The organism is Haloparvum alkalitolerans (assembly GCF_055381565.1).
This window is the reverse complement of record NZ_AP043938.1, coordinates 992,750-1,105,188: the sequence shown is the minus strand read 5'-3', so window position 1 is coordinate 1,105,188 and position 112,439 is coordinate 992,750. Positions and strand designations below refer to the sequence as shown.

Genomic DNA, 112,439 nt, shown 5'->3' with positions numbered 1-112,439 from the left:
TGCTCGACCTGCTTGAGCGGGACGGCTTCGACTCGGTCGCGGACGCGGTCGGCGCCGACCTGTAGTGGGATCCGGCGAGGCGTTCGACGGCGAACGCCGACAGAAAACGCCGACAGAAAAACCGCGGTCCCGAAGCGCTACGTCTCGGGCTCGTTGCGGACGATGACGACCACGTCGCCGACCTCCAGCAGCTCGCCCTCGCCGTCGTAGCGGCGCTCGCGCTCGACGGTGAACTCGTCCGCCGTGAGTTCGAATCCGGCGACGCGGAGTTCCTCGCCCGCGAGGTCGTAGTCGTCCTGTGCCAGCGCGGCCTCGATGTCGCCGATGTCGTCGCCGTACTTCGGGCCGACGGTGGCGTAGTCGAGGTCGATCCCGGCGACCACCGTCTCGACGGGCGCGTCGGCGTCCGGGTGGACGGTCAGGTCGTCGACGTGCATCACGCCGGTGATGTCGGCCTCGAAGCCGCGGACGTCGCCGTACACCTCGACGGCGTCCAGCGTCGCGTTCATCGGGAGCTGGTTGTCGCTTTTGTACTTCCGGAGCGCGCCGACCACGTCGGTCGCCGCGACGCCGGCCGCGTGGTCCGCCTCCAGTCCGAGCGGCTCGGGCCAGTCGGCGAGGTGGATCGAGTCGGCCGCAGGGTCGGCGGCACCGTTGGCGGCCTCGTCAGCCTCCGTCTCGGCGACCGCGTCGGCGTACATGTCGTGCCACAGCTCCTCGGTCACGTGCGCGAGCAGGGGCGCGAACAGCTTCAGGAACCGGCGGTGGGCCGTCCGGAGCGCGTACGCCGCGGAGGCGTCCTCGCGGTTCTTGACGATCTCGAGGTAGTCGTCACAGAACGTGTTCCAGAAGAACGTCCGGAGCCCGTCGCGCGCCTTCGAGAACTCGCGGCGCTCCAGAAGCTCGGTGGTGGACTCGATCTCGCGGTCGAGTTCGGCCAGCAGCCAGCGGTCGATCTCGCGGAGCTCGTCCGGCTCGTCCGGGAACGGCTCCGGCGCGAGCGACTCGACGAGCTTCGAGGCGTTCCACAGCTTGCGGATCAGCTTCTCGCCCGCGCGGAGGCCCTTCTCCTGATAGGGGAGGTCGTCGCCGACCGCGGAGCCGGCCGCCCAGAAGCGGGCCGCGTCGACCGGGAACTCCTCCATCACCTCGCCGGGGTCGACGACGTTCCCCTTCGACTTCGACATCTTCTCGCGGTTCTCGTCGAGCACCATCCCGTTGATCATCGCCGACTCGAACGGCACCTCGTCGGTGTGCTCGTAGCACTTGATGACGGTGTGGAACAGCCAGAAGGAGATGATGTCGTGGCCCTGCGGACGCACGTCCATCGGGTAGATCTCCGGCCGCTCCATGGTGAACGCCTCGGCGTCCGCGTCCCAGTCCCAGCCGGCGTTGATGAGAGGAGTCAGCGAGGAGGTCGCCCACGTGTCGAGCACGTCGTCCTCGGGGACGAACTCGCCGTGGCCGCACTCGGGGCAGGCGTCGACCGGCGGGTCGTCCGAGAGGGGGTCGACCGGGAGGTCGCCCTTCTCGGCGACGACCGTGTGGTCGCAGTCGGCGCAGTACCACACCGGGAAGGGGATGCCCGAGGAGCGCTGGCGGGAGATGAGCCAGTCCCACTGGAGCCCCTCGACCCAGTGCTCGTACCGCGTGAACATCTTCTCGGGGAACCACTCCATCTCGCGGCCGGCCTGCAGGTACTCCTCGCGCTTGTCGAGCACCTGGATGTACCACTGCTCGGTGACGAGGAACTCGACGCCGACGCCGCAGCGCTCGTGGACGTTGACGGTGTGAGTGATCGCGCGGCGGTCGAGGAGGAACCCCTCGTCGTCCAGGTCGGAGACGATGGCCTCGCGGGCCTCGTTCGAGTGCATCCCCTCGTAGGTCTCGGCCACGTCGGTCATGTGGCCGGACTCGTCGATGGCGACGCGCAGGTCAAGGTCGTGGGCCTGGTACCACTCGATGTCGTTCTGGTCGCCGAACGTACAGCACATCACGATGCCCGACCCCGTCTCCATGTCGACGCGGTCGTCCGCGATGATCGGCACGTCGTGGCCGAACAGCGGGACCTCGGCGTCCGCCCCGACGAGGTGCTGGTTGTCGTCGTCCTCGGGGTGGACGAAGACGGCGACGCAGGCGGGCAACAGCTCCGGCCGCGTCGTGGAGATGGTGAACTCCTCGCCGGCGTCGGCGACCGAGAACGCGATGTCGTGGAAGTGGGAGTCGTGTTCGGCGTCCTCCGTCTCGACCTGCGAGATGGCGGTCTCGCACTCCGGACACCAGATGGCGGGCGCCTTCTCGCGGTACTCGCGGCCCTGGTCGTACAGGTCGATGAAGGAGAGCTGGGAGACGCGCTGGACCTCGGGGGAGATGGTGCGGTAGGTGTTGTTCCAGTCGATGGACAGGCCCATCCCCTGCATCTTCTCGGTGAAGTCGGCCTCGTACTCGCGGCAGACCTCGCGGCACTTCCGCTGGAACTCGCGGCGCTCGAAGTCCTGATGTCGGATGTCGAGTTCGCGCTCCGCCAGTCGCTCGGAGGCGATGCCGTTGTCGTCGTAGCCGAAGGGGTAGAAGACGTCCTGTCCGTTCATCCGGTTGAACCGGGCGACGATGTCCTGCAGGATGGAGCCGTAGGCGTGGCCCCAGTGGAGGTTGCCCGACACGGTCGGCGGCGGCGTGTCGATGGAGAAGGCGGTGTCCGGGTCGGTCTCCCCGTCGGGGTAGGCGTAGGTCTCCTCGTCGACCCATCGGCGCTGCCAGTGCGGCTCGGCGGTGTCCGGGTCATACTCTCCGCTGGGCATTCTTGGGTGCCCGTTCCCGCGGTTGGCCCTTAACCGCCTCGGTCCTGTGGCACGGCCGCACGCGGCGGCTGGCGGCAGTTCGGCCAGCAACGTCACACGAAGTGTGCCGCGCAGGGGTGCCGTATGGAGGTGCGATGCGGTGCTTGTGCAGTCGGCGCGCGCGAGCAACGCGCGCGAGGGAGGCGGCGGCGCGGCCGCCTGCTGTGCGTGCGGTTCCGCGGCCGCGCCGCCGCCGAGGTTGGGGAGGTGCGAGGCTGCGGTGCGGTCGTGGGGCGGTTACGGCGCGGGGTGGGACTGAAAGGGGCAGCCGGATCGACCCGGCTGGGGCTTTCCCGGTGGTGCTGTCCAGCACAGCAGGATCGGCAACAGACACAGAAAACGCGTCGTAGGGAGACCCGGGGCCGACTTATCGCGACGCGTCGGCGGCCGCGACCAGGTTCGCGACTCGCCCCTCGTCGACCGGCGCGGTCGTCTCGCCGCCCTCCTTCAGCGCGGTGCCGACGATGACGCCGTCGGCGATGTCCAGGAGGTCGGCCACGGTTTCCTCGGTGACGCCGCTGCCCACCAGGATCGGCGTGTCCAGCCCGACTTCGTCCCGGCGCGCGGCCCACTCGCGGAGGTCCGCGGGGCTGGTCGGCTCGCCGGTGCCGCGCCCGGAGACGACCGCGGCGTCCGCGAGGCCGCGCTCGGTCTGGTCGGCGAACGACTCGGCCGTGAACTCGCCCGACGCCAGCGGCGCGGAGTGTTTCACGTCGAGGTCCGCGAACACGCCCACGTCGCCGGCGTCGAGCCGCTCCCGGAGCCGGATCGTCTCGTGCGCCTGCCCCTGCAGGACGCCCTGGTCCGAGACGCGCGCGCCCGTGTGGACGTTCACGCGGACGTAGTCCGCGCCGGTCGCGGCCGCGATGCCCACCGCTGCGGGCGCGTCGTTCCGGAGGACGTTCACGCCGAGCGGGCGGTCCGTGGCGGCCGCGATCTCGGTGATCGCGCGCGTCATGGACGCGACGGTGTGTTTCGGCACGTCGTCGGGGTAGAAGGGCGCGTCGCCGAAGTTCTCGACCATGATCCCGTCGACGCCGCCGGCGTCGAGCGCCCGGGCGTCGGCGACCGCGCGCTCGACGACCGCGTCGATCCCCGCGTCCGCCTGCGGCGCTCCGGGGAGTGCGCCGAGGTGGACCATCCCGATCACCGGCCTGGACGTTCCGAAGGTGGTCTCGAAGTCCATGGGCGTGGTGAGCGTCCCGGTGGCTAAGTGGTGTCGGAACGTCGACGGTCGAGGGCGTCGACGGTGGAAAACGCGGCGGCAGGGACTCCGGCGGAACCGGCCGCGGGCGCCCTACTCGTCGGGAGTCGGCTCGTGAACGTGGCCGCACTCGGGGCAGGTGACCTCCTGTCCGCGGAGGCGCTGGCTCTCCTCGCGGACCTCCCGCATCACGCTGGAGATGCGCTCCTCGGCCTCCAGCTCGTCCTCGACCGCGAGGTCGACCCCCTCGACCTCCATCAGGAACTTCGCGATCTCGGTCACCTCGTACATCATCTCGTCTAAGTCCTCGGCGGTGAAGAAGCCGCACATCGCGCCGTAGAGGAACGTAGCACCCGCCTTCGTCACCTTCTCCTCGAAGGAGTGGCGCGCCTGGTTGACCGCCTGCGGCGTGTAGGTGTCGGTCATGAAGGGGACGAGTTCGGGGAGGTTCTCGCCGATCTTCGTCATCTCGACGCCCGTCTCCGTCCGGAAGTCCGCACAGAGCCGCGCGATGGCCCACTCGCGGGCGGTGATGTAGGTGCGGTCGCGCAGGAACTCGTTGACGCGGTCGTACTGCGCGCCGTCCATCTTCGTGAAGCGCTCGTACTTTTGCACGTCCGGGGGCACGTCGTCGCCCGAGGCCGATCCGGCGTCGGCCGCGTCCTGCGGGCCGGTCGACGACTCGTCCGGTTCGGTGGGCGTCTCCTGTGAGTCGGCGGACGACTCGCCCGACTCGGCGGGCGCCTCCGCCGGGGCGTCGGACGCGCTCTCGGACGGTTCGGGGGATGCGTCCGCGGCGTCGGACGCGCCTGCAGGGTCCTCGCTCATACCCCACCTAACCCCAGCGCCGGGCAAAAGGGTTCCCGTCGACCGGATCTCCTGCCCCCGGACGGACAACCCTTTTGAGGTGCGCCGTAGAGGAAACGGGCATGAAGGTGCTTCTCGGGATCGGCGGCAGCGACGACTCGTTGCACGCGCTGGAGCGGACCGTCGAGCGGGCGGTCACCGCGGGCGACGACCTGACGGTGGCGGTCGTGGAGAACCCGGACTCACCGCGGTCGCCCGAGGAGGTCGTCGCACGCGCCGAAGAGGTGCTCGCCGACGCCGCGCTCGACGCGGAGATCCGCCGCGTCGAGGGCGATCCCGGGAGCCGGCTCGTCGAGATCGCGGAGTCGGAGGGGTTCGACGTCATCGCGCTCGGCGGCGGCCAGACCAGCCCGATGGGGAAGATCAACCTCGGGAGCATCGCGCAGTTCGTCCTGTTGAACGCCACGACCTCGGTCACGCTGGTCCGATGACGCCCGCCCGCTTCCCCGACGACGTGGCCGAGCGGTTCCCGGAGCCGCCGCTGTCGTTCGAGGACCGCGAGGGGCGGCCGATCGAGATCCGGTCCTACGACGGGAGCGACGCGGAACACGAGGCGCTCGCGGAGATGTACGACGCCTTCGACCCCGCGGACCGAGCGCAGGGGATCCCCCCGAGCCAGCCCGGGGCGGTCCGCGACTGGCTCGACACGATCCTCGCCGACGACTGCCTGAACGTGATCGCGTGGCACGGCGACGACGCCGCCGGCCACGCCACGCTGGTCCCGGACGAGGACGCCTACGAGCTCGCCATCTTCGTCCTGCAGGCGTACCAAGAGGCCGGCATCGGAACGCGGCTGATGAAGGCGCTGCTCGGCTACGGGCAGGCCGAGGGGATCCGGAAGGTGTGGCTCACCGTCGAGCGCTGGAACCGCGCCGCGGTCGCGCTCTACAAGAAGATCGGCTTCGAGACCTCCAACGCCGAGAGCTTCGAACTGGAGATGGCGATCCGGCTGAACGACGGCGAAAACGACTGACGGTAAGCCACGGAAATGTCTGTTTTTTAACATCGGCTGCCCGGTCAATGATCGCGGCGGTGCGGTCGGCGCGCGCGAGCAACGCGCGCGAGGGAGCCCACGGAGCCGGCCGCGCCGCGGTGCCGTGCTGTCGCGCGGCCTGCTCCGTGGCGAGGCTGGGGAGGTGCGAGGTCGCGGGGCGGTCGCGGGGCGGTCGCGGTGGGTGGGACTGAAAGGGGCAGCCGGCTCGGTCCCGCCCGGACGACGCTCTCGCGAGCCTCCCGAGCGAGAGTCAGCAAGTCGCAGCCCGGCAGCCCGCTACTGCAGGCAGCCCGGACCGTCTGCCGGAACCCGGCGGGTCGAGCCGGCTGGGGCTTTCTCGGTGGTGCTGTCCCAAGCAGCAGGATCTGCGCCAGAAACAAGAAACGCGTCGTAGGGAGAGCCAGCAGGAGCTTTCTGGATGTTGCTGACCCCAGAAGTAGGGTCAGCCACAAAAACAGAAAATCCGCGGACGTAGTAGAGAGGAGCGCTGGGGCGTTCGAACTGGCAGATATCCCCGCGATCCGACCGCCCTCGTCACCGTTCCGTCTGAAGCCGCCGAGAACTTCGACGGATCGCTATGAACGGCGACGCGAACGAGCGACCGGGGCGGACGCCCTACTCCGCCAGCGCGTCCAGTCGGAACTCGAAGGCGGCCACCGGCAGTTCGAGGTCGTGCTCGACCAGTACGCGGGGGTGGATCTCCCCGACGACGCCGACCGCCTCGCCGTCGACGACCACGGCCGCGGTCCGGCCGTCGATGAATGAGGGGTGCTCGGTGCGAGGCGTCTCCAGGTCGACGTCGAACCGCCCGGCAAGCGCCTGCAGGCGGGCCTTCGCGTCCTCGTAGCCGGCGTCCTGCCGGGCGAGCGCGGCGGCCACGGTGCGGTGTTCGGCGACGTTCGTGTTCTCGGACTCGTCGCGCTCGGCGACCAGCCCGACCTCGGCCACGTCCTGCGGGTACGCGCGGTGGGTGTTCCGCTCCAGGAGCGTCATGATCGAGGGGAGCGCCCACGTCCGGAGCTGGGTGTAGTCCTCGCTGTACGGCTCCGTGATCCCCACGGGCTCGCCGCCGCCGAGGACGTCCGCACCGGGCTCGACGCCCATCCGGTCGTAGTTGGCCTCGCCGCTGGTCATGTGGAAATTCAGCAGGTCCTCGAAACCGAGGCCGATCAGCGCCTCGCGGACGGCGTCCTCCAGCCGGGAGCGCTCGTGGCGCCCGCCGACGGTCCCCACGTCGGGGTACCGCGACTCGAGGTCGTTGAAGCCGTAGGCGCGGCCCACGTCGTCCACGAGGTCCGTCGGGTGGAGCACGTCGACGCGGTACGGCGGGATCTCCACGTCGTAGGTGACGTCCTCGCCGAGCGAGTAGCTCGCGTCCAGCCCCGAGCGCTCGAAGAGGTCGACGACCTCCTCCGGCTCGAACTCGACGCCGACGGTCGTCTCGATCCGGTCGTGGGTGACGGACTTCTCGTCCACCTCGAGGTCCGGGCGGACGAGTTCGTCGCGGCCGTCCGGTCCCTCACCGGCGTACTCGATGTCGACGTCCTCGATGGTCGCGCCGCGGGCCGCCAGCGCGTAGCAGACGATGTTGCACATGCGGTCGATCGTCCACTGGTCGGTGCCGGTCAGCTCCACGAGCAGCTCGCGGGAGCCGGTGGTCACCTCGGTCCGGCGGCCGTTGATCACCGGCGGGAACGAGAACAGACCGAGGTCGTCGTAGATCGCGGGGTAACGCTCGTAGTCGGCGACGAGGTCGGCGTATTTCCGGCCCGTGTCGTGCTTCGCCAGCACCTCGGCGGGCGTCAGCTCCGCGTCGGAGTCGAGCGCGACGAAGGTGTCGCCGTCCGGCTCGACGCCGCGGTAGGTGATCGAGTTCGTCCCCTCCTCCCCGTGGGCGGCGCCCTTCAGCATCGTCAGGTCGTGGATGCCGATGGCGCCCTTCGCGCGGCCGCGGCCCATCGTCGCGTGGAGCTTCTCCTGCAGCTGGATCAGCGAGTCGAGCGCGCGCTCGTCGAGGTCGACGCCGCGGATCACCGCGGCCGTGACGTACGGGCGCTCGTCGGGGACGGACTCCTCGACCTCGACGGTCCAGTCGGCGTCGTTCGTGTCGGGGACGTGGACGCCGCGCGCGTCGCCGTAGTGGTAGCGCAGCGAGCGCGCCACGCCCTCGACGCTGAGGCGGTCGAGCCGGTCGGGCGCGAACTCGAACTGGAGCTCCCCCTCGTCGGTCTCGCCCTCGAACTCCAGCCCGAGGCCGAACAGGTCGTCTTTGAGCTCCTCGTCGTCCTTCTCCTCGTGACCGCTCAGCTCGCGCAGCTCGTCGGGGTCGATGTCGACGACGGGCATCAGTAGGTCACCTCCGCGTTCCGCAGGAAGTCGATGTCGGCCAGCGTCCCGTGGAGGTCGCGGATGTCCTCCGCGCCCGTGGTGAGCATGGCGAGCCGCTCGAGGGCGAGCCCCCACGCCATCACGTCGCACTCCACGCCGAGCGGGCCGAGCACCTCCTCGCGGAACAGCCCGGAGTTGCCGATCTCGATCTCCTCGCCCGTCTCGGGGTGTTTGCCGAACAGCTCGAAGCTCGGCTCCGTGTAGGGGTTGTAGTGCGGCTTGAACCGGATGTCCTCGATGCCGAACTGGCGGTAGAACTCCTCGAAGGTACCCATCAGGTCGCGCACCGAGAGGTCCTCGGCCATCACCCATCCCTCGATCTGGTAGAACTCCAGCAGGTGGGTCGGGTCGAGCGTGTCGTTGCGGTACACCTTCTCGACCGAGAAGTAGCGCTGCGGCGGCTCCAGCTCGGCGCCCGCGTAGCCCGAGAGGTAGCGCATCGACAGCGAGGTGGTGTGGCCGCGCAGCGCGACCGCCTCGGCGAAGTCGCGGTCCCACGGCGAGTGGTAGCCGTCGCCGTCCTCGCCCCAGCCCTCGCGGTGGGCCGACTCGACGCGCTCGACCAGCCGGTCGGGCAGCTCCTGGATCGGCGGCACGTCCAGCGCGAACCGGTCCCAGTGGGTGCGCGCCGGGTGGTCCTGCGGCATGAACAGGCAGTCGTTGATCCAGAAGTCGGCGTCGGCGTGGGGCCCCTCCATCTCCTGAAAGCCCATGCCGACGAGCACGTCCTTGACGCGGTCGGCGGTCCCCCGGAGGACGTGCTTGCGGCCGCCCTCGACCGCGGGCGCGTCCGCCTCGACGTTGTACTCGGTGAACTCCACGTCCTCCCACTCGCCGCTGGTGAGGAGCTCAGGAGTGACGGCGTCGACCGTCTCCGCGGCCTCGACGCCCTCCATCAGCGCCGTGACGCCCTCGTCGGTCAGCGTCAGCGAGCGCGTGGTGTGCTCGACGCGGTCGATCAGGCCTCGGCGCTCCAGCTGGTCGAGGACCGCCTCGTCGGCGTCGGGGGCCTCGCCGTCCGCGAGCGCCGAAAGCGCCGCGGCCTCGGGGTCCGAGTCGGGGTCCGCGTCGGCGTTCACCGAGACCGCACCGGACTCGATGGCGCCGAAGCCCTTGCGCGCGAAGTTCGAGAGCGCGATGTCCACCTCGGGGCCCGCGAGCGCGGCGTTCTCGATGACCTCGCCCATCGGGACCGGCTCGTCGGCCGCGCCGAGTTCCAGCGCCGTCCAGTAGAGCCGGGCCTCGGGGAGGTCCTCGGAGACGTACTCGCGGCCCTCCTCGGTGAGTTCGATGGTCTCGTCGGCGGTCTCAGCGACGCCGATCAGCCCGGCGTCGCGGAGGTCGAAGGCGGCGCCCGTGACGGTCTCGGGCTTGAGCCCGGTCGACGCCGCTATCTCGTCGATGGTCCGTTCGTCGTTCGCGCTCGCGGCGTCGAGCACCGCGAGCTGTCGTTCCGGAAGTCGCATTCTGGTTGTGTGGATACGCGAGCGGTCGATAGGTAACGGTTGCGGGACGCCGCGACGCGGGAGCGCGGAGCCCGGGGAAGCGCGAGATGCCGACGCGCGCCGAAGCCTCCGCGGTCGCGGCGATCGGGACTGGGCGACCCCGCCGAACGGCCCGGTTTCACGCCCCCGCCGCGGGGGCGCTCCGCCGCGGCCGGTCAGCCGAAAAAGAACGCGGTCCCGCCGTTGTCGGTCGGACGGGCGGTACGGTCGGCGGCGGAGTCGAACGCCATGCCTACGCGTCACGCGAGAACTGACTTAAAAATACGGTCGCCGGCCGCTCGCCGACGAGCGCCGCGGCTCCGAGGTATGAATAGTCCGAAAAGCGGAATCGTCGCCCATCGCTGACGCGACGGCCGATAATTCAGTAGTTAGTTGCGGACGAGGTTCGTCGCGCGCGGGCCCTTGGGGGACGACTCGATGTCGAACTCCACTTCCTGCCCCTCCTCGAGGTCCGGACCGCCAACGTCCTCCATGTGGAAGAAAACGTCCTCGTCGTCGTCGACCGCGTCGTCGTCAGTCGAGATGAAACCGTAGCCGCCAGTGTCGTTGAAGAAGTCAACCTTACCGTTTGCCATTGCAAACAAACGTATGGCCGTTTCAGGGATAAGGATTGCGAGGGTACGGTTACCACGACCCTCGGCTGGACGAATGACCGCTACGAGCGGCGGGAAACGGACGCTCCCCTGGCGTCCTCGGACGGCGATGGAGCACCGCGGGCCGCAGTAGGGCCGCTTTTACGCCCGGCCGCCCCATCGCCGGTAATGAGCGACCTCGACGCGTTCCTGTCCGGCGACCGACCGGACGACGTGGTGCTGTTCATCAGCGACTCGTACCTCGACGACGACTCCCGACTCCGCGAGGTCGGGAGGGAGACCGACGGCGGCGTTCGCGTCGTCGTCGACGGTGAGACCGGCCGCTCGGCGTTCAAGGCCGGGACCGGCATGGACGCCATGGCGTTCGCGAAGGAGGCGATGGCCAACGAGGGCGAGATCGCGCACACGCTCGACGGCGGCGCGTGCCCGTTCGCGGACGAGGACCCCGAAGCCGACCACGAGGTCCGGTTCGTCTTCGCGTTCGCGGAGGCCCAGAACGAGGAGGTCGGCGGCCTCTACGCGGAGGGCGACGTGGTACACGCGTACGCGCACTGCGCGTGCGGGGAGAGCTACTCCCACAAGTGGGTCGTCGGCACGCGGAGCGACTGACGGGCAGACCACGGAGAGGAAACAGGAGAGAAAGACGGGGTGCGGGCGGACGGCGAGCGGATGGCGGACGGCGAGCGGAAGCGGACCGCGGGCTACCGACGCCGCGCCAGGAAGGCGGCCGCGACGAGCGCGATCAGCGCGACGACGGTGCCGAATCCGGGGACGTTCACGCCGGACGCGGTCGGCGTCTCGCTGGTCTCGACCGTGGAGTCGCCGCTCCCGGAGTCGCCGGTGTCGTCCGAGTCGGACGAGTCGTCGGTGTTCGACTCCTCGGTGGTCTCCGGCGTTCCGTCGCCGGTGTCGTTCGAGTCGGACGTTCCGTCGCCCGAACCGGAGTCGTCCGTCGCGTCGCCGGACGTTGTCACCGCGAACGTCGAGAAGCCGCTTGTCTCGGCCTCGATGACGACCTCGCCGTCCTCGACGGTCGCGGACGTGTCGAGCGCCGTCCACTCGTCGCCGTCGTAGCGCTCGACGACGACCGCCGAGGCGTCCGCGCCGTCCAGTTCGCTCTCCTCGAGGGAGAGCTCGAGGGTCGCCTCCGAGCCGCTCGCCGCCGCGGGCACGTCGATCCGGTAGATCGAGACTACGTCGTCGAGGTCGGGCGCGTCCTCCGGCAGGTCGCTGACGCGGTCGACGACGACGGTCTCGTCGGTCGGCGCCGACTCGAACTCGATGCGCTGCACGTCGCTTCCGAGCAGCCGGGCCACGTCGTCCGAATCGATGGCGGCGTTGTCGCGCTCGCGGACGTCCGCGGGCAGCGTGCTCCCGGACTCGTCCGCGTCCGAGTCGTCGTCCGGGGCGCTCACGTCGACGGTCACCGTGTCCGTGTTCTCGTTGCCGGCCGCGTCCGTGGCCGTCACGGTCGCGGTGTACTCGCCGGCGGCGTCGTAGGTGTGGGTCACGTCGGCGCCCGTGTCGCTCGCGCCGTCGCCGAAGTCCCACTGGATCGAGGTGACGTTGGTCGTGGCGTCGCTGGCGTTCGCGGAGAAGCTCACGGACTCGCCCGCGGTCGCGGTCGTGTCGCCGGAGGCGGTGACCGTCGGCGGGACGGAGTCGACCGTCGTGGACGCTTCGAGGCCGGGGCTCACCTCGTCCGCGGCGGTCGCGGGCGTGACGTTCGAGAGGGTGCCGTTGTACTGTCCGTCGGCGTCACCGTCGTAGACGATCGAGTACTCGTAGAGGAGTTCGTCGCCGCCGGTCCGTGAGGACTCGTTCCCGCTCAGCGAGATGTACTCCGTCGATCCGGACGGCGTTTCGATCGTCACGTTCGCCCCGTCGATCTGGGTGGGCGTATCGAACGAGGCAGTGACGTTCTGTGACCCCGTCTGTGCGAGTTCGAAGTCGGACACCTCGAAGCTCGGTTCCTCGTAGGCGTAGACGCCCGCGACGCCGGCGCTCTGCACGCCGCTGATCTGGTTCCCGTCCGCGTTGACCGACGACGTGGTGCCGTTGAGCGTCGTGTAGCTGATCGAGCCGGAGCTCGTCATCCAGACGAGTTCCTTCTCGGGGCCACCGGACCAGTTCGCGGCGGTGACGGGCTTCTTCTGGCCGTCCGTGTCGTCGAGGACCTCCAGGTTGCTCTCGGAATCGAGGAGGCCGGGCGCCGCCGAACTGGAAACGACCGGGACCCGAACGTCGCCGGTTCCGTCGAGGTTCGCGGGAGCCCCCGCACCGTACACGTTACTCCCCTGCCCGATCGTCACGCTGCCGACGGTGGTCGTCTCGCCCGACTGCGAAAGGTAGGCGACGTACGGGTTGGAGTTGACGTACACGAGTTCGTCGTCGCCGTCGCCGTCGTAGTCGGCCACGCCCAGCACCGCCTGCGCGTCCGCGCTGGACTTCACGGTCGTCTCGTTCCACGCGTCGGCGGTCGCGTTGTAGTGGAACCGAACGATGTCGTCGTCGCTGTTCGCCGCGAGGATGCCGAACGAGCCGTTCCAAGTCCCGACCGCCATCCGGCTCGGAGACTGAACGGCCGACGACGCGACCTGCGTCGTGTTCCCGTCGGTGACGTTGACGACGAAGAGGTCGCCGTTGCTATTCATGTATGGCACCTGTAACGTCCCGTCGCCGGTGAGGTCGGCGGCCGGCCCGATGGCGGTCGCGCTGACGTTCAGGTCGTGGGTCGACGCGCCGCTTGCGTTCCCGGTGACGACGGTGACGTTGTCCGTGTCCGTGTCGACGTACACGAGGGAGACGTTCTCCTGATCGGTCGGTTCGACGTTCTGCGTTACCCCTCCGTCCTGTCCGAGGTCGGCGTGCGTACCGCCGGCCTGGACCGACGACGTCGCGGCCGCCGCCCCACCTGCGGCCGCGCTGACGACTACGACCACCGCCATGATCGCCGCCGCCAGAGACGTGAAGCGGCCGCTCCGCTCGCTGTTTTTGTTCATGTACAATTATGTTCGATCTCCCCACCAAAATGGTTGGTGGCCAATCATGTCCGCCGCGGGAGGCGGCCACGGACCGCCTCGTCGCCGATCAGTCCGGTTCCTCCCGAACGCGAATGCGGTTGAACTCGTCGGAGAGCTGGCTGGACAGCTCGGAGACGAGCGCGACCGCGAGCGGACCGACGATGACGCCGATGGCGCCGATCGTGAGCACGCCGCCGGTGAAGCCGATGAAGTAGAGGCTGGCGGGGAGCTTCGCGGTCTCGGCCGCGAGCCACGGTCGCACCACCAGGTCCGGCACCCAGCCGACCAGGAACCCCCCGACGAGGAAGATGGCGAGCGCGGCGGCAACGTCACCTGCCAACAGGTGCGAGGCCGCGAGCGCGACGATCAGGAGGCTCGGGCCGAGAACGGGGACGAACTGGAGCACGCCCGCCGCGGTCGCCAACGCGATCGCCGAGGGGTACCCGAACGCCAGAAACACCGGGAGCGCGACGAGGAACGTCGCGATCCCGGTCGCGGCCTGCACGACGTAGATCCCGTAGAGCGTCCGCCGCGCGCGAGTGTGGAGCGCGCCCGCGAGGTCCCGATACCCCGGGGGGACCAGTGCGAGCCCGGCGCGGCGGAGGCTCCGCTCCGAGTAGAGCAGCGAGTAGACGACGAAGACGAACAGCATCAGCTTGATCAGCAGGACCGGCGCCGCGCTCGCGACCCCCGCGGCCGTGGCGACGATCGCGTCGGTCGCCTCCGCGGCGGCGTCGGCGGTCACGACCGTGTGGCTGAACCCCCACAGCTCCAGCGTCACCGTCTCCGGCGCCCGCTCGATGGCGTCGACGACGCTCTCCAACCGGACGATGAGCACGAACAGCAGCGGGGAGAACACGACCACTGTCCCCAGAAATCCCGCCGCCGTCGCCACGCCGGCCGCGACGCGCCGGGACGCACCGACGCCCGCCAGCCGCCGGCGAACGGGCGCGAGCACGTACGCGACCGTGAGCGCGAAGAACACCGTCCCGACGACCTCCCACAGGATCGCGACCGCGAAGAGCCCGAACAGCACCGTCAGACCGCCGAGAACCTGCCGGCGTCGCGTCATACGTCGTCCGGGAGCCGCGGGACCATAAATGTCGGCGGCAGCCGGTTGCCCCCGACCGGCGACGGAAGGGACCGCCACGGAACGTGCCGGTTAAGTACCACCAAGTGGGACTACCCAGTAATGAGCAACCGACGACTCGACAGACGGAGCTTTCTGACGGCCGCGGGCGCGGCCGGGGCGACGGCGCTCGCCGGCTGTGCGGCGCCGGGCGAGAGCGACGAGTCCCCGGACCGACTCGTCGTGGGGACGTACAGTTCGTTCATCGACGCGCCCTCGACCAGTCCGGGCGCGTGGCTCAAGGAGACGTTCGAGGAGGAGTTCGACGCCGAACTCGTCTGGCAGACGCCGGACAACGAGCTCAACTACTACGTCGAGCGCCGGGCCGCCGACGTCGACATCTCCGCGGACCTCTACGTCGGCCTCAACACCGACGACCTCGTGCGCGTCGACGACGAGTTGGACGGGGACCTCTTCGTGGAGGCCGGCGACGTACCGGGGACCGACGACGTGCGCGAGGGGCTGGACTTCGACCCGCAGGGGCGGGCGATCCCCTACGACACGGGGTACATCAGCCTCGTCTACGACGGCACCGAGATGGAGGCCCCCGAGACGTTCGAGGGACTGCTCGAGGAGGAGTACCGCGGCGACCTCATCGCGCAGGACCCAAGCGGCGCGACCGGCCGCGCGTTCCTGCTCCACACCGTCCACCGCTTCGGCGAGGACGGGTACCTCGACTTCTGGGAGGACCTGCAGGCCAACGACGTGCGCGTGCTGGGGTCGTGGAGCGACGCCTACGCGGCGTGGTCCGGCGGCGAGGCGCCGATGGTCGTCTCCTACTCCACCGACCAGGTGTTCGCGGCGGGCGAGGGGGAGGACCTCGAGGAACACCAGATCCGCTTCCTGAACGACCAGGCGTACGCCAACCCGGAGGGGATGGCGCGGTTCGCGGACGCGAGCAACCCGGAGCTCGCTCGCGAGTTCATGAGCTTCATGCTGCGGCCCGACGTGCAGGGCGAGATCGCCCAGCGCAATGTCCAGTTCCCGGCGACCGACACCGCGGAGCTCTCCGAGGACTACGCGGAGCTGGCCAAGGAGCCGCCCGAACCGGTGACGTTCACGTACGAGGAGCTGCAAGGCTCCGTCAGTGAGTGGGTCGACGCCTGGGAACGGCAGTTCGCCGGCAACTGAACCCGCCGTGAGCGACGGCTCGGAGACGGGCGGGACCGCGCCCGGCGACGCCGCGGAGGACGGCGGGACCACGCCCGGTGACGCCGCGGACGCCTCGGACGCCGCGGAGGACGGCGACGCGTCGAGCGCCGCCGCTCGGACCGCGCGCGACTGCGCCGAGCGTCGCGTCCTCCCCGCTCTCGCGGCCGCGACGGTTCTGCTCCTGGCCGTCCTGTTCTACTACCCCGTCGGCACCGTCCTCGTCGAGGCTGTCCGGGTCGACGGGCGCTACACGCTCGAGGTGCTGGTCGGCGTCCTCCGGGACCCCTTCTACCTGGGCGACCTCGCGGGGCTGTTCGCGGGCGAGTCGCCCCTCGCGGTCGCCGGACGGCTGCTCGGCCCGGACCGCCGGCTCGGGATCGTCGGGTTCACGGCGTATCAGGCGGCGCTGTCGACGCTCGCAAGCGTCGCGCTCGGGCTCCCGGGCGCGTACGTGCTCGCGCGGTTCGAGTTCCCCGGTCGTCGCACCCTGCGCTCGCTGACGATCCTCCCGTTCGTGCTCCCGTCGATCATGGTCGCGGTCGGCTTCGTCGCAACCTTCGGCGACGACGGTACGCTGAACGCGGCGCTGAGCGCGGTGGGGCTGCCGACGGTCGACCTGCTGTTCACGCTGGAGGCGGTCGTGATCGCCCACGCGTTCTACAACGCGCCGCTCGTGACCCGGGTGACGACCGCGGCGTGGGAGTCGGTGGACGCGAGCGCGGTCGAGACCGCCCGGAGCCTCGGCGCGGGCCCCCTGCGCGCGTTCCGGGACGTGGTGGCGCCGCAGGTGTACCCCGCGGTCCTGATGGGCGCCGCGCTGACGTTCGTGTTCACCTTCGGCACGTTCCCCATCGTCCTCGCGCTCGGCGGCTTCGAGTTGGCCACGATAGAGGTGTTCGTCTACCGGCTGATCCGCAACCTGGAGTACGCCGAGGCGGCCGCGCTGGCCATCGTGGAACTCGCGGTGTCGCTCGGCCTGCTGTACGCCTACCTGCGGTACGAGGCGCGCCACACGGTGCGGTCGCGGGGCGTCAGACCCCTGCCGCGCCACCGGCTCCTCCCCGCGTCGCCCTCGCTCGGCCAGGCCCTCGTCCGGGTCGGCGTCGCGGCGTACGCGCTCGTCGCGCTGACGGTGTTTCTGGCGCCCGTCCTCAGCATGCTCCTCGCGAGCGTCACGGGACCAGACGGGCTCACGCTGGAGCACTACCGGTTCCTGGTGGAGCGTCAGCGCACCGGCGCGGCGTTTCAGGTGCGGCCGTGGCCCGCGGTCCGCAACTCGCTGCTGTTCGGCGTGGGGGCGCTCGCGGTCGCGCTCCCGATGGGCGTCGTCGTCGCCGTGTTGACGACCAGGGACTATCGCGGGCGGAAGCTGGTGGACGCGGTCGGGATGGCGCCCCTCTCGATCTCCGGCATCGTCGTCGGCCTCGGCCTGCTCCGCGGCCTCGTCTTCGGCGTCGAGGTCTGGGGGACGCGGATCGCGGTCGGGGGTGCGCTCGCGGTCGTCGCCGCCCACGCGGTCGCCGGCTACCCCTTCGTCGTGCGGACGGTCGGGCCGGGGCTGGACGCGCTCGACCGCTCGCTCGTGGAGTCGGCGCGCGCGCTCGGCGCGTCTCGGGCGCGGGCGTTACTGGACGTGGAGTTGCCCCTCGTGCGGCCGGGCGTGGTCGCGGGCGCCGCGTTCGCGTTCGCCATCTCGATGGGGGAGTTCTCCGCGACGGTGGTGCTCGCGACCGGCACGGAGCAGTACACGATGCCGGTCGCCATCGAACGATTCATCGGGCGACGGCTCGGACCGGCAACCGCCATGGGCGTCGTCCTGCTCCTCGTCACGAGCGCGAGCTTCGTCGTCATCGACCGCTTCGGAGGTGAGACCGGTGGGCTCTGAGGACCGGCCGGGCGGCGACGGTGACGCCTCCGACGCCGCTCCCGACGACGCCCCCGTCGCGGTCGAACTCGACGGCGTGAGCCGTCGCTACGGCGACGCGACCGCGGTGTCGGACGTGGACCTGCGGATCCGAGAAGGGGAGTTCTTCACGCTCGTCGGCCCCTCCGGGTGCGGCAAGACGACGACGCTCAGACTGATCGCCGGCTTCGAGGCCCCCGACGCGGGAACGGTGCGGCTCGGCGGCCGGTCCGTCGAAGGGGTCCCTCCGGAGGAGCGGAACGTCGGCGTCGTCTTCCAGAACTACGCGCTGTTCCCGCATATGACCGTGGGCGAGAACGTCGCGTACGGCCTCAACTTCGCCGAACCGCCCGGCGGCGTCACCCGCGAAGAGCGCGTGCGGGACCTGCTCGAGCTCGTAGACCTGCCGGGGATGGCGGACCGCGAGCCGGACGAGCTCTCCGGCGGCCAGCGCCAGCGCGTCGCGATGGCCCGCGCGCTCGCGCCCGGCCCCGAGGTCCTGCTGTTGGACGAGCCGATGAGCGCGCTCGACGCGCAGCTCCGCGAGCGCCTCCGGGCGCAGGTGAAGGCCATCCAACGGGAGCTGGGCATCACGACCGTCTACGTCACCCACGACCAGGAGGAGGCGCTCGCCGTCTCCGACCGGGTCGCCGTCATGCGCGAGGGGACGCCGGAGCAGGTCGCGCCGCCGCGGACGGTCTACCGCCGGCCGGCTACCCGGTTCGTCGCCGAGTTCGTCGGGGACAACAACGTCTTCGAGGGACGCGTCGAGGCGGTCGAGAACGTGGCCGACGCCGCGGCCGGCACCGGCACCGAACCCACCGATCAACTCGACGCTATTTCCCACGAGAAGGCGACGCATGGTAGCGGTTCTCCAGTCGAAATGGAGGGGTCGGGGGGCGGGGGCGCGGACGCCGCGGCCGAGCGGGACGGTACCGTCGCCGCGGTCGACGTCGGCGAGGCCGTCGTCCGCGTTCGAACCCCCGGCGCGGTCGCCGTCGGCGACCACCTGGCGTTCTGCGTCCGACCCGAGAACCTGCAGATCCTGCGGGTCAGCGGGACCGAGGGAAACGAGGCGAAGGGGGATGCGGAGAGCGACGACCCCCCCGCGAACGTCCTCCGCGGGTCCGTCGCGAGCGCGGAGTTCCTCGGGGAGACGACGCGCGTCCGGCTCGCGTGGGGGAACCGGACGCTGGTGGTCCGGACGACCGACCCGCTCTCCGGCACGGTCCGGGTGGGCTTCGACCCCGCGGACGCGCACGTCTTCGCGCGAGAGCGTCGCTAAGGGCGCCACGGGACGCGGCTGCGGGGCCATTCCGACCGCGCCGGGCAGCCAAAACCCTTTATTCGGGAGCGCGGGAACCCCGGGGCATGAGCGCCATCGAGCTGTCCGGGGTCACCAAGCGGTTCGGCGACGTCACCGCCGTGAACGACCTCGACCTGACCGTCGAGGAGGGCGAGGTGTTCGGCTTCCTCGGCCCGAACGGCGCCGGTAAGTCGACGACGATCAACATGGTCCTCGATTTCGTCCGCCCCACCGCGGGCGAGGTTCGCGTGCTCGACCGCGACGCGCAGGCCGAGAGCGTCGCGATCCGGCGGCGCATCGGCGTCCTCCCCGAGGGGTTTTCCACCTACGAGCGGCTCACCGGCCGCCAACACGTCGAGTTCGCCATCGAGTCGAAGGAGCTCGACGTCGACCCCGACCCGGTGCTCGAGCGGGTCGGCCTGCTGGAGGACGCCGACCGCAAGGCCGGCGGCTACTCGAAGGGGATGGCCCAGCGGCTCGCGCTCGCGATGGCGCTGGTCGGCCAGCCCCAACTGCTGATCCTCGACGAGCCCTCCTCCGGGCTCGACCCCGCGGGCGCCAAGGAGATGCGCGAGATCGTCCGTGAGGAGGCCGAGCGCGGCGCGACCGTCTTCTTCTCCTCGCACGTGCTCGGGCAGGTCGAGGCGGTGTGTGACCGCGTCGGCATCCTCCGCGCGGGCGAACTCGTCGCCGAGGACTCCATCGAGGGGCTCCGCGAAACCGTCGGCAGCGGCGAGACGCTCCGCGTCTCCGTCGACGGCGCGAGCGAGGAGGACCTGGCGGCCGTCCGCGCGCTCGACGGTGTGAGCGGCGCGGCGACCGACGGCACCACGGTCACGGTCGACTGCGAGAGCGGCGCCAAGACCGCCGTCATCGGCGCGCTCGAGGACGCCGGCGTCACCGTCACCGACTTCACCACCGCCGAGGCCTCGCTGGAGGACCTCTTCCTGGCGTACACCGAGGGCGCCGCACCGGAGGATAACGGGACGGACGAGCGTGATTCGGCCGCCACCGGGGGGGTGGCCGAATGAGCCTCGAGGCGGTCGCGCGAAAGGATTTCCGCGACGCGGTGCGCTCGCGGTGGATCTGGGTGCTGTCGGCGCTGTTCGTCGTCCTGTTCGCCGGGCCGGCGCTGTTCCGGTTCACGCTCGGCATCGGCCTCGGCGACGGAGCGGAAGCGACCGGCATCGCGCTGCTGTTCATCCAGTTGATGAAGGAGGGGACCGCGGTGCTGGTGCCGATCATCGCCATCGTCGTCGGCTACGCGTCGATCACCCGCGAGCGCGAGAGCGGGACGCTGAAGCTCCTGCTGTCGCTGCCTCACTCCCGCGCCGACGTGGTCGTCGGTAAGGTGCTCGGCCGGTCGGCGGTCATCGCGCTCCCCATCGCGGTCGGGTTCCTCGCCGCGGGGCTGGTGTTGATCCCCGCGAGTTCCGGCTTCGCGCTCGCGAGCTTCCTCGCGTTCGGCTTCCTGACGATGCTGCTCGGCGTCGTCTTCGTCGGCCTCGCGGTCGGCATCTCCGCGGCCGCGCGCAGCGACCGCGAGGCGATGGTGGGGTCCGTCGGCGCGTTCGTCCTGTTCCAGGTGTTCTGGGGCACCGCCACGAGCCGGATCGCCGGCGGGCTCCAGGAGTACGCCGGCCTGACCGCCCAGAACCGCTACCTCGTCGAACTCGGGGCCAAGCTGCTCAACCCCATCGCGGCGTACAAGACGCTTGCCGACTCGCTCGTCTTCGAGTCGCAGATGCAGGCGCGCCAGCAGCTGTTCGGCTTCTTCCTGTTTCCCGACCCGGCCGCGCAGGAGGCGCTCGGTCAGGAGCTTCCGGTCGTCTTCACCGACCCCTTCGTGGCCGCGCTGATGGTGCTGTGGTTCGTCGTCCCCGTCTACGTGGGGATGGTCCTGTTCGAACGCGCGGACCTGTAGACGGGTCGCAGTACGGGGTTTCGTGGCGGGTCGTCGATGCTGACGACCGCTACTGACCGGGGGCAGTTTCGGGTGCGGGTCCTGCCGCTCGAGACGGCAACACCCAGAAATCCCCAGCCGGCTCTCCGTACAACGTTTTTGAAACTGCTGGCGATCCTGCTGTGTGGGACAGCACCACCCAGAAAGCCCCAGCCGGCTCGACCCGCCGGGCCTCGCTGCGCGCTCGCGCCTCTCCGCACAGCTCGGCGCGAGTGCTTACGTCGTCCGGGCGGGATCGAGCCGGCTGCCCCTTTCAGTCCCACCCCGCAACCGCACCACAACCGCACCGCGACCGCCCAGCACCGCAGCCTCACACCTCCCCAGCCTCGGGCTGGGCGCGGCCGCGGAACAGCACCGCACCGCAGCGCGGCCGCGCCCAGCCCTCCCTCGCGCGGTCGCGGCGACACGCTCCGCGGTCGCCGCGGCGCGCGCCGACAGCACAGCACCGCCACCGCAACCGCACCGCCGAACGTTTTTCGTGGAACCCGCGGAACTCCCGCCGTGAGTGCAGCTTGATCGGCCCGACCGCAAGTCGAACACGAACGTCGGCGTGTCGCGAAAACCCTATTTCCCGGCGTCACGGAGAGGCGTACAGTGCCGACGTTCCGCTACCCCTGTCCGGGCTGTCGCACCACCAACAGCCTGCACGACGCCGACTGCGACTTCGAGGGGGTCGACTGGCCCGACATCGAGCGCGCCTACACCGACCTACTCGCGGTGCTGACCCGCGAGCCGAACGGGATGGCCGAGCCCGCGCTGCGGAGCGCGGTCGACGGCGAGTGGTCCGGGCTCCACAAGGCCGCGCTGTCGACGCTCGAACGCGAACAGCGGATCGTCGAGGAGGACGGCTCGCTGCGACTGCTCACGGCCGCGGAGTTCAAGGAACTCGTCTCCGAGCCGACCCGCGAGCCGATGCGGACGCTCTACGAGCACGGCTCCGTGCCGGGGTGTCACGACAACGCCGTCTTCGCGATGATCGCGTGGTACGAGATGGTCGGGCTCTCGTGGGCGGAGACGAAGGAGAACGTCGTCGAGTGGCTCCACACCTCCGGCGCGTGGGACCGCGGCGGCTTCGAGGAGGCCTCGCCCGCGGAGCTCGTCGAGAAGAAGCGCCACGTCTACGAGTCGGGCTACGGCTGGAAGGAAAAGGCGCAGGCGGCCAAACGCGTCATCGAGCACGCGCGGTAGCGAAGCCGACGAGTCGTCGCCGGGGCGACGCTCGGGGACCCTCTCGCGGTCGCTCGCCGGTGACGCGACCGCGACAGCTTTAGCACGCCGGCCCGCCTCTCGGGAGGCATGATCGACGGCGCGGCGATTCCGGCGTGGCCCGCGGTCGGGTCGATCGCGGCCGGCGTCGGGACGCTCGCGCTGATCCGCTACCTGGCGCGACACCGCGGCAAGCCGGGCGCGGGCTGGTTCCTCGCCACGCTGCTGGCGCAGGCGACGTGGTGTTTCGCCTACGGGGTTTCGCTTTTCACCTTCGACCCGGTCGTCCGCCGACTGCTGGAGTCGCTGGTGTGGTTCGGCATCGTCTGGACCGGGGTCACCTTCCTCGCGTTCGCGCTGGAGTACACCGGCCGCGGCCACGTGATCCGGAGCCGGCTGTTCGCCCCCTTCGCCGCGGTCGCGGCGATCACCACGCTGTTGGCGATCACCAACCCCCTCCACGGACTGCTGTGGACCGACTTCGCGCTCGACCCGGCCTTCGGCGCCGCGACGGTCTCGTACGCCCTCCAGCCGTGGGCCTACTTCGCGGTCGGCGTCGCGACGGTCGCCGTCGCGAGCGCGGTGTTCCTGCTGGTGGACACGCTCGTCGATTACGGGCCCCTCTACCGGCGGGAGGCCGCGGCCGTCGCCACGAGCGCGCTCCCGCCCGGCTTCGCACTCCTTGCGTGGACCGCCGGCGTCGGCCCCGTCCCGCAACTCAACCTCGCGCCGGTCCTCTTCATCCCGCACATCGTCCTCGACGCGTACGCGTTCGGCCGCGCGGAGATGTTCGAACGCGACCCCACCGCCCTACGGGCGGCCGAGCGCACCGCCATCGACGACCTGGCGGACCCCATCGCCGTGGTCGACACCGACCGCCGCGTCGTCCGCGTCAACGCCGCCGCTCGCGACGCGTTCGCGCTCGGCGACGACGAGGCGGTCCGGCTGACGCCGCTCGCGACGGCGCTCCCGTTCGACCTCGACCTGACGGACCCCGACCCCGTCGACGTGCGCTCCGCGGACGGCCGCCGCACCTACGCCGTCTCCGTCTCGCCGCTGTCCGACCCCGCGGGCACCCCGGTCGGGCACACGGTCGTCTTCTCGGACGTGACCGAGCGCGAGCGCCGCAGACAGCAACTGGAGGTGCTCAACCGCGTGCTCAGACACAACCTGCGCAACGACATGGGAGTGGTCCACGGCTACGCGGAACTGCTCGCCGAGGAGCTCGACGACGACCATCACCACCGGATGGCCGACGCCATCGAGCGGCGCTCCGGCGCGCTGCTCGCGCTCGGCGAGAAGGCCCGAACGGTCGAGACGCTGCTCGCGGGCGAGGAGGCCACGCCCCTCGCGCTCGGCGCGCTCGTGGAGCGCGTCGTCGCCGACTGCCGCGAGGAGTTCCCGGACGCGACCGTGGAGCTGACCGTCCGGGACGACCCCACCGCGCCGTTCCCGGAGACCACGGTGGCCGCCGCCGTCGAAAACCTGATCGAGAACGCGCTCAGACACCACGACGACGCGGGCGTCGAGCGCCCGAACGGGGGCGCGTGGACGCGCGTGACCGTCGCGCGCGAGGGCGACGAGGCGGTCGTCCGCGTCGCCGACGACGGGCCGGGGATCCCGGAGGGCGAACTCGACGCCATCGAGGCCGGCCGCGAGACCGCGCTCCAGCACGGCTCGGGACTCGGGCTCTGGATCGTCCACTGGGCCGCGGCCGCGGTCGGCGCCGAGACCGACTTCGCCGACCGTGAGCCCCGCGGGACGGTCGCCACGATCCGGCTCCCGCTCGGGGACGCGTGGACGGCGTCCGCGTCGGCGGCCGCCTCGACCGTCGAGCGCGAGACCGCGAGCGAGACCGCGGGGGAGTGAGGGCGGGGGAGCGCGAATCTAGTCAGGACGATTCGGAGTCACGGTGATGTGAAATACATGTGATTGGATGTTCGTTAACCTCGGATTTCACCGTACGCTTGCTTCTTCATCCGATCATAACGATCACGGGAGCGGATAATCCACTTGTACTCGAACCCCGGCGGTGGGTTCCCCATCCATTCGAGGAATTCTCGCGTTTCTTTGCGAGTGAATCGAATCGTTCCTCTTCGGAAGTCGGGATCGAACCCTTGCTCTTGGAACAAGTCAATCAGGAAATCTTGTCTGTCAGCCTCACTTATCGTTCGGATTGCGGCTCTTGGTGAACGATTTCGATCGACGTCAAGAAAACCATCAGATATGTACCAAAACTTTGCGATCTTTGGCGTCAAGTCGAGGGAATCAGGAATACGCTTTGACCCGCTTCGATACCAAGATCGAAGACGTGTGAAATATGGATGGGCACGACTCCAGACAGTATACATGTCATGGTAGTTCTCCGCTTCTGCATTCGGACTGAATCCCGATTTGCGGTTGTTTTCTGCGAGTTCTTCTGCGGTCTTCTTTAACGAAACACCAGTCGTGAAGATGCCCATCCGATAGTCATACCATTCGAGAAACTGGCGGTTGACCATCGGGACGTGGAAGATACCGTTATCTTTGCCCGACTGTACCGGAATTGATCCGTCGCCCATTAAGAGCCCGATGATCATATCTCTCTTTTCGGGAGGTATTTTCGGATACGGACATCGGCCCCTCGCCCAGTGTGTTCCGACCCGCTTGAACTCCTTCTCGCAGATCGGGCACGTCGCCTCAGTCACTCTGAATTCTCGGCGCTAACATGTATGTCACGTTGCCGAGTCCCTCGCCGAAGCTGTAGTGAAGCTTGACGGGGAACTCCTCGCCGAGTTCGACGACGACCTCCGCGTCGCCGGGGATCGCCTTGTTCATGTCCTTGAGGTAGTCGAGGCTGAACAGGGAGTCGGCGGGGCCGGCCTGCAGGTCGATGAGGTCCTCGCGCTCCAGTTTGAGGTCCACGTCGTCGGTGTCGCCCTCGGCCTCGATGTAGAACGCCTCCTCGGTCTCGTCCACGCGGAGGCGGATGTGGTCGGAGACCATGTCCGCGGCCGTGATACCGCGGTCGAGCTGGGCGCCCTCGACGACGATCTCGGCGGGCAGGTCGAGGTCGGGGATGTCCGGCTCCTGGCGGATGGAGTCGGGGTCGATGAGCGCGAGCGTGTACGAGAGGCCGTCGACCTCGATGTGGAGCTTGCGGGTCTCCTCGTCGAGTTCGAGGTGGACGAGGTCGCCGGAGTTGGCCATGCCGGCGATGTCCTGCAGGCGCGCGAGGTTGACGCCGATGACGCCCCCGTCGGCCTCGTAGGACTCGAAGGCGGCGGCCTCAAGCGAGAGGTCGACCATGCCGACGTTCGCGGGGTCGACGGCGCGGATGGCCAGTTCCTCCTCGTTCAGGCGGACCTTGCACTCGTCGACCAACACGCTCACCGAACCGAGCGCGTCCTGGAGCGTCGACGCACTCACGATGGCCTTGAACATATACTGCGGGCTACGGCGGTATCCCGTAAAAAGGCACCCGATTCGTTGTAGTTTGTTCGCGCGGGCGGCCGCGGGTGACGCGCGGCCGAGCCGGTGCCGGCCGCGGCGCGACCGAAGGCCTCGGTCGACCGCTACGCCACGAGCGGCTCGACGAGTTCGCGGCCCGCCTCCAGCAGGCCCGCGACGCGCGCCTCGTCGTCGGCCTCCGCGTAGACGCGAAGCTTCGGCTCCGTCCCCGAAGGGCGGATCAGGAGCCACGAGCCGTCGTCGAGGAGGAGTTTGAACCCGTCGAGCGTGACCACGCGGGCGACCTCGTGACCGACCACCTCGTCGGGGATGTGGTCGGAGAGGTCGTCGATCACGCGCTCCTTCTCGTCGTCCGGACAGGGGACGCTGATCTTGTCCGCGACGATCCGGCCGTGCTCGGCCTCGATGCGGTCGACGCGGGCGTCGAACCCCTCCTCGGTCGCCGCGGCGGCCGCCAGCAGCGCCATCAACACGCCGTCCTTCTCGCGGACGTGACCGCGGAGCGTGAAGCCGCCCGACTCTTCGCCGCCGAACAGCGCGTCGTGTTCCGCTATCGCCTGCGCGACCCACTTGAAGCCGACCGGCACCTCGTAGGTCTCCTCGCCGTGCGCCTCCGCGACGCGGTCGACGAGGAACGTCGTGGAGACGGTCCGCACCGCGGGCCCCGACCGCTCCGCGAGCAGGTGGTCGTAGCAGGCGACGTAGAACAGGTTGGCGTCGAGGACGCCGCGCTCCGGGGTACACACGGCCACGCGGTCGGCGTCGCCGTCGTTGGCGACCCCCAGGTCCGCGTCGCGGGCCGCGACCGCCTCGGCGAGGGCGTGGAGGTTCTCCGCGCTCGGCTCCGGCGCGCCGCCGCCGAAGTCGGGGTCGCGCTCGCCGCGCAGCGTGTGGACCTCCGCGCCCGCCGCCCGGAGCAGGTCGTCGGTCACCCCGCGGCCGCTCCCGTGCATCGCGTCGTAGACGACCGAGAGCCCGGAGAGGTCCGCGCCCACCAGTTCGCGCGCGGCGGCGGCGTGCTCGCTGGTGAAGTCGTGTCGCCGGACCGTTCCCCACGCGTCCTCGTCGTCGAGGGGCGAGGGCGTCGCGAGGCGCGCCTCCACGTCAGCGGTCACCTCCGGGAGCGCGGGCGCGCCGTCGCTCGGGATGAACTTCACGCCGTTGTACTCGGGGGGGTTGTGCGAGGCCGTCACCATCAGCGCGCCCGAGAGGTCGTGCTCGACGACGCCGAAGGCGACGACCGGCGTCGGCACGTCGCGCTCGGGGAGCAGCACGTCGAAGCCGTTGCCCGACAGCACCTCCGCGAGGCTCTCGGCGAACCCCTCGGAGGTCTCGCGGGCGTCGTACCCGACGAGAACGGGGGCGTCGCGACCGGCGGCCGCGAGGTGGTCCGCGACCGCCTGCCCCACCGCGCGGACGCGCTCGTCGGTGAACTCGTCGAGCGTCGCCCGCCAGCCGTCCGTCCCGAAGGAGATGGCGTCCATGCGGGAGGCGTGGCGCGGCGGCGGCTTATAAGACGTGACTCGATGCGCGGGACGAGGGGACCGGACGCGCCGACCGCGCGGGCCGAGGCAGGACGCTCACTCTCTCGTCAGCGTCAGGACGTGCCTGGTCAGCGAGCGGTGGACGCGGCGCTCGAAGGTCGCGTCGACGCGCCAGCCGGCACCCCGCGCCTCGCTCCGCCAGTCGCGGTCCGCGACGAGGACCGCCTGCGGCGCGACGCGGGCCGTCTCCGCGAGCGCGCCGGCGACCAGATCCGCCAGGTCGTGGGTCGCGATCTTCGACTGCCGGCCGTAGGGGGCGTCGAAGGCGACGCCGTCGACCGCGTCGTCGCGCAGAGGGAGCGCGGTGGCGTCGCCGCGGCCCACGTGCCACTCGGGGTCGTCCGGGCCGCCGACGTACTCGCGGAGGTTGCGCCGGGTTCCCCGGACCATCTTCGCCTGCGCGTCGGTACCGACCGCCGCCGCGCCGACGAGCCCCGCCTCCACGAGCAGGCCGCCGGTGCCGCACATCGGGTCCAACAGTCGGCGGCCGGGCGCGGCGCCGGCGAGGTTGGCGTACGCCCGGGCGTCGGCCGGCGCCATGCTCCCGGGCTGGAAGAAGGGCCGGTCGGTGGGCTTCGGCGCGAAGTCGCGCCGCCCCTCGCGGGCGACCCACCCCAGCGCCGCCACCGAGGCCTCGCCGCCGTCGGCGCCGGCCACGGCGTCGTGGTCGGGGCGTCGCCCGGCGGCGAACAGCGCGCGGAGCGTGTGGTCGGGATCGTCGAGGTCCACCTCGAACCCGCGGTCGACCAGGGCCTGCCCGAGCGCGCGTTCGGCGTCGCTCGTCGAGACCCCGGAACTGCCGCGCACGTCCCGCGCCCGGACGGCGACGGTCCCCTCGCGGTCGGTCCCCGCGGCTTCGAGCAGCGCGACCGCGGCGTCGACGTCGGCGTCGGTCCGCCCGATCGCCTCGTGGGCGGCGCGCGTGTACGCCAACCGCTCGACCGCCGGCCCGGCCGCGCCCGCCCGGGCGATCCCCGGCGCGAGGAGTTCGACCCCGGCCGCGGCGCTTTCGGCCTCGTGGGCCGCGAACGCGTCCTCCTCGCCCGAGAGCTCCAGCCAGTACACGTTCGCCGGGAGGTCGGCGGACGGCAAGAGCGTGGCGAATGGCGGGCCGCGAGTATCCGCTGCCTTCGAACGCCAGCCGCCCTCGGACGCCACCCGCCCCCGGACGCCAGCGGTCCGCGTTCGCTCGCCATCCGCGTCCGAGCACTGCGGGCTTCCGTTCTGATGACAGAACCGAGAAACAAGCTCGCGGCGCGAGGCGCGGAGAAACGTCGGGACGCGACCGGCTCGAACGGGGGCGGTCGCTCTCGGCATCAGAAACGTGACGTATCGGCGTGTGACGAACCTTTTTAAATTCGTCACGCGACGTTCGACGCGTTGATGACCGATCCGAAGGACACGATCAACATCGAGAACGTCGTCGCCTCGACGGGGATCGGCCAGGAGCTGGACCTCCAGAGCGTCGCGATGGACCTGGAGGGCGCCGACTACGACCCCGAGCAGTTCCCCGGACTCGTCTATCGCACGACGGACCCGAAGTCGGCCGCGCTCATCTTCCGCTCCGGCAAGATCGTCTGCACCGGCGCGAAGTCGACGGACGCCGTCCGGCGTAGCCTCGACATCGTCTTCGAGAAGCTCCGGGAGCTCCAGATCCCCATCGAGGACGACCCCGAGGTGACGGTCCAGAACATCGTCACGAGCGCCGACCTCGGCGAGGACCTGAACCTGAACGCCATCGCCATCGGCCTCGGCCTCGAGCACATCGAGTACGAGCCGGAGCAGTTCCCCGGCCTCGTCTACCGACTGGAGGAGCCCGAGGTCGTCGCGCTGCTTTTCGGCTCCGGGAAACTCGTGATCACCGGCGGCAAGGAGCCCGCCGACGCTGAGGCGGCCGTCGACGTGATCGTCGACCGACTCGAGGACCTGGGCCTGCTCGGCTGAGGCGTCCCGAACCGCGGGCGCTTTAGCCCCGCCCCGTCTACCCCTCTTCATGCTCCTGCAGGCCGGCGTCGGCCCGCTTTCCGTTCTCGGGACGTTCCTCGTGATCGCCGCGTTCCTCACCCTCACCGCGCACCTCGCCGCCAGAAACGTCCTCGGGGACGTGTCCCCGCGCCGCGCGCTCGGCGTCGGTCCCGTCCCCGCCGTGATCGCGGTCGCGGCCGGCGCGCTCTCGCTGCCGGCCGCGCTGGCGCTGCCGGCCGCGGTCGTTCTGGACTGGCTCGCGGTCCGATGGCGCTACGAGGTCGAGGGGCGGACCACGACGCTGATCACGGTGATCCACTTCACCGTCTCCGTCCTGATCGGGATCGTTCTCGTCGCGGCCGCGGTGCTTCTCTCCTCGCGCCCGGGATAGCGCTCCCCGGGAATCGAGGGACCCAGCGTCCCCGGCTCTCCTCGCAGTTTTAAGTCGGTCCCGGGCGGGCATCCGACATGGACATCCTCGCGACGCTTCGGCGCGCCGCCTGGCACGGCGGCGAGGCGCGCGTCCGCGCGCCGCTCAGGCTCGGGGTCGGCACGCTCCTGCTGTTCGCGGTCGCGGTCGCCGTCGTTCTGGTCCTCGGTGCGTCCGGGCTGGTCGCGCCGGCCGGCGGCGGGCTGGCGCTGACGGGCGTCGTCTCGCTTCTCGCGACCGTCGGTGGCCTCGCGCTCGCGGCGCGGTTCGTGGACCGCCGGCGCTGGACCGACTACGGGCTCCGGATCGACCGCGCGTGGTGGGTCGACTTCGGCTTCGGCCTCGCGCTCGGGGCCGGGCTCCAGACCGGCATCTTCCTGGTGGGCTGGGGCGCCGGCTGGTACGTCCCGACCGGCACGTTCGTCTCGGAGGGCTCGTTCGTCGCCGGCTTCGCGGTCGTCCTCTTCCTGTTCCTCTCCGTCGGGATCTACGAGGAACTGATCTCGCGCGGGTGGCTCCTCACGAACGTCGCGGAGGGGCTCCGGTTCGCCGGCGATCGGACGGCGGTCGTCGTCGCGACGGTCGCGTCCTCGGCGGTGTTCGGGGTCCTCCACGCGACCAACCCCGGCGCGACGGCGCTCTCGACGGCGATCATCGGGCTCGCGGGCGTCTTCCTCGCGCTCGGTTACGTGTTGACCGGCGAACTCGCCATCCCGATCGGCGTCCACGTGACGTGGAACCTCGTGCAGGGCGGCGTCTACGGCTTCGGCGTCAGCGGCCTCGGCGTGCCCGCGACGGTCGTCGAGACGCGCGTGACCGGCCCGGAGCTCGTCACCGGCGGCTCGTTCGGCCCGGAGGCGGGCCTGCTCGGGCTCGCGGGGATCCTCGTCGGCTCCGCCGCGACCGCGTGGTGGGTCCGCTACCGGACGGGGGCGGTCCGGGTCCACCCCTCGATCACGGAGCCGGACCTGTTGCCCGGCGGGGAGGAGTGACGGAACCTCGCGGGCATCACAAACACCATACTCCCTCGGCCCGGTCCATTCACCAACGGACCACATGACCGAGAAACGCGAGTACACCGGCGACTACCCCGAGAAGACCCTGTACATCCCCGGCCCGACGGAGGTGCGCGAGGACGTGATCGAGGCGATGGCCCAGCCGATGTTCGGCCACCGGATGGACCGGATGACCGACCTCTACACGACCATCGTCGAGGACACGAAGGAGTTCCTCGGAACGGACAACGAGACGATGATCCTCACCGCCTCCGGCACCGAGTTCTGGGAGGCGACGACGCTCAACCTCGTGGACGAGGACGGGAGCCTGCTCGTGCCGACCTGCGGGAGCTTCAGCGAGCGGCACGCCAACGTCGCCGAGCGCCTCGGGCGGAACGTCGACCGCCTGGAGTACGAGTGGGGACAGGCGGTCAAGCCCGAGGACGTCCGCGAGGCCATCGAGTCGAGCGATAAGGAGTACGACGTGGTCGCGTGCGTGATGAACGAGTCCTCGACCGGGATCCGCAACCCCATCGAGGAGGTTGGCGACGTGGTCGCGGAGTACCCGGACACATACTTCGTCGTCGACGCGGTCTCCGCGCTCGGCGGCGACGCGGTCGACATCGACGCCCACGGCATCGACGCCATCTTCGCCTCCACGCAGAAGGCGTTCGCGATGCCGCCCGGCCTCGCGGTCTGCGTCGTCAGCGACGAGGCCTACGAGCGCGAACTCGAGAAGGACTCCGCCTCGTGGTACGGCGGCTTCCAGCGCGCGCTCGACTACTACGACCGGAAGGGGCAGACCCACTCGACGCCCGCGATCCCGGTCATGTTAGCGTACCGCAAGCAGATGAAGCACATGCTCGAGGAGGAGCTCGACGCCCGCGACCGGCGCCACCGCGAGATGCAGGAGTACGTCCACGAGTGGGCCGCGGAGCACTTCGCGATGTTCCCCGAGGCGGGCTACGAGTCGCAGACCGTCGCCTGCATCGAGAACACGCAGGACATCGACGTCGCCGCCACCATCGAGGCGGTCTCAGAGGAGTACGACATGGTGTTCTCGAACGGCTACGGCGACATCGGCGAGGAGACGTTCCGGATCGGGCACATGGGCGAGCACACGGTCGAGAGCGTCAAGGAGCTCACCGACGCCATCGAGGACGTCGCCGACCTCTGAGCGCCGCGAAACGGTCGCCGACCTCGCGCTGCAGCCGCGAGAAACCGGTTATCGACCGGCTACCAAGCTGCACTCACGGCGGGAGTTCCGCTTTATCCGGCAAAAATGTTCGTCCGGCGAGCGGATACACTGCTGTGGCGGTACTGTAGCGGTGCCGTGCTGTCGGCGCGCGCGAGAAACGCGCGCGAGGTCGCCGGCGTCGCCGTGAGCGCGGTGCGGAGCGAACGGCGGCTCGAAAACCTGCGGTTTCCGGTGCGCTACCGCACGCCGGCTGCTCGAAAATCTCCGATTTTCGGTGGAGCCCGCAGCCGCGGTCGCGTGGCAGTGCGGTCACGCGACCGCGGCTGCGGCGAGGTTGGGGAGGTACGAGGCTGCTGTGCGGTCGCGGTTCGGGGTGGGACTGAAAGGGGCAGCCGGCTCGATCCGGCCCCGGCGCCTCAAACACTCGCGTCGGGCTGTGTGGAGAGACGCGAGCGCGCAGAGCGTACCGCGGCCGGTCGAGCCGGCTGGGGCTTTCTGGGTGTTGCTGTCCAGATCAGACGGATCGACAGCAGGAGCAAAAAAAGTCCGAGCGAAGCAGGTGGAGTCGGCGGAGACGCTTCGAGGAACGTCACTCTTGGGAACTGGGCTGCCGCCGGCCGAGAAGACTCATAAATCGTCGTCCTATGCGTCGGAAAGAGCGTCGAACGTCTTCTCGGCCCACTTCACGGCGTATGGCGCGCCGCGGTCGCGGAAGGCGGTCGTGTCCAGCGCCGCGAACGGCGCCGGGAGGTCGAGGCCGTGTCTGACCGCCGAACAGGCGTACTCGGTCGCGTTCGCGAAGTCCGTCTCGCCGCGGGCGACGAGGCCCGGAAGCTCCTCGAGCCGGTCCGTCAGGCGCTCGCCCGCGTCGACCCACGCGTCGTGGAGGCGCTCGCGCTCGGGGTCGTCCGCCCACTGCTCGAACGTCTCGCGCGTCTGCAGGCCGACCCACGCGTCGAACAGCGCGTTCGCGACCTGGTAGACGTCCGTCGGGCCGTAGCCCGCGGGGTCCTCGGGATCCCGGATCGCCGCGTCCAGATCGGCGTACCGCTCGCCGAAGAAGGGGAGGAAGTGCTCCGGGATCCCGGTCGCGCCCTCCGGCATCGCGGCCGCGCCCGCGACAGCGCCGGTCGGGGGGTCGGCCCCGACCTCGACGAACGCCTCCGCGAGCAGGAACGCGAGGAAGTCGTCCGGCGTGGTCTCCGCGCGGCGCTTCACGAGGACGGTCTCGGGCGCGGTCTGGTCGGTCCAGACCACGGTCCCGCCGCCGGGCATCCCGACCGTGAACTCGGGACCGGCGTAGCTCCGGAGGGTCTCCGGCGCGTCCTCGGGGAGCCAGTCGGCCGGGTAGCTCGCGGGGCGGAGCCGGTCGACGAACAGCCCGAGGTCCTCCGCGACCGCGGGCGGGACCGTCTCGAAGTCCGCCTCCGCGTCGAGAACGGGCGCCTCGGGCGCGTGGGCCTCGCGGACGGCCGCCACGTCAGCGGGGAGCTCTCGGGACGCGAACATTCAGGCGAACACGTACATCAGGACCACGAGTACCGACAGCAGCGCCGCCGATCCGACCGTTCCGACCACGATCTTCGTTGCCTTGCTCATGCCCGAACCTGCGGCCGCGCCCCGCTTAAAACCATCCAGTTCCGCGCGACCGCGGCCGGGAGTGTCCCGGTCCCGTCAGCTCCCCGCCGTCTTCGCGACGCGGAACCAGTCGCCGTCCCACGTCAGCGCGTAGCCGAGCACCGACGACAGCGTGAGCACGCCGAAAAACGGCACCAGGAGCGGCGTCGCCAGCCAGACCGGATGCGCGCCATTGACGGCCCCGTCCGCGCGGTCCCGGACGATAAGCCCCCCGACGGTGGCCCCCACGACGAGCACGGGCGCGAGGTAGAACGGCGCCAGGTCTGCGAGCATCAGGACCGCGAACTTCGAGGCGAGCGTCAGCGTGAGCAGGCTCCCCAGCATGCTGGAGACGAGGCGGCCGAGCGAGAGCAGGCGCCGACGGTGGCTCCCGTCGCCCTTTCCGAGCAGGGTTCGGTGGAGCACCTCGACCTGTCCGGTCCGCCAGCGCTTGCGCTGGCCCCACAGGTCGCCGAGCGTGTGGGGCGCCTCCATCAGGTTGACGTGGTTGCGACACTGCTCGACGTCGAGCCCGTGTCGGTAGCAGGCGTGTGCGAACTCCAAGTCCTCGGTGAGGCAGTCGGCGTACCCCCCGACCGTCGCCAGCGCCTCGCGGGTGAACGCGGTCGAGGAGCTCCGGCAGTTCGCGAAGCCGGTCAGCTCCACCGGCTTGTAGCTGGCGTGGAACAGCGCGCGCTCGCAGTACGCGAGCGTCTCGACGAGCCCGGTCGGTTCGGGGACCCGCCGCCCCTGAAACACGTCCGCGCCGTCCGCGAGCGCGCCGACGGCGGCCGGGACGAAAGAGGGTGCCACCACCTCGTCCGCGTCGAACACGAGGAAGTGCTCGGCGTCGGAGCGTGCGACCGCGTCGTTGATGGCGCCCGCCTTCGACCCCGGGCGCCCGTTCTCCAGCACCTCGACCGCGGGGTGCTCGGCGGCGAGCGCCTCCGCGACGCCCCGGGTCCCGCAGTCGCCCGGCTCCGTTATCACCCGGATCCGCAGGTCGGCGTACTCGCTGTCGAGCAGGCTCTCGACGCTCCGCTCGAGAACCTCGCCGTCCCGATACACCGGGATCAGGGCATCGACCGTCGGCCCCTCGTACAGGTAGCGGTCCTCATCCCGCCGGCGCGTGACCTCCCACAGAAGGAGCCCGCCCGCAAGGGTGAAGAAGGCCGTGAAGCCGACGAACGTCGCGACCGCGTCGAGGTAGAGGACGCGCAGGCTGATGACCCACAGCGCGAGCGTGACGCCCTGCACCTGCACCCCCTGCCAGAGGCCGACGCCGAGCAGCGTCGCCGACCCCGTGAGCACGCCCGTCCGCTCCGCGGCCCGGCGAACGACGGCATCAGCCCTGTCGAAGACGCTCCGCAGCATACGCGGCCGAACGGCCGCTCGACACATAAGTTCTGTCGTCCGCGAGGACACGGAATTGTGAACCGTTGGCACGGTTTTCGGGGCATCCCGGAGCGCCGTTCGCGGGTCGCCGGGCGCGCATTTATGACCCACGCGACGGAACGACTCCCCCATGCACGTACGCGACGCCGTGGAGGCCGACGCCGAGGCCGTCGCCGCGCTCGCGTCGCGGCCGGTCGACGCGGTCCGCGACGCCGTCCACGAGCGGTCGGTTCGGGTGGCCGTCCGCGAGTCGGACGCGGGCGGCGGGCCCCCCGACGACACCAGCGATCCCGGCGACCCGACGGAGCCGTCGGACCCGGCCGGCTACGTCGCCTTCGACGCGCGCCCGGACGCGGTCCACGTCACCGGATTCGCGGGCGATCCGGAGGCCGTCGAGCGCCTGCTCGCGGAGCCGGTCCGGTTCGCCGAGCGCGAGAAGATGCTCGTCGAGGTCGTCGTCGAGGAGACCGCGAACGGTCAGCGTGAGGCGGTCGAGCGCGCCGGCTTTTCGGCGGTCGGTTCCGGTCCGCGGTTCGAGGGGACGCCGACCGTGCGGTACCGGTTGGACCCGGCAGCCTCCGGCAGCGAGACGTAAGGTCACCGGCGCCGTTTCCTCACCGGTCCTCACCGACCTCAGGAGAACTTCCTGACCGTCATCTCCAGCGTGTCGAGGTCGAGGATGGGCGCGAAGCCCGCGTCCGGGTCGATGTTGACGGACTTCTGGAAGTCGGTCTGGGCCTGCCAGCAGCCGGAGTTGACCGCGAGGACGTTGTGGTACTTCCCCCAGCCGAGCTTGTGGACGTGGCCGGTGTGGAACACGTCCGGCACGTCGTCGATGACCAGGTAGTCGCGGTCCTCCGGCGCGACCCGGGTGTGGCCGCCGAACTGCGGCGCGACGTGGCGCTTCTTGAGGAGCTGGTACATCGCCTTGTGCGGCTCGTCGTAGCTGGCCTTCTCCTCGGGCAGCTCCGCGATCACCTCGTCGAGCGAGACGCCGTGGTACATCAGGACGGAGACGTTCTCGACGGTGACGGTCGCGGGGTTCGAGACGATGCGCGCGTCGTGAGCGGACATGATCTCCCGGAGCTCGTCGTCGAAGCCGGGCTGCGGCTCCGCGAGCCGGACCGCGTCGTGGTTGCCCGGGATCATCACGATCTCCGTGTCCGCGGGCACCTCCTTGAGGTACTCCGAGAAGCGCTCGTACTGCTCGTAGATGTCGACGATGTCCAGCTCCTCGTCCTGGTTCGGGTAGACGCCGACGCCCTCGACCATGTCGCCGGCCAGCAGGAGGTACTCGACCGGCGCGGCCTCCTCGGTGTGGAGCCAGTCGGTGAAGCGGTGCCACGCGTCGGCCATGAACTCCTGGGACCCGACGTGGACGTCCGAGATGAGCGCGGCCTGCACGTGTCTGTCCGCGGTGTTCGGGCGGTGCGTCCGCGGCACGTCCGGGAAGTGGAGCGCGTCCGCGAACAGGATCCCGCCGTCGTCCGCGAGCGTCCCGTCGACCGCGACGCACTCGTCCAGCAGGAGTTCGTCGACGTTGTCCGCGATCCCCTTGTCCTTCATGATCAGGGCGGGGAACGTGCCCGTGGTGTCCTCCAGCTCCACGAGCCAGTGGCCCGACTTCGTCGAGCGCACGTCGTTGACGAGCCCGATCATCGCGGCGTCGCTCCCGCCCGGCATCGCGTCGATGGCCTCCGCCGGCCGGTGATTCACGCGCCCGCGGAGGACCGACGAGAGGCGCTCGTACCGGTCCCGGAACGTCCGGACGAAGTCGCCGTACTCGCCCGTCCCGGTGCTGTTGCCGGTCATGTCGTTGGCGATCGCCAGTTCGCGGAGCGAGAGGTCGCGATCGTGGGCGGCGTCGACCGTTGTATCTCCGTCTTCATCCCCCTTCGTTTCGACTGGAGTCCCGACTGCTTCTGATGGTGGTTTATGCGGTGTGTCTCCAGTCGAAACGGAGGGGTCCTGATCGGGGGCCTCATCGGGGGCCTTAGCGGGATCCTCATCGGGATCCGCAGCGGTGGTCGGCGACGACGAACCCTCCCCGGTCGTTGCGGTCGTCTCTCCCCGAGTGGCGGTCGCGGCGTCCGCGTCCGGAGCGGTCGGCGCGTCCGGGGCGCCGTCGGCGTCGAGGACGGCGCGGACGTGTTCGGTGGTGATTCGGAGGGCGTCGTCGGGCGCGTGCTCGACCGCGGCCTCCAGCGTGAGCGCGGGGTTCGGTGCGCCCGCGAGCAGGGTCACCGCCTCGCGCTCGGCGTTGTAGCCGCGGCTCGCGAGTTCGCTCACGATCCGGGACGACGACTCCAGCGGCACACCGCTTCGGAAGGACAGGGCGGGCAAAAGCGTGCCGGACCGATCGGGTCGCGTGTCGGGGGCGGACTTCCGGACGCCGACGGCGCCGGAACCCAGAAGTTTCAACACCGGACGTGGCCAACCCGCAGGCGATGGAACCCGGGGATACCCCGCCGACCGACGACGAGGACGAGCGGGAGGGCCGCGATCCCGGGACCGAGACGACGGACGCCGACGATGGGGGCGAGGAGGGCGATGGGGGAGACGGGCTCCCCGAGGACGGTCCGTTCGGCGGCAACGACCGCCAGTACGCGGGCGCAGACTCGGAGCGCGATAGCGGGACGGCCTCGACCGCCGCCGACGCGCCGAGCCCCGAGCGCGGGACCGCGGCTGCGGAGCGCGAGGCCGCGACGGGGGACGGAAGCGGGGCGGACGCCGACCTACTGAGCAGGTTTCTGCACGCGAAGTCGGGGCCGCTCATGTGGACCCGCGAGTTCCTCTCGAGCGCGGTGGTCGTGCTCGCGGTCGGGCTGTTGCTGTTCGGGATCAGCGGCGTCTGGCCGCCGATGGTCGCCGTGGAGTCGGGCAGCATGGAGCCGAACATGGAGAAGGGCGACCTGATCGTCGTCACCGAGCCCGGTCGGTTCGCTCCGGACGTCGCGACTGCCCAGAACGGCATCGTCACGCAGGAGGAGGGGCAGTCGGCCGACTACCGCACGTTCGGCGGCTACGGCTCCGTCGTCGTGTTCGACGACCCGAGATCGGGCGGCTCGCCGATCATTCATCGAGCGCACCTCCGGGTCGAGGAGGGCGAGAACTGGTACGACCGCGCCAACGAGGAGTACATGAGCGCCGACAGCTGTGCGGAGCTACGGAACTGTCCCGCGCCCGCGACCGGCTACATCACGAAGGGCGACAACAACGCCCACTACGACCAGGCGCAGGGGATCGCCCGCGTCGTCCGCGACGACTGGGTCACGGGCGTCGCGCGACTCCGCATCCCCTACCTCGGCTGGATCCGACTGATCGCGACCGGGCAGGCGACCCTGTTCGGCGGCACCGCCTTTTCGGGAACCTTCGGCGGCGCCTTTTCGGGTGTCGCGGGTGCCGGGGCGGGCCTGATCGGTGCCGGTGCGGTCGCGACGCGCCGGCGCGCGTGACCATCTCGTCGGACGGCTTCCGAAAACTGGCCGACTGGTTGTCGACAGGCGACTTCCGAAAACTGGTCGACGGACGGCTTCGGAAAAGCGACGTCGGCGAGAAACCCTCGAAGAGCCGGCGGTCGATGTTCCGGCGTCAGTTGTCGAAGCGGGCCTGGACGAACGGCTGCGCGTTCTCGATGTCGCCGAGTCGGGAGTCCGACAGCAGGACGGCCTCGGTCTCGTCGATGGGGACGGAGAGGCTCATCTCCTTGGTGCGGCCGTAGCGGCCCTTCGAGACGACGACCGCGTTGACGATGCCGAGCATGTCGAGCTCGCTGATGAGGTCGGTGACGCGGCGCTGGGTGAGTACGTCGGCGTCGATCTCCTCGCAGAGCCGTTTGTAGATGTTGAACACCTCGCCGGTGTTGATGTTGTGGACGCCGTTCTTCTCCAGCAGGATGACCGCGAAGAGGACGATCTTCGACTGGGTCGGGAGGGTGCGGACGACCTCCACGACGCGGTCGAGTTCGATCTTGTCCTGGGCCTGTCGGACGTGCTCCTCGCCGACGATCTCCGCCTGCGAGCGTTCGGCGAGTTCGCCGGCGGTCCGGAGCAGGTCGAGCGCGCGTCGAGCGTCGCCGTGTTCCTGGGCGGCGAACGCCGCGCACAGGGGGATCACGTCGTCCGTGAGCGCGTCGGGCTTGAACGCCGCGGTCGAGCGGTGCTGGAGGATGTCCCGGAGCTGGTTCGCATCGTACGGGGGGAAGACGATCTCCTCCTCGCCGAGGCTCGACTTCACGCGCGGGTCGAGGAAATCGGTGAACTTCAGGTCGTTCGAGATGCCCATGATGGAGATCCGGGAGTTGTCGAGCTCGGAGTTCATCCGCGAGAGGTTATACAGTGTGTCGTCCCCCGATTTCTCGACCAGCTTGTCGATCTCGTCGAGCATGATGACGACTACGCGCTCGTTGTAGTCGACCGCGTCGAAGAACGTCGTGTAAACGCGGTCGGTCGGCCACCCGGTCATGGGCACTTCCTCCATCTCCTCGCGGTCGTCTTCCAGTTCCGCGATTCGATCGTCGACTTCCGCGATCGAGTCGAACGCCGAGGGATCGATGGGGTCGACGGCCTCAGCGTCTGCGGTGTCGGTGGTCGTCGCGTCGGTGGTCGTCGCGTCGGTGGTCGTCGCGTCGGTGGTCGTCGCGTCGGTGGTCGTCGCGTCGGTGGTCGTCGCGTCGGTGGTCGTCGCGTCGGTGGTCGTCGCGTCGGCGTTTACCGCGTCGTCGCCTTCGTCGGCACCCTCGTCGTCGAGCCGCGAGCGGAGGTCCCGGAGCCGGTCGAGTTTGTCGTCGATGACCTCCTGGTTCTTCCGGATGAACTTGTTCGCGAGTTGCGCGAGCACGCGGTACTGGGTGTCGGTCACCTCGCAGTTGATGTACTCGACCTCGCAGGGTACGTCGTACTTCTGGGAGGTGGACTCCAGCTCGTTGGAGACGAACTTCGCGGACGCGGTCTTTCCGGTCCCCGTCTTCCCGTAGATGAGGATGTTGGAAGGGGTCTCGCCGCGCAGCGCGGAGACGAGGATCGTCGCCATCTGGTTGATCTGGTCGTTCCGGTGCGGGAGCTCGTGGGGGGTGTACGACGGGCGGAGGACCTCCTTGTTCTCGAAGATCGGCTCGCCGGAGAGCAGGTCGTCGAACAGCCCTCGACTGTCTTCGTCTTCGTCGGGTTCCTCGTCGAGGACGTCGCCGACCAGGTCCACGTCCGGAGACGACCGGTCGCGACCGGAGGTCGACCCGACTTCGAGGTCGATGTCGGTCGCTTCCCAGTCGGCCCCCTCAGCGCCGTCCGCGTCTGCCGAAGGCGGTGTCTCGCCGTTCACCGAAGACGGTCTGGTCGAGGACTCGGACTCCCCCTCGGTGTGCGGTACCGGGTCGGGCGAGTTCGGCTCACTCGAGCCATCGACCGCAGCGTTGCCATCGACAGCAGCGTTGCCGTCGACCGCAGCATTGCCATCGACCGCGACGTCGCCACCGACTGCAGCGTCGCCATCGACTGCGGCGTCACTATCGGTTTCGTTATCCGTGTCTGTCGAGGTCGCGGCGTCGGGCTCCTCGTCGTCGGCGTCGGATACGGTCCCGTCGTCAGTTGCGGACGCGGCATCGGATCGCGACGCGGTCTGTTGGTGGTCGTCGTTCGTGTCGTCCATGGATACCCCCCAATTTCAGGTGGAAAACGCGCCCGGGAATGGTGTCAGATCGTCCCTATCTGCCGAATACGAGCTTTCCGGCGTGAATATATCCGCCGGGCGCGTCCAATTGATGCAGGCGAACCAGATGAACAGACGGAATAAAAGTGTTCCCCTCTCCAGTTGAAGCAGGGGGCGAGTGAGCCACCACGGAGCCCAACCGATCCAAAGCGGCGGCGAGACCGACGTCGATGAGCCACCGAGATAGGGTCGGTACCGGTCGGATCTCGGAGAAACAACCGAGAAATCGATAGCCTACGGTTGCAGTCGATAATGGGGGCAGCATTTCAGGTGGATACGGAACGTCAGGAGGATGCGGAAGGGAGAACCTCCACTCGTCGTCTTTCGTCGGAGAAGTGCGTCACAGAAACATCGAGGCCAAGCGGGGAGCGTTTCGACTGAACTGAGCGCTTCGGCTGAATGTCGACTGAAGGCTTCGGCTGAATGTCGACTGAGGGGAGTCGTTTCATGGTTCGGAGCTGCCTGGCCAACTCGACACGAGGGGAGTATTGGCCGGATCGAGCCGGCAACCGTGAAGACACGTCGTGTACCGCGGGTATCTTCGTTCCGAAAAAGTCGGTATTCAGTTGTCGGTGTTCTGTTGTTACCGACAGGGGGCGGGGTGTCGACGGGAAACGGGGGGTGGTGGGGTGCCCCCCACCCCTTCGTTTCGTGTGGAGCGGTGGATGGTGGGTGGGGGGGGAGGGGGTCTATTATTTCCGGTGGCTTTAACACGCTACTTCTAAAACAGTACCCGTAATACAGGAAGACAAGAAATATATCGGCTGTTCTTTCCTGTTGGTTGACGCTTCTCTCCGAGAATACCCGCCCAACGACAAAACCACCCTCCCCAACCAAACGTTCCACACGAAACGAAGGGGTGGGGGAGGTGGAACCTTCGTCTCGAGCGAGGTGACTGTCCGTCCGGAAACTGAAGCGACCGCCTATCCGAGCTGCCTATCCGGACTACCTATCCGGAGGACGAAGCGACCCGTTCCTGAAATCGATCGCCCATCTAAGTGAACGCTCTCGCAGTCAAACGGTCACCAGCCGGCCGCTTGACCGGTGGCTTCGAGGCGTCTTCCCCGGTTTTGTAGGTGTGTCTGACGCAGTTGTTAAGTGAGAGCGGCGAAGAGAGTAGCTACAATCCCCGCGCGAGAGAGGGAGGCCGGAATCAGGATGGGACTGCTCACAAATCTCAGGGACAGTATATCACGGGTCTCGGATCGGTTGTTCACCGACAGCGAGCCCAAACGTATCGGTATCTACGGCCCGCCGAACGCCGGGAAGACGACGCTCGCGAACCGGATCGCGCGCGACTGGACCGGCGACGCGGTCGGACCGGAGAGTCACATTCCGCACGAAACGCGGCGGGCGCGCCGCAAGGAGGGCGTCGAGATCGAGCGTAACGGCCGCAAGGTGACCATCGACATCGTCGACACGCCGGGCGTCACCACCAAGGTCGACTACAAGGAGTTCCTCGACCACGAGATGGAGAAGGACGACGCCGTCCGCCGGTCGCGCGAGGCGACCGAGGGCGTCGCGGAGGCGATGCACTGGCTCCGCGAGGACGTCGACGGCGTCATCTACGTGCTCGACTCGACGACCGACCCGTTCACGCAGGTGAACACGATGCTCATCGGCATCATCGAGTCGCAGGACCTGCCGGTGCTCATCCTCGCGAACAAGACGGACCTGCCGGAGTCGAACGTCCAGCGCGTCGCGAACGCCTTCCCCCAGCACGAGACGATCCCGCTGTCGGCGCTGGAGGGCGAGAACATGGACGAAGTGTACGACAAGATCGCGGAGTACTTCGGATAATGCCCGAAGTCACCTCCGACGAATCGGCGGACGAACCGGACGACGGCGTCCAGATCGACCTCATCAGCGGCGCCCGGATGGAGGGGCTCACGAGCATGGAGAAGATCCGGCTCATCCTCGACGGCGTCCGCGACGGAAACATCGTCATCCTCGAGGAGGGGCTCTCCCCGGACGAGGAGTCGAAGCTCATCGAGGTGACGATGACCGAGATCAGTCCCGACGACTTCTCCGGCATCGAGATCGAGACCTACCCCCAGTCGCAGGCGACCGACCAGAGCCTCCTCGACCGGCTGATGGGCCGCGAGTCGGCCAAGAAGCTCACCGTCATCGGCCCGGCCAATCAGCTCGAAACGCTCCACAAGGACGAGACGCTCATCAGCGCGCTCGTCTCCCGGAAGTGAGGCCCCTCCGGTAATGCCTCACCAATGTACCTCCTGCGGACGGACGTTCGCGGACGGCTCCAAGGAGATGCTCTCCGGCTGTCCCGACTGCGGCGGGAACAAGTTCCAGTTCAAGCCCCCGGGAGCGACGGATCCCGACCCGGAGCCAGGGTCCGGGTCCAGCGACCGCGACGCGACCGCTCCAGCCGAAACGGAGGGGCGGACCGCCTCCCACGACGACGCCGAACCGCGGACGCGGTCGAACTCCGGTCGGCGGGCGGACGCGACGACGGACACGACGACGGACACGACGACGGACACGACGACGGACACAACGACGGACACAACGACGGACACGACGACGAGCGCCAGGACGGATGCGGAGACAGACGCCGCAGCGAGCGGCGCCGGGGCGGACCGTACCGAAGCGGGCGACGACGCTGCGACCGCGCCCGAGGTCGACGCCGAGGACCGCGCGCAGGCCAGCGCCCGCTCGGACGTGGTCTCGCCCGATGAACTCCCGGATACGGACGGCACGTCCTCTCGACCCGAAACTGGGGGCGACGAGGGCGGCGATCCCCACGCCGACGAACGCCCCGGACTCGACTCCCTCCGCGAGGAGCTCAACGATCAGTTCGAGAGCATCCGGATCGTCGGCCAGGGCGAGTACGAACTGAACCTGATGGAACTGTACGACAGACAGGAGTACATCATCTCGCTGCGCGAGGACGGCCGCTACGTGATCGAGATGCCCGGCAACTGGGGCCCGGACGACGAGTAGTCGACGCCGACGATCGGGCAGCGGCCCCGACGACCGAGCAGGCAACGCCCACGACCGAGCAGGCGACGCCCACGACCGAGCAGGCGACGCCCACGACCGAGCAGGCGACGCCCGTCAGTCGAGCCGTTTCCGTTCGTTTTTGACAGACGAAACTTCCGTTCGTTTCCGGCAGGCGAAACGTTCCTGAGACATCAGGTCATCGGAGCGCCGTCTCGGTGTTTTCTCTCCGGCAACGGTTGGACAAGAGGACACAGTTATGCGGCTTCCTCGTCTATGCGGGTTCATGCCCGAGCGTCACGTTTCGAGAGCCGGAGGCCGCCGATGCGCGTAGTCGCGAAGTTCGGCGGCACGAGTCTGGGGAGTGGAGACCGCATCAACCGAGCGGCCGACTCGGTCGCGAAGGCGGTCGAGGAGGGCCACGAGATCGCGATCGTCGCGAGCGCGATGGGGTCGACGACGGACGAACTCCTCGACGAGATCACGTTCGAGGCCGATGACGCCGACCGCGCCGAGATCGTCTCGATGGGCGAGCGGACGAGCGTCCGCATGCTCAAGGCCGCGCTCGCGGCCCGCGACGTGGACGCGGTGTTCCTCGAACCCGGCCATCCGGACTGGCCGGTCATCACGAACGAGCTCGGCGAGGTGGACGTCGAGGAGACGCGCGCTCGCGCACAGCAACTCGCCGCCGAGATGGACGGCGTCGTCCCGGTCATCACGGGCTTCCTCGCGGAGGACCACGACGGGAACGTCACGACGCTCGGCCGCGGCGGGTCCGACACGACCGCGGTGATGCTTGGCAACTACATGGACGCCGACGAGGTCGTCATCGTCACCGACGTGGAGGGCGTCATGACCGGCGACCCGCGGGTCGTCGAGGGCGCGCGCAACGTCGGTCGGATCACGGTCGACGAGCTCAGAAACCTCTCGTTCCGCGGCGCGGAGGTCGTCGCCCCGAGCGCGCTCTCGTACAAGGGGACCGACCTGGCGGTCCGGGTCGTCCACTACCAGCACGGCGACTTACTCGCGGGCGGCACCGAGATCGAGGGCCAGTTCGAGAACCTGATCGACATGCGTGAGGAGCCGCTCGCCTGCCTCACCGTCGCCGGCCGCGCGATCAGGAACCGGCCGGGGATCCTCGCGGACCTGTCCGCGCGCCTCCGCACGGACGAGATCAACATCGACGCGGTCGCGTCCGGCATGGACTCGGTCACCTTCTACGTCGACGTGGACCGGGCGGAGGCCGCCGAGGCCCTGCTCCACGAGGAGGTCGTCACCGACGACGCGCTCTCGTCGGTCACCGTCCACGACCCGGTCGCAGTCATCCGCCTGACCGGCGGCGAACTCCCGAACCGCCCCGGCATTATCCAGGAGATCGTCTCACCCCTCGCGGAGGCCGGGATCAACATCATCGACCTGATCACCAGTGCCACCTCCGTCGCGCTGTTCGTCGACTGGGACGACCGCGAGGAGGCCCTGGAGATCGTTCAAGAGGAGTTCGAGGCGTAGCCCACGTAGCCCACGGACGCGGGTCCGAACCACGGACACGGAACCGAACTGCAGTCCTGAAAATTTCTGTCAGGAGTACCGCTTCCGTCAGAAGTAGCGCTGCCGTCAGAAATGCTGCGGAGGATTTCTGCCGTAACTAGACAAAAACATCGACCCTCGGGACCGCATCCCTCACAGACAAACGGCTCAGTCGCCGTTCTCGAACGCGAGGGAGACGCCGTCAGCGGCTACGGTCGCGCCGGCCGCACAGACCGCGTGCTCGAAGTCGGCGCCGAGCACCTCGGCCGCGGCCTCACCCGCGGTCGCGGCGTCGAGACCGAACGGTTCGGGCGCGTCCTTCTCGTAGGTCGCGACGAGCGTCGGCTCGTCGACCTCCTCCACCAGCAGCGCATCGCGTCGGACCGTCCCGATCGTCGCGGTCTCTGCCCCAACGACCCCGGCGATCCGGGGGGTGTCGTAGTCGTCCTTCTCGAAGTCGAGTGCGAGGAGGGGATTCGCGAGCGCGTCGCGGGCGGGGTACCCCCGCTCCAGTTTCTCTGCGATCGGGTCGACGTGCGAACCGTTCCCGACGACAGCGAGCGTCTCGCCCGCGGGCGTCTCGACCGCGCGCGCACAGTTGTAGGAGATGTAGGGATTGTCCGTCTCCGGGGCGTCGGGGGTCGGCCCCACGGTCAGCGTCCCCTCGCGGTCGACCACGCGGCGGTTCGGGAACGAGCGTGAGGAGACGCGATAGGCGCCGATACCGGGTCCGACGACGACGAAACGACCGATGTACATACACGAACGTGGTTATCTGTCGGACTAATAGGTAACGATATATGCACCTCCGAGGAAACTGCCACCACGGCGTATCGGTCCTCGCTCGTCCTTGGGCCGACCACGGCGACCGGCGCATGCTGCAAAAACCACCCGCAGGAAGCGGGTCGCCAGCCGACTCGGCTTCGCAACACTCATAACTATCCACGCACTACCGACTGATGCGTTCGTAGTTCCATGGGGTAGCGGCCAATCCTGAAGCCTTCTGGGGGCTTCGACCCAGGTTCGAATCCTGGTGGAACTATTTCTCCTGCACTACGTTCGGAGTCACATCTCCGTGTTTCCACCTGAAACGGAGGGGTCTCCGGGTCCTCGTTCGCGACCGGTTGTCGCCCACCGAACCGCTCCGGTCGTCGCCCGCCGAACCTCTCCAGTCGTCGCCCGCCGAACCTACCCAGTCGGTCACTTCTCCACGTCGAGCAGAGCGACCCGTTCCAGCACCACGTCCGCGAGCGTCCCGTCGACCGCGGCCAGCTCCGCGTCGCTCACGTCGAAGAACTCTCGGACGGTCGCGAGGTCGGTCCCGGGAACGTCCCCGTCGGGCCCCACGACCGCGGAATCGGCTAGCAGGTCGAGCACGCGGTCGACCGCCCTCTCGACGGCTTCCTCGTTCTCCTCGGTCGGCCGGTCACCGCATCCGCGCTCTTCGGTCGGCCGGTCACCGCATCCGCGCTCTTCGGTCGGCCGGTCACCGCATCCGCGCTCTCCGCCGGTCTCCCCTTCGGTCATCGACGTCGCGTAGACGACCGCCGCGGCCGGCCCCTCGCCCTCGTCGACGCCCATCTTCAGCGCGCGGTCGATCTGTCGACGGCCGGCCGCGTACAGCAGCACCTCGACCGCGCGGTCCCGCGCGACGGTCTCTCCGCGGTCGGCGGCGCGCTCGGCCAACTCGACCGCGCGGACGAGGTGCCGCCGGGAGACGACGTACCGCGCGTCGAACACCTGCACCACCGCGCCGGTCGCCTCGCGGACGGCATTCACCTCCGCGAGGAACGCGTCGAGGTCGTCGACCCGCGCGGTCCCTGCCACAACACGCACGTCGACCTCGGGCGCACTGCCGACAGTCGCGCCCGTCATCCGAAATCACCCAGACTCGACTGGCCGTCGCCGTCCCCCTCGGCGGCGCCGGCGGTCGCGGCCGCGGAGGCACTCGCGTCCGCGCGCACGCCGTCCATCGAGGGGTCCTCGCGGCCGGCGTTCTGGAGGATGCGCTCGGCGGTCTTCTCGCGCCCGCGGAGCGCACCGAGTACCACCGACTTGTCGGCCTCACGGAGGTCCGCCCGATCCTCGATGCCCGCCTCGTAGAGCCGCCGAGCGCGCTTTCGGCCGACGCTCCGGACCCCGGCCAGGTCCAGCAGCTCCTCGCGAACGCCGTACTCGACGCGCTTGCGCGCCTCGCGGACCGCGACGACCGCGTCCGGGTGCACGTCGACCTCCCGCGCGAGCGTCTCGGCCGCCCGGAGGAGCCACTCCGCGGTCTCGACCTTCCCGCGGATGTCGCCGGGGCCGACGCCGTACCGCTCAGCGATGCGGTCCTCGTCCACCTCGCTGGCCCAGTCCTCCAGCATCCGCGCGGTCTTGAGCGACGCGAGCCAGTCCTCGAAGCGCACGTCCTCGTACTCCGAGGGCACGTCCCCCGGGAGCTCCGCCTCGCGCTCGTAGCAGAGCTCGGTGTACGTCTCGCGGTCGCCGGACTTGAGGTAGAGCTCGTACATGTCCGGCGTCCGGCTCACGAGGTGGTAGAGCCCGAGGGGCGTGAGGTCGATGTCGGCGCTACCGTCGCTTTCGCTTTCCCCGTCGCTTTCGCCTTCTCCGTCGCTCTCGCCTTCCCCTTCGCTTCCGCCTTCGTCCGCACCCACATTTTTGTCCTCGGCGTCACCCTCTCCGGCGTCACCCTCATCGCTCCGCGTGTAGTTCATGAACGCGGTCTCCTCGCCGGCGCCGCCGTCCTCGGCGGGGACGAACTCGGCGTTCGCGGTCCCCGCGGCCGCCTCGTTTTCGTCTCCCTCCGCAGTCCCCGCGGCAGCCTCCAGCCCGTCGATCATCTCGGCGGCGCTCATGGGGTCCAGATACAGCCGGGAGACGGTGTGGCCCGTCGAGGTGGCCGACAGCGACTCCGTGCCGTCCGCGTACTCGCGGTCGAGGAAGCCGTTGACCTCCAGGTAGTCGAGGACGGTGTCCGTCACCGACTCCAGCCGGCGGTCGTCGTCCGTCTGGGTGGCGTACAGCGTGTTGCTCAGGAACTCTAACAGTCCCTCGCGGGTCGAGGCGAAGCCGGTCGCGACGGTCGCGAGCACGTGCGTTCGGAGCGCGGGCTCGGCGGCGAGCTTCGAGCGCACGTTCTCCGGCTCGGCCCAGATGTACCGCTCGAACAGTTCGTCCATCGTGTCGGAGTCCTTCGCGAGCAGCACCGCCTCGCCGTAGGGGTCGAGCCCCGGCCGCCCGGCGCGGCCGCACATCTGGTGGACCTCCAGCACGTCCAGCGGCTTCATGCCGCCGAACTCGCCGTCGTAGCGCCGCCAGTCGCGGACGATCACGCGGCGGGCGGGCGTGTTCACCCCCGCGGCGAGCGTCGGCGTCGCGGCGATGACCTTGATCAGCCGGTCGCGGAAGGCGTCCTCCACGAGGCTCCGGTGCTCGCTCGCGAGCCCGGCGTGGTGGAAGGCGGCGCCCTGCTCGACGGCGTCGGCCAGATCCTCGGACGTGTCGGTGTCCGAGACGCCCCTGATCTCCTCGGCCAGCGCACGGAGGTCGTCGCGCTCGTCGGCGGTCAGTCGGGGCTTTGTCACGTCGGTCAGCTTGCGCGCGGCCGACTCCGCGTTTCGTCGGGAGTTGACGAACACCAGCGAGGAGCCGCCCTGTCCCTCCTCCTCGGTGTCGAGCGCGTCCGCGACCAGCGCCGCGGTCTGGTCCTCGCCGCGCTCGACGGGGACTTCCTTCTGGCTCCCGTCGTCGAAGTTGATCGCGTTGCCGAAGTGGACGCCCATCCGGAGGTCGATGGGGCGCCAGTCCGACTCCACCAACTCGGCGTCGAGCCAGTCGGCGACGACGTCGGCGTTGCCGACCGTCGCGGAGAGCGCGACCGTCTGCAGTCCGGGGTTCACGCGGCGGAGCTTCGCGAGCGTCACCTCGAGCGTCGGGCCGCGGCCGGCGTCGTCGACGAGGTGGACCTCGTCGGAGACGACGCAGGTGAGGTCGTCGATCCACGGGGCGCCGTTGCGGATCAGCGAGTCGACCTTCTCGGAGGTGGCCACGATGATGTCGCGGCTCGCGAGCCACTCGCCGTCGGACTCGTAGTTACCCGTCGAGACACCGGTCGTCACGCCGAACTCCGCCCACCGCTCGAACTCGGCCTTCTTCTCGGACGCCAGCGCGCGCAGGGGGACGATGTACAGCGCCTTCCCGCCGCGCTCGACCGCCGAGAGCATGGCTAACTCGGCGATCAGCGTCTTCCCGGACGCGGTCGGCACGGCCGCGACGAGGCTCTCGCCGTCGGTCACTCCGGCGTCGACCGCCGCCTCCTGGGGCGGGTAGAGATCGGCGATCCCCTCCGCTTCGAGGGCCTCGCCAACGCCCGCGGGAAGCCCGGAGAGCGAGGTCGGTTCCATTGGGTGTCCGTCGTCCCCGCTCGGATTTAAAGGGTCGGAGAGAGCGTGCTACACCTCGTCGGCCGGGCCGCGCTACACCTCGTCGTCGAGATCGTGCTCCTCGGCCATCCGGTCGGCCTCGCGGGCGAAGCGCTCGACGTTCTCGGGGTCCGTCGCGGCCAGGTCCGACCCGTCCACCTCGCGGCCGGCGGTGACGCCGCGACCGGTGACGAGGCGCTGCTGGGCGATCTCGGTGGTGTGCATGCGCTCGCCGTCGGTCGTGGCGTACGTGAGACGGACGAGGCCCTTCGAGTCGAACTGTCGGTCGACGAGCCAGACGCGGGGCATGTCTGGTGGAACGTCGCCGGCGATCGGGATAAAGCGCCTGTTCGCGGCTCCGCGGACGCGGCCGCGTCGGTCGCCGTCGCCCGGGAGCGGTAACAGGCGTTTTTACCCCGGGCGGTGTAGCCGGACGCAATGACCGACAGCGACGACGAGGAGAACGGCAGCGAGGCCGTCCGGCAGGCGGTCGAGGAGTCGCGCCACGGCGCGCCGGCCGTGGGCGCGGTGGTCCGCGACCGCTTCGAGACGGACGAGGTGTTCCAACGCATCGTCGCGGCCGCGGACGACGAGATCGACACGCCGTTCCGCGAGCTGTTCTTCAGCGCGCTGGCGGCCGGGTTCGCGATCACGCTGACGTTCCTGATGTACGCGTCGCTGTACGGCGCTACGGACGGCCACCCGATCCTGAAGGCGCTTCTGTACCCCATTGGGTTCATCTACATCATCATCGGCGGGTATCAGCTGTACACCGAGAACACGCTCCCGCCGGTCGCGCTCGTACTGGAGCGGCTCGCCAGCGTGCCGGCGCTGTTGCGCGTCTGGCTCGTCGTGATGATCGGCAACTTCGTCGGCGGCGGGCTGGGCGCGCTCGTGCTCGCGTACTCCGGCGTGTTCTCGCCCGCGGCCGCTGAGGCGGCCATGAGCCTCTCGCAGACCGGGCTGGAGACGCCCTTCTGGGACCTGTTCTTCAAGGCCGGCTTCGCCGGGTTCATCGTCGCGGGCGTCGTCTGGATGGACTTCGCTTCGCGGGACACGATCTCGCGGCTGGTCCTGATCTACATCGCGTTCCTCTGTATCCCGCTGGCGAACCTCTTCCACGTCGTCGTCTCGTTCACGGAGCTGATGTACCTCTTCTTCCTGGGCGAGGCGGCACTGCTCCCCGGGCTGACGACGTTCGTCTTCCCGGTACTGCTCGGGAACACCATCGGCGGCGTGCTCTTGGTCACGGTGGTCAACTACTTCCAGACCTCCGAGAGCCGTCGGCAGACCGTCCGCGAGGGCCAGGACGTGACCCAGCTCACGCTGGGCGAGCTGACGATGGGCGCCCGCGCCGGCCGGACGTACGTCCCGGTCGAGCCGGACGAGCGGTCCTATACCCAGCGTCGTGAGGAGGAAGACTGACGCCGCCTGCCGGTTACCCACCCCGCGGCCGGAACCGACTCCGTTCTCCGCTCCTGCTCTCGCACTCCCGTTTCTGAGCCCGCTCCCGCACTCCCGTTTCTGAGCCCGCTCCCGCACTCCCGTTCTCCAAAACGGAAGTCTCAGAAGACGCTGTCGGCGGTCGCGGCGCCGACGACGCTGAACACCGCGCCGACGGTCACGGCCTTCGCGGTCGTGAGCCACAGGTCGACGCCCGCGATCCCCTGCTCGATCAGGAACGTGTCCGGAGCGTCGAACAGGAGGGCGAGCACCGCGACGGAGCCGAACGAGACCACCATCAGCGAGACGAACCGGACCGGGATCCCGACGACCTCCTGTTCCTCGTCCGGATCGCGGCCGGTGTCCGCGCGATAGAGCGCCGCGTAGCCGATTGCGGCGACGACGCAGGCGGTCAGGACGGCCTGCAGCCCGTTCATCCCGCCGGCGAGCACCCACACCTCCTCGGTGACGACGAACGGCCCCGCGAGCAGGAACCCGCCGACGATCTGCTGGGCGGAGTCCGCGATCCGGAAGTTGGGACGCCGCAGCCCCCGTGGTCGCTTCATGCTTCCCCATGCGAGGGGTGGCGATAAAACTCCGCCGCCAGCGCCCCCCGTCCGTCGCCTCGCCGACGCCTCGCAGGCGCCTCGGCGGCTCCTCGCCGACGGCGAGGCGTCCGAACCGGTTTTCACGCCGCCGGCCGGAGAGTCGGTCATGAGCGTTCGCGAGGAGTTCGACGAGTGGGCCGCGTCGGGGAAGGACCGCGGGATGGAGGAGCGCCACTGGCACACCGCGAAGCACGTCCTCGCCCGGATGCCCGTGGAGCGGGGCGACACGGTCGTCGACCTCGGAACCGGGTCGGGGTACGCGCTCCGCGCGCTCCGCGAGCGGGGGATCGGCCGCGGCTACGGCCTCGACGGCGCGCCGGAGATGGCCCGCAACGCGCGGAGCTACACCGACGACCCCGACGTGGGCTTCCTCGTCGGGGACTTCGACGACCTGCCGTTCGCGGACGACTCGGTCGACCACGTCGTCACGATGGAGGCGTTCTACTACGCCGCGGACCCCCACCGAACGCTCGAGGAAGTCCGCCGAGTTCTGAAACCCGGCGGCACCTTCTACTGCGCGGTCAACTTCTTCGCGGAGAGCGAGCACACGCACGCATGGCAGGACTCGATCTCCGTGGACATGACGCTGTGGAGCCGCGAGCAGTACCGCGAGGCGTTCCGCGAGGCGGGACTCCACGTCGCCGAACAGGACGCGATCCCGGACCGCGAGATCGAGATCCCGCCCGCGGAGGCGTTCCCGACCGACAGCTGGGAGACGCGCGAGGCGATGGTCGACCGCTATCGGACGTGGGGGACCCTGCTGACCGTCGGCGTCGCGCCCTGATACGGACGATTTTCTGAATCGGGGCAGCGCCGGCCGCGGTCACTCCGCGGGCGGCCACTCGACGTCGCGATCGGCCAGCAGGTCCGCGAACGCCTCCTCGTCCAGTTCCGGCACGCCTTCCTCGTCCGCGTCCGCGCGCTTGGTCGCGCCGGGGTCCTCGCCGACGACGAGGTAGTCGGTGTTGCCGGACACGCTCCCGGTCGCGTTCGCGCCGTGTCGCTCCACCAGCTCCTGCGCCTCGCTACGGGGGACCGACAGCGCGCCCGTGAACACGAACGTCAGCCCGTCGAGCTCGTCGCCGGTCTCGCCCGCGACGGGTTGGGGGTCGACCCCGAGGTCGCGGAGGGCCTCGATGGCCTCGCGGTTGCGCTCGGCGTCGAGGAACTCCCGAATCTCGGTCGCGACCGTCTCGCCCACGTCCTCGACCGCGGTCAGCTCCTCGACGTCGGCGTCCAGCAGCGCGTCGAGCGTCCCGAAGTGCGTCGACAGCGAGCGCGCGGTCGTCGGCCCCACCTCCGGGATGCCGAGCGCGGCGAGGAATTCGTCGAGCGGCGGCTCCTTCGAGGCCGAAAGCTCCGCGATCAGGTTCTCCGCGCTCGTCTCGCCCCACCCCTCCAGCCCCACGAGGTCGTCCTTCTCCAGCCGGTAGAGGTCCGGGAGCGACTCGACGAGCCCGGCCTCCCGGAGCTGTTCGACCGTCTCCGGCCCGAGCCCCTCGATGTCGAGCGCGTCGCGGCGCGCCCAGTGCTCGACCGCCCGCTCCAGCTGTGCGGGACAGCCGAGCCCACCGGTACAGAACGCCAGGGGACCGTCGCGCTCGACCACGGAGCCGCAGACCGGGCACTCCGCCGGGAACTCGTAGTGCCCCTCCGAGCGCTTCTCCACGACCGCGGGGATGTAGGGGATCACGTCGCCCGCGCGGTAGACCCGAACCACGTCGCCGACGTTCACGCCGAGCGTCTCGATCTCCTCGGGGTTGTGGAGCGTCGCCCGCGAAACCGTCACGCCGCCGACCTCGACGGGATCGAGCATCGCGACCGGCGTGAGCCGGCCGGTGCGGCCAACCTGTACGACGACGTCCTCGACGGTCGTGGTCTCGGTCCGCGGCGGGAACTTGTAGGCGAACGCCCACCGGTACGACCGCGAGGTGGTCCCGAGCGCGTCGCAGGCCGCGTGGTCGTTCACCTTGATGACGGTGCCGTCGATCTCGTAGTCGAGGTCGTCGCGGACCGACTCCATCCGGTCCCGGTAGTCGATCGCCTCGTCGACGTCCGCGACCAGTTCCACGCGGTCGTTGTGTCTGAGCCCGAGGTCCTCGAAGAGGTCGAGTTCGTCCCAGTGGGTCGGCGGGCGCCCGCGGCCGGGTTCGCCGGCGTCTCCCGCGTTCTCGCCCTCCGAGCCGGCGCTTCCCGCGTCCGCGCTCGTCCCGCCCGCCCCGGCCGACTCCGTCCCGCCCGCCTCCGCCCAGTCGAGCACGTCGAAGAAGAATATCGAGAGCGGCCGCTCCGCGACGACGGAGGGGTCGAGCTGGCGGAGCGTCCCCGCGGCCGCGTTCCGGGGGTTCGCGAACGGCTCCTTCCCCGCCTCTCGGCGCTCGCGGTTGTGCTCCTCGAACGCGTCCAGCGGCATGTACACCTCGCCGCGGACCGCGAGGAACGCCGGCGGGTCCCCCCGGAGCTTGCTCGGGACCGCGCGTATCGTCCGCACCTGCTCGGTCACGTCGTCGCCCTCGTGCCCGTCCCCTCGGGTCGCGGCGCGCGCGTATTCGCCGTCCTCGTAGATCACCTCGACGGAGAGTCCGTCGAACTTCGGCTCGCAGACGTAGTCGACGTCGGGGTCGATCTCCGCCTCGCGGAGGTTCCTGCGCACGCGCTCGTCGAACTCGCGCACGTCCGCGGCGTCGGTCGAGGCGTCGATGGAGAGCATCGGCGCGGTGTGTGCGACCGTTTCGAGGTGGTCCACCGGCGCCCCGCCGACGCGCTGTGTCGGGGAGTTCTCGGTCGGGAGGTCGAAGGCGTCCTCCAGTTCGAGCAACCGGTCGAACAGCGCGTCGTACTTCGCGTCCGAGACGATGGGGTCCGCCTCGACGTAGTACCGGTAATCGTGCTCGCGGACCGCGTCCCGGAGCAGCGCGGCCTGCTCGGCCGCCGTCTCCGGGTCCAGTTCCGCGATCGGATCGAAGTCGGTCGGCGGGTCGCGGACGTAGGGGTTCTCGTCGGGGTCGGCGTAGCGGTGGCCCTCCGCGCCCTCGTCGTCGGCCGATCCGTCCGGATCGCGGGCGGCCGCGTCGTCGCTCATGCACGGGCGTGTGCGCGCCACAGTCTAAAAGCGGTCGGAGAAACAGCGATTCCCCTTCCTGTGGCGTTTTGTGAGGTTCTTCTGTGTCTGTCGCAGATCCTGCTGATCGGGGCGGCATCACCCAGAAAGCCCCAGCCGGCTCTCCGTACAACGTTTTTGAAACTGCTGGCGATCCTGCTGTGTGGGACAGCACCACCCAGAAAGCCCCAGCCGGCTCGACCCGCCGGGCCTCGCTGCGCGCTCGCGCCTCTCCGCACAGCTCGGCGCGAGTGCTTACGTCGTCCGGGCGGGATCGAGCCGGCTGCCCCTTTCAGTCCCACCCCGCAACCGCACCACAACCGCACCGCGACCGTCCAGCACCGCAGCCTCGCACCTCCCCAACCTCGGCGGCGGCGCGGCCGCGGAACCGCACCGCACAGCAGGCGGCCGCGCCGCCGCCTCCCTCGCGCGCGTTGCTCACGCGCGCCGACCGCAACGTTCTGGAGGGCTGTTCGCCGCCTGCTCTCAGAAGTCGACGCTCACGGAGCCGTCCTCGCCGAGGTCGACGACGCCGCCGAACAGCCCCCGGAAGCGGTCGATCGTCGCCTCGTCGTGGACCTCCTTCGAGAGGTGGAACACGCCGACTGCGTCGTGGTCGGCGAGCAGGTCGACCATCGCCGCGGCGGCCTCGTAGGTCTCGTCCTCGTCGGCGTAGTAGGCCATCTCCGTGAGCGAGTCGACGGAGACGCGGCGTTTGCCCTCCGTGTCGGCGAGGAAGCGCTCGACGCGCTCGACGACGCCGTCGAGATCCTCCGGCGCGGCGACGTAGTGGACGTTCTCCGCGGAGCGGCGCGAGTAGCCCCGCTCGACGGAGAGGGTGTCGAGGATGGTCGCCTTCGACTCGTCCACGTCGTAGTAGTCCAACTTCTGCTCGACCTCGCGGGCGGTCGTCCGCGTGGACACCACGAGGAAGGCGTCCGTGTCGACCTTCAGAAAGTCCGTATCGATCCGGTCGGTCTCGCCGATGCTGGGATGTAACAGAAGGATCCCCGTCCCGCCCGGGATCGTCTCGGGTGCGCCGTCGATGGCGAGCGCGTACTCCATACACGCCCGGATCCGCCGGACGGACTTAAGTCCCGAGGCCACCCCGGAGCGCGGTCGACGGCGAGGTTCGCGGCGCCCGCTCGGATTTTTGTACCCGGTGGCCGTTGGGACGGACGAATGTACGGGCAGGACACCGCCCGGGACGTCTACCGACAGGCGCTCCCGGTGATCCTCGTGAGCCTCGTCGCCGGGCTGTTCGCGGGGACGATCCTCGGAACCGAGACGATGCGCCGCGGGATCGGACAGGTTCCGGGGCTGTTGCTCCTTCTCCCCGCGTTCCTCGCCACGCGAGGCGGGGTCTACGGCTCGCTCGGCGCCCGGATCTCCACCGGGCTCCACCAGGGGCTCATCGAACCGGACTTCGCGCTCGACCGGCCGCTCCGGAACGCGGTCGTCGCCTCCTTCGTCAACGGCATGACCGTCTCCGTCTTCATCGCGGCGGTCGCGTTCGCGGTCCTCCGCGCGCTCGGCCGCGAGGGGAGCCTGCTCGACCTCGTCGGGATCATGGTCGTCGCGGGCTTCCTCTCGGCGGTGCTGATGCTGTCGGTGCTGCTGACGGTCATCCTGCTCGGCTACCGCCGAGGACTCGACCCGGACAACGTCATCGGCCCCATCGTCACCACGCTCGGCGACGTGTTCGGCGTCGCGTTCCTGCTGGTGGGGATCCGGGTCGTGGAGGTGGTGCTGTGAGCGACGCGGGGGCCGGGGCGTCGGCGGGGGCTCCCGACGCCGAGCGGGACGACGAGGTGACCCCCGAGGAAGCGCCGATCGACGCCGAGCGCGGCGCCGGCCGCGGGGTGCCGCCGGACTGGACGGTCCGGCGGATCGTCCGCACGATGGTTCCGCTGCTCGCGGCGCTGTCGGTGGTCCAGATGGTGTCGGGGACGGTCCTGGAGAGCTACGAGGAGGCGCTGCTGGCGAACCCGGAACTGCTGATCCTCGTCCCGGTCCAGATCGGCACCGCGGGCAACCTCGCGTCGATCATGTGCTCGCGGCTCTCGACGGGGATCCACCTCGGGACGTTCGAGCTCTCGCCGTCGAACCCCGCGGTCCGGGCCAACGTCGGCGCCGTCTTCGCGCTCGCGGCGACGGTGTTCTCCGCGGTCGGCGTCGCCGCGTGGGCGCTCGGTACGCTGCTGGGCGGCACCCTCGGACTGGCCGACGTGCTCACCGTCTCGCTGCTGTCCGGGATGGCGCTGGCGGTGCTGGTGGTCGTCATGAGCCTGTTCGCCGTGCAGGCGTCCTACCGGATCGGGCTCAACCCCGACGACACCACGATCCCGATCGTGACGAACCTCTGTGACGTGGGCGGGGTGCTGATTCTGTTCGCGGTCGTCGCGGTCGTGCTGTGAGTCGTCCTCGACCCCTGCCGGACCCCGCCACGAACGCCATCGCTTTGTACCGCCTCGCCCAATCCCGCCCCATGCGCGTCGAGTTCGACCGCGACACCTGCATCGGCATGTACCAGTGCGTCGCGGAGTGGGACGGCTTCGAGAAGAACCTCGACGAGGGGAAGGCGGACCTCGTCGGCGGCGAGGAGACCGACGAGGACGTGTTCGTCGTCGAGGTGCCCGACGGCGAGGAGTTCGACGCGAAGTTCGCGGCCCGCGTCTGCCCCGTCGACGCCATCGCGGTGTACGACGACGACGGCGAGCAGGTCGTCTGAGGCCGGTTTCTTCGGTCCGGTTTCGACCGAGTCGACTCAGAGCCGGTCCGCCAGATCCTCCGCGAAGTAGGTGAGGATCAGGTCCGCTCCGGCACGCTTGATCGACAGCAGCGACTCGTAGGCGACCGCTTCGAGGTCGAGCCACCCCTTCTCCGCGGCCGCGTGGAGCATCGCGTACTCGCCGGAGACGTTGTACGCCGCGATGGGGCGGTCGAACTCCCGGCGGAGGTCGGAGACAACGTCGAGGTACGGCAGCGCGGGCTTGACCATCAGCACGTCGGCGCCCTGCTCGGCGTCGAGGCGCGCCTCTCGGGTCCCCTCGCGGCGGTTCGCGGGGTCCATCTGGTAGTGCCGGCGGTCGCCGAACGCGGGCGCGCCGTCCGCGGCGTCCCGGAACGGGCCGTAGAAGGCGGACTCGTACTTCGCGGCGTAGCTCATCAGCGCCACGTCCCCGTGGCCGGCGTCGTCGAGCGCCTCGCGGACCGCGGCCACCTGCCCGTCGGCCATCGCGGAGGGCGCGACCATGTCCGCGCCCGCCTCCGCCTGCGAGACCGCGGTCCGCGCGAGCAGCTCCAGCGTCTCGTCGTTCTTCACCGTCAGCGTCGGGTCCGCCGCGGCGTCGTCCTCGATCACACCGCAGTGGCCGTGGTCGGTGTACTCACAGAGGCAGACGTCGCCGACGACGTAGGCGTCGGTCTCGGCGGTGATCCGCCGGATCGCGCGCTGGACGACGCCGTCCTCGGCGTACGCGCGGGACCCCCGCGGGTCCTTCGACTCGGGGATGCCGAACACGACGACCGCCTCGACGCCCGTCTCGAGGACCTCCTCGACGCGCGCGGCCGCCTCCGCGACCGGCACGCGCTCGTGGCCCGGCATCGACTCGATGGGGACGCGCTCGTCGGTCGTGGCGTCGACGAACACCGGCGCCATCAGGTCCGACGCCGACAGCGTCGTCTCGCCCACGAGGTCGCGCACGCCGTCCGTACGCAGCCGTCGCGGGCGGTCGGTGAGGTGCATGCCCGAGCGTTGGCAACGCGGGGACTTCTAAGGTTCGCTCGCGGCGCGGGAGGGACGCGAAAAGGGATCGAAAGGGCGAGGGAGGGGGATCGGCGGAGCGCCTACTCGGCGCCCTCGATGTCGATCCGCTCGCGGAGCTCCTCCAGCTCCTCGGACTCCGCGAGGCGCTCGACCTGCTCCCGGAAGTGCTCCTCGCAGAGCCCGACCTTCACTCCGTCCGTGGACGCGGCGTACGCGGCCTCCCGGTCGCAGTAGTGGCAGTTCATACTCGTTCTAGTGGCTGACCGCGGTTAAGGGTAGCTTTCGCGGGTGTCGGCCCGGACGCCGCCGTCGCCCGCTTCCGTTCGGCTCCGCGTTCGACTCGCCAACGGGCCCGCCGAGCGGGGACGACGCCGCGGCCCTCACGGCTCCGGCAGGCGCTCGCGGAGGGGGGCGAACGCCTCGGCGGTGAGGCCGGTGACGCCCAGCTCGCGCTGATGGGCGTCGGTTCCGCCGGTCAGGAGGAGGTCGGCGTCGTCGGCGACGCGCTCGACCGCGTCGACGCCGACGCGGCGCCCGTAGGGGTACCAGCGCTCGACGGCGTCGAGTTCGCGTGCCACTTCGAGCGCGGCCGGGGTATCGCCGTACCTGAAGGGGTGTGCGAGCCCGACGACCGCACACGACCCCCGCAGGAGTTCGACCCCGCGGTCGAGCGACGTGACCTCGCGCGGCACGTAACAGGGTCCGTCGTCGCCGATAAGCTCCGCGAACGCACCCTCGTAGTCGTAGGGCGCCTCGGAGTCGGCGATGGCGCGCGCGATGTGGGGTCGGCCCAGCCCCGGCCGGGGTTCGAGGTCGAGGTCGACGCCGGTGTGGGCCTCCACGCGGTCGAGGATCTTCGCGCCGCGCTCCCGTCTGTCCGCCTGGAGGCGGTCGACCTCCGCCTCCAGTTCCGGCGTCGGCTCGACGCCGTACCCGAGCAGGTCGAGGCGCTGGTCGCCGGCGTCCACGCGGAGTTCGATCCCGCGGATCAGCCGCACGCCCGCGCGCTCGACGACCGGCGCGTCGATGTCGGGATGGATCCGGTCGTGGTCGGTGACCGCCACCCAGTCGAGCCCCGCCTCGGCCGCGACCGCGGGCACCTCCTCGAGCTCCAGCGTCCCGTCCGAAACCGTCGTGTGGACGTGCAGGTCCGCGACCACCGGCCCGTCCGTCGCCGCGGCGTCCCGCGGGACCGCCCCCTCGACGGCCCGTGACGCCGCCCCGCTCGCCTCCACCCCTCGCTCCTCCGTCTCGCGGTCGTTCACGGGCACCGCTCCCGCACGTGGCGACATAAACCCGCCCATGACGGACCGTCCATGACGGCCCGCCGACCTCGTGATTAATGATCATTAAGGAATCCCCTCCGACTAAGGTCGTACATGGACAATCGTTAAGAACCCTCGGCGATTCCGAACTGGTGATGCGCTTGAACGGCATCGACGAACGACTCGAACGGCAACAGTACCCGGCGACCACGTCGGAGATCATCGCGGCTCACGGCAACGCGAGCGTAGAGCTCGCCGAGGGCTCCGAGCGGCTCGGGGACATCCTCACCCGCATGGGCGAGGAGACGTTCGAGCGGCCGGACGACGTGTTCGCGGCGATCCGGTCGGGCGTCTGCGCCCGCGGCGTCGGACGGCGGTTCTACTCGGACCGCGACCCCGACGCGCTGGGCGAGCAGGGGCCGGAACCGGTGTCGTTCTAACGCGGATCACGACTCCGTGGGCTGCCGCGCCGGCGCCGCCGCGGGACCGGCCGTCGGCGTGCGACGCGACGCATCGCGTCACCTTCTGTCGGCGGCACGCGCCGCCTTTTCGACCGTCGTAGCGGCGTAACCGCCTTTTTCGGGCCGATCAGACCCACTCGACCGCGTCGTCCAGATCGACCGGCACCGAGCCCTTGCTGTACGCCTCGACCCGGCCGCTCGGGCGGGCGCGGAAGACGACCGCGGGCCGGTGGCGCACGTCCGGCCGTTCGCCCCGCACGGCGTTCCAGTCGGCGTCGGGGAACGACGAGCAGTCGACGAACAGCGTGACGCCGCCGCCGTGGGCCTCCAGTTGGCCGTCCGTCTTCGTCTTGGCCGTGTCGCGGACGGCCGCGACCGGGCTGCCGGCCGCGCGCCCGGAGACGGGCTGCGGTCGGGTCACCTCGACGAGGTGCGCCTCGTCGTCCCTCTCGCGCTCCGCGCGGTAGTCGAGCGAGTGGCCGGTCGTCACCTCGATCTCCGGCGTGACCTCGTAGCCGGCGTCCGTGAGGAGCTTCGCCGCGATGAACTCGCCCATCGTGGCGCTCATCCGGACGAGGTCCATCCCGGCGGAGGTGCCGAGCTTGCCGGCCATCGTCTCGCGGTAGGGGTCCAGCGTGCCGGGCCGGAGGATCTCCTCGACGAACGCGGTCGCGGACTCGCGGTCGGCGTCCGGGAAGCCGGCGGCGTGGTCGCGGAAGAACGCCCGCGTCGTCTCCGCGCCGTCCTTCGAGCAGAACACCGGGAGGAAGAACCACGAGACGTGCGGGAACTCCCGCAGCCACGGCTCGTCCTCGTGGAGGCCCGCCAGCAGTTCGCGCTCGGCCCACCGTCGGACGCCGTAGGGCACCTCGTCGAAGCCGTACTTGTCCGTCTTCCAGAGCCGCCGCGGCGTCTCGGTGTTGCCGATCCAGTAACCGACCGGACCCGCGGACGCCCCCGGCGGCGGGTCGTCGTCGTGGTCGGTCCAGCAGAACAGCGCCAGCGATCCGTCGTCCATCTCGAACCGCCGCCCCTCGTAGCTCGGCGGCGGGCTGAACCACGGAGCCGACCCCGCCGCGCCGAGGTTCTCGTCGAGGGGGCGCTCGAGCTGGCTGCGGACTCGACCCGGGTCCCACTCCCCGGGCGCGCGCCGGAATCGAAGCGGTCGTGCCACGGCCGGTCTACCGCCCGCGTCCGCTAAGGGTTTCCGATGCGCCACAGTCCGAGGCGTCACAGCCCCGTCTCCGACCGCGACCGTCCATCCTGATCGATCATCGTGTTTCTCCGTTATCCTTATAACAGACTGATTCCAAGTGCAGGTGTACCATGTCAATGGGTGCCTATGACGAGGACGAGCACGAGCGTCGTGAGCAGAAGACGGGCGTCGTCGACGCCGCGTTCGACGACGAGCGGACGAACTACGAGGGTTCGTTCACGTACGACTCCGGCGACTCGGCCGAGCAGCTCCTCGACAAGTTCCGAGAGCTGAACGAGTAGGCACACGGCCCCACCCGAGGCGCGACCCGGTCGGTCCGCGTTTTTCCACCAGTCAGCGCCCGGTCAGCGCCGCGGCCGTGGCCGAGAGCGCGACGACGCCGACGACGTGGACGGCGAGCGCCGCCGACAGGACCGGCGCCCCGAGCAGGAACGGCGCGAGCGTCAGGTGGGCCAGCGCGAACCCGGCGTTCGTCGCGTCGAGCCGCAGCGCGAGCGCCCGGTTCTCCGGATCGGCCGTGGTCCGACCCGCACGCCGCAGGCTCACGAGCGCGACCCACCACGAGGTGGCCGCGCGGTAACAGAGGTCCCACAGCACCAGCAGCGCGAGAAACACCGCGGGCGCCGGCGGCGCCGGGCCGAACAGCCGGCTCATGAGCGACGCGCCGTCGGCGGGGTCGACGACGAACAGGTGGACGACGAGCGCGACGAAGCCGACCACCGCCAGCACGACCTCGGCGCTCGACGCGAACAGCAGGGTCGTGTGGTGCGGGGGCGCGTCGATCCGGCGGTTCCCCGCCCCGAGACGGAGCAGGACGAGGCTCCCCAGCCCTGCGAGGAGGACGGCGACGGTCCCCGCGATCACCGCCTCGGGGAGGCCGTACCGCCAGCCGAGAGCGAGCACCGCCGCCTCGAACAGCCCGATCTGGAGCGCCACGGCTCCGCGTGAGCGCGGCCCGAACCCGGGAAGCGCGCCGATCAACTGCTCGAAGACCCAGCGCTCACCGCTGCGTCCACTCACTGGGGTCCCTCCGAACCCTCGGGCGCTGCACCGTCGGTCTCGGCTCCCTCGCCGAGCGCGCGGGCCACGGCGACGTCGAACGGGGTCGGATCGACGCCGAGCAGGTCCCGGAGCCGGTCGTCCTCCGCGACGACCGGATTGCCCATCCCCTCGACGAGCGGACGGGCGACTGCCGGCGACACGTCGGTGACGAGCGCCAGCCAGCGGGCCGAGAGCCGGGGGGTCAACACTGGAACGGGAACGACGAACAGGCGGCCGCCGAGGTGCGCGCGCGTGCGCCGCAGGATCTCCGCGTAGGTCAGCACCTCCGGTCCGCCGACCTCGTAGGTCTCGCCCGCGGTTTCGGGGTGGTCCAGTACGCCAGCCAGATACGCGATCACGTCGTCGACGGCGACCGGCTGACACGGCGTGTTCACCCACTTCGGCGTGACCATCACCGGGAGCCGGTCGGCGAGCTGCCGGATCAGCTCGAAGCTCGCGGAGCCGCGCCCCACGATGATCGCCGCGCGCAGGACCGTGAGCGCGTACGCGCCCGCCGCCAGCACGCGCTCGACCTCGCGACGCGAACGGAGGTGCGGCGAGAGCGCGTCGCCGTCCTCCCCCAGTCCGCCGAGATAGACGACGCGTTCGACGCCCGCCGCCTCCGCGGCGTCCCGGAAGTTCTCGGCCGCTCGACGGTCGCGCCCCTCGAAGCCCGGCCCCGACCCCATCGAGTGGACGAGGTAGTAGGCTGCCTCCACCGGCTCGCCGGCGACCCGAAACGCGGCGGGCAGGCTCCCGGGGTTCAGGAGGTCGCCCTCGACGACGCGGACGCCAGCGGGGGCGTCGTACCGCGCGGCGTCCCGAACGAGCGCGACGACATCGTGGCCGCGGTCCGACAGCGCCGCGACCAGCCGACTACCCACGAATCCGGTCGCGCCGGTGACGAGCACGCGCATGGGGGAGATGGGTGCGCTTGCGCCTTAACCGGCGCGCCCGTGTTCGCGCGCCGCGCGGTCACCGCTCGGGCCTCACCAGCCGGGCGTCCCGGGCGCGCCGCGTCGGTCCTCCACCTCGCGCGCGAGCGTCCCGGGGTCGTCGGCCGGCACCCCGACGCCGCCGGCGGCCGCGGCGCGTTCGGTCCACTCGTCCAGCGCGCGCCCGACCCACGAGTCGGCGCTCTCGACCGCCGCGCGCGCCTCGGCCATCCGGTCGCGGTTCACCGACAGCGACATCGGGCGCGAGCCGACCGCGGCGCCGACGAACGTGCCCCGGTCGGCCGCCGTCGCCGGGGGCGTCTCCGGGTCGCCGCCGGGCACGGAGCCGACTCCCGCGCGCCGTCCCGCGGCCGCGAGACGCGCGACGGTGCCCTCCAGCGCGTCCGGGTCCGGATGGGCAAACACCGTCGAGCCGAGCGCGGTGGGACCGAACTGCGGCGGCGGGAGGTCCTCGGGGACCGCCCCGTCGGTCAGTCGGTCGCCGCCGAACGCGTCCTCGACGCGCTCGCACTCCGTCTCGCGCTCCAACCGCAGGTTGTGTCCGGGATAGGTGGCGCAGGTCTGCGGGTAACGCTCCGACCCGTGGATCCGACACTGGAGCGTGTCGGGGTCCAGAAAGACGCACGTCGGGAGCCAGCGCGGCGCCGCATCGAACGGACCGACCGCCTTCGGGGGCTTCCGCAGCCCGACGATGAACACCGGCCGGCCGTCGATCGCGGCGAGGTCGTGGCCGTCCACCGTCACCGAGTCGTCGCCCTCGGCCGGCGCGAACAGGCGCGGCACGAGCGCGTCGCCGAGCCCGTCGTCGACGAACGCCGCCACCTCGTCCCGGGTCAGCGGGACCAAGTCGTAGGTGTCGTCGAGGGGGTTCCGACGGCCGGTCCGGTCCGGAACGGGACGGTCCGCGAGCGCTCGCCAGTCGACACAGCAGCCGGCACAGCCCTCGCAGTTGGTCTCCATGCCCCCTGCTCTTCGCAGGCGCGAGGCAAAGCGTTTTCCCGGCTACGCGTCCCCGCCGTCGTCACGCCCCTCGTCGGCATCGCCGGCCGGTCCCGCCTCGTCCGCCTCGGGGAGACGGAGCACGTTCTCGCGCCCGAGCCGGAAGCTCTCCAGTTTCCCGTCCTCGCGGAGTCCGGAGACGACCTGGCTCGTCCGGGCGTCGGTCCAGTCGAGCTCCGAGACCACGTCCTGCTGTTTCATGCGGCCGCCGTTCCGCTCCAGCAGCCTGAGCACACGCTCCTCGTTGCTCAGCAGCTCCTCGGGCGGCTCGCTCGCCTCGGGCTCCTCGGCCCCGCCGGCCGCCGCAGCCGCTCCCGCCGCTCCGCCGTCGCCCTCCTCGCCGCCTTCGCTCTCTCCACCGCTGCCTTCGCTCTCGCCCCCGCCCCCGCCGCCTTCGCCCTTAGCGGCACCGTCGCCCAGTCCGGCCGCGTTCCGGACCCACTCGCGGCGCCAGTAGAGCAGTCCAGCCACCAGCGCGACGACGACGGCGCCGGCGACCGCGGTTCCGCCACCGTCGAGGACGCTCGGCCGTGCGGCGGTCACCCGCGGCTCGTCGGCCGAGAAGTCGCGCGGTCCCCGCCACGTCACGGAACGCTCGTCGCTCGCGTCCGGCTGCGGCGACGCAGTCCCGCGCTCGTACCCCTCGGGCCACCGGATCGTCAGGGCGTATCCCTCCTCCAGGTACAGCCCGCCGAGGGCGTCGCCCATCTCCAGGCGGCCGTCCGACGCGGCGGCGAAGCCGGTCCACTCGTACTCGTAGACGAGCAGGCCCGTCTCCTCGGGGAACTGCTCCCGCGCGGTCGTCACGGTCGTGTTCCCGACGGTCATCTCGCGGCCGGTCGCGTTCTCGGCGGTCGCCGCGGTCGCGGCCATGCGCTCCTCGAAGCGTGCGGCGTAGTCGGACTCGTTCTCGGCCACGTCGGCCTCCAGGTCCTCGAAGGCGGCCTCCCGGTCCTCCGTGTCGAGGCGCACGCGGTACTCGACGCGCCACGAGGCGTCGCCCGACTCGTCGACGGTCGCGCGCAGCAGCACGCGGTCGGCGTCGACCGCCTGCGCCGAGGCGAACCCCTCGGGCTGTACGACCGAGGCGGCGCCGTCTCCGGCTGCGGCCCCCTCTCCGCCGCCGCCGACCAGCGCCCCGGCGCCGCCCGCGACGACCGTGACGAGCAGCGCCAGCGCCAGCGCGGTCGCGACGAGTCCCCTCGCCGACGCCGCGGCGTCCGGCGCGCCCGTCCGGTCCGAACTGCGGTCCATGGACGTTTTCTCTCCCCCCGGGACTAAGCGGTTTCCGCTTGCCGCAGGGGTGTCGGCCCCGCGGTCGGTTCAGGGAGCGCGGCCGGCCGCAGTCCTTTTGCTCTCCCGGCCGCCACACCGAGGCATGACCCGCGCCAAACTCGACGTCGAGGACCTGCTGAAGCTCATCCTCGGGCTCGTGATCGTCTGGCTCGTCCTCGAGATCCTCGGCGAGGTGCTATCGATCACCGCCGCGGTCTTCCGTGCGATCCCGACGCTCGTCGGGGTCGCCGTCGTCGTCCTCATCGTACTCTGGCTCACCGACCGGATCTGAATGTTCAGCCTGAACGTCCCGATTCCCCCCGCGGTGGAGCGGATCGCGGACGACCTGCAGCCGCGGCTCGTATCCTTCGACCGCGTCCGCGAGCGTCACACCCTCGTCTGTAAGCGCATCGGCGTCGACGACCTCCCGGTCGCCGGCCGCGCCCCGCACAAGGACCGCGCGCTCGCGGCGCTCCGCGAGGAACTCCGCCCGCTGCTGGCCGGCACCGCGCCGATCGACCTCCGGATCGCGGGGATCGACGCCTTCGAACGCCCCGCCCAGGGACCGGGACCGGTCGTCTACCTCGCTGTGGAGAGCGACGCCCTCCGACGGCTCCATCGCCGACTCTGTGGCGCGTTCGACCCGGTCGACGGCATCGAGGGGGACGACTACGTCCCGCACGTCACCCTCGCGCGCGGCGGCGACCGCGACGCCGTCGAGCGCCTGCTGGCGGCGGACGTCGAGCCCGTGAGCTGGACCGCGAGCGAGCTGGACGTTTACGACCCCGAGTTCCGGGAGGTCGCCGCGACGGTGCCGCTTCGCGGCTGATCGCGACGGGTTATTTCTGTCCCTCTGCGGGAGGGTTTCCGCCCCCGACTGACCCTACCGCTCCCGGACGCGCATCGTGACCGGCCCCTCGGGATGCATCGTCAGCGACCCGCGAAGCGACAGCGCCGGCCCCTCGTAGTCGAGCCGATAGCGCGAGCAGACCGTCGCGAGGATGATCTTCGCCTCGAGCAGCGAGAAACCGCGGCCGATGCAGTGGCGCGGCCCGCCGCCGAACGGGAAGAAGGCGAACCGCGGGCGATCGGCCGACCGCTCGGGCGTCCAGCGGCCGGGATCGAACGCCTCGGGGTCGTCGTACCACCGATCCGAGCGGTGGACGACCCACTGCGGGAGCATCACGAGCGCGTCCGCGGGCACGCGGTAGCCGGCGTGTTTCACGTCGACCGTCGGCTGGCGGAACAGGGTGTAGACCGGCGGGTAGAGCCGCATCGCCTCGTCGAGGGCGTTCCCCACGACCGTCAGTTCGCGCGCGTCGGCCGCGTCCGGTCGGCCGGTCCCGACCACGTCGTCGACCCCCGCCTCGACGCGCTCGCGCTCGGCGGGGTGCTCCGAGAGGAGGTAGAAGGCGTAGGTGAGCGTCAGCGCCGTGGTGTCGTGACCCGCCAGCAACATCGTCACGAGCTCGTCGCGGATCCCTCGGTCATCGACCGCGCCCGCCTCTCGCGCGCGCAGCAGCACCGACAGCAGGTCCATCGGCATGCCGCTCTCGCCCGTGACGGGGTCGGTCACCGCCGTTCCGGCGTCGCCGGCCGGGTCCGCGGCCGGGTCGCGCGCGGTCCCGCGCCGGCGCTCGAGCACGTCGTCGACGACCGACTCCAGCTCCGCGACCGCGGCGTCGAAGGCGCGGTTCTCCCGGGTCGGCGCCCAGTCGGGCAGGAGAACTCGCCGCGGGTCCGGCTCGAAGCGCGCGCCGAGCGGCTCCAGCGATTCCTGGACGCGGCGAACGGTCTCCTCGTCGGCGTCGACGCCGAACATCGCCGTGGCGATGATCCGGACCGTGAGCTGCGCGAACGCCAGCTGGACGTCGACCGTCTCCCCCGGCTCCCACTCCGAGACGACCGTCTCCGCCTGCTGTGCCATCATCTCCCCGAGTCCGGTGATCCGCCGCATGTCGAAGGCGGGGTTCGCGAGCGACCGTCGTCGCTCCCACATCTCGCCGTCGCTCATCAGCAGGCCGTCGCCGAGCAGGTCGTCGATGGCGCGGTCGCCGAGGTCGGCTTTCCGGTAGCGGTTCGACTCGCTCACGAGCACGCGCTCGACGTCGCGGGGGTTCGTGAGCATGTACGTCTCTCGAGGGCCCAGATCGAAGCGTACCACGTCGCCGTAGGCCGCCCCGCAGGCGGACAGAAATCGGAAGGGGTCGTCGGCGTACCGGCGTGCGCTCCCCAGTACCGGGTCACCGGCGGGGCCGGGCGGTTGCCGCTGCATGGCCGGGAGTCAGGACCACGCGGGGATAAGCGTTGACCGGCTTCTCACCGCGTCTCCCGGGTCCGACCCCGTAGCGTTCAAACCCGCGAGGCGGCTACGGGAACCTGATGGACGCCGCCGCGGTCCGCGAACGAGCGGCCGATCTCCCGGCCGAGCCGGGGGTCTACCAGTTCCAGGACGGCGACACGACGCTGTACGTCGGCAAGGCGGTCGACCTCCGCGCACGCGTCCGGTCGTACGCCGACCCGCGGTCGGGGCGTATCCGCGGAATGGTCGACCGAGCGGACGGGATCGACTTCGCGGTCACGGACACCGAGACGCAGGCGCTGCTGCTGGAGGCGAACCTGATCAAGCGGCTCCAGCCGCGGTTCAACGTTCGGCTGAAGGACGACAAGTCCTACCCGCTGGTCCAGTTCACCGACCACCCCGTGCCGCGGATCGAAGTCACGCGCGACCCCGAGGAGGGAGCGACTGCGTTCGGCCCCTACACGAACAAAGGGCGCGTCGAGACGGTGGTGAAGGCGGTCCGGGAGACTTACGGGTTGCGCGGCTGCTCGAACCACAAGTACAGCGACCGCGACCGCCCCTGTCTCGACTACGAGATGGGGCTGTGTACGGCGCCGTGTACGGGGGAGATCGACCCGGAGACGTACCGCGAGGACGTGACCGCCGCACGCCGATTCTTCGAGGGTGAAACCGGCGCGCTCGCGGACCCGATCCGGCGGGAGATGGAGGCGGCCGCGGAGCGCGAGGAGTTCGAGCGCGCGGCGAATCTCCGGGACAGGCTGGCGGCCGTCGAGGCGTTCCACGGCGGCGGCTCGGAGGCGGTCGCCGGCCGCCCTTCCGCGGAGACGACCGATGTGCTCGCGGCTGCGGTCGAGGGAGGATCCCCGCGCGTGGCGCGGCTCCACAGCGAGCGCGGCCAGCTCGTCGATCGGAGCCGCCACCGCCTCGACGCGCCGACGGGCGAGGACGGGACGGCCGCGGACACGCCGGCCGCGGTGCTCGGGGCCTTCCTCACCCAGTACTACACCGAGCGCGACCTCCCGGACGTCGTCCTGCTCGCCGAGCGGCCGCCCGACGAGGACGTGATCGACTGGCTGGCACGCGAGGGCGTCGACGTGCGCGTTCCCGGCGCGGGGCGCGAGGCGAAGCTGGTCGACCTCGCGCTCAAGAACGCCCGGCGGCGCGGCGGGCGGGACGACGAGCTCGGCGCGCTCGCGGACCGGCTCGGCATCGACCGCCCCGACCGGATCGAGGGGTTCGACGTGAGCCACGCGCAGGGAACCGCGGTCGTCGGCTCCGACGTCTGCTTCGTCGACGGGAGCGCCGAGACGGCCGACTACCGGCGGAAGAAGCTCCCGGAGCGAAACGACGACTACGCCAACATGCGCGCGCTGATCCGCTGGCGGGCGACGCGGGCGGTCGAGGACGAGGACGACCGCCCCGACCCGGACCTGTTGCTGATCGACGGCGGCGAGGGACAGCTCGCGGCCGCGCGGGACGCGCTCGCGGAGACCGGCTGGGACGTGCCGGTCGTCGCGCTGGCGAAGGCCGAGGAGACCGTGATCACGCCGGACGGCCCGCGGGACTGGCCGGACGACGCGCCGGAGCTACACCTCCTCCAGCGCGTGCGCGACGAGGCGCACCGCTTCGCGGTCCAGTACCACCAGACGGTCCGCGACGAAGTCTCGACCGTCCTCGACGACGTGCCGGGCGTCGGCCCCGAGACGCGCCGGCGGCTCCTCCGTCGGTTCGGGTCGGTCGGGAGCGTCCGCGACGCGTCCGTCGAGGACCTGACCGACGTGGACGGCGTCGGCCAGAAGACGGCGCGGACCATCGCGGAGCGGCTGTAGCGGACGCTGACGGGGGTCCCGTCACTGACGGTGGCGGACGCGGCTGGCGAACAGGCGGCTGTGGCGCCGGGAGACACCGAGTTCGCGGGGCGACTGCCGCGCTCTCGCGTCGCGGTCGGCGACCGCGCGCGTGTCGAGGGCGCTGGCCCCCGTTTCGCCCGCCCCGCGGTTGCGGTCAGGTCACGGGACGGCTGGCTCGGCTTGCTACATAAGGACGCGCCCGCGGGAGGGGACCGTCGCCGGAACCGACCGCCTTAACCCCGAACCGGCGGTAGCCGACCCCATGAGCCACTTCCCGGAGTTCGAGGTGATCCCCGCCGTCGACGTGCAGGACGGCGAGGTCGTCCAGCTCGTGCAGGGCGAACGCGGCACCGGCAAGCGATACGGCGACCCGGTCGAGGCCGCGGAGCGGTGGATCGACGCGGGCGCGCGCACGCTCCACCTCGTCGACCTCGACGGCGCGTTCGAGGGCGAGCGCGTCAACGCGGCGGCCGTCGAGGCCGTGGTCGAGGCGGTGGAAGGGGTCGAGACGGACGACGCGAGGAACGGCGCGGACGGCGGGACACCCGGCCGTGTCGGCCTCCAGCTCGGCGGCGGGATCCGGACCGCCGCGGGCGCGGTCGACCTGTTGGAGCTGGGCCTCGACCGCGTGATCCTCGGGACGGCCGCGGTCGAGAGCCCCGAGATCGTCGCGGAGATCTCCGAGACGCATCCGGGGTCGGTGATGGTGAGCCTCGACGCGAAGGACGGCGAGGTCGTGGTCTCCGGCTGGACCGAGTCCACCGGGCTGGACCCGGCCGAGGCGGCCGCGCGCTACGAGGACCTCGGCGCCGGCGCGGTGCTGTTCACGAACGTCGACGTGGAGGGACAGCTCTCGGGGATCGACCGCGGGGCGGTCGAGGCCGTGGTGGAGGCGGTCGACATTCCCGTCGTCGCCTCCGGCGGCGTCGCGTCGGTCGAGGACGTGGTCGCGCTGAAGGAGGCCGGCGCGGCCGCGGTCGTCGTCGGCACGGCGCTGTACGAGGGCGAGTTCACGCTCGCGGAGGCGCAGGCGGCGGCGGACGCGGTCGACGAGGCGGACGCCGGGGTCCGATAGCGGGGAACGCGGCGGGGTGGCGCTCGAGCGAGCGCAACCACCTTATGACCGGCCCGCGAGGGGGCGTGTATGAGCGACCGGAGCGCGGCCGTCTCGCGGGCGACCGCCGAGACGGAGATCGACCTGACGCTCGCCGTCGACGGCGACGGCGACGCCGCGGTGGACACCGGCGTCGGCTTCTTCGACCACATGCTGGAGTCGTTCGCCAAGCACGGCCTCTTCGACCTGACCGTCCAGTGCGACGGCGACACCCACATCGACGACCACCACACCGTCGAGGACGTGGCGATCTGTCTGGGCGAGGCGTTCGCGGAGGCGCTCGGCGACAAGCGCGGGATCCGGCGCTACGCCGACCGGCGCGTGCCCCTCGACGAGGCGGTCGCGTCCGTCGTGGTCGACGTCTCGGGCCGGCCGTATTACGAGTTCGACGGCGCGTTCTCGCAGGAGTCGGTCGGGGAGTTCACGAGCGTCATGGCCGACCACTTCGCGATGTCGCTGGCGCACAACGCCGACCTGACGCTGCACGCAGGGATCGAGCGCGGCGACAACGCCCACCACGAGGTCGAGGCGCTGTTCAAGGCGCTCGCACGGGCGCTCGACGACGCGACCCGGATCGACGACCGCCGGTCCGACACGCCGAGCACGAAGGGCGAGTTGTAGCGGGCGGCCGTCGCCGCTCCCGTCACGGATCACCCCGTGCCTTTTAAGCCCCGCGCGGCGGGCGTTCGAGTAACGGATGTTCGACGAGATTATGGAGAAGTTCGAGGGCTCGCCGAGCCAGCAGTCGGTCATCCGGCTGCTTCTTGAGCGCGGCTTCTCCGTCAACGACGAGGGGCGCGTCGTCTCCGGGGGGATCGAGATCCCTTACACCGGGATCGCGCGCGAGCTGGACGTGGACCGGCGCGTGGTCGACTCGACGACCGACGCGATCCTCGCGGACCCGGAGCTCCGCCGGATCTTCGCCAACATCTCCGCGATCCCGAGCCTGATGGACCTGGCGCCGGTGCTCGACCTGACCGTGCTCACGGTGGAGGTCGCGGCCGCGGACGAGTCGGGGATCGTCGCGGAGGTGACCGGCCTGATCGCCGACCACGGCATCTCCATCCGGCAGGTCATAAGCGAGGACCCGGAGTTCACCGACGACCCCAAACTGTACGTCATCACCGACGAGGCGATCCCCGGCGACCTGCTCGTCGAGATCCGCGACCTCGCCTACGTTCGCCGCGTCGAGTTCTAACCCGCCCGCGTTCCCTCTCTTTCGCCTCGCACTCCCTCCCTTTCGCCTCGCACTCCCTCCCTTTCGCCCGCGAATTTTTCACCCGTAGCGAGCCATCCGGGTTGGAGCCGGTCCGCCCCCGATTCACTTTCACTCCGGTGTTAACGGGGGTTTATATGCGGTGACGGACAAGGCGGGAGTACATGCCCGAAGACGAACTCGAGGACCTTCCCGGCGTCGGCCCCGCGACGGCCGACAAACTCGTCGACAGCGGTTTCGAGAGCTACCAGAGCATCGCCGTGGCCAGCCCCGGCGAGCTGTCGAACACCGCCGACATCGGCGAGTCGTCCGCGTCCGACATCATCAACGCCGCCCGCGAGGCGGCGGACGTGGGCGGCTTCGAAACCGGCGCGACCGTGCTCGAACGACGCGAGCAGATCGGCAAGCTCTCGTGGCAGATCGACGAGGTTGACGACCTGCTCGGCGGCGGCATCGAGACGCAGTCGATCACCGAAGTGTACGGCGAGTTCGGCGCCGGCAAGTCGCAGGTGACCCACCAGATGGCCGTCAACGTCCAGCTCTCGAAGGAGAACGGCGGCCTCGAAGGCGGCTGCATCTTCGTCGACTCCGAGGACACCTTCCGCCCCGAGCGGATCGACGACATGGTCCGCGGGCTCGACGACGAGATCATCGAAGACGAGTTCGAGCGCCGCGAGATCGAGGGCTCGCCGGACGACGACGAGGCGATGGAGGAGCTCGTCGCCGCGTTCCTGGACCAGATCCACGTCGCGAAGGCGTTCAACTCCAACCACCAGATCCTGCTCGCGGAGAAGGCCAAGGAACTGGCCGGCGAGCACGAGGAGAGCGAGTGGCCCATCCGCATCGTCTGCGTCGACTCCCTGACCGCGCACTTCCGCGCGGAGTACGTCGGCCGCGGCGAACTCGCCGAGCGCCAGCAGAAGCTCAACAAGCACCTCCACGACCTGATGCGGATCGGCGACCTGTTCAACACCGCCATCCTCGTCACCAACCAGGTCGCCTCTAACCCCGACTCCTACTTCGGCGACCCCACGCAGGCCATCGGCGGCAACATCCTCGGCCACGCCTCCACCTTCCGCATCTACCTCCGCAAGTCGAAGGGCGACAAGCGGATCGTCCGTCTCGTCGACGCGCCCAACCTCGCGGACGGCGAGGCCGTCATGCGCGTCCAGAACGAGGGGCTGAAGCCGGAGTAAGACGACCTTTTTCTGCGGTCGGGTGAGCGCGGCGCAGGCGCCGCGCTCACCGCTCCCTTGAAAAATGTCGATCAAAAAGGGGCCGCGGTCGGCGCTGCGGGCGCTTCGCGCCCTCGCGCCGCCGCGGTACCACTACCTCGCACATAACCCCACAGCGACTGCATCAGCACCGCACCGCGGCCGAGACAGAAAACCGCTCAGCGACCGCGACCGCCACAGCACCGCACCGCGACCGCAGGAGACCGAAAATTGATCGGCAGCACGATCCCACGGTGAGGGATCCCGACCCGTCGACCCCGGAGAGCCGGGTTGATGGGCCTCGAACTCCGGGTGCGCGCGAGCGTTTCGGCCGTATCTCTCGGACATTCTGACACTATGGCCGTCAAGTTCCGTGGCAACACTTGCACGGTCTGTCGGCGAATTACGTCCTTATATTGCCCTTATTCGTCCCTATATCTGACGGCTGCTGTATTCTCGGCCTGGATTTTTGACAAACCCAACTCCAATCTTTATGTATGGCCGTTCCACCAAGTCGAGACGTGATTCACGATACGAACGCACGCGGTTCGGGTGTACCAGTGAACGATCGTTTGGAATTGGGGCTCGCTGAGGTGATGTCGGCATGACGCTCGGCGCCGGTCTGCTCGCGCAGGTCGACCCCTCCGTCATCGCGGAGGGCGTGAACCTGATGTGGGTCGCGGTCGCCTGCTTCCTGATCTTCTTCATGCACGCGGGCTTCGCGATGCTGGAGGCGGGACAGGTCCGCGCGAAGAACGTCGCCAACCAGCTGACGAAGAACCTGCTGACCTGGAGCGTGGGCGTCATCGCCTACTTCTTCATCGGCTTCGGGCTGGAGGCGTTCGTCGGCGGTCTCACCGGCGGCGGCTCCTACGGTCTCGGCCAGTTCACGGCCGTGATGGGCGCCGAGGACGGCGCCTGGGTCAACAGCTGGCTCTTCGGCGCCGTCTTCGCGATGACGGCCGCGACCATCGTCTCCGGCGCGGTCGCCGGCCGCGCGAAGCTCCGCGCGTACGTCGGCTACACGCTGCTGCTCGCGGCAGTCATCTACCCCGTCGTGGTCGGCTTCACGTGGGGCGGCGGCTTCCTCGCCTCGCTCGGCTTCGTCGACTTCGCGGGCGGCATGATCGTCCACGGCATGGGCGGCATCGCCGGCCTCACGGCCGCGTACGTCCTCGGCCCGCGCATCGACCGCTACGCCGACGACGGCTCCACGAACGTCATCCCGGGCCACTCGATCACCTTCGCGGTGCTCGGGACGCTGGTGCTGGCGTTCGGCTGGTACGGCTTCAACGTCGGCACCACCGCGACCGTCTTCACGACCACCGAGGCGGGCGAGCTCGCGCTCGGCGGGTACGCCTCCGTGGGCCGCGTCGCGCTCGCAACCACCGTCGGGATGGCGTTCGGCGCGGTGGGCGCCGCCATCGCCTCCCTCTCGGTCAACGGGAAGGTCGACACGCTGTACGTCGCGAACGGACTGCTCGCGGGCCTCGTCGGCGTGACGGGCATCGCCAACGTCGTCACGTGGTGGGGCGCCATGGCCGTCGCGTTAGTCTGCGGCCTCCAGCTCCCGTTCGTCTTCGAGTTCGTCTCCGACCGCCTGAAGATCGACGACGTCTGCGCCGTCTTCCCGGTCCACGGCTCCGCCGGCGTCATCGGCGTGCTGGCGCTGCCGTTCGTCCACGTCAACGGCTTCTCGGTCGACCTGCTCGTCGCGCAGGTCGTCGGCACCGCGGTCATCACGGTCTGGACCGTCGTCGCGACCGGCGCCGTCTTCGGCGCGTTCAAGGCCGCCGGACAGGCCCGCGTCTCGCCGCAGCACGAGCGCGAGGGCCTCGACGTCTCCGAACACGGCGTCGACACCTACCCCGAGTTCGGCAAGCCCATCGCCGCGGACGGCGGCGACGCCGGCGTCGTCCGCACGGACGGCGGCGAGGGCTCGGGCATCGAGATGGTCACGGCGATCATCCGCCCGGACAAGCTCGGCGACGTGAAGACCGCGCTCGCGGAGACCGGCGCGCCGTCGCTGACCGTCACGAACGTCTCCGGCCGCGGCTCCCAGCCCGCCAAGAAGGGCCAGTGGCGCGGCGAGGAGTACGTCGTCGACCTCCACCAGAAGGTGAAGGTGGAGTGCGTGGTCGCGGACGTGCCCGCCGACGAGGTCGCGGAGGCCATCGCCGACGCCGCCTCCACCGGCGAACCCGGCGACGGCAAGGTGTTCATCATGCCCGTCGAGGACGCGCTGCAGGTCCGCACGGGCGCCCGCGGGGTGGAAGCGGTCTGAGGCGACGCTCCGCCGTCGACGGCATTCCGAACCCCGCCCGGCCGTGACGACGCGCGGGGTGACGCTTGGGTGTGTGGCGGGCGGTCGCGCCCGTCTCGCTTCGTCACGACGCTGTGGTTGCTCCTCCCCCGCGCGGTCGGCCCGACGCCGCCCCGCGCGGGCTTCTCCGTCCCGGACGCTCGGTCGCCGCCGAGCGACTGCACCGCCGAGCGACCGCACCGCCGCCGGCCGTGCGACCCGAACGCGGATCCGGGTCCACGGCTATGTGGGTGGCCCCGCAACGGGAGGACATGGTCTCGAACACGCGTCTGTACGGCGCCGCGGTGGGCGTGGCGTCCGGCGGCTACTCGGTGATCAGCGCGACGACCGCCTCGCGCATGGTGACGGCCGGGTGGCTGATGCTGGTCGTCGGCGCCGTCGCGCTCGTTCACGGCATCGCACTTTTGACGCCCGCCGCCGACCGCATCGGCGACGCCAGCGGCCCCCTGATGGCCGTCTACGCGCTGACCATGCTCGCGATCCAGGTCGGGCTGGCTGCGGGGTTCCTCGCCGACGGGAGCGGCATGGGCGGCGGGATGGACGGCGGCATGGGGTCGGGGATGGGGAGCGACGCCATGGGCTCGGCCGTGGGGAGCGCCGGCCTGATGGGGGTCGACCTCGGGATGACCGCGCTCGCGCTGGTGATGCTCGCCAGCGGCCTGATCATGGCGCGGGGCTCCGGAATGGACGGCGGGGAGACGGCCGCCGGCGGGACGACGGACGGCGACAGGATGTGAGCGCCCCGGCGTCCGGGCAACGTCCGGGTCGCGTCACCCCCGACCCGGCGGCGGCCGCCGACTCGACAAGGACTTTGGGCCGCCGCGCCGAAGCGGGAGACATGAACCACGAGCGCTCGCGGGAGCTCTACGACCGCGCGCTGTCGGTGCTGCCGGGCGGCGTCAACTCCTCGGTCCGCGCCACCATGCCGCACCCGTTCTTTATCGAGCGCGGCGACGGCGGCCACGTGATCGACGCCGACGGCAACCGGTACGTCGACTGGGTGATGGGGTACGGTCCCCTGCTGTACGGCCACGACCTGCCAGAACCGGTGTCGGCGGCGATCCAGTCGCACGTCGCGGCGGGGCCGATGTACGGCGCGCCGACGGAGGTCGAGGTCGAGCACGCGGAGTTCCTGGCCCGGCACGTCCCGAGCGTGGAGATGACGCGGTTCGTCAACTCCGGGACGGAGGCGACCGTCTCCGCGGTCCGGCTTGCGCGCGGCCACACCGGCCGCGACAAGATCGTCGTCATGCAGGGCGGCTACCACGGCGCACAGGAGTCGACGCTCGTCGCGGGCGAGGCGGGCGACGCCCATCCCTCGACGCCGGGGATCCCGGAGGCGTTCGCGGAGCACACGCTCCCGGTGCCGTTCAACGACCCCGAGGCCGCGACGGAGGTGTTCGAGGAGCACGGCGACGACATCGCGGCGGTCCTCGTCGAGCCGATCCTCGCGAACAAGGGGATCGTAATGCCGGTCGACGGCTACCACGAGACGCTCCGGGACCTCTGTGACGACCACGGCGCCCTCCTGATCTTCGACGAGGTGATCACCGGCTTCCGCGTCGGCGGCCTCGGCTGTGCGCAGGGCAAGTTCGGCGTCACGCCCGACGTGACCACGTTCGGCAAGATCGTCGGTGGCGGCTTCCCGGTCGGCGCGATCGGCGGGCGCGCGGACGTGATCGAGGAGTTCACGCCGAGCGGCGACGTGTTCCAGTCGGGCACCTTCTCGGGCCACCCGGTCACGATGGCCGCGGGGCTCGAGACCCTCAGATACGCCGCGGAGAACGACGTGTACGAGCACGTCAACCGGCTCGGCCGGAAGCTCCGCGAGGGCATCTCGGAGATCTGCGCCGAGCGGGCGCCCGAGTACACCGTCGTCGGCACCGACTCGCTGTTCAAGACGATCTTCACCCGCGAGGGGCCGCGCGACCTCGACGGCCAGTGTCCCGGCGGCTGTCGGCAGGACCCCGACTGCCCGCGCTACGACTACTGCCCGAAGAACGGCGCGGACGTGGCGAACGCGGAGACCGACCGCTGGGAGCGCGTCTTCTGGCAGGAGATGAAGGAGCGCGGCGTCTTCCTCACCGCCAACCAGTTCGAGAGCCAGTTCGTCTCCTACGCCCACACCGACGAGGACGTCGAGGAGACGCTGGCGGCCTACGAGGCGGCGCTGTAGGCTCCCGCCGGCGTCGCTCGCCGTCGGGTTCGCACTCATTCGGCGCCATCGACCTCGCGATCACTCGGCGCCGTCGGCCTCGTCTTCGCTCGGCGGCGCCATCGGCTCCAGCGATAGCGTCACTTCGGTGCCGTCGTCGAGCGTCCGGAACGACACCTCGCCGTCGACGTCCCGGACGATCCACGTGACGAGCCACAGCCCCAGTCCGCTCGTGTGGTGAAGCTGCGTCTCGCGGTCGCGCTCGAGCACCGACAGCTCCTCGTCGGGGATGCCCGGGCCATCGTCGCGGACGGTCACCCGAACGGGATCGCCCGGCCTCACGCGCACCTCGATCGTCGGGTCGTCCGCGTGTTTGGCGGCGTTCTCGAGCAGGTTGTCCACGGCCACGTCGAGTAGGTCGTTGCCGACGACCCACACCGGGTGCGCGGGCGTGTCGACCGTCAGATCGGGCGCGTCGACGGAGTTGGAGAGGGCGGCGGCGCGCCGCCGGACCAGCGCCGCCACGTCGACCGCCGTCCGCCGGTCGCTCTCCTCGCCGAGCGCGCGCTCGACGGACCTGGCCTTTCGGCTCCGCTCGAGGAGGTCCTCCGACCGCGACCGGATCGCCTCCGCGTGAGCGAGGGTCGCGGGGTCCTCGCTCGCCTCGACGATGTCGGCGGCGTGGCCCATGACCACGTTCATCGCGTTCCGATGGTCGTGTCTGAGGACGCGGTTCAGCACCTGCAGGCGCTGCTCGCGGCGCTTCTGCTCGGTGATGTCGACGTAGGTGGCGAAGCCGTGTTCGGAGGTCTCGGAGAGCGGGACGGTGTACAGCAGAAAGTCCCGGATGCCGTCCGCGGCGCGGCGCTGCACCTCCACCTGGAGGTCCCGCTCGTCGAGTCGCTCGTTGAGCGCGGCGGCCTCGTCCTGGCGGTCGGGCGGGACGATCAGGTCGTCGACGGACCGGCCGAGCGCCTCCTCTTCGCTGAAGCCGAACACCTCGGCGAAGGCGGGGTTGGCGTCCCTGATCAGCGGCTCCCCGTTCACGTACTCGTAGTGGACCGTGGGGCTCGGAACCCCTTCGAACAGCGTGGCGAAGCGGTCGCGCTCGCGCTGGGCCTCGGTTCGCGCCTCGTCGTAGGCGCGCTCGCGCCGACGCGTGGCCACGTCGTAGGAGCCGAGGACGACGCCCCCCACCGCCCCCGCGGTGACGTTGTTCGCGACGAGGTACGAGAGGTGCGCCACCTCGGCCCCCGCGAACAGTTCGTGGCCGATCGTCCACAGCAGGGCACACAGCATCGCGAAGACGCCGACGCCGATCCACGCCAACACGTAGCCCGTCTCCCGGCGAGTGTACCCCTCCCGGCGGAGCCAGCCGGCGCTCGCGACCAGCCCCAACGCCAGTCCGAGCGGGATCGCCGCCTCAACCACGACGAGCAGGGGGTCGCTCATCGAAATCACGTGACGAACGTGAACCGCGGCCAGGGTGACACCGAGAACCGCGACGGCCGCCTGCCCGCCGTCGCGGATCGGGTCGGTCATGCTCGTCCCGAGGGGGGACACCTCCAAGGCTCTTTCCCCGGCGTCGCCCGGATCGGGCCACCGGGACGGCGCCCGGCGCGCCCGAACTGGTGGCCTTTTGAGGGAGCGGGGCCAGCGTTCAGGTATGACAGACACGCTCCGGCTCGTCACCCGCGGCTCGGACCTGGCCCGCCGACAGGCGGCGACGGTGCGCGAGACGCTGGAGAGCCACCGCCGCGAGGTCGCCGTCCGCGAGGTCGAGACGCGCGGCGACCGCGTCCCCGACGAGCTGATCCACCGCCTCGGCAAGACCGGCGCGTTCGTGCGCGCGCTCGACGAGGAGGTGCTCGACGGCGACGCCGACATCGCGGTCCACTCGCTGAAGGACGTGCCGACCGAGGACGCCGACGACCTCGTGGTCGCGGCCGTTCCCGAGCGCGCGCCCGCCGGCGACGTGCTGCTCTCACCGGACGGGACGGAACTGGAGGACCTCGAACCCGGCTCCGTCGTCGGGACCGCCTCGCTCCGGCGCACCGCCCAGATCAAGGCCGCCCGGCCCGACCTGGAGGTCGAGCCGATCCGCGGCAACGTCGACACGCGCATCGAGAAGCTGATCGCGCCCGGGCTCCAGCGCGAACACGAGGCGCGCGTCGAGGCCGAGGCGGACGAGAAGGGCGCGGCGGGCGACGACGGCGACGCGGCGGACGACGCCGCCGAGGAGTTCTCCGAGTCCGTCGACGAGTGGTTCGACGGGCTCTCCGAACTGGAGCGCTCCGCGATGGGGCGCGAGGTCGAGACGGAGTACGACGCGCTCGTCCTCGCGGAGGCGGGGCTTCGCCGCTCGAACCTCTACTACGAGGTGCCGACGCAGCGGCTCCCGCGCGGGGAGTTCGTCCCCGCGGCCGGGCAGGGCGCCATCGCGGTCACCGCCGCGGACCCCGAGGTGGCCGAGACGGTCCGACGCGCGCTCGACCACCCGCGGAGCCGGGTCGCCGTCACCGTCGAGCGCACGATCCTCGAGGAGCTGAACGGCGGCTGCATCGCCCCGATCGGCGTCTCCGCGCTCGTGCAGGGCGAGTACGTGAAGACCACGGTCCGCGTGCTCTCGACGGACGGGACCGAGGAGGTCGCCGAGACGCGCGACCTCCGCATCGACAGACACGCACAGGAGGCGGAGTCGTTCGCCGCGGACCTCCGCGAGGACGGCGCCGCGGAGCTGGTCGCGGCCGCCCGCGAGGCGGCGGACGCCACCGGCGCCGGAACCGACGGCGGCACGCCCGACGATGAGTGAGGACGACGAGGCGACTGCCGACCGCGGGAACGAGACGGACCGGGCGACCGGAGAGAACGCGCCCGCGGACGAGGTCCCGACCTCGGCGCCGGAGCGCGCCGCGGGCAAGGTGTACCTCGTCGGGTCGGGACCCGGCGACCCGGACCTGTTAACGGTGAAGGCGCGGCGCCTGCTGGAGGAGGCGGACGTGGTGCTCCACGACAAGCTTCCCGGCCCGGAGATACTCGACCTGATCGACGAGGAGCGCCGCGAGGACGTGGGCAAGCGCGCGGGCGGCGAGTGGACGCCGCAGGAGTACACCAACCGCCGGCTGGTCGAGCTCGCGCGCGAGGGACGGACGGTCGTCCGGCTGAAGGGCGGCGACCCCTTCGTCTTCGGGCGCGGCGGCGAGGAGATGGAGCACCTCGCCGCGTCGGGCGTCCCCTTCGAGGTCGTCCCCGGCATCACCTCCGCGGTCGGCGGCCCCGGCACCGCGGGCATCCCGGTCACGCACCGCGACCACGCCTCCTCGGTCTCGTTCGTCACGGGCCACGAGGACCCCACGAAGGACGAATCCGCCGTCGAGTGGGACGCGCTGGCGGCGACCGGCGGCACGCTCGTCGTCCTGATGGGCGTCGGCAAGCTCCCGGACTACACCGCGGCGCTCCGGGAGGCGGGGATGGCCCCAGACACGCCGGTCGCGCTGGTCGAGCGCGCCACGTGGCCGGACATGCGCGTCGCGACCGGCACGCTCGCGGACATCGTGGACGTGCGCGACGAGGCGGGGATCGAACCCCCCGCGATCACCGTCATCGGCGAGGTGGCCGCGACCCGCGACCGCGTGGTCGACTTCCTGGAGAACGCGAACGCGGCGCCGGTCGATCCCGACGATCCTGACGACCCCGCCGCGGAGGCGGAGGCCGGGCACGGAGGAGGCGAATGAGTCGCGAGGTCCGCGTCGCCGTCTTCCGCCCGGACGACGAGCGCGTCGACGAGGCGGTCGACCTGCTCGACGCGCTCGGGGCGACCCCCGTCCCGGACCCCATGCTCGCGGTCGAGCCGACCGGCTCGTCTCCGCAGGAAGACGCCGAGTACGTCGTCCTGACCAGCAAGACCGGCGTCGAACTCGCCGCCGACGCGGGCTGGTCCCCCGGCGACGCGACGCTCGTCGCCATCGGCCCGGCGACCGCGGACGCGGCCCGCGAGGCGGGCTGGACTGTCGACCTCGTCCCCGAGACGTACTCCTCGGACGGGCTCGTGTCCCTCCTCGCCGACCGCGTCGACGGCGCGCTCGTCGAGGTGGCGCGCTCGGATCACGGGAGTCCGGTCCTGACTGACGGCCTGCGCGAGGCCGGCGCCGAGGTCCACGAGACGGTCCTCTACCGGCTGGTCAGGCCCGAGGGCGCGGGCGAGTCGGCCGAGCTGGCCGCCGCCGGCGAGCTGGAGGCGGCGGCGTTCACCTCCTCGCTCACGGTCGAGCACTTCCTCGACGCGGCGGCCGAGCGCGGCGTCCGCGAGGCGGCCGTCGCCGGCCTGAACGACGCCGTCGTCGGCACCATCGGCCACCCAACCCGGGAGACGGCCGAGAACCACGGCATCGAGGTGGACGTGGTGCCCGACGACGCCACTTTCGAGGCGCTCGCGACCGCGGTCGTCGAGCGCGCGGCGCCCGCACACCGCGGTCGATAAGGGGGCCGCGGCGGGCGGTCGGCACGGTCCCGGATGCAGTTTCTGTGGTCGGTTTCTGTGGCCGATTTCTGTGGTCGGTTTCTGTAGCCGATTTCTGTAGCCGGGTTCCGGAAGCGGCCGCTTCCGACCGCCGCCGGCTGCAACCGGCTCGACCGACGGATCCAACCGCGGTCGTCCTTCTAAACAACTGTAGTTGTTCTACTACAACTACGTTGGCAATCTTTATGCGCGTGGCTCCGGAGAGTGTTCGGTACGGTTCGCTCCGGACCGGCGCGTCGACCGCGCCGCCGCCGACCAGCGGCGCCCCCGGCGCCGTCCAACGTTTCCGAGGAGTGGCGACGCCGTCGCTCGCGAGCGGCGGCGCCGGTCCGGAGGGACCATCCCCCGAGAATGAGCACGACGACACCCGACCACGCCGCGCGCGACCTGCTGGAGCGGGCGCGCGACGGCCACGAGGACGTACTGGACGACGAGACGCTGGACCGACTGGTCTCGGAGATCGAGCGGAACCTCTACGCGGGCGCGGACCGTTCGGAGGTCGCGGACGCGACCGTCGCCACGCTGACCGCGCGGATCGAACGCGACCCCGCCTACGACGCGATGGCGGCCCGCGTGGCGCGGCACGACTACGCGCGCCGGGTGACCGGCGAGGAGCCGCCCGCGGACGCCGACGCGTTCGCGGAGACGTACCGCGAGTCCTTCCGCGAGGCCATCGAGCACGGGTTGGACGCGGACCTGCTGGACGAGCGCATGGGTGCGTACGACCTCGACCGGCTGGCGGACGCGCTCGTGCCCGCGCGCGACGAGCTGTTCGACTACACCGCGGTCGACACGCTGGAGGAGCGCTACTACCTCCGGGAGGCGGACGGCGAGCCGTTCGAGCTCCCGCAGGTCTTCTGGATGCGGGTCGCGATGGGCGTCGCGCTCCGCGAGGACGAGGCGGAGCGGGCGGCGCGCGCCGAGGAGTTCTACGAGGTGCTGTCGACGCTCCGGTTCGTCCACTCGACGCCGACGCTGTTCCACGCCGGAACGACCCACCCGCAGCTCTCCTCCTGTTACCTCACCACGGTGCCGGACGACCTGGAGGGGATCTTCGACGCGTACAAGGAGCACGCGAAGCTCTCGAAGTGGTCCGGCGGGCTCGGCAACGACTGGACCCCCCTGCGCGCGGACGGCGCGCTCATCGAGTCGACGGGCGTCGAGGCGACCGGCACCGTCCCGTTCCTGAAGATCTCGAACGACGTGACCGGCGCGATCAACCGCTCCGGGAAGCGGCGCGGGGCCGCGGCCGCCTACCTCGAGGCGTGGCACCTCGACTTCCTGGCGTTCATCGACCTCCGGCGCAACACCGGCGACGAGCGCCGCCGCACCCACGACATGAACACCGCCGCGTGGGTCCCGGACCTGTTCATGCAGCGCGTCCGGAACGACGAGGAGTGGACGCTGTTCTCGCCGGACGAGGTGCCCGACCTCCACGGCACCTACGGCGCCGAGTTCGCGGAGCTGTACGAGGCGTACGAGGAGCGGGCCGCGAACGGGGAGCTTCGCCAGTACGAAACGGTCGACGCCGCGGAGCTGTGGCGCGAGACGCTCACTAGACTGTTCGAGACGGGTCACCCGTGGATCACGTTCAAAGACCCCTGCAACGTCCGGTCGCCGCAGGACCACGTCGGCGTCGTCAACTCCTCGAACCTCTGTACGGAGATCACGCTCAACACGAGCGACGAGGAGACGGCGGTCTGTAACCTCGGCTCCGTCAACCTCGCGCGCCACATGACGTTCCGCGGGGACGCCGCGGCCCACCCCGCGCCGAACGCGGTGGCGGGCGCGGCCGCGGGCGGCGCGGAGGGGGCGAGCGAAACGGGCGCCGGTCCCGCGTTCGGCGCGGACGGCGCGGCCGCGGAACTCGACGAAGAGCTGTTCGCCGACACCGTCGAGACGGCGATGCGGATGCTCGACAACGTCGTCGACCTCAACTTCTACCCGACCGAGAACGCGGAGCGCTCCAACATGCGCCATCGGCCCGTCGGCCTCGGAATGATGGGGTTCCACGAGGCGCTCCAGCTCGCGCGGGTCCCGATGAACTCGGAGCGGGCGCTCTCGTTCGCGGACCGGGCGGGGGAACTGCTCGGCTACCACGCCATCGACAACTCCGCGAAGCTGGCGGGCGAGCGCGGCGCCTACGAGACGTTCGAGGGGTCGAAGTGGGACCGCGACCTGCTCCCGCAGGACACCCTCGACCTCCTCGCCGAGGAGCGCGACGAGGCGATCCCGGTCCCCCGCGAGGAGTCGCTCGACTGGGACGCGGTCCGCGAGCGGGTCGCCGAGCACGGCATGCGTAACTCCAACACGACGGCGGTGGCGCCGACCGCGACCATCTCCACCATCGCGGGGACGACGCCTTCCATCGAGCCGGCCTACTCCAACCTCTACGTCAAGTCGAACATGACCGGCGACTTCACGGTCGTCAACGAGCGGCTGGTCGCGGACCTCAAAGCCGAGGGGCAGTGGGGATCGGAGGCGCTCGACCGCCTGAAGTACCACGACGGCGCCGTGGGCGAGCTGGACCTCCCCGGCGACCTCTCGGAGCTGTACCGGGGGGCCTTCGAGATCGACCCGCGCCACCAGCTCCGGCTCACCGCGCGCCGCGGGGTCTGGATCGACCAGAGCCAGTCGCACAACGTCTTCTTCCCGTCGACGGACGGCTCGCTGCTCGCGGACGTCTACGAGACCGCCTGGGAGCTCGGGCTGAAGACGACCTACTACCTGCGGACGCTCGGCGCCTCCAGCATCGAGAAGTCGACGCTCGACATGGCCGAGTACGACGACACGCAGTCGCGGGACGGCCGCGGGGCCGCCGGAGGACGGACCGAGGAGTCGGGCGCGGCCGCGGACGGCGGACCCGAGACGGACGGCGAGACCGCGGCCGACGGCGACGCCTGCGACCTCCCGACCGTCGAGGACCCGACCTGCGAGTCCTGCCAGTAGCGCCGCCCGCAACCGTTCGATCACGAGTCACCCACCATGCCAATCATCAACGACGACGCGCAACACGACCCGAACAAGATCCTGCCCATCGACTACGACTGGGCGCGAGAGTACTACGAGAACGGCGTCAACAACAACTGGGTGCCCGAGGAGATCCCGATGGCCGACGACGTGCGCCAGTGGGAGAACGACGAGCTCACCGACGCCGAGCGCCAGCTCGTCGAGTGGAACCTCGGGTTCTTCTCGACCGCGGAGTCGCTCACCGCCAACAACCTCGTGCTCGCGGTGTACGACTACGTCACCGCGCCCGAGTGCCGCCAGTACCTGCTCAGGCAGGCCTACGAGGAGGCGATCCACACGGACACGTTCATCTACTGCTGTGACTCGCTGGGCTTCGACCCCGACTACCTCTACGGGATGTACGACCGCATCCCCGCCATCGAGGCGAAAGACGAGTTCGTCGTGGACCTCACGCGGGCCATCGACCGGCCCGACTTCACCATCGAGACCGACGCCGACGTGCGCGCGTTCCTCCGCGACCTCGTCGGGTTCTACGTCATCATGGAGGGGATCTTCTTCTACGCCGGCTTCGCGATGATGCTCGCGCTGAAGCGGCGCGGGAAGATGGTCGGCGTCGGCGAGCAGTTCGAGTACATCATGCGCGACGAGTCGCTCCACCTCAACTTCGGGGTCGACCTGATCAACACGATCCGCGAGGAGAACCCCGGCGTCTGGACGGACGCGTTCGAGGCCGAGATCGCCGACCTGATCGAGGAGGCGGTCGCGCTGGAGTCCACCTACGCCGAGGAGGCGTGTCCCCCGGACCTGATGGGGATGTCCGCCGAGGGGTTCGTGGAGTACGTCGAGTACATCGCGGACCGTCGGCTCACGCAACTCGGGATGGCCGAGCAGTTCGGGACGGAGAACCCGTTCCCGTGGATGTCCGAGGCGACCGACCTCGCCCGCGAGGCCAACTTCTTCGAGCGGCAGGTGACCGAGTACCAGTCCGGCGGCTCGCTCGACTGGTAGGCCGCGAGCGGGCTACCCCTCGCGCTCGAACGCCGCGTCCGGGTCGTCCGCGACCGCGGGCTCCCCCTCCACGCCGGCCTTCTCGCCGGTCGTGAGGTCGTCGTCCGCCTGCGAGACCAGGTCCTCGAGCGCCGCGTCCACGTCGTCGAGCCCGAGCAGTTCGCGGGTCTCCGCGTCGAACTCGCGGCTCTCCATCCCGGACCCGTCCCCGCCCACGTCCGACCCGGAGAGGTGTTTCCCGTACCGGCCGACCAGGCTCGTCAGCTCCTGCGGGAGGACGAAGGTGGTAGACTCACCCTGGCCGATGGCCTCGAGCGTCTCCATGCCGCGCTCGATCACCGCGCGCTCGCCCATCGACTCCGCGGACTTCGCCCGGAGGACCGTCGCGATGGCGTCCCCCTGCGCCTCCAGCACCGAGGCCTGCTTTTCCCCCTGCGCTTCGAGGATGGCGGCCGCCTTTTCGCCTTCCGCAGACTCGACCGCGGAGCGCCGCTCGCCCTGCGCCTCGAGGATCATCGCCCGGCGGCGACGCTCCGCCGAGGACTGCTGTTCCATCGCGCGCTGGACGTCCCTGGAGGGGTTCACCTCGCGGACCTCCACCGCCTCGACGCGGATCCCCCACTCGTCGGTGGGTTCGTCCAACTCCTCGTGGATCCGGTCGTTGATCAGTTCGCGGCGCGCGAGCGTGTCGTCCAACTCCATGTCACCGAGCGCCGCCCGGAGGGTGGTCTGTGCGAGGTTGGAGACGGCGGTCTCGTAGTCGTCGACCTCCAGGAACGCCCGCTTGGCGTCCATCACGCGGACGTAGACGACCGCGTCGGCGGTCACCGGGGAGTTGTCGCGGGTGATCGCCTCCTGGCGGGGCACGTCCAGCGTCTGCGTCCGCACGTCGAAGGGGTACGTTCGCGAGACGAACGGCGGAATCAGGTGGACGCCCGGCTCCAGCAGGCGGCGGTACTCGCCGAAGACGGTCAGCGCCTCGCGCTCGTACGCCTCGACGATCTCGACGGCGCTGACGACGGTCAGGGCGGCCAGGAGCAGCGCGAGGACGCCGACACCGAGCAGGAGGTCCTGGCTCAGCGCGACGACCGCGACCGCGAGCGCGGCCGCGACCGCGACGACGCGTTTGGCGGCGTCCGGGACCCCGCCGCTCACGCTCGGGTCGGCACTGGTGAGGCTCGCGGACGCGCGTCCGAGGCCGCGCGCCGCGCGACGGAGGAGGCTCATACCCCACGTTAGGGCTCCGCATGGTAAACGTTCGCGTCGATTCGGCTCCAGCGGGGCCGAGCCACCGCCGCCGGCACCGCGACGGCACGCCTTATGGGGTCGCGGTCCCAACCGCGGCCATGGCGAGCGAGCCCTGCGAGGTCTGCGGCACGAAGGTGCGGATCGCCGGCGGCATCGGCGACCTGTGGAACTTCGCGTTCGAGTCGACGCAGGGCATGACGCTGGAACTTGCGGACGGGTCGGAGTTCTTCCTCTGTTTCGACTGCATGGAGCGGCTACCGGACGACCGCGAGCCGACCGCCGAGGACGTGGAGCGGCTACAGGAGCTCGCGGAGGCGGACGACTTGCCGGAGCCGGACGGGGCGGAGTGACCGCACCGAGCCGGGGCGCCGGCCACCGGCATCCGTGAGCTTTTGTCCGATGGCGCGCCACCTCACGGCGTGGACCCCGACCGGATCCCCGCGGCGTTCCCGGCCCCGAGCTTTCGCGGCGCACAGGAGCAGGCGCTGCGGGACATCCGCGACGCGTTCGCGGCCGGCAACGACGTGGTGCTCGTGCGCGCGCCGACCGGGAGCGGCAAGTCCCTGCTCGCGCGGGCGATCATGGGCGCCGCCCGCGAGGTGAGCGACGCCGCCCCGAGCGAGGCGACCGGGGCCTACTACACCACGCCGCAGGTGTCCCAGCTCGACGACGTGGCGACGGACGACCTGCTGGACGACCTCAACGTGATCCGCGGGAAGGCGAACTACGACTGCATCCTCCCCGGCGAACACGACACGCCGGTCAACCAGGCCCCCTGCGTCCGCAAGCGCGGGTTCGACTGCAGCGTCAAGCACCGCTGCCCGTACTTTTCGGACCGCTCCATCGCCTCCTCGCGGCGGTTCGCCGCGATGACGCTGGCCTACTTCATGCAGACCGCCGGCTCGGAGGTGTTCCGCAAGCGCGACGTGGCCGTGATCGACGAGGCGCACGGGCTCGCGGAGTGGGCCGAGATGTACGCGACCGTGGAGCTATCGCCCGACCGCGTCCCGGTGTGGGACGACGTGGGCGTGCCGGACGTGGAGACGGACGCCGCGGCCGACGAGGACGCGCTCGACCGCACCGCCCGGTTCGTGGAGCAGCTCCGCGACGCCTGCGAGCGCGCGAAGGACGAGCTGATCGGGCGGCCGGAGCTGGAGCCGGCCGAGGTCGCGCGCCGCGACCGCCTGCAGGAGCTGATCTCGGAGCTCGGCTGGTTTCTGGAGGACTACCGCGACCGCGAGAGCACGACGACGTGGGTCGTCGACCAGCCCGACGGCGAGGGGACGGCGATCACGATCAAGCCGCTCGACCCCGCGCGCTACCTCAGACACACCGTCTGGGACCGCGGGAACCGGTTCGCGCTGCTGTCGGCGACCATCCTCTCGAAGGAGTCGTTCTGTCGCGGCGTGGGGCTCGACCCCGCGAACGTCGCGCTGGTGGACGTGCCCCACACGTTCCCGCTCGAGAACCGCCCGCTGTACGACGTGACGCAGGGGTCGATGACCTACGAGGACCGCGACGAGACGCTGCCGCGGATCGCCCGCCTGATCGTCCGCCTAATGGCCCGCCATCCGGACGAGAAGGGGCTGATCCACGCGCACTCGTACGCCATCGCGGAGCGGCTGGTCGACCGCCTCGGCGAGTTCGGCGTCGCCGCGCGGCTCCGCCGACACGCGACGGAGAACCGCGACGAGCAGCTGGAGCTGTGGAAGGACAGCGACGACCCAGAGGTGTTCGTCTCGGTGAAGATGGAGGAGGCGCTGGACCTGAAGGGTGACCTCTGCCGCTGGCAGGTGGTCTGCAAGGCGCCGTACCTCAACACGAACGACTCTCGGGTCGCGCGCCGACTGGAGGAGGGGCAGTGGTCGTGGTACCACCGCGCCGCGCTCCGGACGGTGATCCAGGCCTGCGGGCGCGTCGTCCGCGCGCCCGACGACCACGGCGCGACCTACCTCGCGGACGACTCCCTGCTGGACCTGTTCGACCGCGCCGCGGCGGACACGCCGCCGTGGTTCCGCGAACAGGTGGACGCCATGACGACCCCGGACCTGCCGGCGTTCGACCCCGCCGCGGCGCTCGCCGGGGTCGACGCGGCGCCGTCCCCTTCGAAGTCGGGCGGACCGGCCGGGGGAATCGGGTCGCGGTCGTCGGAGAGACCCGACGGAGCGACCGGTACCGGCGGATCGAGTGCGAACGAACGCGACGGCTCAGCGGGGGACGGTGCCGGCGGGAGCGGCGGGGGGTCGCCCACGCGAACCCGCTCCGAGGCCGACGCCGAGCGGCGGGAGAACCACCCCCTCTCGGACGTGTGGGGAGACGGGTGAGCGACGGTCGCGGTCAGGCGTTCTCTCGGTCGCAGAGACCGCGATCGGCCAGGAACGTACCGACCTCCTCGCGGGTCGGAAGCCCCGGCTGAGCGAATTCCGTGGTGCAGTTGATCGCCGCCGTCGCGGCGGCGAACCGCCCGGCCGCCGTCGCCGATTCCTTGGCCAACAGCCAGCGGTCGACGAGCGCGGCGATGAAGGCGTCGCCCGCGCCGGTCGTGTCGACCGGGTCCACGTCGAAGGCGTCGACTGACACACGGTCGCCGTTCGCGAAGAGGGTCGCCCCCTCCTCTCCCGCAGTCAGCGCCACGCGGGGACAGCCGGCCGCGGCGAAGCGCTCCCGTGCGTCCGCGAGGTCGCCGTCGACGAACGCGGGCGCCGCGACCGACCCCGAGACGAACAGCGCCGCGCGGTCGAGCGCGAGTGCGGCCGACTCCCTGGTCGTCCCGCGATCAGCGAGCTCCTCGAGGGGGCCCGAAAGGTCGAACGCGACCGGCGGAAACCCGGGGTCGGCAGCCGCGTCGAGCACCGTGCTCGTCGCGGCGTCCGGGGTGTAAGCCGTCAGGAACACCGCGTCCGCGCCGCGCATATACGCGAGGTCCGCCTCGCTGATCTCGAGGTGTCTGAACTGACCGTCCGTGGTGACGATCATTCGCTCGCCCGCCGGGTTCCGGAAGACGAGCGAGCGCGTCGACTGGCCCGACCCGGTCCTGACGCGATCGGTGTCGACAGCCGTGTCCGCGAGCCGACGCCGGACCTCCTCGGCGGTGTCGTCGTCGCCGAGTCGGCTCACTAGCCCCACGTCGCGGCCGAGCCGCGCGAGCGCGACCGCGACGTTCGCGCCGACGCCGCCCAGACCGGTTTCGACGTCGGGCGCGAAGGCGCCGCCGTCCGGCTCCGGCAGGTTGGTGACCGCGTAGTGGTCGTCCAGCATCGCGCCGCCCACGACGACAACCGACGGGGAGCTCATGCCAGAGAGGGCGGCCGCGGCGCTGATAAATGAGTCGTCCGCGGACGCGTCCCCGGTTCGGTTCGTGTCGCCGGGCCTGCCACTCCGGACTCAGTCTCGCCGGTCCAGAAACGCCAGCACGCCGCGGGTGTTCAGCCGCGCTTCGGCGCGGTGGCGCTCCTCGTTCCAGAAGTCGCCCGCGTCCTCGGCGGCCGCCGTCACGAAGTGGTCGATGACCGCGTCGTCGTCGCTCAGTTCGGCGCGCTTCGCGCGGACGGCCTCCACCCACTCGACGTACGCCCGCTTGGTCTCCTCGACGATCGACGGGTCGTACTCGCGGGGGCCGAAATGGCCGAAGCAGAGCGTCTCGGGCGTCAGATCCGCGATGGCGGATGCGTCCGAGAGGCACCGGTCGAGGTCGAACTGCGGCGGCGGCGAGGTGGTTCGCACCCGGTCGATCTGCGGGACGTAGATGCCGAGCGCGTCCGCGGTGAACACGACGCCCTCGTCGGGCTCGTGGAAGACCGTCTGGTGGGGGGCGTGGCCGGGCGCCTCGATCACCTCGAGCGTCCGGTCGCCCAGATCGATCCGGTCGCCGTCTCTGACCCCCGCGATCCGGTCTTCCGGGACCGGCTCCGGTTCGACGTAGTGTTTCCACTGGTCGCCGACCGCGGCCTTGGTGCCCTCGACCAGCCGGTCGGGATCGACGAGGTGGCGGACGCCGCGCTCGTGGATCCGGACCTCGGCGTTCGGGTACTCGGCGGCGAGGTGGCCGGCGCCGCCGGCGTGGTCGAGGTGGGCGTGGGTCGGCAGGACCCACGAGAGGTCCTCGCGGCCGATCCCCAGTTCCGCGAGGTTCTCGAACAGGAGCTCCCGGTTCGTTCCGATGCCGGTGTCGATCACCGCGGGCTCGGGCGTGTCGTAGACGTAGACCGTCCCGTACCCGTCGGTGTCGTACATCCCCGTGTCGTGGTAGTAGAGGTCCGTCGCGCCGCGGACCGCCTCGAGGTCGCCCCGGGTCATACCGGCGTGGTCACTCCGGAGGGGCCTTAAGGGTTCGATCGCGGCCGTCGGCGCGGTCCCCCGTCCCGCACCGACGACGTCCCCGCGACCTATTCGGACTGTGGGTGGTCCCGCTCGTGGGTCGGCGCTCGCGAGCCGCTGAACCACCGCCCGCGCGCCCGAAGACGGATGGCCGCGGCTTCGGACAAAAGGGTTCGCCGCGGGTCGCGGCTTCACCTCGGCACCGGCGGCGGGCTCCGAGGGGACGAAAACGGTTTCCCCCCGCCGCGCGAGGGTCGGGTATGCGCATCGCCGTGCCCAACAAGGGCCGACTCCACGAGCCGACCATCGACCTGCTGGAGCGCGCCGGGCTCCACGTCGAGAAGACCGCGGACCGACAGCTGTACGCCGACACCGTCGACCCGGACGTGTCTGTGCTGTTCGCGCGCGCGGCCGACATCCCGGAGTACGTCCGCGACGGCGCGGCGGACCTGGGGATCACGGGGCTCGACCAGGCCGAGGAGTCGGGCGGGGTCGTCGAGACCGCCGCAGCCGCCGACGGCGACGAGCTCGTCGACCTGTTGAACCTCGGCTACGGCAACTGTCGGCTCGTCCTCGCGGCGCCGGAGGCGGACGGCGTCGAGGACGTGGCGGAGCTCCGCGGCGGGACGGTCGCCACCGAGTTCCCGGCCATCACCCGCGCCTACTTCGAGAGCGTCGGCGTCGACGTGGAGGTCGTGACGGTGACGGGCGCCACGGAGCTCACCCCCCACGTCGAGATGGCCGACGCCATCGTGGACATCACCTCGACGGGGACGACGCTGCAGGTGAACCGGTTGGAGATAATCGACGAGGTGCTCCAGTCATCGGTCCGGCTGTTCGCGCGGCCGGAGGTGGCCGACGACGAGAAGGTCCAGCAGGTCCGGACCGCCTTCGAGTCCGTCACCGAGGCGGAGGGGAAACGCTACCTGATGATGAACGCGCCGAAGGCGAACCTCGACGACGTGAAGCAGGTCATCCCCGGACTCGGCGGGCCGACGGTGATGGACGTCGAGGAGAAGGCGAACGGCGAGGAGACCGTCGCGGTCCACGCAGTCGTCGACGAGCGCGACGTGTTCGAGACGATCACCGACCTGAAGGCGGTCGGCGCGTCCGGCATCCTCGTCACCGAGATCGAGCGGCTGGTCGAATAGCCGCGGCGTCCAGGGTATCTCTGTTTCGTCAACGTGGCCGGGACCGGCGCGATCTCGCCCCCGAAGTGACCCAACAGTTGCCGTGTCTGTATCTCCCGGTCGTTCAATACGGGGATCTGACCTTCTGAAGCCGAAGACAGTTATCGCGATTTCAGGTGTGATCGACCTGTTTTGAGGAGTACGCCACTTGATTCTGAACAAAGGTTGAAAGAGTCTAATTTAAATACTTTTATACAAATATGGATATAGATATGTTGTTCAAGCGCTGTCTTGTGGGTGGGTGTGTGCGATTCGTCTCGCTTCTGCATGAAGGAGTTAGTCAGACCATTCTTTGTGAGGTGTTCGCAGGTGAATCATGGACGTGAAATATAGACAACATTTACCGGGCATAGTACTGCTGTTCGGATTGGCAGTTGTCGCCGTGTTTCTCCGATCCAGTTCGGAGTTGTTCGTCCCGGTCGCTCAGGACCTCGACTTTGCCTTCCGACTGATGATCGCCGGGACAGTCATCGCTGTCATCCGGAACGAACTTGGGATGAGCACCTTCGGCGTGTTCGGCCCCGTGATTCTCTCCTTTTCGTGGGTGATCATTGGACCGTTTTGGGGCTTTATCGTTATCGCGTACATCTTCCTTATCACGGCACTTGCCCGTGTGGCTATCAGCGAATTGGACCTCGGAACCGCCCACCGTGTGGCGTCACTCCTCGTCGTCGCAGCGATTGGATTATTTGTTCTCGAAGCGGCCGGGCAACTCCAAAACATCCCACCGCTCCAAGCAGTTATCCTCTTTCCCGTAGTGCTGACGACGTGGTACGCAGAGCGCTTCGTCGGGAGTCTCAGCGAAAGTGGGTGGGTACCTGCGACACGACGCCTCGCTGCCACCCTTCTCAGTATCACTGCAGCGTTCCTGATCATCACCTACGAGCCGCTCGTTACACTTGTCATCCGCTCGCCAGAACTGTGGGTCGGGCTCGTCGCCATCAACATTCTCCTCGGAAGCGTCACTGACACCCGCCTCGGCGAATACCTCCGGTTCAGTACGTTGCGGCGCTCTCTTGGGAAAGAGAACGCCGGCAACGTACTAACGATGCGTGTCAGGAACCGAGAGTTCATCGGCAAATACAACCCCACGGCGGTTATGGCGGAATTCAACAAAGCCAAGATGAAGAAAACCCTCCATGGGCTTTCAATTCCTACACCTGCCACCTATCTCATCGCCGAAGACGAGTCCGACTTCGACGAACTTCGGACCCTCCTTGAGACGCAGGATACGTTCGCCATCAAGCCGATAGATGGATCCGGTGGGCGTGACGTGCTCGCCGTTCGTGGCCGAGACGGAGAGACCGGCGACTTCCTCACGAATCGCGGGCAGCTAACAACTGACGAGATCGTGGCTCATACTCGAAACATCTGCGTCGGTGGTGTCAGCGACTATGGTGCTCGGCGAGAGGCACTCGTCGAAGGCTTCATTACGCCCGACGGAATGCTTGCGAACCGAACGACAGGTGGTGTACCCGACCTTCGCGTCATCACTCTCTTCGGCTTCCCCGTGATGTCGATGGTTCGGCTTCCGACCGAAGAATCGAATGGAACCGCCAACATCCACACTGGTGCAGTCGCCGTTGCCGTGGATATCGCCACCGGGACCGCGTCCGGTGGCTATCAGCAAACGCACGACGCATTCATCGATACCCATCCCGATACCGGTGCCGACCTCGAATTCACCATTCCCGACTGGGAGGAGATCCTCACGACGGCTTCGCAGGCTGCCATCGCCAGTGGCCTCGGATACACCGGTGTCGACATCGTCTTCGATGAGGACGATGGCCCGATGGTCCTCGAAGTGAATAGACGCCCTGGCCTCGGCATTCAGAACGCAAATATGGACGGCCTACTTCACCGTCTCCGCTACATTGAGGCACACAGCGACCCGGACCAGTTCCAATCCGCGTCCAATCGCGTCCGCCGCGCACAGGAATGGGCGAGACAGGATTGGACGACGCGTATCCACGCACCGACAGACAATGAACTCCCCAGCGAGGTGGGTGTCTAATGGCCTCGCGAGTATCCGGTGACAACCCTTGGCCATACACGCAACTGACCGCCGCTCTGTTGTTCAGTATCCTCTTGTTCACCCCCATCGTGATCTCGGGACTCCCCGGAGTCGCCAGAAACGCGATCACCGGGCTATTCACACGCGGAGATCTGCTCCTGATCTTCTTTATCGGGATGCCGATCGTGTTCACTGTCTTCGCTGCATATCGTGTCGCACAGTTTTACGGAATTTTTGGGGATCGCAAACCGAGATAAGGTTCCTCTGCACGGTGTCGTTCGCGTGCTACTCACTATGGACTGAATTTTGTATGAATAGCGGGCTAACGAATGGCTATTCACCGAAACGGCGTGGCTCCGTTCGGTTGACCGATCAGGGCCGCCAGCCCTCCGCGTCGACGGCCCACAGCGCCGCGACCGCGAGGCCGCCGCCGAGCAGTCCCGCGACCGCGGCGGCCGCGGGGGCCGGGGAGGCGGCGATGCCGGCGAGCAGCACCACCGCGCCGGCCAGCAGCGCGTAGGTGTCCTCCGTGACGGAGCCGAGCACGACCGGCGCGACCGCGCCGCCGACCGCCGCGCCCGACAGCAGGAAGCCCGCGGGGACGCCCGTCACCAGCGCGCGGAGGGCGGCGACGGAGCCGAGCGCCGCCGCGTCCGGTTCCGCGGCGCTCGCGAGCAGCGCGAGGCCCGCGACCGCCGCGACGAGCGGGACCGCGAGCGCCGTCACGGTGTTCACGGTCCGACCGCGGACGGCGGCGACGCCGGCGACGAACAGCGTCGCGCCGGCCGCGAGCGCCGCGGGTGGGAGCACGGCGAGGTAGCTCGCGGGGTCGGAAAGCGCCGGCACCGTCGCGGCCGACACGCTCCGGAGCGCGAGCGGTTGCGTCAACACCAGCAGGGAGACGACCAGCAGCCCGACGCCGAGCAGCCGGCGGGAACCAGCGACCATGTCCGACCGGAGCGGCCGCCGGAACTTAAGAAAGGCGGGACGGCGTGGACCGCGGGGGCGAGGTCGGCGTCAGGAGTCGTCCGCATCAGAAGCCGTCCGCGTCAGAAGTCGTCCGCGTCAGAAGCCGTCCGCGTCAGAAGCCGTCCGCGTCAGAAGTCGTCCGCCGTCGGCGCCGGGACGCCCTCGTCGGCGGCGTCTAACTCGAACGCCTGCCGGAGCTCCGCGATGCGGTCGCGGATGTCGGCGGCCAGCTCGAACTCCAGGTTGCTCGCGGCCTCGTCCATGCGCTCCTCCAGCGCCTCGATCTGCTCGCGGGCGCCCTCCTCGGTCTCCACGTCGCCGACGGAGACGCCGGAAGTGTCGGTCTTGGAGCCGGGGAGGTTGGTCTCGCCGACCGGCTTGTCGATGGTCGTCGGCTCGAAGCCGTGTTCCTCGTTGTACTCGCGCTGGATCTCGCGGCGGCGGTTCGTCTCGTCGATGGCCCGCCGCATCGAGTCGGTCATCTCGTCGGCGTACAGCACCACCTCGCCCTCGACGTTGCGGGCCGCCCGCCCCATCGTCTGGACGAGAGTGGTCGTCGACCGGAGGAACCCCTCCTGGTCGGCGTCGAGGATGGCGACGAGGCTCACCTCGGGGATGTCGAGTCCCTCCCGGAGCAGGTTGATGCCGACGAGCACGTCGATGTTGCCGAGCCTGAGGTCCCGGATGATCTCGTGGCGCTCCAGGGTGTCCGTCTCGTCGTGCATGTACGCCACCTCGACGCCGGCCTCCTCCAGGTACTCCGTGAGGTCCTCGGCCATGCGCTTGGTGAGCGTGGTGACGAGCGTGCGCTCCCCGCGCTCGATGCGCTCGTCGATGCGGTCCATGAGGTCCTCGACCTGCCCGGTCGCGTCGGCAACCTCCACCTCGGGGTCGACGAGGTGGGTCGGGCGGACGATCTGCTCGACCACCTGCTCGGAGTGCTCGCGCTCGTAGTCGCCCGGCGTCGCGGAGACGTACAGCGTGCGGTCGGTCTTCTCGGTGAACTCCTCGAAGGTGAGCGGCCGGTTGTCGTAGGCGGTGGGGAGCCGGAAGCCGTTCTCGACCAGCGAGTCCTTGCGGGACTTGTCGCCCTCGTACTGGCCCTTGATCTGCGGGATCGTCTGGTGGGATTCGTCGATGACGGTGAGGAACTCGTCCGGGAAGTAGTCGAGCAGGGTGTACGGCGCGTCCCCGACGTCGCGGTCGTCCATGTGGACGGAGTAGTTCTCGATCCCCGAGCAGTAGCCCGCCTCCCGGAGCATCTCCAGGTCGAAGGTGGTGCGCTCCTCGATGCGCTGGGCGGCGACGAGGTCCCCCTCGCGCTCGAAGTGGCGCACGCGCTTCTCCATCAGGTCCTCGATCTCCCGGGTCGCCTGCTCCAACTTCTCGTCGGGGATCGAGTAGTGCTCCGCGGGGTGGAACAGCACCGCCGGCTCCTCCGAGACGACCTCGCCGTGCATCGGGTCCACCTTCAGCATGCGGTCGATCTCGTCGCCCCACAACTCCACACGCACCGCGTACCGGCCGTACATCGGGTAGATCTCGACGGTGTCACCGCGGACGCGGAAGGTCCCCTGCGTGAAGTCCACGTCGTTGCGCTCGTAGTTGAGGTCCACCAGCCGCGCGAGCAGCTCGTCGCGGCCGACCGCCTCGCCGACCTCCAGCCGGAGGGACATGTCGCGGTAATTTTGCGGGTCGCCGAGGCCGTAGATGGCCGAGACGGAGGCGACGACGATGACGTCGTCGCGGGTGAGCAGCGACCGCGTCGTGGAGTGGCGCAGGCGGTCGATCTCCTCGTTTATCGACATCTCCTTGTCGATGAAGGTGTCCGTCTGCTCGACGTACGCCTCGGGCTGGTAGTAGTCGTAGTAGGAGACGAAGTACTCGACGGCGTTGTCCGGGAACAGTTCGCGGAACTCCTCGTAGAGCTGAGCCGCGAGGGTCTTGTTGTGGGCCAAGACGAGCGTCGGCGTGTTCAGCTCCTCGACGACCCACGAGACGGTGTTGGTCTTCCCGGAGCCGGTCACCCCGAGCAGGGTCTGCTCCTCGGCGCCCGCCTCGAACCCCTCGACCAACTCCTCGATGGCCGCCGGCTGGTCGCCCGCGGGCTCGAACGGCGCGTCGACCCGGAACGGCCGGTCGGCCGTCGGTCGGTCCTCGGATAGGGGGGAGTCGGCGTCGCTCACGTTGCTCCGAGTTGGCGGCGGAGACACTTGAGCGGCGCGCCCGGGGGGCCGCGACCGCCCCCGTCTCCGGAGCGCGGCGTCAAACTGGGGCTGGAACCGCCGCAGAAATTCCCTCGGGACATTCATTCTGACAGAAAAATGCATCATAGGCATCACAGACGGCGGCAATATGGGCCGGGAGGGGCGTGACAGCACGCCCCGAGGTTCGTGGACGGCGGACCAGCACCGGGGGTCGCGAACGCGAGGTCTGGCCGGGGGACCGGCCGGCGGCGAGCGACGAGAACCGGCGGCTTTTGACGCGACGCGGACGACCCGGCCGGCGTTGACGGGGCCGCGCGCCGCTTAGGTGGGGGTCGCCAAGCGGGGGTATGACCGACACGACGGAGACTCGGAACGCGACGCGACGCCGGTTTCTGACGGCCGCGGGGGCCGCGGGCGCGACCGCGCTCGCCGGCTGTACGGGCGGCGGGGACATCGAGGACATCGAGGAGAGCGCCGAGGGCGCGGGCGGAGAGGGCGGCGAAACGGAGACGACGACCGAGGGCGACGAGGAGGACGCCGACGCGATCACGATCACGCAGGGGAACCTCGTGGCGACGCTCGACCCGCAGAACCACGGCGAGACGCCGACGACGAACGTGCTCCGGCAGGCCTACGAGACGCTCGTCTTCCGGGACGCGGACGGCCGGCTCGTCGGCCAGCTCGCGACCGACTGGGAGCGCGTCGAGGACGGGCGCGCCGACCTGACGCTGCGGGAGGGCGTGCAGTTCCACTCCGGCACCGAGCTGACCGCGAGCGACGCCGCCTACTCGATCAACCGCGTCGTCGACGACGACGTGGACATCGTCAGCGCGCGGAAAGACCAGCTGCCCGGCATCGACGAGGCGACCGCGGACGACGAGGCCGGCGTGGTCACGATCGAGTCGGGCGCCGTGAACCCGACCATCTTCTCGGACCTGGCGACGACCGGGAACGTGCTGGAGAAGGCGTGGGTGGCCGAGAACGACATCGCGCAGGCGGTCAACGGCACCGGCGCCTACGAACTGGCCGAGTACGAGGAGGACGTGTCGATCACCTTCGAGCGCTTCGACGGTTACTGGGGCGAGGAGCCGGACGTCCGCGAGGTCACGTTCAACGCCGCCAGCGAGGTCAGCTCCCGCGTCTCCGCGCTGCTGGCCGGCGAGACGGACCTCACCGTCAACGTCCCGCCCAACGAGGTGCCCCGGATCGAGGAACAGGACGGGACCGACATCACCGCGGTGCCGAGCACGCGCATCATCTTCGCGCCGATGCGCTACGACGTGGAGCCGTTCTCCTCGCCGGAGTTCCGGCAGGCGCTCAACTACGCGGTCGACCTCGACTCGATCATCGACAACGTGCTCGACGGCTTCGGTGACCCCACCTCGCAGGCGACGCTCGAGGGGTACACGGGCTACAACGACGACATCGAGCCGTACCCGCACGACCCCGAGCGTGCCGAGGAACTGGTCGAGGAGTCCGGTCACGCTGGCGTGGAGATCACCCTCGAGACGCCGGTCGGACGCTACCTCCGCGACGTGGAGATCGCCGAGACGGTCGCGGGCTTCATCGACGACCTCGACAACGTCTCCTGTTCGGTCCAGCAGCGCGAGTTCGGCGCGCTGGTGCAGGAGATCGTCGACGGGAAGCTGGAGACGCGGCCGAAGTTCCACCTCATCGGCTTCGGCAACCCAACCTTCGACGCCGCGCGCAACATCCTGCCGTACCTCGTCAGCGACGGCGCGTGGATGCACTGGGCCGACGACCGCGTCGACGAGCTCATGGCGCAGGCCGGCGAGGAGGGCGACCCCGAGAAGCGCGACGCCCTGCTGCAGGAGGCGAACGCGATCATCCACGAGCAGGCGCCGTGGGTGTTCCTGAACCGCCAGTACTCCGTCTACGGCGTCAGCGACCGTATCGAGTGGGACGCGCGCCGCGACGAGCGCATCCTCGTGAAAGAGATGGCGCTGGCCTAACGCCCGGTTCCGCGCGGGCTTCACAGAATTTTCTGTCGCGGTGCGGCGCTGTGGCGATGCGGTGCTGTGGCGATGCGGCGCTGTTGCGGTGGCGGTGCTGATGCGGTCGCGGTGCTGTTTCTGTCGAGGTGTGGTACCGCGGCGGCGCGAGGGCGCGAAGCGCCCGCAGCGCCGACCGCGGCTCCTTTTTGATCGACATTTTTCAAGGAGTGGTGAGCGCGCCGCCTGCGGCGCGCGAACCCGACGCAGAAAAAGGTCGGGGGGTCCGTTTATTAACTTCCCGCGGGTTGCGTGCGGTATGAGTTGGCAGGAAGCCGAGCGGGAGTTCTCGGACCCGGCGATCGCGACCGAGACGCTCTCCCGAACGTTCGAGCGGAGCGCGGACCGGAACGCCGACCGCGTGGCGCAGCGCTACAAAGGGGGGATCTACGACCGCTCGCTCGTCTCCGCGGGTGTCGTCCCGCCGGCCGCGGAGGGGGAGTACGCGGACCTCACCTACGCCGAAACGCGCGACGTCGTCCGCAACCTCGCGGCCGGCTTCCGCGAGATCGGCGTCGAGAACGGGACGCGCGTCGCGATCTACGCCCACACGCGGATGGAGTGGGCGCAGACGGACTTCGCGGCGCTGGCGGCGGGCGCGACCGTCACCACCGTCTATCCCTCCTCGTCGGACGACCAGCTCCGCTACCTGCTGGAGGACCCCGAGGCGACCGTCGTCGTCGCGGAGAACCGCGACCTTCTCGAGCAGGTGCAGGGCGTCCGCGACGACCTCGGGCACGAGCTCGACGCGGTGGTGTCGTTCGACGACCCCGGCGAGGCGGGCGCGGAGCCGGACGTTTTCACCCTCGGCGACCTCCACGAGCGCGGTGCCGAGGCGTTCGACCTCGACGCCTACGAGTCGTGGCTCGACGAGACGGAGATGGACGACCTCGCGAGCCTCATCTACACCTCGGGGACGACGGGCCGACCAAAGGGCGTCCAGCTCACGCACGCCAACTTCCGGGCGAACGTCAACCAGTGTTACCGGCGGTTCGCGGATCGTCCCGACCGCGACCCCGACGTGGCGGGTATCTCCGCGGACTCGACCACGCTCTCCTTCCTGCCGCTCGCGCACGTCTTCGAGCGGCTGGCGGGCCACTACATGATGTTCGCGGCGGGCGCGACCGTCGCGTACGCCGAGAGCCCGGACACGCTGCGGGAGGACTTCGGGCTGGTGCGACCCACCACCACCACGAGCGTTCCGCGCGTCTACGAGAAGCTCTACGACGCCATCCGCGAGCAGGCGAGCGAGTCCCCGGTGAAAGAGCGGATCTTCGAGTGGGCCGTCGACGTGGGCCGGGCGTACCACGAGGCGGACGACCCCGGCGCGCTGCTGTCGGCCAAGCGGTCGATCGCGGACCGGCTGGTCTTCTCCAGCGTTCGCGAGGGCGTCGGGGGGAACGTCGACTTCTTCATCTCCGGCGGGGGGTCGCTCTCCGCCGAGCTGTGCGCGCTCTATCACGGGATGGACCTCCCGATCTTGGAGGGGTACGGCCTCACCGAAACGTCGCCGGTGATCAGCGTCAACCCGCCGGAGGAGCCGAAGGTCGGCACCATCGGCCCGCCGGTCGTGGACACCGAGATCCGGATCGACGACGCGGTGGTCGGCGAGGAGGTCGCGGACCTCGACGGCGAGGTCGGCGAACTGCTCGTCCGCGGCCCGCAGGTCACCGACGGCTACTGGCAGAAGCCGGAGGCGACCGCGGAGGCGTTCACCGAGGCCGACGACGGCGGCGACCCGTGGTTCCGGACCGGCGACATCGTCCAGGTCCGACCGGACGGTTACATCGCGTTCCGCGAGCGCGCCAAGCAGCTGCTGGTGCTCTCGACGGGAAAGAACGTCGCGCCCGGCCCCATCGAGGACCGATTCGCTGCCAACGAGTTCGTCGAGCAGTGTCTGGTGCTCGGGGACTCCCGGAAGTTCGTCTCCGCCATCCTCGTGCCCAACTTCGAGCGCGTCGAGGCGTGGGCGGCCGACCGCGGCATCGACCTCCCGGACGACCGGACGGCGATCTGCCGTGACGAACGCGTCCGCGAGCGCATTCAGGAAGAGATCGACCGCGTGAACGAGGAGTTCGAGGCGTTCGAGCAGATCAAGCAGTTCCGGCTCGTCGCCGAGGAGTTCACCGAGGAGAACGACCTACTCACGCCGACGATGAAGAAGAAACGTCGGAACATTCTGGAGCGGTTCGCCGACGAGGTGGAGATCATCTACGAGTCGCCGGACGAGAGCCCGGTCGACGACTGAGGCGGGGATCGGACACTCGGATCCGCCCAATCGGGACTCTGTACGACGTTTTTGCGTTTTCTGTTACTCCTGCTGTTTGGGTCAGCACCATCCAGAAAGCCCCAGCCGGCTCTCCCTCATCCGGAAATCGCTCTGTCGTAGGCTCTGCTACTCTGGACAGCACCATCCAGAAAGCCCCAGCCGGCTCGACCCGCCGGGCCTCGCTGCGCGCTCGCGTCTCTCCGCAACGCCCGACGCGAGTGCTTGCGTCGTCCGGGCAGGATCGAGCCGGCTGCCCCTTTCAGTCCCACCCACCGCGACAGCACCGCCCAGCATCGCAACCGCACCGCGACCGCCCCGCAACCTCACACCTCCCCAACCTCGGCCGCGGGCGGGGCGCGGAACCGCACCGCATCGCGCCCCGCCCGCGACCTCCCTCGCGCGCGTTGCTCGCGCGCGCCGGCCGCTACAGCACCGCCCCGCGACAGCAGCGCACCACACCCTCACCGTCATCGGATGGGCACTTTGAGGGCTATTCGGGAGCGTCCTCCTCGGGGACCGCGCCCTCGACGAGCGACTGGTCGGCGTAGCGCTCGCGGAGGTCCTTCTTTGAGAACTTCCCGGTGGCGGTCTTGGGCACCTCGTCGATGAACTCGACGGCGTCCGGCAGCCACCACTTGGGGTACTCCTCGCGGAGCATCGCGTCGATCTCGTCGGGGAGGGCGTCGCGGTCGGCGGCCTCGGCGGGAACGACGAACGCGACCGGGCGCTCCTGCCAGCGCTCGTGGGGGACGCCGATGACGGTCGCCTCGCTCACGTCCTCGTGGGCCATGATGGCGTTCTCGAGTTCGACGCTGGAGATCCACTCCCCGCCGGACTTGATCACGTCCTTCGTGCGGTCGACGATCTGAAGGTAGCCGTCCTCGTCGACGGTGACCACGTCGCCGGTCTTGAGCCAGCCGTCCTCGAACTCCTCGGCGGTCGCGTCCGGGCGCTGGAAGTACTCCTTCGTCACCCACGGCCCGCGGACCTGCAACTCGCCGAACGCCTCGCCGTCCCACGGGATCTCCTCGCCGTCCTCGTCGATGACGCGGAACTCCAGCCCGGGCGCGATCAGCCCCTGCTTCGCGCGTTTTTCGACCTGCGTCCCGTAGTCGGCGTCCCGGAGGTCGTGTTTGAGGTGTGAGACCGTGCCGATGGGCGAGAGCTCGGTCATCCCCCACGCGTGCAGCAGCTCGACACCGCGGTCGTCGTACCACTCGATCAGCGCGGGCGGCGCGGCCGACCCGCCGACGATGATCGTGTCCAGCGCCGAGAGGTCCACGTCGTTGCCCGCCTCGATGTACTCGCGGAGCCCGAGCCAGACCGTCGGTACGCCCGCGGAGATGGTGACGCCCTCCTCCTCGATGAGCGAGGCCAGGTCCGCGGGCTCGGGCGAGGGACCGGGATAGACGTGCTTCGCGCCCGCCGCGGTCGCCGTGAACGGCATCCCCCACGCGTTGACGTGGAACATCGGGACCACCGGCATCACCACGTCCGCGTCGGTCATCGGGATCCCCTGCGGCGTCAGCGACGCCATCGTGTGACTCCACAGCATCGACTGCGTGTACTCGACGCCCTTCGGCCGTCCGGTCGTCCCGGAGGTGTAACAGAGCCCCGCGGGCTGGTCGCCGTCCAACTCGGGCCAGTCGTAGTCGGCGTCGTGCCCCCCGATGAACTCCTCGTAGGGGGTCGCGTCGAGTTCGGCGACCGGCTCGTCGCCCATCACGACGAAGTCGACGCCGTCGAACTCCGCGGCGTCCTCGGCCGCGGCGGCGAGCTTACCGGCCAGCGAGGGGTCGACGAAGACGAGCTCGTCCTCGGCGTTGTCGACGATGTAGCGGACGTGCTCGTCCGGGAGCAGGGGGTTGATCGTGTGCAGTTGCGCGCCGATGGTCGGCACGCCGAAGTACGTCTCGAAGTGACGCGCGTGGTTCCAGCAGAACGTCGCCACGCGGTCGCCCGCCTCGACCCCGTAGTCGTCGAGCGCGTTCGCCAGTTGGGCGGTGCGGTCGGCGTACTCCCCGTAGGTGTACCGGCGGAGGCCGTCGTGTTCGCGGGAGACGATCTCCGTGTCGGGGTACAGTCGGGTCGCGCGCCACAGGAACGGTCGCAGGGTCTGGTCGTGTCCACCGGGCATGTCGTCCGCTAGAGGGACCCCGGGGACGTGAAGTTTGTCACGGTCGATCCGGCGAAACAGGGCGAGGGGCGCTATTCGTCGGGCTCGACGACGTCGATCTCGCCCGCGGCGAGCTCCTCGGCAACGTCCTCGAACGCGGCGAGGATCACCTTCCGGCAGGCCTGCCCCTCCGTCGTCCAGTGGTTCGCGTAGTCGAGCATGTCGTCGTAGATGTCGGGCTTGCAGCCGGCCGCCTGCGGGTGGCCGCCGCCGTTGACCTTCCCCGCGACCTCGTGCGCGTAGCGAAAGTCCTCGGAGCCGCGGATCGACGCGGAGCCCGCGGGCTTGACGATCACAGCGCCGTCGGCCCCCTGCTCGCGGAGGCGCTCGGCGACCTCGTTCTGCGAGCAGCGGCCGTAGGTGACGGCGACCGACCAGTCGCCGACGGACTGGAAGGTGGCGCGGTCGACCGCGGTCTCGATGCGGTTCTCCTTCTCGACGCGGCGGTGTTCGACGTACTCGACGACCGTCTCGGGGAGGTCAGCGCCGTAGGCCCCGACGACCGCGACGTACTCCTCCGGCGAGGTCCAGTAGGCGTAATCGGCCAGGTCCTGTGACCGCTCGTCCTCGTTGAGCCAGAGGTCGTGGTCGCGGGTGACCAGCGCCAGTTCGCTCCAGCGCTCGTCGAAGTCGTACGCCAGCGAGCGGAGGGCGACGTCGGCGGTACACTCCTCGTCGGAGTCGCCGACGACGAGGTCGACGCCCGCGTCGCGAACCGCCTCGGCGGTCGCGTCCTCCCACTGGTGGTGGTCGAACCAGTGTATCGACTCGCAGTCCTCGGCGAGCGTCAGCAGGGGTGCCTCGATCCACGAGAAGTCGTCGGGGCAGATGTCGCAGACGAACAGGTCGATCCCGGGGTCGGCGTACTCCGCGACGCGTTCGAGCGCGTCGTCCAGCGAGTAGGGGCCCGCGGGCACCAGCGCGACCGGCGACTGCGCGTGGGCGTCCGCGAGGGGGTCCGCCTCGGCTTCCTCGCCGTCATCCTCGCCGTCATCCTCCTCATCATCCTCCTCGACGTTCTCGTCATCGAGTGCCCCCTCGGACTCCAGCAGGCGCTCGGCGATGCGCTCCTCGAAGGGCGCCACGTCGAGCGCGGCGTCGGACGCCTCGCGGATCATCGCGGCGCAGGCGAGGCCGTCGGCGTCGCCGTCCGCGATAACCACGGTCTCGGCGCCCTCGATGGCCTCGCGGGCGCGGGTCTCCGCGCGCTCCTCGTCCAGCGAGTCGGGGTAGAAGAAGCCCTTGCCCGGCAGTTTCGTGCGCCGGGAGAGGGGGATCGCGTCGTCGTCGATGAGGTCGTCGTCCATACCCGTTTCTCCCCCGCGAGCGGGAAAACTCCGCCGCTCCGCGGGCAGTGAGGGAGCCGGCGGCGCCGTCGTTCGCGGGGCCGTTTCTGTGACCGGCGGTCGAGTGTCGGTTTTTCTGTCCCCACAGCGACGTTCCGCGCAGTTTCCCGTTCCCGTGCGGCGCTGTGGCGGTGCGGTGGCGGTGCGGTGGCGGTGCGGTGGCGGTGCGGTGGCGGTGCGGTGGCGGTGCGGTGGCGGTGCGGTGGCGGTGCGGTGGCGGTGCGGTGCTGTGGCGATGCTGTGGCGGGGCGGTGCTGTGGCGGGGCGGTGGCGGTGCGGTGCTGTTTCTGTCGAGGTCGTGGAACCGCGGCGGCGCGAGGGCGCGAAGCGCCCGCAGCGCCGACCGCGGCCCCTTTTTGATCGACATTTTTCAAGGAGAGGTCAAGCCGGCGCGAAGCGCCGGCGCGACCCGACGCAGAAAAAGGTCGGTTAGATGGTGGTCCGTCGCGGGTCCTCGCTGGTGAGTTGGCGGACCGTCAGGACGGGGACGGGGCAGGTGCGGACGACGCGTTCGGCGACGGAGCCGATCAGGAACCGGTTCTCGCCGTGGCGGCCGCGGGTGCCGGTGGCGACGCAGTCGGCGTCGACCTCGCGGGCGTAGGCGGCGATCTCGGCGGCGGGGCGGCCCTCGCGGACGACCGTCTCGACGTCGGTGTCGACCGCGTCGGCGGCGCGCTCGCGGACCTCCTCGAGCGCCTCCCGGCCCTGTGTGTCGAGGGCGTCGCGGAGGTCCTCACGAACGGCGTCGGGCGAGGACTCGACCTCGCCGCTGTCGACCACGTACAGCGCGTGGACCGTGGCGTCGAACCGGTCCGCGATGTCCAGCGCGACGCCGACCGCTCGGCTCACGCTCTCCGAGCCGTCCGTCGCGATGACGATGGTCTCGAACATGGACGGGCGTTCGCCGCGGCGGGGCTTAAAAGCGGGCGGTGCCGGGCGGTCGGTGCCGAGCGGTGCTGGGCGGTGCCGAGCGGTGCTCGGCGGCCTCCCGCGGACGTGCCGGTGTGCAGGGCGGCGAACCTCTCCTCGTCGGCCGCATCGGCCACGCCTTTACGCGTCCGCGTCGTACCGCCGACCGAATGGCCGGTTGGATCGAGGTCGTCGCGGTCGCCGCGGGTCTCCAGCTGCTGGCGCTGCCCGGCGAGAAGGGGCAGTTCGTCGTCGCGGGGCTGGCGACGCGGTACGACCCGTGGCGGGTGGTCGCGGGCGCGTCGCTGGCGTTCGGCTGCTGGACGGTCGTCGAGATCCTCGTGGCGGACGCGCTCCGCGGCGCGTTCCCCGAGGCGGCGGTGAGCGCGACGATGGGGCTGTTGTTCCTCGCAGTCGGGGCGTGGTACCTATTGCCCGCGGTGTCGCTGCCGACGGCGGACCGCGAGGAGACCCTGCTGTCGCGCATCGAGGGGGTCTCCCCGCCGGGCTACGAGGGGTTCGCGGCCGCGTTCGGGCTGTTCGCGGTCGGCGAGATCGGCGATAAGACGCAGCTCATCACCATCGCGCTCGCGGTGCGGTACGGCGCGGACCCGGCCGTGTGGGTCGGCGTGATGGCGGCGTTCGTGCCCGTGACGGCGGTGACGGCGTTCGCGTCCGCGCGCCTCTCCGACCGGATCCGACCGGCGCTGGTCCGGCGCGTCGCCGGGGCGGTGTTCGTCGCCTTCGGCGTGGACGCGCTCGCGGGCGCGTTGTTCGGGCGGTCGCTGTTACCGCTGTAGCGGCCAGAGCCGGCAGCCCGCGGCGGCCGTGGGAGGTGGACCGACGCTCGACCGCGCAACCGGAGGTTTTTGACGGCCGGCGACGACCGGGGAGTATGGTCGACCTCGAGATCGACCTCGTGCTGGCGCCGGTCGACGGCAGCGAGGAATCACAGGAGGCCGTCGAGTACGCGATAGCGGTCGCGAACGAGTACGACGCCACGATGCACGCGGTGTACGTGCTCGGCGAGGACGTGGTCCGCGCCATCGAGACGGGGGCGGTCGACGAGTCGGAGGTCGCGGCCGACACCGAGTCGTTCACCGAGGAGGTCCGCGAGCACGCGGCCGACCTCGACGTGGAGACCACCACCTCCATCGCCTACGGCTTCTCCACGAAGGTGAAGACCACCCATCCGGGGAGCGTGATCCTCGACACGGCCGAGGACCTCGACGCGGACTTCCTCGTCGTCCCCCGCGAACCGGTCTCCGGCGACCCGGGCGAGGTGCTGGAGAAGGCGGCCGAGTACGTCCTGCTGTACGCGAGCCAGCCCGTGCTCTCGGTGTAGGCGCCGCTCGCGGAGTCCCGGCATCCGGACTCGCCACGTCTCGCGGCGTTTTTGACGCCGGGCCGCGGACGTGGGGTAATGACCACCATCGTCGGCATCTCCGGCAGCCGTCGGACCGAGAGCTACACGCGCGCGGCGGTGGCGTGCGCGCTCGAGGCCGCGGCCGCCGCGGGCGCGGAGACGGACCTGATCGACCTCGGTGCGGTCGACCTGCCGCTGTACCACCCCGACCGCGACGACCAGGGCGAGAGCGCGGCGCTCCGGCGGCGCGTGCGCGAGGCCGAGGGCGTCGTCGTCGGCACGCCCGTCTATCACGGCTCCTACTCCTCGACGTTCAAGAACTTCCACGACTACTGCGGCTCCGACGAGTACGAGGACACCGCGGTCGGCCTCGTCGCCACCGCGGGCGGGGGGTCGTACGGCGCCACGCTCGAACACGTCCGCGCGACGATGCGGAACGTCCACGCGTGGGTCGTTCCCCATCAGGTCGGTATCCGCGGCGCGTCGGGCGCCTTCGCGGACGGGGCGTTCACGGACGACGCCCTCCGCGAGCGGACGGAGACGCTCGGCCTCGAGGTGTACGAACACGCCGAGCGCCTGCGCCGCTGAGCGGGTGCGCTACGGCGACTCGACCGCCTCGCCCGCCGCCACGAGCCGCTCCTTCTCGGTCCGGGAGAGCTGTTTGACCGCGTGCTCGCGAGACATCGCGGCCGACTTCGTCTCGAACGACTCCACGTGGCGGAGCTCGACCGGCGTGCGCCCGCGAGTGTACTTCGCGCCCTCGCCGGCGTCGTGCTCGGCGACGCGCCGCTCGACGTCCGTCGTGTAACCGGTGTAGAGCGTCCCGTCGGCACACTCCAGCACGTAGACGTAGTGCACGCCCCCGCTTCGACGCGGTGGCTAAAGAATCCCGGTTCCGGGGCCGCCCCGCCGCGCGTCGGGGATGGTCGGTCGCGGCCGCCGTGGAGCGGGCGCGAGGGATGGCGGGACGATGCCCCCTCAGTTCTGGGAACGGGTGCGCTCTCGCGCCGCTTCCGCGATCCCGGCGTTCGCCGAGCAGGCGGGACAGGCGAGCAGCTGTCCGACCTCGTCCGCGAACACGCGGGCGAAGCGGTCCGACACGTGCGACCCGCAGTTGTCGCAGGTTGGCATGTTGGACCGGCATCCACCGCTTGCCGGCGGCCCCCAGTACGGGAGCGACGCTGAAATACCCTTGTCCTCTCCGCGTTTCGAGGGGTTGTGGGCGTCTATCCGAAAAATAATCGGCCGAGTGTGAAACTCTCGCAATATCGGTCGGTGACGGGCGGGAACCAATAACGATCCGTCACTTCGACGCGCCGTCACTCCGCGGTTACTCTCCGTTCGACTCGCTGCCCGAGGCCCCGTCCGCGGCGCCGCTCACCCCGTCGACCGCCCGGGCGATCAGGCCGGCCTGCGCGCCGGCCACGAAGCCGGCGTCGACGTTGACGGTCGTCAGCACCGTGCAGGACTGGAGGGTGCCGTACAGCGCCGCTTCCCCCTCGCCGCCGACGCCGTATCCCGTCCCCACGGGCAGGCCGATGACGGGCGCGTCCACGAGCCCCGCGACGACGGTGGGGAGCGCGCCCTCGCGCCCGGCCGCGACGATCACGACGTCGGCCCCGCGGATCCGGTCGAGCTGGTCGACGATCCGAAGGAGGCTCGCGACGCCCACGTCCTCGATCAGGTCCACGTCGGCGCCGATCTCCCGGGCGATGGTCGCGGCCTCGCCCGCCGCGGGCGCGTCCGAGGTGCCCGCGGTGACGACCGCGACGCGGGCGTCCAGCGACGGCGGCTCGAAGTCCGGTGCGTGGACCACGACCGTCCGTGTGCGCGCGTTGTGGTCGACGGTCGCGTCCGGAACGGACTCGGCGATGGCCTCGCGGACGGCCGCCGCCGTCTCCGTGTCGGTCCTGGTGACGACCGCACGGCCGGCGGTCTCGACGGCGGTGACCGCGAGCGCCGCCGTCTCGGCCGCGGTTTTCCCCTCCGCGAGGACCGCCTCGGGGATCCCGCGTCTGTGCTCGCGGGCGGCGTCGAACCGCCCGGCCTCCGTCGTCGCGTAGCCCGCCAGCCGGGACTCCGCCTCGGCGACGGAGATCTCCCCGGCCGCGAGCGCTGCGAGCGTCTCGCGCATGTCCAACTCGTGGCGCCCGTCGGAGTCGTAGTTGTCGGTTCGGGCGCGCGCGAGACCGGCGTCGCCCGATTATCGGCAGCTTTGACCGCGTTCACCGAACCGCGGCCGGCCCGGAGTCCGATCGCTGCCCGGGTTCTCGGCAGGTTTCAGTCGCTCCGGCCCGGAAGATTTATGTCGATGTGCGGCGCGCACCCCGTGCGAACAGCCTGCAGGCGCCTCGTATCGGTCGAATTCAGGAAATCTTATAAACGGTGACGGGGAAGACCCGAGTGCATGGCAGACCTCATTGTCAAGGCAGCCGTCAAGGAAGCGCTCGAAGAGAAGAACGTCGCGTCGGACTTCTACGAGGCGCTCGACGAGGAAGTCGATGAGCTGCTCGAGGACGCCGCCCGCCGCGCGGAGGCGAACGACCGCAAGACGGTCCAGCCGCGCGACCTGTAACTCCGGGCGACCCCACACGTAACTTTCTCCGCGTCCCGCCGGCCCGGCCGGTGCGGGCTCGGAGTTCTTTTATCCGCCGTAGCGGCGGCGCCGCCGGTCAGCCGACGAGGTGGAACCCGACGAGCAGCCCCGCGGCCGCGGCAGGGGGGATGGTGAGGTTGTCGTCGACCGGGTATCCGCGGACGATCGGCGGCAGCCCGTCGGCGACCGTCGCCCCGAGCGCGCCCAGGACCGCGGCGGCGGCGCCCGCGGTCGGTCCCGCGGCGGCGACGGTGAACGGCAGCGCCAGCGCCAGACACGTCAGGAACATCGCGAGCCACACGACCGGGCGCTTCGGCTCGTCGGCCGCGTTGTCGCCGAGCGCGCCGCTCACCGGGTCACCGAGCGCCAGCATCAGCATCGCGGGGATCGCGACCGGGCGGGGGAGGAGGATTCCGGCGCCGGCCATGCTCAGCATGTAGAGCGCGTAGCCCGCGACGCTGTCGGCCTCGTAGGGACGCGTCAGCTTGCGGTAGACGGCGTGGTCGAGTCCCACGACCAGCCGGAGGAACTCCAGCACGACCACGACGACAAGCCCGGCCCCGAGCAGGAGCCGCGTCTCGGTCCACGTGAGCCAGCCGATCAGGTACGGGACCAGGAAGCCGACGCCCGCCGCGTGGACGAGCCGGCGCTCCAGCTCGACGCGCTCGCGCCAGCTGCGGGGGCGCTCCTCGTCGACGGCGCCCGTCATCGCGCGTCGGCCTCCGGACCGTCGTCGCCCGACGACCCCCGACCGTCCTCGCGCGCCGGTCCCCCGGTCATCGCGTTACTGCGTCTCCACGTCGCTGTCGACGGTCTCGTACTCGTCGAGGAACGCCTCGAAGGAGTCCTCGCCCGCCAGCAGCGGCGCGAGCGCGTCCGCGAGCCCGTCGACCGGGACGCGGACCTGCGCGGCCGTGTCGCGCTCGCGGACCGTGACGGTGTCGGGCCCGTCGCCCTCCAGGCCGTCGCGGTCGACGGTGACACAGAAGGGCGTGCCGACCTCGTCCTGACGACGGTACCGCCGGCCGATGGAGCCGGAGTCGTCGTAGGCGACGGAGAGCCCCTGCTCGCGCAGGTCGTTCGCGACCGACCGCGCGGTCTCGACGAGGGTCTCCTCGTTGGTCACGAGCGGGAACACCGCGGCGTCGGTGGGGGCGAGCTCCGGCTCCAGCGAGAGGTACGAGCGCTCCTCGCCGTCGACCTCGTCGACGCGATAGGCGTGGGCCAGCAGCGTCTGGACCGTCCGGCCGACGCCGAAAGAGGGCTCGACGACGTGGGGCGTGACGTGCTCGCCGTTCTCGGTGACCTCCTCGACGGAGAAGTTCGCCACGTCCGCGTCGACCGAGACGGTCTCGCCGTCGACCTCGACGCTCACCGCGTCCGCCTCGAAGGCGTCGGGGTCGCGGGCGGCCAGGTCCTCCAGCGCCTCGGCGACCGCGGCGGCCCGCCCGCCGAACTCGGGGCCGAGCGTGGCCATGTCGGGGTCGACGGTGGCGCGCTCGACCGTCTTCGGCTCGTCGTAGCGCTGGAAGACGGTGAAGGCGTCGTCGCCGTACTCGCCGTGCTTCGAGAGGTCGTAGTCGGCGCGGTAGGAGAAGCCCGCGATCTCGATCCAGTCGCCGTCGACCTCGGACTCGGCGTCCCAGCAGTCCGCGGCGTAGTGGGCGCGCTCGCCCGGGAGGTGCTGGCGGAACCGGAACCGGTCCATGTCGACGCCGACGCGCTCGTACCACT

The 112,439-nt window shown here is 70.3% G+C and carries 99 protein-coding genes, 1 tRNA gene and 1 pseudogene (2 of these 101 running past the window's edge); 54 read left to right on the top strand and 47 right to left on the bottom strand.

The genetic code is table 11. From position 1 onward, the window contains the following. Window positions 1–65, top strand: the 3' portion of a protein-coding gene (locus tag ACZ432_RS07910) for a quinone-dependent dihydroorotate dehydrogenase (RefSeq protein WP_426964665.1). The gene continues 994 nt to the left of window position 1, outside the view; only the last 65 of its 1,059 coding nucleotides appear in the window; the start codon falls outside the window, past its left edge; its stop codon occupies window positions 63–65. Between the two features lie 72 nt (window positions 66–137). Here the strand turns inward: ACZ432_RS07910 and ACZ432_RS07905 are convergent, their stop codons facing one another. From ACZ432_RS07905 to ACZ432_RS07895, 3 genes are all read right to left on the bottom strand, one after another. After that, complete coding sequence (locus ACZ432_RS07905; protein ID WP_426964664.1) at window positions 138–2,801, bottom strand: valine--tRNA ligase; 2,664 nt, start codon at window positions 2,799–2,801, stop codon at window positions 138–140. A 406-nt stretch (window positions 2,802–3,207) separates the two neighbouring features. Next, window positions 3,208–4,026 (bottom strand): BtpA/SgcQ family protein, encoded by an 819-nt coding sequence (locus ACZ432_RS07900; protein WP_426964663.1) that lies wholly within the window; start codon window positions 4,024–4,026, stop codon window positions 3,208–3,210. A 111-nt stretch (window positions 4,027–4,137) separates the two neighbouring features. Further along, the gene (locus ACZ432_RS07895; RefSeq protein ID WP_426964662.1) at window positions 4,138–4,872 is read right to left on the bottom strand and encodes a DUF5806 family protein; all 735 of its coding nucleotides are present in this window, start codon (window positions 4,870–4,872) and stop codon (window positions 4,138–4,140) included. A gap of 101 nt (window positions 4,873–4,973) precedes the next feature. Between ACZ432_RS07895 and ACZ432_RS07890 the strand changes: the two genes are divergently transcribed. Further along, window positions 4,974–5,342, top strand: coding sequence for a universal stress protein (locus tag ACZ432_RS07890; RefSeq protein ID WP_426964661.1), 369 nt, complete (start codon window positions 4,974–4,976; stop codon window positions 5,340–5,342). Then, window positions 5,339–5,884 (top strand): GNAT family N-acetyltransferase, encoded by a 546-nt coding sequence (locus ACZ432_RS07885; RefSeq protein ID WP_426964660.1) that lies wholly within the window; start codon window positions 5,339–5,341, stop codon window positions 5,882–5,884. Before ACZ432_RS07890 ends, ACZ432_RS07885 begins: the two co-directional genes overlap by 4 nt. A gap of 636 nt (window positions 5,885–6,520) precedes the next feature. Here the strand turns inward: ACZ432_RS07885 and pheT are convergent. The 3 genes from pheT to ACZ432_RS07870 form a co-directional block, all read right to left on the bottom strand. Next, on the bottom strand, window positions 6,521–8,251 hold the full coding sequence (pheT, locus tag ACZ432_RS07880) for a phenylalanine--tRNA ligase subunit beta (protein ID WP_426964659.1): 1,731 nt from the start codon (window positions 8,249–8,251) through the stop codon (window positions 6,521–6,523). Next, window positions 8,251–9,759: a phenylalanine--tRNA ligase subunit alpha gene (gene pheS, locus ACZ432_RS07875; protein ID WP_426964658.1), complete on the bottom strand. Its 1,509-nt coding sequence runs from the start codon at window positions 9,757–9,759 to the stop codon at window positions 8,251–8,253. The genes pheT and pheS overlap by 1 nt, the downstream gene beginning before the upstream one ends. A gap of 407 nt (window positions 9,760–10,166) precedes the next feature. Next, entirely contained in the window at window positions 10,167–10,373 is a 207-nt protein-coding gene (locus ACZ432_RS07870) for a cold-shock protein (protein ID WP_058367636.1), read from the bottom strand. A gap of 186 nt (window positions 10,374–10,559) precedes the next feature. Between ACZ432_RS07870 and ACZ432_RS07865 the strand changes: the two genes are divergently transcribed. Continuing rightward, the gene (locus ACZ432_RS07865) at window positions 10,560–11,000 is read left to right on the top strand and encodes a DUF5807 family protein (protein WP_426964657.1); all 441 of its coding nucleotides are present in this window, start codon (window positions 10,560–10,562) and stop codon (window positions 10,998–11,000) included. Between the two features lie 92 nt (window positions 11,001–11,092). Here the strand turns inward: ACZ432_RS07865 and ACZ432_RS07860 are convergent, their stop codons facing one another. Both ACZ432_RS07860 and ACZ432_RS07855 read right to left on the bottom strand, forming a co-directional pair. Next, window positions 11,093–13,393, bottom strand: coding sequence for a PKD domain-containing protein (locus ACZ432_RS07860; protein WP_426964656.1), 2,301 nt, complete (start codon window positions 13,391–13,393; stop codon window positions 11,093–11,095). A gap of 88 nt (window positions 13,394–13,481) precedes the next feature. Further along, window positions 13,482–14,486 (bottom strand): AI-2E family transporter, encoded by a 1,005-nt coding sequence (locus tag ACZ432_RS07855; protein WP_426964655.1) that lies wholly within the window; start codon window positions 14,484–14,486, stop codon window positions 13,482–13,484. Window positions 14,487–14,606: 120 nt separating this feature from the next. Here ACZ432_RS07855 and ACZ432_RS07850 point away from each other — a divergent pair, with 120 nt between their 5' ends. The 7 genes from ACZ432_RS07850 (at window position 14,607) to ACZ432_RS07820 (ending at window position 23,942) form a co-directional block, all read left to right on the top strand. Then, the gene (locus ACZ432_RS07850; protein WP_426964654.1) at window positions 14,607–15,674 is read left to right on the top strand and encodes a thiamine ABC transporter substrate-binding protein; all 1,068 of its coding nucleotides are present in this window, start codon (window positions 14,607–14,609) and stop codon (window positions 15,672–15,674) included. Between the two features lie 7 nt (window positions 15,675–15,681). After that, window positions 15,682–17,580: an ABC transporter permease gene (locus ACZ432_RS07845; RefSeq protein ID WP_426964653.1), complete on the top strand. Its 1,899-nt coding sequence runs from the start codon at window positions 15,682–15,684 to the stop codon at window positions 17,578–17,580. Beyond that, a complete protein-coding gene (locus ACZ432_RS07840; RefSeq protein WP_426964652.1) occupies window positions 17,570–18,883 on the top strand; it encodes an ABC transporter ATP-binding protein in 1,314 nt (437 codons plus the stop codon). The genes ACZ432_RS07845 and ACZ432_RS07840 overlap by 11 nt, the downstream gene beginning before the upstream one ends. 86 nt (window positions 18,884–18,969) lie before the next feature. Next, window positions 18,970–19,935 carry an ABC transporter ATP-binding protein gene (locus tag ACZ432_RS07835; protein WP_426964651.1) on the top strand — a complete coding sequence of 322 codons (966 nt, stop codon included), beginning with the start codon at window positions 18,970–18,972 and terminating at the stop codon, window positions 19,933–19,935. Next, window positions 19,932–20,828, top strand: a complete 897-nt coding sequence (locus tag ACZ432_RS07830) for an ABC transporter permease (RefSeq protein WP_426964650.1) — start codon at window positions 19,932–19,934, stop codon at window positions 20,826–20,828. Before ACZ432_RS07835 ends, ACZ432_RS07830 begins: the two co-directional genes overlap by 4 nt. Window positions 20,829–21,461: 633 nt before the next feature. Then, the gene (locus ACZ432_RS07825; RefSeq protein WP_058367627.1) at window positions 21,462–22,055 is read left to right on the top strand and encodes a DUF7474 family protein; all 594 of its coding nucleotides are present in this window, start codon (window positions 21,462–21,464) and stop codon (window positions 22,053–22,055) included. A gap of 108 nt (window positions 22,056–22,163) precedes the next feature. After that, on the top strand, window positions 22,164–23,942 hold the full coding sequence (locus ACZ432_RS07820) for a histidine kinase N-terminal 7TM domain-containing protein (protein ID WP_426964649.1): 1,779 nt from the start codon (window positions 22,164–22,166) through the stop codon (window positions 23,940–23,942). Window positions 23,943–24,016: 74 nt separating this feature from the next. Here the strand turns inward: ACZ432_RS07820 and ACZ432_RS07815 are convergent, their stop codons facing one another. The 4 genes from ACZ432_RS07815 to ACZ432_RS07800 all read right to left on the bottom strand — a co-directional run bounded on the left by ACZ432_RS07815 (window position 24,017) and on the right by ACZ432_RS07800 (window position 28,132). After that, window positions 24,017–24,760, bottom strand: a complete 744-nt coding sequence (locus ACZ432_RS07815) for a hypothetical protein (RefSeq protein WP_125920049.1) — start codon at window positions 24,758–24,760, stop codon at window positions 24,017–24,019. Continuing rightward, window positions 24,753–25,496 carry a DNA polymerase sliding clamp gene (locus ACZ432_RS07810; protein ID WP_426964648.1) on the bottom strand — a complete coding sequence of 248 codons (744 nt, stop codon included), beginning with the start codon at window positions 25,494–25,496 and terminating at the stop codon, window positions 24,753–24,755. The genes ACZ432_RS07815 and ACZ432_RS07810 overlap by 8 nt, the downstream gene beginning before the upstream one ends. A gap of 131 nt (window positions 25,497–25,627) precedes the next feature. Next, window positions 25,628–27,007 (bottom strand): phosphoglucomutase/phosphomannomutase family protein, encoded by a 1,380-nt coding sequence (locus tag ACZ432_RS07805; RefSeq protein ID WP_426964647.1) that lies wholly within the window; start codon window positions 27,005–27,007, stop codon window positions 25,628–25,630. A gap of 96 nt (window positions 27,008–27,103) precedes the next feature. Next, window positions 27,104–28,132, bottom strand: coding sequence for a TIGR01177 family methyltransferase (locus ACZ432_RS07800; RefSeq protein WP_426964646.1), 1,029 nt, complete (start codon window positions 28,130–28,132; stop codon window positions 27,104–27,106). A 318-nt stretch (window positions 28,133–28,450) separates the two neighbouring features. On the opposite strand from ACZ432_RS07800, the gene ACZ432_RS07795 reads away from it, so the two are divergent. From ACZ432_RS07795 to ACZ432_RS07780, 4 genes are all read left to right on the top strand, one after another. Then, entirely contained in the window at window positions 28,451–29,011 is a 561-nt protein-coding gene (locus ACZ432_RS07795) for a TATA-box-binding protein (RefSeq protein ID WP_426964645.1), read from the top strand. 49 nt (window positions 29,012–29,060) lie between these two features. Continuing rightward, a complete protein-coding gene (locus tag ACZ432_RS07790) occupies window positions 29,061–29,423 on the top strand; it encodes a DUF7473 family protein (protein WP_426964644.1) in 363 nt (120 codons plus the stop codon). 77 nt (window positions 29,424–29,500) lie between these two features. Further along, window positions 29,501–30,454: a CPBP family intramembrane glutamic endopeptidase gene (locus ACZ432_RS07785; RefSeq protein ID WP_426964643.1), complete on the top strand. Its 954-nt coding sequence runs from the start codon at window positions 29,501–29,503 to the stop codon at window positions 30,452–30,454. A 64-nt stretch (window positions 30,455–30,518) separates the two neighbouring features. Beyond that, window positions 30,519–31,634: a pyridoxal-phosphate-dependent aminotransferase family protein gene (locus tag ACZ432_RS07780; RefSeq protein ID WP_426964642.1), complete on the top strand. Its 1,116-nt coding sequence runs from the start codon at window positions 30,519–30,521 to the stop codon at window positions 31,632–31,634. 663 nt (window positions 31,635–32,297) lie between these two features. On the opposite strand, the gene ACZ432_RS07775 is transcribed toward ACZ432_RS07780, so the two are convergent. From ACZ432_RS07775 to ACZ432_RS07765, 3 genes are all read right to left on the bottom strand, one after another. Next, a complete protein-coding gene (locus tag ACZ432_RS07775) occupies window positions 32,298–33,164 on the bottom strand; it encodes a DUF7089 family protein (protein ID WP_426964641.1) in 867 nt (288 codons plus the stop codon). Next, window positions 33,165–33,254, bottom strand: a complete 90-nt coding sequence (locus ACZ432_RS07770; RefSeq protein WP_426964640.1) for a hypothetical protein — start codon at window positions 33,252–33,254, stop codon at window positions 33,165–33,167. A gap of 75 nt (window positions 33,255–33,329) precedes the next feature. Then, window positions 33,330–34,646, bottom strand: coding sequence for a glycosyltransferase family 2 protein (locus ACZ432_RS07765; protein WP_426964639.1), 1,317 nt, complete (start codon window positions 34,644–34,646; stop codon window positions 33,330–33,332). A 151-nt stretch (window positions 34,647–34,797) separates the two neighbouring features. On the opposite strand from ACZ432_RS07765, the gene ACZ432_RS07760 reads away from it, so the two are divergent. Next, window positions 34,798–35,262, top strand: a complete 465-nt coding sequence (locus tag ACZ432_RS07760) for a hypothetical protein (protein WP_426964638.1) — start codon at window positions 34,798–34,800, stop codon at window positions 35,260–35,262. Between the two features lie 38 nt (window positions 35,263–35,300). Here ACZ432_RS07760 and ACZ432_RS07755 read toward each other — a convergent pair whose 3' ends face one another. Continuing rightward, window positions 35,301–36,983 carry a DNA-directed DNA polymerase II small subunit gene (locus ACZ432_RS07755; protein WP_426964637.1) on the bottom strand — a complete coding sequence of 561 codons (1,683 nt, stop codon included), beginning with the start codon at window positions 36,981–36,983 and terminating at the stop codon, window positions 35,301–35,303. A 131-nt stretch (window positions 36,984–37,114) separates the two neighbouring features. Here ACZ432_RS07755 and ACZ432_RS07750 point away from each other — a divergent pair, with 131 nt between their 5' ends. Beyond that, on the top strand, window positions 37,115–38,122 hold the full coding sequence (locus ACZ432_RS07750) for a S26 family signal peptidase (RefSeq protein ID WP_426964636.1): 1,008 nt from the start codon (window positions 37,115–37,117) through the stop codon (window positions 38,120–38,122). A 136-nt stretch (window positions 38,123–38,258) separates the two neighbouring features. On the opposite strand, the gene ACZ432_RS07745 is transcribed toward ACZ432_RS07750, so the two are convergent. Further along, window positions 38,259–40,313, bottom strand: a complete 2,055-nt coding sequence (locus ACZ432_RS07745; protein ID WP_426964635.1) for a Cdc6/Cdc18 family protein — start codon at window positions 40,311–40,313, stop codon at window positions 38,259–38,261. A gap of 1,218 nt (window positions 40,314–41,531) precedes the next feature. Between ACZ432_RS07745 and ACZ432_RS07740 the strand changes: the two genes are divergently transcribed. The 4 genes from ACZ432_RS07740 (at window position 41,532) to ACZ432_RS07725 (ending at window position 44,840) form a co-directional block, all read left to right on the top strand. Then, window positions 41,532–42,173, top strand: a complete 642-nt coding sequence (locus tag ACZ432_RS07740) for an Era-like GTP-binding protein (protein WP_426964634.1) — start codon at window positions 41,532–41,534, stop codon at window positions 42,171–42,173. Then, window positions 42,173–42,574: a DUF2073 domain-containing protein gene (locus tag ACZ432_RS07735; protein WP_426964633.1), complete on the top strand. Its 402-nt coding sequence runs from the start codon at window positions 42,173–42,175 to the stop codon at window positions 42,572–42,574. The genes ACZ432_RS07740 and ACZ432_RS07735 overlap by 1 nt, the downstream gene beginning before the upstream one ends. Window positions 42,575–42,587: 13 nt before the next feature. Beyond that, entirely contained in the window at window positions 42,588–43,334 is a 747-nt protein-coding gene (locus tag ACZ432_RS07730) for an OapC/ArvC family zinc-ribbon domain-containing protein (protein WP_426964632.1), read from the top strand. A gap of 321 nt (window positions 43,335–43,655) precedes the next feature. Further along, window positions 43,656–44,840, top strand: coding sequence for an aspartate kinase (locus ACZ432_RS07725; RefSeq protein ID WP_426964631.1), 1,185 nt, complete (start codon window positions 43,656–43,658; stop codon window positions 44,838–44,840). Window positions 44,841–45,026: 186 nt separating this feature from the next. On the opposite strand, the gene ACZ432_RS07720 is transcribed toward ACZ432_RS07725, so the two are convergent. Continuing rightward, window positions 45,027–45,617: an IMP cyclohydrolase gene (locus ACZ432_RS07720; RefSeq protein ID WP_426964630.1), complete on the bottom strand. Its 591-nt coding sequence runs from the start codon at window positions 45,615–45,617 to the stop codon at window positions 45,027–45,029. A 210-nt stretch (window positions 45,618–45,827) separates the two neighbouring features. On the opposite strand from ACZ432_RS07720, the gene ACZ432_RS07715 reads away from it, so the two are divergent. After that, a tRNA-Gln gene (locus ACZ432_RS07715) sits at window positions 45,828–45,900 on the top strand. Between the two features lie 158 nt (window positions 45,901–46,058). Here ACZ432_RS07715 and cgi121 read toward each other — a convergent pair. The 3 genes from cgi121 to ACZ432_RS07700 form a co-directional block, all read right to left on the bottom strand. Beyond that, entirely contained in the window at window positions 46,059–46,733 is a 675-nt protein-coding gene (gene cgi121, locus ACZ432_RS07710; protein WP_426964629.1) for a KEOPS complex subunit Cgi121, read from the bottom strand. Next, window positions 46,730–49,264, bottom strand: a complete 2,535-nt coding sequence (locus ACZ432_RS07705) for an ATP-dependent DNA helicase (RefSeq protein ID WP_426964628.1) — start codon at window positions 49,262–49,264, stop codon at window positions 46,730–46,732. Before ACZ432_RS07705 ends, cgi121 begins: the two co-directional genes overlap by 4 nt. 72 nt (window positions 49,265–49,336) lie before the next feature. Continuing rightward, window positions 49,337–49,591, bottom strand: a complete 255-nt coding sequence (locus ACZ432_RS07700) for a hypothetical protein (protein WP_426964627.1) — start codon at window positions 49,589–49,591, stop codon at window positions 49,337–49,339. 129 nt (window positions 49,592–49,720) lie between these two features. On the opposite strand from ACZ432_RS07700, the pseudogene ACZ432_RS07695 reads away from it, so the two are divergent. Continuing rightward, window positions 49,721–50,659 (top strand): annotated as a pseudogene (locus tag ACZ432_RS07695) (formate/nitrite transporter family protein); the annotation flags it as partial. Window positions 50,660–50,847: 188 nt separating this feature from the next. Here ACZ432_RS07695 and ACZ432_RS07690 read toward each other — a convergent pair. Continuing rightward, window positions 50,848–51,291, bottom strand: a complete 444-nt coding sequence (locus tag ACZ432_RS07690; RefSeq protein ID WP_426964626.1) for a DUF2391 domain-containing protein — start codon at window positions 51,289–51,291, stop codon at window positions 50,848–50,850. Window positions 51,292–51,439: 148 nt separating this feature from the next. Here ACZ432_RS07690 and ACZ432_RS07685 point away from each other — a divergent pair, with 148 nt between their 5' ends. Next, entirely contained in the window at window positions 51,440–52,117 is a 678-nt protein-coding gene (locus ACZ432_RS07685; protein ID WP_426964625.1) for a class I SAM-dependent methyltransferase, read from the top strand. 39 nt (window positions 52,118–52,156) lie between these two features. On the opposite strand, the gene ligA is transcribed toward ACZ432_RS07685, so the two are convergent. Then, complete coding sequence (gene ligA, locus ACZ432_RS07680; protein ID WP_426964624.1) at window positions 52,157–54,415, bottom strand: NAD-dependent DNA ligase LigA; 2,259 nt, start codon at window positions 54,413–54,415, stop codon at window positions 52,157–52,159. 504 nt (window positions 54,416–54,919) lie between these two features. After that, window positions 54,920–55,498 carry a DUF7090 family protein gene (locus ACZ432_RS07675; protein WP_426963959.1) on the bottom strand — a complete coding sequence of 193 codons (579 nt, stop codon included), beginning with the start codon at window positions 55,496–55,498 and terminating at the stop codon, window positions 54,920–54,922. A 117-nt stretch (window positions 55,499–55,615) separates the two neighbouring features. On the opposite strand from ACZ432_RS07675, the gene ACZ432_RS07670 reads away from it, so the two are divergent. The 3 genes from ACZ432_RS07670 to ACZ432_RS07660 all read left to right on the top strand — a co-directional run bounded on the left by ACZ432_RS07670 (window position 55,616) and on the right by ACZ432_RS07660 (window position 57,164). After that, a complete protein-coding gene (locus tag ACZ432_RS07670) occupies window positions 55,616–56,188 on the top strand; it encodes a magnesium transporter (protein WP_426963961.1) in 573 nt (190 codons plus the stop codon). A 146-nt stretch (window positions 56,189–56,334) separates the two neighbouring features. Beyond that, window positions 56,335–56,850, top strand: a complete 516-nt coding sequence (locus ACZ432_RS07665) for a magnesium transporter (RefSeq protein WP_426964105.1) — start codon at window positions 56,335–56,337, stop codon at window positions 56,848–56,850. A 71-nt stretch (window positions 56,851–56,921) separates the two neighbouring features. Then, a complete protein-coding gene (locus tag ACZ432_RS07660) occupies window positions 56,922–57,164 on the top strand; it encodes a ferredoxin (RefSeq protein WP_426963962.1) in 243 nt (80 codons plus the stop codon). A gap of 36 nt (window positions 57,165–57,200) precedes the next feature. Here the strand turns inward: ACZ432_RS07660 and hemB are convergent, their stop codons facing one another. The 3 genes from hemB to ACZ432_RS07645 form a co-directional block, all read right to left on the bottom strand. Next, window positions 57,201–58,181: a porphobilinogen synthase gene (hemB, locus tag ACZ432_RS07655; protein ID WP_426963963.1), complete on the bottom strand. Its 981-nt coding sequence runs from the start codon at window positions 58,179–58,181 to the stop codon at window positions 57,201–57,203. A 101-nt stretch (window positions 58,182–58,282) separates the two neighbouring features. Then, window positions 58,283–58,447 carry a DUF6757 family protein gene (locus tag ACZ432_RS07650; protein WP_426963965.1) on the bottom strand — a complete coding sequence of 55 codons (165 nt, stop codon included), beginning with the start codon at window positions 58,445–58,447 and terminating at the stop codon, window positions 58,283–58,285. A 135-nt stretch (window positions 58,448–58,582) separates the two neighbouring features. After that, window positions 58,583–59,362, bottom strand: coding sequence for a PHP domain-containing protein (locus tag ACZ432_RS07645; protein WP_426964106.1), 780 nt, complete (start codon window positions 59,360–59,362; stop codon window positions 58,583–58,585). A 260-nt stretch (window positions 59,363–59,622) separates the two neighbouring features. Between ACZ432_RS07645 and ACZ432_RS07640 the strand changes: the two genes are divergently transcribed. Next, the gene (locus ACZ432_RS07640) at window positions 59,623–59,907 is read left to right on the top strand and encodes a DUF5789 family protein (RefSeq protein WP_426963966.1); all 285 of its coding nucleotides are present in this window, start codon (window positions 59,623–59,625) and stop codon (window positions 59,905–59,907) included. Between the two features lie 148 nt (window positions 59,908–60,055). Here the strand turns inward: ACZ432_RS07640 and ACZ432_RS07635 are convergent, their stop codons facing one another. Further along, the gene (locus ACZ432_RS07635; RefSeq protein WP_426963967.1) at window positions 60,056–61,102 is read right to left on the bottom strand and encodes a DUF5784 family protein; all 1,047 of its coding nucleotides are present in this window, start codon (window positions 61,100–61,102) and stop codon (window positions 60,056–60,058) included. Window positions 61,103–61,254: 152 nt separating this feature from the next. Here ACZ432_RS07635 and ACZ432_RS07630 point away from each other — a divergent pair, with 152 nt between their 5' ends. Beyond that, complete coding sequence (locus tag ACZ432_RS07630) at window positions 61,255–61,425, top strand: DUF5786 family protein (protein WP_394326210.1); 171 nt, start codon at window positions 61,255–61,257, stop codon at window positions 61,423–61,425. 52 nt (window positions 61,426–61,477) lie between these two features. Here ACZ432_RS07630 and ACZ432_RS07625 read toward each other — a convergent pair whose 3' ends face one another. The 4 genes from ACZ432_RS07625 to ACZ432_RS07610 all read right to left on the bottom strand — a co-directional run bounded on the left by ACZ432_RS07625 (window position 61,478) and on the right by ACZ432_RS07610 (window position 65,394). Then, on the bottom strand, window positions 61,478–62,164 hold the full coding sequence (locus ACZ432_RS07625) for a DUF7530 family protein (RefSeq protein ID WP_426963969.1): 687 nt from the start codon (window positions 62,162–62,164) through the stop codon (window positions 61,478–61,480). Beyond that, the gene (locus tag ACZ432_RS07620) at window positions 62,161–63,102 is read right to left on the bottom strand and encodes an NAD(P)H-binding protein (protein WP_426963970.1); all 942 of its coding nucleotides are present in this window, start codon (window positions 63,100–63,102) and stop codon (window positions 62,161–62,163) included. Before ACZ432_RS07620 ends, ACZ432_RS07625 begins: the two co-directional genes overlap by 4 nt. Window positions 63,103–63,174: 72 nt before the next feature. After that, on the bottom strand, window positions 63,175–64,101 hold the full coding sequence (locus ACZ432_RS07615) for a YkgJ family cysteine cluster protein (protein ID WP_426963971.1): 927 nt from the start codon (window positions 64,099–64,101) through the stop codon (window positions 63,175–63,177). A gap of 42 nt (window positions 64,102–64,143) precedes the next feature. Continuing rightward, window positions 64,144–65,394 carry a helix-turn-helix transcriptional regulator gene (locus tag ACZ432_RS07610; RefSeq protein WP_426963973.1) on the bottom strand — a complete coding sequence of 417 codons (1,251 nt, stop codon included), beginning with the start codon at window positions 65,392–65,394 and terminating at the stop codon, window positions 64,144–64,146. A gap of 124 nt (window positions 65,395–65,518) precedes the next feature. On the opposite strand from ACZ432_RS07610, the gene ACZ432_RS07605 reads away from it, so the two are divergent. Together ACZ432_RS07605 and ACZ432_RS07600 are read left to right on the top strand one after the other, a co-directional pair. Further along, window positions 65,519–65,707 carry a DUF7554 family protein gene (locus ACZ432_RS07605; RefSeq protein WP_426963975.1) on the top strand — a complete coding sequence of 63 codons (189 nt, stop codon included), beginning with the start codon at window positions 65,519–65,521 and terminating at the stop codon, window positions 65,705–65,707. Beyond that, complete coding sequence (locus ACZ432_RS07600) at window positions 65,708–66,244, top strand: 2'-5' RNA ligase family protein (RefSeq protein ID WP_426963976.1); 537 nt, start codon at window positions 65,708–65,710, stop codon at window positions 66,242–66,244. A 54-nt stretch (window positions 66,245–66,298) separates the two neighbouring features. On the opposite strand, the gene ACZ432_RS07595 is transcribed toward ACZ432_RS07600, so the two are convergent. After that, window positions 66,299–67,690, bottom strand: coding sequence for a cytochrome P450 (locus tag ACZ432_RS07595; RefSeq protein WP_426963977.1), 1,392 nt, complete (start codon window positions 67,688–67,690; stop codon window positions 66,299–66,301). Between the two features lie 107 nt (window positions 67,691–67,797). Here ACZ432_RS07595 and ACZ432_RS07590 point away from each other — a divergent pair, with 107 nt between their 5' ends. The 8 genes from ACZ432_RS07590 to hemL all read left to right on the top strand — a co-directional run bounded on the left by ACZ432_RS07590 (window position 67,798) and on the right by hemL (window position 77,610). Then, complete coding sequence (locus ACZ432_RS07590) at window positions 67,798–69,546, top strand: excinuclease ABC subunit C (RefSeq protein WP_426963978.1); 1,749 nt, start codon at window positions 67,798–67,800, stop codon at window positions 69,544–69,546. A 283-nt stretch (window positions 69,547–69,829) separates the two neighbouring features. Next, a complete protein-coding gene (hisA, locus tag ACZ432_RS07585) occupies window positions 69,830–70,642 on the top strand; it encodes a 1-(5-phosphoribosyl)-5-[(5-phosphoribosylamino)methylideneamino]imidazole-4-carboxamide isomerase (RefSeq protein ID WP_426963979.1) in 813 nt (270 codons plus the stop codon). 69 nt (window positions 70,643–70,711) lie between these two features. After that, on the top strand, window positions 70,712–71,302 hold the full coding sequence (gene hisB, locus ACZ432_RS07580) for an imidazoleglycerol-phosphate dehydratase HisB (RefSeq protein WP_426963981.1): 591 nt from the start codon (window positions 70,712–70,714) through the stop codon (window positions 71,300–71,302). Window positions 71,303–71,378: 76 nt separating this feature from the next. Further along, on the top strand, window positions 71,379–71,879 hold the full coding sequence (locus ACZ432_RS07575; RefSeq protein WP_058367520.1) for an ACT domain-containing protein: 501 nt from the start codon (window positions 71,379–71,381) through the stop codon (window positions 71,877–71,879). Between the two features lie 182 nt (window positions 71,880–72,061). Next, the gene (gene radA, locus ACZ432_RS07570) at window positions 72,062–73,093 is read left to right on the top strand and encodes a DNA repair and recombination protein RadA (protein ID WP_426963983.1); all 1,032 of its coding nucleotides are present in this window, start codon (window positions 72,062–72,064) and stop codon (window positions 73,091–73,093) included. 622 nt (window positions 73,094–73,715) lie between these two features. Then, window positions 73,716–75,395 (top strand): ammonium transporter, encoded by a 1,680-nt coding sequence (locus tag ACZ432_RS07565; protein WP_426963984.1) that lies wholly within the window; start codon window positions 73,716–73,718, stop codon window positions 75,393–75,395. A 290-nt stretch (window positions 75,396–75,685) separates the two neighbouring features. Further along, the gene (locus ACZ432_RS07560; protein WP_426963986.1) at window positions 75,686–76,171 is read left to right on the top strand and encodes a hypothetical protein; all 486 of its coding nucleotides are present in this window, start codon (window positions 75,686–75,688) and stop codon (window positions 76,169–76,171) included. Window positions 76,172–76,272: 101 nt separating this feature from the next. Continuing rightward, window positions 76,273–77,610: a glutamate-1-semialdehyde 2,1-aminomutase gene (gene hemL / locus ACZ432_RS07555; protein ID WP_426963988.1), complete on the top strand. Its 1,338-nt coding sequence runs from the start codon at window positions 76,273–76,275 to the stop codon at window positions 77,608–77,610. A gap of 60 nt (window positions 77,611–77,670) precedes the next feature. On the opposite strand, the gene ACZ432_RS07550 is transcribed toward hemL, so the two are convergent. Beyond that, complete coding sequence (locus tag ACZ432_RS07550; RefSeq protein ID WP_426963989.1) at window positions 77,671–79,131, bottom strand: ATP-binding protein; 1,461 nt, start codon at window positions 79,129–79,131, stop codon at window positions 77,671–77,673. 124 nt (window positions 79,132–79,255) lie between these two features. On the opposite strand from ACZ432_RS07550, the gene hemC reads away from it, so the two are divergent. The 5 genes from hemC to ACZ432_RS07525 all read left to right on the top strand — a co-directional run bounded on the left by hemC (window position 79,256) and on the right by ACZ432_RS07525 (window position 86,086). Continuing rightward, window positions 79,256–80,401: a hydroxymethylbilane synthase gene (hemC, locus tag ACZ432_RS07545; RefSeq protein ID WP_426963990.1), complete on the top strand. Its 1,146-nt coding sequence runs from the start codon at window positions 79,256–79,258 to the stop codon at window positions 80,399–80,401. Beyond that, on the top strand, window positions 80,394–81,323 hold the full coding sequence (cobA, locus tag ACZ432_RS07540) for a uroporphyrinogen-III C-methyltransferase (protein WP_426963991.1): 930 nt from the start codon (window positions 80,394–80,396) through the stop codon (window positions 81,321–81,323). Before hemC ends, cobA begins: the two co-directional genes overlap by 8 nt. Continuing rightward, the gene (locus ACZ432_RS07535) at window positions 81,320–82,069 is read left to right on the top strand and encodes a uroporphyrinogen-III synthase (protein WP_426963992.1); all 750 of its coding nucleotides are present in this window, start codon (window positions 81,320–81,322) and stop codon (window positions 82,067–82,069) included. The genes cobA and ACZ432_RS07535 overlap by 4 nt, the downstream gene beginning before the upstream one ends. 390 nt (window positions 82,070–82,459) lie before the next feature. Next, window positions 82,460–85,057 (top strand): ribonucleoside-diphosphate reductase subunit alpha, encoded by a 2,598-nt coding sequence (locus ACZ432_RS07530; protein WP_426963993.1) that lies wholly within the window; start codon window positions 82,460–82,462, stop codon window positions 85,055–85,057. Between the two features lie 36 nt (window positions 85,058–85,093). Beyond that, window positions 85,094–86,086, top strand: coding sequence for a ribonucleotide-diphosphate reductase subunit beta (locus ACZ432_RS07525; RefSeq protein WP_426963995.1), 993 nt, complete (start codon window positions 85,094–85,096; stop codon window positions 86,084–86,086). A 12-nt stretch (window positions 86,087–86,098) separates the two neighbouring features. Here ACZ432_RS07525 and ACZ432_RS07520 read toward each other — a convergent pair whose 3' ends face one another. Next, window positions 86,099–87,313 carry an SPFH domain-containing protein gene (locus tag ACZ432_RS07520; protein ID WP_426963996.1) on the bottom strand — a complete coding sequence of 405 codons (1,215 nt, stop codon included), beginning with the start codon at window positions 87,311–87,313 and terminating at the stop codon, window positions 86,099–86,101. Window positions 87,314–87,432: 119 nt separating this feature from the next. Here ACZ432_RS07520 and ACZ432_RS07515 point away from each other — a divergent pair, with 119 nt between their 5' ends. Both ACZ432_RS07515 and ACZ432_RS07510 read left to right on the top strand, forming a co-directional pair. Then, the gene (locus tag ACZ432_RS07515; RefSeq protein ID WP_426963997.1) at window positions 87,433–87,684 is read left to right on the top strand and encodes a DUF7561 family protein; all 252 of its coding nucleotides are present in this window, start codon (window positions 87,433–87,435) and stop codon (window positions 87,682–87,684) included. Between the two features lie 69 nt (window positions 87,685–87,753). After that, window positions 87,754–89,658: a helicase C-terminal domain-containing protein gene (locus ACZ432_RS07510; protein ID WP_426963998.1), complete on the top strand. Its 1,905-nt coding sequence runs from the start codon at window positions 87,754–87,756 to the stop codon at window positions 89,656–89,658. Between the two features lie 13 nt (window positions 89,659–89,671). Here ACZ432_RS07510 and ACZ432_RS07505 read toward each other — a convergent pair whose 3' ends face one another. Both ACZ432_RS07505 and ACZ432_RS07500 read right to left on the bottom strand, forming a co-directional pair. Then, on the bottom strand, window positions 89,672–90,628 hold the full coding sequence (locus ACZ432_RS07505; RefSeq protein WP_426963999.1) for a carbohydrate kinase family protein: 957 nt from the start codon (window positions 90,626–90,628) through the stop codon (window positions 89,672–89,674). Between the two features lie 90 nt (window positions 90,629–90,718). Then, window positions 90,719–91,630, bottom strand: coding sequence for an MBL fold metallo-hydrolase (locus tag ACZ432_RS07500; protein WP_426964001.1), 912 nt, complete (start codon window positions 91,628–91,630; stop codon window positions 90,719–90,721). Window positions 91,631–91,911: 281 nt separating this feature from the next. Between ACZ432_RS07500 and hisG the strand changes: the two genes are divergently transcribed. Continuing rightward, window positions 91,912–92,802, top strand: a complete 891-nt coding sequence (hisG, locus tag ACZ432_RS07495; RefSeq protein ID WP_426964002.1) for an ATP phosphoribosyltransferase — start codon at window positions 91,912–91,914, stop codon at window positions 92,800–92,802. Window positions 92,803–93,157: 355 nt separating this feature from the next. Continuing rightward, window positions 93,158–94,855 (top strand): sugar-transfer associated ATP-grasp domain-containing protein, encoded by a 1,698-nt coding sequence (locus ACZ432_RS07490; RefSeq protein WP_426964003.1) that lies wholly within the window; start codon window positions 93,158–93,160, stop codon window positions 94,853–94,855. 372 nt (window positions 94,856–95,227) lie between these two features. On the opposite strand, the gene ACZ432_RS07485 is transcribed toward ACZ432_RS07490, so the two are convergent. Both ACZ432_RS07485 and uvrB read right to left on the bottom strand, forming a co-directional pair. Continuing rightward, window positions 95,228–95,803: a hypothetical protein gene (locus ACZ432_RS07485; RefSeq protein WP_426964004.1), complete on the bottom strand. Its 576-nt coding sequence runs from the start codon at window positions 95,801–95,803 to the stop codon at window positions 95,228–95,230. A gap of 149 nt (window positions 95,804–95,952) precedes the next feature. Further along, window positions 95,953–98,010 carry an excinuclease ABC subunit UvrB gene (gene uvrB, locus ACZ432_RS07480; RefSeq protein ID WP_426964006.1) on the bottom strand — a complete coding sequence of 686 codons (2,058 nt, stop codon included), beginning with the start codon at window positions 98,008–98,010 and terminating at the stop codon, window positions 95,953–95,955. Window positions 98,011–98,378: 368 nt separating this feature from the next. Here uvrB and ACZ432_RS07475 point away from each other — a divergent pair, with 368 nt between their 5' ends. Together ACZ432_RS07475 and ACZ432_RS07470 are read left to right on the top strand one after the other, a co-directional pair. Further along, window positions 98,379–100,004: an ABC transporter substrate-binding protein gene (locus ACZ432_RS07475; protein WP_426964008.1), complete on the top strand. Its 1,626-nt coding sequence runs from the start codon at window positions 98,379–98,381 to the stop codon at window positions 100,002–100,004. Window positions 100,005–100,302: 298 nt separating this feature from the next. After that, window positions 100,303–102,291, top strand: a complete 1,989-nt coding sequence (locus tag ACZ432_RS07470) for an AMP-dependent synthetase/ligase (protein ID WP_426964009.1) — start codon at window positions 100,303–100,305, stop codon at window positions 102,289–102,291. Between the two features lie 511 nt (window positions 102,292–102,802). Here ACZ432_RS07470 and ACZ432_RS07465 read toward each other — a convergent pair. From ACZ432_RS07465 to ACZ432_RS07455, 3 genes are all read right to left on the bottom strand, one after another. Next, on the bottom strand, window positions 102,803–104,449 hold the full coding sequence (locus ACZ432_RS07465; RefSeq protein ID WP_426964010.1) for a long-chain fatty acid--CoA ligase: 1,647 nt from the start codon (window positions 104,447–104,449) through the stop codon (window positions 102,803–102,805). A 71-nt stretch (window positions 104,450–104,520) separates the two neighbouring features. Next, window positions 104,521–105,795, bottom strand: coding sequence for a DHH family phosphoesterase (locus tag ACZ432_RS07460; RefSeq protein ID WP_426964011.1), 1,275 nt, complete (start codon window positions 105,793–105,795; stop codon window positions 104,521–104,523). Between the two features lie 468 nt (window positions 105,796–106,263). After that, window positions 106,264–106,725 (bottom strand): universal stress protein, encoded by a 462-nt coding sequence (locus ACZ432_RS07455; protein ID WP_426964013.1) that lies wholly within the window; start codon window positions 106,723–106,725, stop codon window positions 106,264–106,266. Between the two features lie 188 nt (window positions 106,726–106,913). Between ACZ432_RS07455 and ACZ432_RS07450 the strand changes: the two genes are divergently transcribed. From ACZ432_RS07450 to ACZ432_RS07440, 3 genes are all read left to right on the top strand, one after another. Next, window positions 106,914–107,543, top strand: coding sequence for a TMEM165/GDT1 family protein (locus ACZ432_RS07450; protein WP_426964015.1), 630 nt, complete (start codon window positions 106,914–106,916; stop codon window positions 107,541–107,543). 95 nt (window positions 107,544–107,638) lie between these two features. Continuing rightward, window positions 107,639–108,088, top strand: coding sequence for a universal stress protein (locus ACZ432_RS07445; protein ID WP_426964016.1), 450 nt, complete (start codon window positions 107,639–107,641; stop codon window positions 108,086–108,088). Between the two features lie 78 nt (window positions 108,089–108,166). Then, window positions 108,167–108,697, top strand: a complete 531-nt coding sequence (locus ACZ432_RS07440; protein WP_426964018.1) for an NADPH-dependent FMN reductase — start codon at window positions 108,167–108,169, stop codon at window positions 108,695–108,697. Between the two features lie 9 nt (window positions 108,698–108,706). Here the strand turns inward: ACZ432_RS07440 and ACZ432_RS07435 are convergent, their stop codons facing one another. The 3 genes from ACZ432_RS07435 to larB all read right to left on the bottom strand — a co-directional run bounded on the left by ACZ432_RS07435 (window position 108,707) and on the right by larB (window position 110,243). After that, window positions 108,707–108,967 (bottom strand): GIY-YIG nuclease family protein, encoded by a 261-nt coding sequence (locus ACZ432_RS07435; protein WP_426964019.1) that lies wholly within the window; start codon window positions 108,965–108,967, stop codon window positions 108,707–108,709. A 120-nt stretch (window positions 108,968–109,087) separates the two neighbouring features. Next, window positions 109,088–109,240 carry a DUF7563 family protein gene (locus ACZ432_RS07430; protein ID WP_426964020.1) on the bottom strand — a complete coding sequence of 51 codons (153 nt, stop codon included), beginning with the start codon at window positions 109,238–109,240 and terminating at the stop codon, window positions 109,088–109,090. Window positions 109,241–109,439: 199 nt separating this feature from the next. Beyond that, window positions 109,440–110,243, bottom strand: coding sequence for a nickel pincer cofactor biosynthesis protein LarB (larB, locus tag ACZ432_RS07425; RefSeq protein ID WP_426964021.1), 804 nt, complete (start codon window positions 110,241–110,243; stop codon window positions 109,440–109,442). Between the two features lie 273 nt (window positions 110,244–110,516). Between larB and ACZ432_RS07420 the strand changes: the two genes are divergently transcribed. Continuing rightward, a complete protein-coding gene (locus tag ACZ432_RS07420) occupies window positions 110,517–110,684 on the top strand; it encodes a DUF1931 family protein (RefSeq protein WP_058367545.1) in 168 nt (55 codons plus the stop codon). Between the two features lie 97 nt (window positions 110,685–110,781). Here ACZ432_RS07420 and ACZ432_RS07415 read toward each other — a convergent pair whose 3' ends face one another. After that, complete coding sequence (locus ACZ432_RS07415) at window positions 110,782–111,414, bottom strand: dolichol kinase (protein ID WP_426964022.1); 633 nt, start codon at window positions 111,412–111,414, stop codon at window positions 110,782–110,784. A gap of 75 nt (window positions 111,415–111,489) precedes the next feature. Beyond that, window positions 111,490–112,439: the 3' portion of a glycine--tRNA ligase gene (gene glyS, locus ACZ432_RS07410; RefSeq protein WP_426964023.1), read on the bottom strand. 838 nt of this gene lie beyond the right edge of the window; only the last 950 of its 1,788 coding nucleotides appear in the window; its start codon lies off the right edge, out of view; the stop codon is at window positions 111,490–111,492.

Bases quoted from the DNA above. Each gene is read 5' to 3' on its own strand.
- ACZ432_RS07550 (WP_426963989.1), bottom strand. From the start codon at position 79,131: ATGACCGACCCGATCCGCGACGGCGGGCAGGCGGCCGTCGCGGTTCTC.
- radA (WP_426963983.1), top strand. From the start codon at position 72,062: ATGCCCGAAGACGAACTCGAGGACCTTCCCGGCGTCGGCCCCGCGACG.
- ACZ432_RS07895 (WP_426964662.1), bottom strand. From the start codon at position 4,872: ATGAGCGAGGACCCTGCAGGCGCGTCCGACGCCGCGGACGCATCCCCC.
- ACZ432_RS07745 (WP_426964635.1), bottom strand. From the start codon at position 40,313: ATGGACGACACGAACGACGACCACCAACAGACCGCGTCGCGATCCGAT.
- ACZ432_RS07735 (WP_426964633.1), top strand. From the start codon at position 42,173: ATGCCCGAAGTCACCTCCGACGAATCGGCGGACGAACCGGACGACGGC.
- pheT (WP_426964659.1), bottom strand. From the start codon at position 8,251: ATGCCCGTCGTCGACATCGACCCCGACGAGCTGCGCGAGCTGAGCGGT.
- ACZ432_RS07530 (WP_426963993.1), top strand. From the start codon at position 82,460: ATGAGCACGACGACACCCGACCACGCCGCGCGCGACCTGCTGGAGCGG.
- ACZ432_RS07725 (WP_426964631.1), top strand. From the start codon at position 43,656: ATGCGCGTAGTCGCGAAGTTCGGCGGCACGAGTCTGGGGAGTGGAGAC.
- ACZ432_RS07605 (WP_426963975.1), top strand. From the start codon at position 65,519: ATGACCCGCGCCAAACTCGACGTCGAGGACCTGCTGAAGCTCATCCTC.
- ACZ432_RS07565 (WP_426963984.1), top strand. From the start codon at position 73,716: ATGACGCTCGGCGCCGGTCTGCTCGCGCAGGTCGACCCCTCCGTCATC.
- larB (WP_426964021.1), bottom strand. From the start codon at position 110,243: ATGCGCGAGACGCTCGCAGCGCTCGCGGCCGGGGAGATCTCCGTCGCC.
- ACZ432_RS07785 (WP_426964643.1), top strand. From the start codon at position 29,501: ATGGACATCCTCGCGACGCTTCGGCGCGCCGCCTGGCACGGCGGCGAG.
- ACZ432_RS07885 (WP_426964660.1), top strand. From the start codon at position 5,339: ATGACGCCCGCCCGCTTCCCCGACGACGTGGCCGAGCGGTTCCCGGAG.
- ACZ432_RS07850 (WP_426964654.1), top strand. From the start codon at position 14,607: ATGAGCAACCGACGACTCGACAGACGGAGCTTTCTGACGGCCGCGGGC.
- ACZ432_RS07535 (WP_426963992.1), top strand. From the start codon at position 81,320: ATGAGTCGCGAGGTCCGCGTCGCCGTCTTCCGCCCGGACGACGAGCGC.
- cobA (WP_426963991.1), top strand. From the start codon at position 80,394: ATGAGTGAGGACGACGAGGCGACTGCCGACCGCGGGAACGAGACGGAC.
- ACZ432_RS07810 (WP_426964648.1), bottom strand. From the start codon at position 25,496: ATGTTCAAGGCCATCGTGAGTGCGTCGACGCTCCAGGACGCGCTCGGT.
- ACZ432_RS07415 (WP_426964022.1), bottom strand. From the start codon at position 111,414: ATGACGGGCGCCGTCGACGAGGAGCGCCCCCGCAGCTGGCGCGAGCGC.
- ACZ432_RS07765 (WP_426964639.1), bottom strand. From the start codon at position 34,646: ATGCTGCGGAGCGTCTTCGACAGGGCTGATGCCGTCGTTCGCCGGGCC.
- ACZ432_RS07630 (WP_394326210.1), top strand. From the start codon at position 61,255: ATGTCAATGGGTGCCTATGACGAGGACGAGCACGAGCGTCGTGAGCAG.
- ACZ432_RS07445 (WP_426964016.1), top strand. From the start codon at position 107,639: ATGGTCGACCTCGAGATCGACCTCGTGCTGGCGCCGGTCGACGGCAGC.
- ACZ432_RS07830 (WP_426964650.1), top strand. From the start codon at position 19,932: ATGAGCCTCGAGGCGGTCGCGCGAAAGGATTTCCGCGACGCGGTGCGC.
- ACZ432_RS07790 (WP_426964644.1), top strand. From the start codon at position 29,061: ATGCTCCTGCAGGCCGGCGTCGGCCCGCTTTCCGTTCTCGGGACGTTC.
- ACZ432_RS07670 (WP_426963961.1), top strand. From the start codon at position 55,616: ATGTACGGGCAGGACACCGCCCGGGACGTCTACCGACAGGCGCTCCCG.
- ACZ432_RS07865 (WP_426964657.1), top strand. From the start codon at position 10,560: ATGAGCGACCTCGACGCGTTCCTGTCCGGCGACCGACCGGACGACGTG.
- ACZ432_RS07900 (WP_426964663.1), bottom strand. From the start codon at position 4,026: ATGGACTTCGAGACCACCTTCGGAACGTCCAGGCCGGTGATCGGGATG.
- ACZ432_RS07560 (WP_426963986.1), top strand. From the start codon at position 75,686: ATGGTCTCGAACACGCGTCTGTACGGCGCCGCGGTGGGCGTGGCGTCC.
- ACZ432_RS07600 (WP_426963976.1), top strand. From the start codon at position 65,708: ATGTTCAGCCTGAACGTCCCGATTCCCCCCGCGGTGGAGCGGATCGCG.
- ACZ432_RS07835 (WP_426964651.1), top strand. From the start codon at position 18,970: ATGAGCGCCATCGAGCTGTCCGGGGTCACCAAGCGGTTCGGCGACGTC.
- ACZ432_RS07660 (WP_426963962.1), top strand. From the start codon at position 56,922: ATGCGCGTCGAGTTCGACCGCGACACCTGCATCGGCATGTACCAGTGC.
- ACZ432_RS07470 (WP_426964009.1), top strand. From the start codon at position 100,303: ATGAGTTGGCAGGAAGCCGAGCGGGAGTTCTCGGACCCGGCGATCGCG.
- ACZ432_RS07485 (WP_426964004.1), bottom strand. From the start codon at position 95,803: ATGGTCGCTGGTTCCCGCCGGCTGCTCGGCGTCGGGCTGCTGGTCGTC.
- ACZ432_RS07590 (WP_426963978.1), top strand. From the start codon at position 67,798: ATGGACGCCGCCGCGGTCCGCGAACGAGCGGCCGATCTCCCGGCCGAG.
- ACZ432_RS07685 (WP_426964625.1), top strand. From the start codon at position 51,440: ATGAGCGTTCGCGAGGAGTTCGACGAGTGGGCCGCGTCGGGGAAGGAC.
- ACZ432_RS07905 (WP_426964664.1), bottom strand. From the start codon at position 2,801: ATGCCCAGCGGAGAGTATGACCCGGACACCGCCGAGCCGCACTGGCAG.
- ACZ432_RS07890 (WP_426964661.1), top strand. From the start codon at position 4,974: ATGAAGGTGCTTCTCGGGATCGGCGGCAGCGACGACTCGTTGCACGCG.
- ACZ432_RS07855 (WP_426964655.1), bottom strand. From the start codon at position 14,486: ATGACGCGACGCCGGCAGGTTCTCGGCGGTCTGACGGTGCTGTTCGGG.
- ACZ432_RS07770 (WP_426964640.1), bottom strand. From the start codon at position 33,254: ATGAGCAAGGCAACGAAGATCGTGGTCGGAACGGTCGGATCGGCGGCG.
- ACZ432_RS07805 (WP_426964647.1), bottom strand. From the start codon at position 27,007: ATGGACGCCATCTCCTTCGGGACGGACGGCTGGCGGGCGACGCTCGAC.
- ACZ432_RS07700 (WP_426964627.1), bottom strand. From the start codon at position 49,591: ATGCCCCGCGTCTGGCTCGTCGACCGACAGTTCGACTCGAAGGGCCTC.
- hemC (WP_426963990.1), top strand. From the start codon at position 79,256: ATGACAGACACGCTCCGGCTCGTCACCCGCGGCTCGGACCTGGCCCGC.
- ACZ432_RS07780 (WP_426964642.1), top strand. From the start codon at position 30,519: ATGACCGAGAAACGCGAGTACACCGGCGACTACCCCGAGAAGACCCTG.
- ACZ432_RS07665 (WP_426964105.1), top strand. From the start codon at position 56,335: ATGGTTCCGCTGCTCGCGGCGCTGTCGGTGGTCCAGATGGTGTCGGGG.
- ACZ432_RS07820 (WP_426964649.1), top strand. From the start codon at position 22,164: ATGATCGACGGCGCGGCGATTCCGGCGTGGCCCGCGGTCGGGTCGATC.
- ACZ432_RS07460 (WP_426964011.1), bottom strand. From the start codon at position 105,795: ATGGACGACGACCTCATCGACGACGACGCGATCCCCCTCTCCCGGCGC.
- ACZ432_RS07650 (WP_426963965.1), bottom strand. From the start codon at position 58,447: ATGAACTGCCACTACTGCGACCGGGAGGCCGCGTACGCCGCGTCCACG.
- pheS (WP_426964658.1), bottom strand. From the start codon at position 9,759: ATGCGACTTCCGGAACGACAGCTCGCGGTGCTCGACGCCGCGAGCGCG.
- ACZ432_RS07775 (WP_426964641.1), bottom strand. From the start codon at position 33,164: ATGTTCGCGTCCCGAGAGCTCCCCGCTGACGTGGCGGCCGTCCGCGAG.
- hemL (WP_426963988.1), top strand. From the start codon at position 76,273: ATGAACCACGAGCGCTCGCGGGAGCTCTACGACCGCGCGCTGTCGGTG.
- ACZ432_RS07450 (WP_426964015.1), top strand. From the start codon at position 106,914: ATGGCCGGTTGGATCGAGGTCGTCGCGGTCGCCGCGGGTCTCCAGCTG.
- ACZ432_RS07595 (WP_426963977.1), bottom strand. From the start codon at position 67,690: ATGCAGCGGCAACCGCCCGGCCCCGCCGGTGACCCGGTACTGGGGAGC.
- cgi121 (WP_426964629.1), bottom strand. From the start codon at position 46,733: ATGACGGGCGCGACTGTCGGCAGTGCGCCCGAGGTCGACGTGCGTGTT.
- ACZ432_RS07640 (WP_426963966.1), top strand. From the start codon at position 59,623: ATGCGCTTGAACGGCATCGACGAACGACTCGAACGGCAACAGTACCCG.
- ACZ432_RS07430 (WP_426964020.1), bottom strand. From the start codon at position 109,240: ATGCCAACCTGCGACAACTGCGGGTCGCACGTGTCGGACCGCTTCGCC.
- ACZ432_RS07615 (WP_426963971.1), bottom strand. From the start codon at position 64,101: ATGGAGACCAACTGCGAGGGCTGTGCCGGCTGCTGTGTCGACTGGCGA.
- ACZ432_RS07620 (WP_426963970.1), bottom strand. From the start codon at position 63,102: ATGCGCGTGCTCGTCACCGGCGCGACCGGATTCGTGGGTAGTCGGCTG.
- ACZ432_RS07500 (WP_426964001.1), bottom strand. From the start codon at position 91,630: ATGACCCGGGGCGACCTCGAGGCGGTCCGCGGCGCGACGGACCTCTAC.
- ACZ432_RS07675 (WP_426963959.1), bottom strand. From the start codon at position 55,498: ATGGAGTACGCGCTCGCCATCGACGGCGCACCCGAGACGATCCCGGGC.
- ACZ432_RS07795 (WP_426964645.1), top strand. From the start codon at position 28,451: ATGACCGATCCGAAGGACACGATCAACATCGAGAACGTCGTCGCCTCG.
- ACZ432_RS07525 (WP_426963995.1), top strand. From the start codon at position 85,094: ATGCCAATCATCAACGACGACGCGCAACACGACCCGAACAAGATCCTG.
- hisG (WP_426964002.1), top strand. From the start codon at position 91,912: ATGCGCATCGCCGTGCCCAACAAGGGCCGACTCCACGAGCCGACCATC.
- ACZ432_RS07730 (WP_426964632.1), top strand. From the start codon at position 42,588: ATGCCTCACCAATGTACCTCCTGCGGACGGACGTTCGCGGACGGCTCC.
- ACZ432_RS07475 (WP_426964008.1), top strand. From the start codon at position 98,379: ATGACCGACACGACGGAGACTCGGAACGCGACGCGACGCCGGTTTCTG.
- ACZ432_RS07515 (WP_426963997.1), top strand. From the start codon at position 87,433: ATGGCGAGCGAGCCCTGCGAGGTCTGCGGCACGAAGGTGCGGATCGCC.
- ACZ432_RS07750 (WP_426964636.1), top strand. From the start codon at position 37,115: ATGGAACCCGGGGATACCCCGCCGACCGACGACGAGGACGAGCGGGAG.
- ACZ432_RS07420 (WP_058367545.1), top strand. From the start codon at position 110,517: ATGGCAGACCTCATTGTCAAGGCAGCCGTCAAGGAAGCGCTCGAAGAG.
- ACZ432_RS07740 (WP_426964634.1), top strand. From the start codon at position 41,532: ATGGGACTGCTCACAAATCTCAGGGACAGTATATCACGGGTCTCGGAT.
- ACZ432_RS07575 (WP_058367520.1), top strand. From the start codon at position 71,379: ATGTTCGACGAGATTATGGAGAAGTTCGAGGGCTCGCCGAGCCAGCAG.
- ACZ432_RS07455 (WP_426964013.1), bottom strand. From the start codon at position 106,725: ATGTTCGAGACCATCGTCATCGCGACGGACGGCTCGGAGAGCGTGAGC.
- ligA (WP_426964624.1), bottom strand. From the start codon at position 54,415: ATGAGCGACGACGCGGCCGCCCGCGATCCGGACGGATCGGCCGACGAC.
- ACZ432_RS07870 (WP_058367636.1), bottom strand. From the start codon at position 10,373: ATGGCAAACGGTAAGGTTGACTTCTTCAACGACACTGGCGGCTACGGT.
- hemB (WP_426963963.1), bottom strand. From the start codon at position 58,181: ATGCACCTCACCGACCGCCCGCGACGGCTGCGTACGGACGGCGTGCGC.
- ACZ432_RS07720 (WP_426964630.1), bottom strand. From the start codon at position 45,617: ATGTACATCGGTCGTTTCGTCGTCGTCGGACCCGGTATCGGCGCCTAT.
- ACZ432_RS07520 (WP_426963996.1), bottom strand. From the start codon at position 87,313: ATGAGCCTCCTCCGTCGCGCGGCGCGCGGCCTCGGACGCGCGTCCGCG.
- ACZ432_RS07705 (WP_426964628.1), bottom strand. From the start codon at position 49,264: ATGGAACCGACCTCGCTCTCCGGGCTTCCCGCGGGCGTTGGCGAGGCC.
- hisA (WP_426963979.1), top strand. From the start codon at position 69,830: ATGAGCCACTTCCCGGAGTTCGAGGTGATCCCCGCCGTCGACGTGCAG.
- ACZ432_RS07465 (WP_426964010.1), bottom strand. From the start codon at position 104,449: ATGCCCGGTGGACACGACCAGACCCTGCGACCGTTCCTGTGGCGCGCG.
- ACZ432_RS07440 (WP_426964018.1), top strand. From the start codon at position 108,167: ATGACCACCATCGTCGGCATCTCCGGCAGCCGTCGGACCGAGAGCTAC.
- ACZ432_RS07610 (WP_426963973.1), bottom strand. From the start codon at position 65,394: ATGGACCGCAGTTCGGACCGGACGGGCGCGCCGGACGCCGCGGCGTCG.
- ACZ432_RS07860 (WP_426964656.1), bottom strand. From the start codon at position 13,393: ATGAACAAAAACAGCGAGCGGAGCGGCCGCTTCACGTCTCTGGCGGCG.
- ACZ432_RS07490 (WP_426964003.1), top strand. From the start codon at position 93,158: ATGGACGTGAAATATAGACAACATTTACCGGGCATAGTACTGCTGTTC.
- ACZ432_RS07760 (WP_426964638.1), top strand. From the start codon at position 34,798: ATGCACGTACGCGACGCCGTGGAGGCCGACGCCGAGGCCGTCGCCGCG.
- ACZ432_RS07505 (WP_426963999.1), bottom strand. From the start codon at position 90,628: ATGAGCTCCCCGTCGGTTGTCGTCGTGGGCGGCGCGATGCTGGACGAC.
- hisB (WP_426963981.1), top strand. From the start codon at position 70,712: ATGAGCGACCGGAGCGCGGCCGTCTCGCGGGCGACCGCCGAGACGGAG.
- ACZ432_RS07690 (WP_426964626.1), bottom strand. From the start codon at position 51,291: ATGAAGCGACCACGGGGGCTGCGGCGTCCCAACTTCCGGATCGCGGAC.